This window comes from Alteromonas sp. MmMcT2-5, from assembly GCF_022348315.1.
Classification (GTDB): domain Bacteria; phylum Pseudomonadota; class Gammaproteobacteria; order Enterobacterales; family Alteromonadaceae; genus Alteromonas; species Alteromonas macleodii.
This window is the reverse complement of the sequence record NZ_JAKRFB010000010.1, coordinates 1-98,445: the sequence shown is the minus strand read 5'-3', so window position 1 is coordinate 98,445 and position 98,445 is coordinate 1. Positions and strand designations below refer to the sequence as shown.

81 protein-coding genes and 1 riboswitch are annotated in these 98,445 nt (G+C 45.5%); of the genes, 54 read left to right on the top strand and 27 right to left on the bottom strand.

All coding sequences use genetic code 11. The annotated features are described in order from the left end of the window. Positions 1-144 precede the first annotated feature (144 nt). Positions 145-999: an ion transporter gene (locus MHN09_RS07020; protein WP_049587316.1), complete on the bottom strand. Its 855-nt coding sequence runs from the start codon at positions 997-999 to the stop codon at positions 145-147. A gap of 210 nt (positions 1,000-1,209) precedes the next feature. Here MHN09_RS07020 and MHN09_RS07015 point away from each other — a divergent pair, with 210 nt between their 5' ends. Further along, a complete protein-coding gene (locus MHN09_RS07015) occupies positions 1,210-1,362 on the top strand; it encodes a hypothetical protein (protein WP_014948204.1) in 153 nt (50 codons plus the stop codon). Positions 1,363-1,497: 135 nt separating this feature from the next. On the opposite strand, the gene tolC is transcribed toward MHN09_RS07015, so the two are convergent. Beyond that, complete coding sequence (gene tolC, locus MHN09_RS07010) at positions 1,498-2,895, bottom strand: outer membrane channel protein TolC (RefSeq protein ID WP_239239842.1); 1,398 nt, start codon at positions 2,893-2,895, stop codon at positions 1,498-1,500. Between the two features lie 296 nt (positions 2,896-3,191). Here tolC and nudF point away from each other — a divergent pair, with 296 nt between their 5' ends. From nudF to parE, 5 genes are all read left to right on the top strand, one after another. Continuing rightward, the gene (gene nudF, locus MHN09_RS07005; RefSeq protein ID WP_014948206.1) at positions 3,192-3,818 is read left to right on the top strand and encodes an ADP-ribose diphosphatase; all 627 of its coding nucleotides are present in this window, start codon (positions 3,192-3,194) and stop codon (positions 3,816-3,818) included. Positions 3,819-3,859: 41 nt separating this feature from the next. After that, positions 3,860-4,255 carry a DUF1249 domain-containing protein gene (locus tag MHN09_RS07000; RefSeq protein WP_197047988.1) on the top strand — a complete coding sequence of 132 codons (396 nt, stop codon included), beginning with the start codon at positions 3,860-3,862 and terminating at the stop codon, positions 4,253-4,255. Then, positions 4,252-5,085, top strand: a complete 834-nt coding sequence (locus MHN09_RS06995; protein WP_239239839.1) for a metallophosphoesterase — start codon at positions 4,252-4,254, stop codon at positions 5,083-5,085. The genes MHN09_RS07000 and MHN09_RS06995 overlap by 4 nt, the downstream gene beginning before the upstream one ends. A gap of 119 nt (positions 5,086-5,204) precedes the next feature. Next, positions 5,205-5,786 (top strand): YqiA/YcfP family alpha/beta fold hydrolase, encoded by a 582-nt coding sequence (locus tag MHN09_RS06990; protein ID WP_014948209.1) that lies wholly within the window; start codon positions 5,205-5,207, stop codon positions 5,784-5,786. A gap of 113 nt (positions 5,787-5,899) precedes the next feature. Continuing rightward, a complete protein-coding gene (gene parE, locus MHN09_RS06985; RefSeq protein WP_014975634.1) occupies positions 5,900-7,795 on the top strand; it encodes a DNA topoisomerase IV subunit B in 1,896 nt (631 codons plus the stop codon). A 124-nt stretch (positions 7,796-7,919) separates the two neighbouring features. Here parE and MHN09_RS06980 read toward each other — a convergent pair whose 3' ends face one another. After that, positions 7,920-8,594 (bottom strand): hypothetical protein, encoded by a 675-nt coding sequence (locus MHN09_RS06980; RefSeq protein ID WP_239218091.1) that lies wholly within the window; start codon positions 8,592-8,594, stop codon positions 7,920-7,922. A 212-nt stretch (positions 8,595-8,806) separates the two neighbouring features. On the opposite strand from MHN09_RS06980, the gene MHN09_RS06975 reads away from it, so the two are divergent. Both MHN09_RS06975 and MHN09_RS06970 read left to right on the top strand, forming a co-directional pair. After that, positions 8,807-9,508: an HAD family phosphatase gene (locus MHN09_RS06975; RefSeq protein ID WP_239239836.1), complete on the top strand. Its 702-nt coding sequence runs from the start codon at positions 8,807-8,809 to the stop codon at positions 9,506-9,508. 178 nt (positions 9,509-9,686) lie between these two features. Then, positions 9,687-10,991: a hypothetical protein gene (locus MHN09_RS06970; RefSeq protein WP_239239834.1), complete on the top strand. Its 1,305-nt coding sequence runs from the start codon at positions 9,687-9,689 to the stop codon at positions 10,989-10,991. A 90-nt stretch (positions 10,992-11,081) separates the two neighbouring features. On the opposite strand, the gene MHN09_RS06965 is transcribed toward MHN09_RS06970, so the two are convergent. Further along, positions 11,082-11,414, bottom strand: a complete 333-nt coding sequence (locus tag MHN09_RS06965; RefSeq protein ID WP_239239832.1) for a hypothetical protein — start codon at positions 11,412-11,414, stop codon at positions 11,082-11,084. A 278-nt stretch (positions 11,415-11,692) separates the two neighbouring features. Here MHN09_RS06965 and MHN09_RS06960 point away from each other — a divergent pair, with 278 nt between their 5' ends. Continuing rightward, entirely contained in the window at positions 11,693-11,884 is a 192-nt protein-coding gene (locus MHN09_RS06960) for a hypothetical protein (protein ID WP_014978283.1), read from the top strand. 1 nt (position 11,885) lies between these two features. Here MHN09_RS06960 and epmB read toward each other — a convergent pair whose 3' ends face one another. Beyond that, on the bottom strand, positions 11,886-12,911 hold the full coding sequence (gene epmB, locus MHN09_RS06955; protein ID WP_049587305.1) for an EF-P beta-lysylation protein EpmB: 1,026 nt from the start codon (positions 12,909-12,911) through the stop codon (positions 11,886-11,888). Between the two features lie 36 nt (positions 12,912-12,947). Here epmB and efp point away from each other — a divergent pair, with 36 nt between their 5' ends. From efp to MHN09_RS06930, 5 genes are all read left to right on the top strand, one after another. Then, complete coding sequence (efp, locus tag MHN09_RS06950) at positions 12,948-13,496, top strand: elongation factor P (RefSeq protein WP_239239830.1); 549 nt, start codon at positions 12,948-12,950, stop codon at positions 13,494-13,496. A 266-nt stretch (positions 13,497-13,762) separates the two neighbouring features. Next, on the top strand, positions 13,763-14,731 hold the full coding sequence (gene epmA / locus MHN09_RS06945; RefSeq protein WP_187446220.1) for an elongation factor P--(R)-beta-lysine ligase: 969 nt from the start codon (positions 13,763-13,765) through the stop codon (positions 14,729-14,731). Between the two features lie 177 nt (positions 14,732-14,908). After that, positions 14,909-17,311: a TonB-dependent receptor gene (locus MHN09_RS06940; protein WP_239239828.1), complete on the top strand. Its 2,403-nt coding sequence runs from the start codon at positions 14,909-14,911 to the stop codon at positions 17,309-17,311. A gap of 168 nt (positions 17,312-17,479) precedes the next feature. Next, the gene (locus MHN09_RS06935) at positions 17,480-18,103 is read left to right on the top strand and encodes a gamma-glutamylcyclotransferase (protein ID WP_239239826.1); all 624 of its coding nucleotides are present in this window, start codon (positions 17,480-17,482) and stop codon (positions 18,101-18,103) included. Between the two features lie 99 nt (positions 18,104-18,202). Beyond that, positions 18,203-18,721, top strand: a complete 519-nt coding sequence (locus MHN09_RS06930; protein WP_075175954.1) for a GNAT family N-acetyltransferase — start codon at positions 18,203-18,205, stop codon at positions 18,719-18,721. Between the two features lie 37 nt (positions 18,722-18,758). On the opposite strand, the gene MHN09_RS06925 is transcribed toward MHN09_RS06930, so the two are convergent. After that, positions 18,759-19,367: a peptidylprolyl isomerase gene (locus MHN09_RS06925; RefSeq protein ID WP_014975652.1), complete on the bottom strand. Its 609-nt coding sequence runs from the start codon at positions 19,365-19,367 to the stop codon at positions 18,759-18,761. Between the two features lie 49 nt (positions 19,368-19,416). Further along, entirely contained in the window at positions 19,417-20,649 is a 1,233-nt protein-coding gene (locus MHN09_RS06920) for a methyltransferase (RefSeq protein ID WP_239239824.1), read from the bottom strand. 317 nt (positions 20,650-20,966) lie between these two features. Between MHN09_RS06920 and MHN09_RS06915 the strand changes: the two genes are divergently transcribed. Genes MHN09_RS06915 through MHN09_RS06900 form a run of 4 tightly spaced genes read left to right on the top strand, consistent with a single transcriptional unit; the run spans position 20,967 to position 23,305 of the window. Next, positions 20,967-21,608, top strand: a complete 642-nt coding sequence (locus MHN09_RS06915; protein WP_239239822.1) for an alpha-ketoglutarate-dependent dioxygenase AlkB — start codon at positions 20,967-20,969, stop codon at positions 21,606-21,608. Between the two features lie 5 nt (positions 21,609-21,613). After that, positions 21,614-21,934 carry a BolA/IbaG family iron-sulfur metabolism protein gene (locus MHN09_RS06910; RefSeq protein WP_014975655.1) on the top strand — a complete coding sequence of 107 codons (321 nt, stop codon included), beginning with the start codon at positions 21,614-21,616 and terminating at the stop codon, positions 21,932-21,934. A 31-nt stretch (positions 21,935-21,965) separates the two neighbouring features. Then, positions 21,966-22,658, top strand: coding sequence for a phosphatase PAP2 family protein (locus MHN09_RS06905; protein ID WP_239239820.1), 693 nt, complete (start codon positions 21,966-21,968; stop codon positions 22,656-22,658). Positions 22,659-22,660: 2 nt separating this feature from the next. Next, positions 22,661-23,305, top strand: a complete 645-nt coding sequence (locus tag MHN09_RS06900) for a nucleotidyltransferase family protein (RefSeq protein WP_239239818.1) — start codon at positions 22,661-22,663, stop codon at positions 23,303-23,305. A gap of 48 nt (positions 23,306-23,353) precedes the next feature. Here the strand turns inward: MHN09_RS06900 and MHN09_RS06895 are convergent, their stop codons facing one another. Beyond that, positions 23,354-24,694, bottom strand: a complete 1,341-nt coding sequence (locus MHN09_RS06895) for a nitrate regulatory protein (RefSeq protein ID WP_014975658.1) — start codon at positions 24,692-24,694, stop codon at positions 23,354-23,356. A 355-nt stretch (positions 24,695-25,049) separates the two neighbouring features. Next, complete coding sequence (locus tag MHN09_RS06890; protein ID WP_239239816.1) at positions 25,050-25,337, bottom strand: hypothetical protein; 288 nt, start codon at positions 25,335-25,337, stop codon at positions 25,050-25,052. A gap of 434 nt (positions 25,338-25,771) precedes the next feature. Between MHN09_RS06890 and MHN09_RS06885 the strand changes: the two genes are divergently transcribed. The 14 genes from MHN09_RS06885 to MHN09_RS06825 all read left to right on the top strand — a co-directional run bounded on the left by MHN09_RS06885 (position 25,772) and on the right by MHN09_RS06825 (position 46,042). Next, on the top strand, positions 25,772-27,337 hold the full coding sequence (locus MHN09_RS06885; protein ID WP_239239813.1) for a SulP family inorganic anion transporter: 1,566 nt from the start codon (positions 25,772-25,774) through the stop codon (positions 27,335-27,337). A 311-nt stretch (positions 27,338-27,648) separates the two neighbouring features. After that, positions 27,649-30,198 (top strand): nitrite reductase large subunit NirB, encoded by a 2,550-nt coding sequence (gene nirB / locus MHN09_RS06880; protein WP_239239810.1) that lies wholly within the window; start codon positions 27,649-27,651, stop codon positions 30,196-30,198. Between the two features lie 36 nt (positions 30,199-30,234). Further along, a complete protein-coding gene (gene nirD / locus MHN09_RS06875; RefSeq protein ID WP_014978295.1) occupies positions 30,235-30,606 on the top strand; it encodes a nitrite reductase small subunit NirD in 372 nt (123 codons plus the stop codon). Positions 30,607-30,693: 87 nt separating this feature from the next. Continuing rightward, on the top strand, positions 30,694-33,615 hold the full coding sequence (locus MHN09_RS06870; RefSeq protein WP_239239807.1) for a nitrate reductase: 2,922 nt from the start codon (positions 30,694-30,696) through the stop codon (positions 33,613-33,615). Between the two features lie 12 nt (positions 33,616-33,627). Further along, positions 33,628-34,611 (top strand): uroporphyrinogen-III C-methyltransferase, encoded by a 984-nt coding sequence (gene cobA / locus MHN09_RS06865; protein WP_239239804.1) that lies wholly within the window; start codon positions 33,628-33,630, stop codon positions 34,609-34,611. Beyond that, a complete protein-coding gene (locus MHN09_RS06860; protein ID WP_239239801.1) occupies positions 34,595-35,581 on the top strand; it encodes a glycosyl transferase family protein in 987 nt (328 codons plus the stop codon). The genes cobA and MHN09_RS06860 overlap by 17 nt, the downstream gene beginning before the upstream one ends. Positions 35,582-35,726: 145 nt before the next feature. Beyond that, complete coding sequence (locus MHN09_RS21410; RefSeq protein ID WP_275446454.1) at positions 35,727-36,860, top strand: 5'-nucleotidase C-terminal domain-containing protein; 1,134 nt, start codon at positions 35,727-35,729, stop codon at positions 36,858-36,860. Then, a complete protein-coding gene (locus MHN09_RS21405) occupies positions 36,839-37,243 on the top strand; it encodes a 5'-nucleotidase (RefSeq protein WP_275446453.1) in 405 nt (134 codons plus the stop codon). The genes MHN09_RS21410 and MHN09_RS21405 overlap by 22 nt, the downstream gene beginning before the upstream one ends. 4 nt (positions 37,244-37,247) lie before the next feature. After that, on the top strand, positions 37,248-38,846 hold the full coding sequence (locus tag MHN09_RS06850) for a GGDEF domain-containing protein (protein WP_239239798.1): 1,599 nt from the start codon (positions 37,248-37,250) through the stop codon (positions 38,844-38,846). Between the two features lie 284 nt (positions 38,847-39,130). After that, positions 39,131-40,447, top strand: coding sequence for a methyl-accepting chemotaxis protein (locus tag MHN09_RS06845; RefSeq protein ID WP_049587003.1), 1,317 nt, complete (start codon positions 39,131-39,133; stop codon positions 40,445-40,447). Between the two features lie 570 nt (positions 40,448-41,017). After that, positions 41,018-42,427, top strand: a complete 1,410-nt coding sequence (locus MHN09_RS06840; RefSeq protein ID WP_049587005.1) for a CmpA/NrtA family ABC transporter substrate-binding protein — start codon at positions 41,018-41,020, stop codon at positions 42,425-42,427. Between the two features lie 87 nt (positions 42,428-42,514). After that, positions 42,515-43,510, top strand: coding sequence for an ABC transporter permease (locus MHN09_RS06835; RefSeq protein WP_239239795.1), 996 nt, complete (start codon positions 42,515-42,517; stop codon positions 43,508-43,510). Positions 43,511-43,526: 16 nt separating this feature from the next. Beyond that, positions 43,527-44,429: an ABC transporter ATP-binding protein gene (locus MHN09_RS06830; RefSeq protein ID WP_239239792.1), complete on the top strand. Its 903-nt coding sequence runs from the start codon at positions 43,527-43,529 to the stop codon at positions 44,427-44,429. Positions 44,430-44,821: 392 nt separating this feature from the next. Further along, positions 44,822-46,042: an alginate export family protein gene (locus tag MHN09_RS06825; RefSeq protein ID WP_239239789.1), complete on the top strand. Its 1,221-nt coding sequence runs from the start codon at positions 44,822-44,824 to the stop codon at positions 46,040-46,042. Between the two features lie 58 nt (positions 46,043-46,100). On the opposite strand, the gene MHN09_RS06820 is transcribed toward MHN09_RS06825, so the two are convergent. The 5 genes from MHN09_RS06820 to ccoG form a co-directional block, all read right to left on the bottom strand. After that, positions 46,101-46,691: an HD domain-containing protein gene (locus tag MHN09_RS06820; RefSeq protein WP_239239786.1), complete on the bottom strand. Its 591-nt coding sequence runs from the start codon at positions 46,689-46,691 to the stop codon at positions 46,101-46,103. A gap of 85 nt (positions 46,692-46,776) precedes the next feature. Next, positions 46,777-47,409 (bottom strand): thiol:disulfide interchange protein DsbA/DsbL, encoded by a 633-nt coding sequence (locus tag MHN09_RS06815; protein WP_168534372.1) that lies wholly within the window; start codon positions 47,407-47,409, stop codon positions 46,777-46,779. A 320-nt stretch (positions 47,410-47,729) separates the two neighbouring features. Then, entirely contained in the window at positions 47,730-49,652 is a 1,923-nt protein-coding gene (locus MHN09_RS06810; RefSeq protein WP_239239783.1) for a TonB-dependent receptor, read from the bottom strand. 89 nt (positions 49,653-49,741) lie between these two features. Then, positions 49,742-49,976: riboswitch (cobalamin riboswitch) on the bottom strand. Between the two features lie 403 nt (positions 49,977-50,379). Further along, positions 50,380-51,363, bottom strand: coding sequence for a serine/threonine protein kinase (locus tag MHN09_RS06805; protein WP_239239780.1), 984 nt, complete (start codon positions 51,361-51,363; stop codon positions 50,380-50,382). Then, positions 51,360-52,790: a cytochrome c oxidase accessory protein CcoG gene (gene ccoG, locus MHN09_RS06800; protein ID WP_239239777.1), complete on the bottom strand. Its 1,431-nt coding sequence runs from the start codon at positions 52,788-52,790 to the stop codon at positions 51,360-51,362. Before ccoG ends, MHN09_RS06805 begins: the two co-directional genes overlap by 4 nt. A gap of 480 nt (positions 52,791-53,270) precedes the next feature. On the opposite strand from ccoG, the gene MHN09_RS06795 reads away from it, so the two are divergent. Next, on the top strand, positions 53,271-53,642 hold the full coding sequence (locus MHN09_RS06795; protein WP_239239774.1) for a hypothetical protein: 372 nt from the start codon (positions 53,271-53,273) through the stop codon (positions 53,640-53,642). A 123-nt stretch (positions 53,643-53,765) separates the two neighbouring features. Then, positions 53,766-54,311 carry a DUF3016 domain-containing protein gene (locus MHN09_RS06790; protein ID WP_014948252.1) on the top strand — a complete coding sequence of 182 codons (546 nt, stop codon included), beginning with the start codon at positions 53,766-53,768 and terminating at the stop codon, positions 54,309-54,311. A gap of 94 nt (positions 54,312-54,405) precedes the next feature. On the opposite strand, the gene MHN09_RS06785 is transcribed toward MHN09_RS06790, so the two are convergent. Further along, on the bottom strand, positions 54,406-56,166 hold the full coding sequence (locus MHN09_RS06785) for an acyl-CoA dehydrogenase family protein (protein ID WP_239239771.1): 1,761 nt from the start codon (positions 56,164-56,166) through the stop codon (positions 54,406-54,408). A gap of 348 nt (positions 56,167-56,514) precedes the next feature. Here MHN09_RS06785 and MHN09_RS06780 point away from each other — a divergent pair, with 348 nt between their 5' ends. Both MHN09_RS06780 and MHN09_RS06775 read left to right on the top strand, forming a co-directional pair. Next, a complete protein-coding gene (locus MHN09_RS06780) occupies positions 56,515-57,306 on the top strand; it encodes an SDR family oxidoreductase (protein WP_239239768.1) in 792 nt (263 codons plus the stop codon). 72 nt (positions 57,307-57,378) lie between these two features. Then, positions 57,379-58,254: an amidohydrolase family protein gene (locus tag MHN09_RS06775; protein WP_168533559.1), complete on the top strand. Its 876-nt coding sequence runs from the start codon at positions 57,379-57,381 to the stop codon at positions 58,252-58,254. Between the two features lie 70 nt (positions 58,255-58,324). On the opposite strand, the gene MHN09_RS06770 is transcribed toward MHN09_RS06775, so the two are convergent. From MHN09_RS06770 to MHN09_RS06760, 3 genes are all read right to left on the bottom strand, one after another. Beyond that, a complete protein-coding gene (locus MHN09_RS06770) occupies positions 58,325-59,509 on the bottom strand; it encodes a mandelate racemase/muconate lactonizing enzyme family protein (RefSeq protein ID WP_120960909.1) in 1,185 nt (394 codons plus the stop codon). 55 nt (positions 59,510-59,564) lie between these two features. Further along, positions 59,565-60,332, bottom strand: coding sequence for a class II aldolase/adducin family protein (locus tag MHN09_RS06765; RefSeq protein ID WP_014948258.1), 768 nt, complete (start codon positions 60,330-60,332; stop codon positions 59,565-59,567). Between the two features lie 65 nt (positions 60,333-60,397). Beyond that, complete coding sequence (locus tag MHN09_RS06760) at positions 60,398-60,943, bottom strand: NUDIX hydrolase (RefSeq protein ID WP_156077890.1); 546 nt, start codon at positions 60,941-60,943, stop codon at positions 60,398-60,400. Positions 60,944-61,170: 227 nt separating this feature from the next. Here MHN09_RS06760 and MHN09_RS06755 point away from each other — a divergent pair, with 227 nt between their 5' ends. From MHN09_RS06755 to MHN09_RS06735, 5 genes are all read left to right on the top strand, one after another. Further along, positions 61,171-62,220, top strand: coding sequence for an efflux RND transporter periplasmic adaptor subunit (locus MHN09_RS06755; RefSeq protein ID WP_239239765.1), 1,050 nt, complete (start codon positions 61,171-61,173; stop codon positions 62,218-62,220). 14 nt (positions 62,221-62,234) lie between these two features. Then, complete coding sequence (locus tag MHN09_RS06750) at positions 62,235-65,342, top strand: efflux RND transporter permease subunit (RefSeq protein WP_239239763.1); 3,108 nt, start codon at positions 62,235-62,237, stop codon at positions 65,340-65,342. Positions 65,343-65,874: 532 nt separating this feature from the next. Then, the gene (locus tag MHN09_RS06745; RefSeq protein WP_239239760.1) at positions 65,875-66,279 is read left to right on the top strand and encodes a phosphate ABC transporter substrate-binding protein; all 405 of its coding nucleotides are present in this window, start codon (positions 65,875-65,877) and stop codon (positions 66,277-66,279) included. A gap of 34 nt (positions 66,280-66,313) precedes the next feature. After that, entirely contained in the window at positions 66,314-67,513 is a 1,200-nt protein-coding gene (locus tag MHN09_RS06740) for a topoisomerase IV (protein WP_239239758.1), read from the top strand. 143 nt (positions 67,514-67,656) lie between these two features. Then, entirely contained in the window at positions 67,657-69,276 is a 1,620-nt protein-coding gene (locus MHN09_RS06735) for a methyl-accepting chemotaxis protein (protein WP_239239755.1), read from the top strand. Between the two features lie 177 nt (positions 69,277-69,453). On the opposite strand, the gene rpoD is transcribed toward MHN09_RS06735, so the two are convergent. From rpoD to rpsU, 4 genes are all read right to left on the bottom strand, one after another. Then, positions 69,454-71,286, bottom strand: coding sequence for an RNA polymerase sigma factor RpoD (rpoD, locus tag MHN09_RS06730; RefSeq protein WP_014948265.1), 1,833 nt, complete (start codon positions 71,284-71,286; stop codon positions 69,454-69,456). 526 nt (positions 71,287-71,812) lie between these two features. Then, on the bottom strand, positions 71,813-73,591 hold the full coding sequence (gene dnaG, locus MHN09_RS06725; protein WP_049587032.1) for a DNA primase: 1,779 nt from the start codon (positions 73,589-73,591) through the stop codon (positions 71,813-71,815). A 204-nt stretch (positions 73,592-73,795) separates the two neighbouring features. Then, entirely contained in the window at positions 73,796-74,242 is a 447-nt protein-coding gene (locus MHN09_RS06720; protein ID WP_239239752.1) for a GatB/YqeY domain-containing protein, read from the bottom strand. A gap of 235 nt (positions 74,243-74,477) precedes the next feature. Beyond that, complete coding sequence (gene rpsU, locus MHN09_RS06715; protein ID WP_012517258.1) at positions 74,478-74,693, bottom strand: 30S ribosomal protein S21; 216 nt, start codon at positions 74,691-74,693, stop codon at positions 74,478-74,480. A 520-nt stretch (positions 74,694-75,213) separates the two neighbouring features. On the opposite strand from rpsU, the gene tsaD reads away from it, so the two are divergent. Next, positions 75,214-76,239, top strand: a complete 1,026-nt coding sequence (gene tsaD / locus MHN09_RS06710; RefSeq protein WP_131136110.1) for a tRNA (adenosine(37)-N6)-threonylcarbamoyltransferase complex transferase subunit TsaD — start codon at positions 75,214-75,216, stop codon at positions 76,237-76,239. A gap of 192 nt (positions 76,240-76,431) precedes the next feature. Continuing rightward, a complete protein-coding gene (locus MHN09_RS06705) occupies positions 76,432-77,748 on the top strand; it encodes an ectonucleotide pyrophosphatase/phosphodiesterase (protein ID WP_239239750.1) in 1,317 nt (438 codons plus the stop codon). Here the strand turns inward: MHN09_RS06705 and plsY are convergent. After that, entirely contained in the window at positions 77,738-78,340 is a 603-nt protein-coding gene (gene plsY, locus MHN09_RS06700) for a glycerol-3-phosphate 1-O-acyltransferase PlsY (RefSeq protein WP_014948270.1), read from the bottom strand. The genes MHN09_RS06705 and plsY overlap by 11 nt on opposite strands. Before the next feature lie 281 nt (positions 78,341-78,621). On the opposite strand from plsY, the gene folB reads away from it, so the two are divergent. The 4 genes from folB (at position 78,622) to MHN09_RS06680 (ending at position 80,842) form a co-directional block, all read left to right on the top strand. Further along, positions 78,622-78,975 (top strand): dihydroneopterin aldolase, encoded by a 354-nt coding sequence (gene folB / locus MHN09_RS06695; RefSeq protein ID WP_014948271.1) that lies wholly within the window; start codon positions 78,622-78,624, stop codon positions 78,973-78,975. After that, entirely contained in the window at positions 78,975-79,469 is a 495-nt protein-coding gene (folK, locus tag MHN09_RS06690) for a 2-amino-4-hydroxy-6-hydroxymethyldihydropteridine diphosphokinase (RefSeq protein ID WP_239239747.1), read from the top strand. Before folB ends, folK begins: the two co-directional genes overlap by 1 nt. Before the next feature lie 8 nt (positions 79,470-79,477). Continuing rightward, positions 79,478-80,278, top strand: coding sequence for an undecaprenyl-diphosphate phosphatase (locus MHN09_RS06685; protein WP_014948273.1), 801 nt, complete (start codon positions 79,478-79,480; stop codon positions 80,276-80,278). Between the two features lie 192 nt (positions 80,279-80,470). Next, complete coding sequence (locus MHN09_RS06680) at positions 80,471-80,842, top strand: histidine triad nucleotide-binding protein (RefSeq protein WP_014948274.1); 372 nt, start codon at positions 80,471-80,473, stop codon at positions 80,840-80,842. An 82-nt stretch (positions 80,843-80,924) separates the two neighbouring features. On the opposite strand, the gene MHN09_RS06675 is transcribed toward MHN09_RS06680, so the two are convergent. Then, positions 80,925-82,619 carry a Zn-dependent hydrolase gene (locus tag MHN09_RS06675; protein WP_239239745.1) on the bottom strand — a complete coding sequence of 565 codons (1,695 nt, stop codon included), beginning with the start codon at positions 82,617-82,619 and terminating at the stop codon, positions 80,925-80,927. A 449-nt stretch (positions 82,620-83,068) separates the two neighbouring features. Here MHN09_RS06675 and MHN09_RS06670 point away from each other — a divergent pair, with 449 nt between their 5' ends. Further along, the gene (locus MHN09_RS06670) at positions 83,069-83,905 is read left to right on the top strand and encodes an HDOD domain-containing protein (RefSeq protein WP_049587051.1); all 837 of its coding nucleotides are present in this window, start codon (positions 83,069-83,071) and stop codon (positions 83,903-83,905) included. A gap of 126 nt (positions 83,906-84,031) precedes the next feature. Here MHN09_RS06670 and MHN09_RS06665 read toward each other — a convergent pair whose 3' ends face one another. After that, the gene (locus MHN09_RS06665) at positions 84,032-85,222 is read right to left on the bottom strand and encodes a benzoate/H(+) symporter BenE family transporter (RefSeq protein ID WP_168463382.1); all 1,191 of its coding nucleotides are present in this window, start codon (positions 85,220-85,222) and stop codon (positions 84,032-84,034) included. A gap of 186 nt (positions 85,223-85,408) precedes the next feature. Between MHN09_RS06665 and MHN09_RS06660 the strand changes: the two genes are divergently transcribed. Next, the gene (locus MHN09_RS06660; protein WP_239239742.1) at positions 85,409-85,972 is read left to right on the top strand and encodes an XRE family transcriptional regulator; all 564 of its coding nucleotides are present in this window, start codon (positions 85,409-85,411) and stop codon (positions 85,970-85,972) included. A 217-nt stretch (positions 85,973-86,189) separates the two neighbouring features. On the opposite strand, the gene rdgC is transcribed toward MHN09_RS06660, so the two are convergent. Further along, positions 86,190-87,101 carry a recombination-associated protein RdgC gene (gene rdgC, locus MHN09_RS06655; protein ID WP_014948279.1) on the bottom strand — a complete coding sequence of 304 codons (912 nt, stop codon included), beginning with the start codon at positions 87,099-87,101 and terminating at the stop codon, positions 86,190-86,192. 117 nt (positions 87,102-87,218) lie between these two features. Beyond that, a complete protein-coding gene (locus MHN09_RS06650) occupies positions 87,219-88,949 on the bottom strand; it encodes a HAMP domain-containing sensor histidine kinase (protein WP_239239740.1) in 1,731 nt (576 codons plus the stop codon). A 254-nt stretch (positions 88,950-89,203) separates the two neighbouring features. On the opposite strand from MHN09_RS06650, the gene phoB reads away from it, so the two are divergent. The 5 genes from phoB to MHN09_RS06625 all read left to right on the top strand — a co-directional run bounded on the left by phoB (position 89,204) and on the right by MHN09_RS06625 (position 98,314). Then, the gene (gene phoB / locus MHN09_RS06645) at positions 89,204-89,893 is read left to right on the top strand and encodes a phosphate regulon transcriptional regulator PhoB (protein ID WP_014948281.1); all 690 of its coding nucleotides are present in this window, start codon (positions 89,204-89,206) and stop codon (positions 89,891-89,893) included. Positions 89,894-89,993: 100 nt separating this feature from the next. After that, a complete protein-coding gene (gene phoR / locus MHN09_RS06640; protein ID WP_014948282.1) occupies positions 89,994-91,295 on the top strand; it encodes a phosphate regulon sensor histidine kinase PhoR in 1,302 nt (433 codons plus the stop codon). A 16-nt stretch (positions 91,296-91,311) separates the two neighbouring features. Beyond that, positions 91,312-92,343, top strand: a complete 1,032-nt coding sequence (locus MHN09_RS06635; RefSeq protein WP_080986402.1) for a phosphate ABC transporter substrate-binding protein — start codon at positions 91,312-91,314, stop codon at positions 92,341-92,343. A gap of 424 nt (positions 92,344-92,767) precedes the next feature. Beyond that, positions 92,768-95,548, top strand: coding sequence for a hypothetical protein (locus MHN09_RS06630; RefSeq protein ID WP_020742896.1), 2,781 nt, complete (start codon positions 92,768-92,770; stop codon positions 95,546-95,548). Between the two features lie 117 nt (positions 95,549-95,665). Beyond that, positions 95,666-98,314 (top strand): TonB-dependent receptor, encoded by a 2,649-nt coding sequence (locus MHN09_RS06625; RefSeq protein ID WP_168533576.1) that lies wholly within the window; start codon positions 95,666-95,668, stop codon positions 98,312-98,314. Positions 98,315-98,445 lie beyond the last annotated feature (131 nt).

The window sequence follows — 98,445 nt, the reverse complement described above, 5'->3', positions numbered from 1 at the left end:
CCACGGCGAGAACGCAGCTTCCCCCGAACAGTTAAGAAGAGACCACAGCGATACAGCAGAAAGAAAAATGCCGCTCACCTTAAGTGAACGGCATTACCACATCAATGTGGCCTTTTTCAATCATGCTATTGGAGCAAAACGCGCCTAGCTGGTTTTGCTTACCGTGCTATGCTCGTTATTAGCAGTAACCTGCGCCTTTAGCTCTCGTAGTTCTTTCATTACATCTTGAAGGGTTGGCTCTACGTTTCCTTGTGCAATTTGCTCTTCAAGTAAAGCGGCTTCTTTTTCTGCTCGTGCTTTTTCGTTTTCTCTTTCCATCACGTTCACCACGATCCCAATCACCATGTTTAAAAACGCGAAGGCGGTGAAGAAAATAAAGGTAAGATAGAAAATCCAGCTTAACGAATAAACCTCCTGAGTCTCGTACATTACGTCAGTCCAATCTTCGAACGTCATAATTCTAAAGAGCGTTAGCATCGAGATAGTGATATCGCCCCACAGCACGGGATTGATGGTTTCGAATAAAGTACTGCCTATAGCTGCGTAAATGTAGAAAATGATAAACATCAATAGCATGACATATGCTAATTGTGGCAGTGCTTTAACCAAAGAAACTAATAAGATCCTGAGCTCGGGAATGATCGAAATCATACGCAATACGCGGAACACTCGCACCAAACGGGCGATGAGTGCCAGTTCGGTATCGTCTGCAGGAATGAGACTGATGACCACAATCAGTGTGTCAAACCAGTTCCAAAAGCTCTTGAAAAAGTAGCGTTTACGTTTTTCAGCCAAAAATCGTATGGTGATCTCTGTCAGGAAGAATGCACTGATAAACCAATCTAAGAATAACGTGACGGATGACATGCCTGCTGGCAATTCATAGGTTTTGGCACCTACGAGAAGCGCTGAAATAACGATAACGCTAATTACAAAGGCTTCGAACCATTTATTGGCTCGAATGCGTTCAAATTTATTTTGAAGTTCAGAGGCTTGCATTTCTATTTATCACTCAAAGAAAAACCAAATAACCAAAGGGCTTGTGGTAAGCGCGATTGGCGGTATACTAAATAATCAGTAGTGCTGAATAAAGGCACTTATTGCTTACAAATGTAGGGGCACAAAAGGCGTTTTAAAACCTGTGTCGCCACACGTGACCTAAACGTTTATCTAGCCAAATACATAGGCTTAAAAATAAAGGGCATAATCATGGATGATGAATTACGGTTGTTGCAAGAGAAATTGCATATCGTGGCTGAACGCCTATCTAATTTCGCGCCAACAAAACAAAATGCTGAAGCCTTGCGCGCAGAATATCGCCAACTGCTCAGTGCACTAAAAAGATTTACGCCCGCGGCGTAGCATTCCTTTCTCATCACCGTTTGGATAGAGCCTGCTTTTGCTATTAACTAAGTAAAACTAGTAGGCATAAAAAAGGGCAGCATAGGCTACCCTTTCATTCTTTTGACAGCGCTTGGCGCAATCAACTACTCAATGTTAGCCATTGGTTTTGGTTTCTGCTGGCTTAAGACCACGGTTGATCATAGCCACATCTTCACCTGTCAATGTACCTGCCGCTTGCTTAAGCGTAACCACTGACTGAATAAAGTCATAGCGTGCGCCCGCAAGGTTACGACGTGCATCAAACAAGTTACGGGTGCTGTCTAATACGTCAACAATAGTACGAGTACCGACATCAAAGCCCGCTTCTGTGGCCTTAAGTGCGCTATCTGCAGACACCACTGACTGCTCAAGAGCGCGAATAGTAGAGATAGACGCTTTTACGTTATTAAACGAGCTACGAACTGACTGTACCGTTTGACGATACGTCTGCTCTGCAGCTTGGCTGGCCGCTACGTAGTTGTACTTCGCTTGCGACGTTTGCGCGCTTACGCTACCGCCTTGATAGATTGGAACGTTCAGCGTAATGCCAATTGACTGGTTATCCAAGTACGGCGTTTCATACCCAAACGGTGTGGTAGAGCCGTCGTCATTTAATATTTCAGCATCAACATCATCTTTCGAGCGACCGTAGCTGCCAGACAGTGATAATGTTGGCAAGTGACCAGAGCGCGCAATAGCAATATCTTCTTTTGCCACGTCCATGGCCAAACGGTCAACTAATAGAGCAAGGTTTTGGTCCTGTGCGGTCTCTAGCCAGCTGTCTACAGTTTCTGGTACTGGCATAGTCGCAGAGAAATTCTCTGTATTTAGACCGAAAAGACGATCGTGGTATTTTCCGGTAATAACACGAAGTGCTTCAAGGGCAAACTCAAGCTGGTTTTTCGCTTGGATTTCCTGAGCTACTGTGCTGTCGTAGTTCGCTTGTGCTTCGTGCACGTCAGTAATAGCCGTTAGACCAACCTCGAAGCGCTGGCGTGTTTGCTCGAGCTGACGCTCAATGGCGCGTTTTTCAGCACCTACAAATTCTACGTTGTCACGCGCGCGCAATACGTCGAAGTAAGCTGTAACCGTACGCACGATAACGTCTTGCATGCTAGCGGCAAGTTGTGCATCGCTTTGTTCAGCAATTTTTTCTGCGCGGTCTAGACCCAACCAGTTTGCGTGGTCGTATAAAGACATTGAAAGTGATAAACCGTAGTTAAGCGTGTCTACTTCAGTATCTGTTGTGAATACTTGAAGGCCGTTGTCACCAGCCGCTAGTTGGAAGCGTTCTGATTCAGATTGGGTGTAACCCACAGAGCCAGAGATTTGGGGTAGTAGGCTTGCGCGGCTAAGACTGATTCCTTCGAACGCAGCATCACGTTGCGCTTTCGCTTGGTTTACCAATGGATCGTTCGCCAGTGCTTGTTGATATACCTGCATTAGGTCATCGGCTAGCGCACCAGTTGTCATCGAAACACCGATAACTAGCGACAGAAGTGTTCGTTTCATGCTTACGTCTTCCTGTTGTGTTCAAGTTGCGTCGTCGTTTATTCGTTGAGACGACTTATTAAAACCAAGTGTATGAAAATTCAACCACAAACCGAAAGTCCAAACTCGTAACAGTATTCGATTAACTGTAACAGAATATGTGATCTACCCACGCAATTATTATAGTAATAGACGACTTGTAATATGAGTTTTCTGTTATTCGCTCACACGCCGTATCGCATTTTTCATGCGTATACATGGTTGGTGTGTAAATGTACTATGTATGATAAATCTATTTGAACCATAAGTGTCAGCAAATGAGCAAGGAATTCCTTTCATTTACCTCAAATGACGTCGAAATCACCGACATTAAGCCAGTGTATCGTGGTTTCTTTACCATGAATCAGTATCAATTTAAGCACAAGTGTTTTAATGGAGAATGGAGCGACACGGTCACGCGAGAAATATTTGAACGCGGTCACGCGGTGGGTGTTTTACCCTACGATCCTGAACTCCAAGAGTTTGTGCTCATTGAGCAAGTTAGAATTGGGGCATTAGCCACATCTTCAAGCCCTTGGTTAATAGAAATTATCGCGGGCATGATCGACAAAGGAGAAACACCGGAGTCTGTATGCCATAGAGAGTCGATGGAAGAGGCAGGTATTACCCTAGATAAATTAACCAAAGCGCTGAGTTATTTATCGAGCCCGGGCGGCACGACCGAAAGATTACACATTTTTATAGCAAAGACTGATGCTAGCCAAGCGCAAGGCATTCACGGCCTAGAAAGCGAGTCTGAAGACATTAAAGTACATCGAATAAAAGAAAATACCGCCCTTGAATGGTTGGAAAATGGCCATATTGACAACGCCGCAGCGGTAATTGCGCTACAATGGTTCTTTATGCACAAAACACAACTTCTGGAGCAGTGGCAGACATCGTGACACAACGCAATCAACGAAAATACGTACCTCACCTTCCTTCAATGCAGGCGCTTTGCGAACTGAACTACTCCCATGTTCTGAGAATTTTGCCTGATTGCGATACGGAAGATTTGAGCTATGAATTTTCGGTTGGTGTCGGCCTGTCTTATGAAATACGTATTGTAGAGTCTGCTCGCTACACCAGTACGTTAAGCATTAAGCAAACCACTAAAGATATGCCCTCATATTTAACACCCAGCATGACGGTGCGCTTATATCACGATGCGCGTATGGCAGAGGTTATTAATAGCCAAAATACGGGAGCGCTTGAACCGTCGTACGAGTATCCGAATTTAAAAATGCGCCAGCGCAACGAAAAGCACATGGTGAATATCTTTTTAGCTGAATGGCTAAACTTCTGTTTGCAACACTCCTCAAGCGTTACTTCTGAAGCGTGACCACACTCATTCAGCTAAGTGATTGCCACTTACTAAAAGACAAAGATAAGACGGGATATGCGGGCATCGCACCCTATGATTCACTAGCACGCGTGCTCAGTAGCGTTCGAGAATATGTTGTTGATAGCGTTGATATTAAAAATTACGTTGCTCAAAAAGCTGCCAGCGAGCCAGAACAGAGAGCAAAGCACCAAGTAATTGTGCTAGTGACTGGGGATATTAGTGGCGATAATTCACCTGAGAGCTACGAGCATTTTATCGCATTGATGGAGCAATATATTGAGCCAGCAAATATAGAATGGTTTGTGCTGGCGGGTAACCACGATAATAATCCGTACTTTGAAAAATATCTTAGCAGCCGTCATTTAAAGAGCAATGACCCGATAAGCTTTCCCAATTGGCAAATACACGGCCTGGATACCCGCGCTATAACCAATAAGCAAACGGCAGCCGGGGAAGTAAAAGAAAGCGATATACAGGCGCTAGAACAAGCGCTAATTAGGTCACCACAGGCCAATCATCTCGTTGCACTTCATCACCACATATTGCCTTCAAACAGTTGGATGGATAAGCACTCGTTAGCTAACGGGCAACAGATAGCCGCGTTAATAGACGAACATCCACAAGTGAAAGCTGTCATTCACGGCCATGTGCATTCGCCATTGCGCCAGCAAATAGGAGTGAACAAAACGCTTTCTTACGCAAGCCCATCTACCTGTTGGCAATGGGAAATGCGTCCCGAATTCGGTGTTAGCAATGAAGCGCCAGGGTATCAGGTGATGAGCTTAATGGATGGTGGCTCGGTGGGCGTTAAGGTTGTTCGGGTTTAGCTTTCGCGCTCTTTGCTTAAGCGTGGCTGTTTTGGAAGTATTTGGCGTTAAGAACAGTTTTGAACTCTCATCGAGTCCATATTAAATATAGAAACAGAGAACACAGAATAGAGAAAAACATGCAGCACATTTTATATCTTCACGGCTTTTTAAGTTCGCCGAAATCCATTAAGGCGCAAGCCACCAAAGCGTATTTTGAGCAGCATCACTCAAACGTTACCTTACACATTCCCGAATTGTCTAATTTTCCTAGCAAAGTGGAAGACCAGCTAATTTCACTTATTGAGAACACACCGGCATTGCTTGAAAACGGGCTGAAACTTATTGGTAGTTCAATGGGGGGGTATCTCTCTACGTTTTTGCTTGAAAAGTTTGGTGGCAAAGCCGTGTTAATCAATCCCGCTGTTCGCCCTTACGAGCTATTGCAAGGGTTTATCGGTGCCCACGAAAACCCTTACAGCAAAGAAAAGTTTGAAATAGTAGAAAGCGATATGGGGGTAATCCAAGCATTAGAAGCTGCCTCAATTAAAACGCCAGGCAATTACAAAGTGCTACTTCAGACCGAGGATGAAACACTGGATTACCGCTTAGCGGCTGAAAAGTACGCACAAAGTCATCTGGTTATTGAAGAAGGCGGCGATCACAGCTTTGTAGGTTACGAAAATCACTTGCCTGCTATTGCCGAGTTTTTGCTGAAATAAGCGCATTGCCAGTCTGTACTCGCCCTGCTAACATCAAACCTATGCTGTGCGGCGCTTTGCTTAAGCGCTGCGTACCTCTTTCTTTGTCGCTGGCTTAAATAACAACCATAACTATGTCAAATCAATACAATTCAGATGCTATCGAGGTTTTAAACGGCCTTGACCCCGTAAAACGCCGCCCTGGTATGTATACCGACACTACCCGCCCAAATCACTTGGGTCAGGAAGTCATCGATAACAGTGTGGATGAAGCGCTTGCTGGGCACGCCTCTAACATCAAAGTAATTTTGCATGAAGACCAATCGTTAGAAGTTATCGACGATGGTCGTGGTATGCCGGTAGATATCCACCCTGAAGAAGGGATATCAGGCGTAGAGCTTATTCTATGTAAGCTTCACGCGGGTGGTAAATTTTCAAATAAAAACTATGCCTTCTCTGGTGGTCTTCACGGGGTGGGGATCTCGGTAGTTAACGCGCTTTCAACTCGCGTAGAAGTAACTATTCGACGAGACAGTAACGTATACCAAATTGCCTTTGAAAACGGCGACAAAGTCGAAGACTTACAAGTTATTGATACCTGCGGTAAGCGCAATACAGGAACCCGTGTTCACTTCTGGCCTGACCCGCAGTATTTCGATTCGGCTAAATTCTCAGCCAGTCGACTTGTGCACAACTTGCGCGCTAAAGCGGTATTAAGCCCGGGTCTGCGCATTCGTTTCGACAACAAGATCACCAAAGAAAGCCAAGAGTGGTATTACGAAGACGGTCTTAAAGACTACCTCTACCAAGCGGTAGAAGAGTTTGAAACCTTGCCGTCTGACACGCCATTTGTAGGTACTTTCAGTGGTAACACAGAAGCCGCCGATTGGGCTGTAATGTGGTTGCCTGAAGGTGGAGATTTGGTAACGGAAAGCTACGTTAACCTTATTCCTACAGCGCAAGGCGGTACACACGTCAATGGGTTGCGCCAAGGCTTACTGGAGTCAATGCGCGAATTCTGCGAATTTAGAAACTTAATGCCCCGTGGTGTTAAATTATCGCCTGATGATATTTGGGACCGCTGTGCCTATATCCTGTCGACCAAGATGCAGGACCCACAGTTTGCCGGGCAGACTAAAGAACGCCTGTCTTCACGTCAGGCCAGCGCGTTTGTGTCAGGCGTGGTGAAAGACGCATTCAGCCTTTGGTTAAATCAGCATACGGAAATTGCTGAAGCGCTTGCTGAAATGTGTATCAACAATGCACAGCGCCGCCTTCGTCAAACCAAAAAGGTTGCGCGTAAAAAGGTCACTCAAGGGCCGGCACTACCAGGTAAACTGACCGACTGCTCATCACAAGATATTTCTTACTCTGAACTGTTTTTAGTAGAGGGTGACTCGGCGGGGGGCTCGGCCAAGCAAGCGCGAGACCGAGAGTTTCAGGCAATTATGCCGCTGCGCGGTAAAATCTTAAATAGCTGGGAAGTTGACTCTTCTCAGGTACTGGCATCCCAGGAGATTCACGATATTTCAGTTGCGCTGGGTATCGACCCAGACTCGACGGACCTATCTGGTTTGCGCTACGGTAAAATATGTATTCTTGCCGATGCTGACTCCGATGGGCTACACATTGCAACGTTGCTATGTGCGCTCTTTGTTCGTCACTTCAGAACCTTGGTAGAACAAGGTCATGTGTATGTCGCTATGCCGCCGCTTTTTAGAATAGATGTAGGCAAAGAGGTGTATTACGCGCTAGATGAAGGCGAGAAGCAGGGCATTCTTGACCGAATTGAAGCGGAAAAGAAACGCGGTAAAGTCAACGTACAGCGCTTTAAAGGCTTGGGTGAAATGAACCCGCTACAGCTTCGCGAAACAACCATGGACCCGAACACCCGTCGCCTTGTTCAGTTGACCATTGAAGACGCGGAAGAAATGATGGAGTTGATGGACATGCTACTTGCTAAGAAGCGTTCTGGCGACCGTAAAACATGGCTTGAAAGCAAAGGTAATATGGCCGAAGTGGCGTTGTAGATTGCAGAAACGCGCCGCTTTTGTGCTTATTTATAGAAGCTTGTATCGATAACGCTGTTCAAACAAGCGACCGCTAGACAAGCAACCTTAACGCTACACTAAACAACGTAGAAACGCCGAGAAACTATCCTGATACGGAAATTTCTCGGCGTTTTAGTTTGTGCATCTGCAATAAAATACTGCCACGCATAATTACGCTGGTGCCGTTTAGGATAAGTAGCGGCCAGCTTTGGCTTAATGGCATTGTTAGGCCAAACAATAAAGTGCTAACGTCTTTTATCAATATATTGCGAAACAGCGCAAATGACAGCGATCCCACTTTTTGTCTGCGCTGCAGTACAAACCACTGGTGCAGTGAACCTTGAAATAAGATAACGGTAACGACCAGCATTAAGGTATTTGCGCCAAGCTGTGCAAGCGTTGGGAATGGCCGAAAAGCAATGGAAAGTGTGCCACCAATAAGGGCTAGCAAGGCAATAGCGGCAACATAGCCTGAAATTGAAGTGCGCCTGTGTTGCCATATTTTCCAAATGATAATGAGCGTAAGTACGAGCGCGCCAAATCGTGTCCACACCAAGTAATGGTTGAAAGGCTCTACCGAAATGCCAAAGAGGAAAATTGAGAAAAAGGCAAAATAGCTAGAGCCAAACTGGTTAAGTGACAGACTGTGGTTAGCATCGTCACTTTCGCTAGAAACGGGCACTTGAAAGCGCGTCATGGCCTTAATTTGTGACCATAATCCTAACCATGTCAGTAAAAACAGCGCGGCACTGGCAAAGCCTAAAATGTGGTAAAGCACCCAATTTGCTCCACGTTGAAAATGTCCTAGCTCGTGAAAGCCACAGTGTACCACAGCACTGGCACTGTTCTGGCATGTTCTGACATATGGCATGAAAACAATCACCATTAACAAAGCACTGCACCAGGATCTAAAGGTGTTATCGTTTTTTCGGTATCGATGACACCCAATATATTTTCACAACCGGTATTGAACTAGCAAGGAGGTTTATTTTGGCATTGCACTCATTTTCTTCATCAACCCGCCAGTTAGCGGTAAGCGATAAAACCACAACGCTGTTATTTGATCACGACGGTACCCTTATTGACTCAGAATCCGTACATTTTGACCTGTGGAAAGACATTTTGCTGGAGTACGATATTGAACTAAGCGAGGATTTTTATTGTGAAGTGATGGCGGGTATTCCCGTAAAGCAAAATGCTGTCGATCTCGTCGAACACTTTAATATTGATGTAGCGCCGCAGGTGCTAGCAGAGCAAAAACACAAAAGCATTAGCGACTACTTAGATAAGCAAGCTTTTCCCTTAATGCCGTTTGCTAAAGAAACCATTGAACATTGTGCAAACAAAGGTTACACCATTGGCATTGTGACTGGGGGAAGTAAAAAGTCGGTGGAAAAAACCTTATCTCAGTATGGTTTAAGTGCTTATATTTCTTGTGTGGTTGCCGTGGAAGATGTCGAAAACAGCAAACCAGCACCTGATTGTTACGCGCTTGCAATGGACAAGCTAGGAAAAATACCCGGTGAATGTGTGGCAATTGAAGATACGCAAACCGGCATGACAGCGGCACTTGCTGCAAACCTAGCCTGCGTTGTGATACCCACGGAATTGTCGAAACATCATGATTTGTCTCGCGCCACAGTGCGGTATACAAGCTTGAAAGACTGGGTGGACTGCGAACTCGTTTTTTAGCGAATGCGGTGGAGGCTAATCACCGACTTGTCGTGCCACTTCTCACTGGTGGCGCGAAAATAGATAACGTAGTATAACCAGCACGTTAGGGCGTAACTTTCTTTGTTTTACAGCAAAGAACGCCAGAGGCGCTAACTTATTTTTTATTCATTGTTATGACAGGTACAGCTGATTTCTCATGATTTTGCGTAGCGTAAAATGGCTTTTGATTACTCTTGCCATCATTGTTGTTCTGCTTGTAGTAAGCGTTGCTACGATTACGGTTATGGCTGTGCAAAAAGCGCCATTAGTCGCATCGACAGCGCCCACACAGCTAGATGGTGCTGATAGCGTTAACGAACTCCTCGGTCAGCTGCAACAGGCGTTTTCCCGCCGAGAAGAGGGGCATCAAGTTACGCTCACCGAAACCCAAGTCGAAAGCTTAGTGGGTGTGTTACAGCGTGCATTACCTGACTTTAAGGGCGTAGTGAATATCACGCCGTTGGCGGGAACCATTAACGTCACTTACGCTATCAACAATACGGGGTATTACGTAAATGCGTCAGCGCTAGTGCTGCCTGGAGATAGCTTGCGTATAGAGCAAGTCCAAGTTGGTGACTTAACCATTCCGGGTCGTTTTTTACTTGGGTTTTTAGAGCGTACGGTGAACTCTTATACGCAATCAGAAATAGCCACCATTGCGTTATCGCGGGTTGAACGTGTGACCATGAGAAGCGGTGAACTTACCCTTGATGTTGGGCGTTTAGATGAGCTGCTAATCGAGTTAAACGTAGTGGCGTCGAATATGTCGGTAAGCGAACAGACCGAGCTTCAGCAGTTATCCGCATACTATTTACGTTATTTGTCTGGTAGAGAAATAGCCTTATCAACTAAACCGGTATCCCTTATTGAATACTTGCGTGAAGGGATGGCACGAGCGCGAGAGCAAAGCCAAACCCCCGAAGATGCAGTACTGCATAATAACGCGGTAATCCTCGCTTTAGCGGTTTACGTTGGGCATCATCGTGTTGGGACTCTGGTGGGCGACATACAACCAGATTCCGAAAAAGCGCTAAAGCCTCGCAGAGGTGCTGTACTGCACAAGCGCAACGATTTGGCTCGTCACTTTATCATTTCTGCTGCATTAGAGTTAATGGCAGAACAAGGTATGTCCCTAGCAATTGGTGAGTTTAAAGAGCTAATGGACCGGGGCAACGGTGGTTCGGGCTATAGCTTTGTAGACTTAGCGGCAGACATGTCGGGTACTGAGTTTGCAAAGGTTGCTACCCATCCAAATACTGCGATGGAAGTGCAAAATGCGATTGCGCGCATTCAAAGTGAACTTGAAATCATCCCGCCTATTGAAGGCCTGCCCGAAGGCTTAAGTAAGCAAGCGTTTACTGAGCAATATCAGCGGGTAGACAGCAAAGCGTACTTAAAAGAAGTGCAGGAAATTAAGCGGAGAATTGCCTTGCTGCCGCTTTATCAAAAAAATAAGCGGTAAGGCGCGTGAGAGTGCGCCGAAAGTAAGAAGCCAACCTATAAAAAGCCCGCTATGAAAGCGGGCTTTGTTTTACTCATTTGAAGTTCTACACTACTTTTTGGCAAGAGACTGCTGAAATTGCGCAATGGTCACCAGCGCCAACTCTATTTTTTTAACTAATGGCGCTAGGGCTTGTTTGGCCGCATCATCATCCAGTTCCTTTAGCGACTGCCAGTCGTTCGCTATCTCTTGAACATATGGACCAAAGCGTTTTGCTGATGTGCTAAACCCACTGTCATCTGCGAAAACGGCTGCAAACTTCCCTTTTTGATCGCGCTGTAAACTATCTAGTATTTGGTCGGCATCAACAGCTTTGCGGTGCAGCGTTTGAAGTGTTTCTTGAAGTTGTTGATGGACAGCTTGCATCTCTTGGCTCTGTTGCATGGTCACGCCTTTTGTTTCTAATGTAATCCGGTGCACGCGTTAGCCGCACACTTAATGTTCATATATATTGCGCAGCTATCAATTATGCTACGCCGAATGTATCACGATAAATAATGATTAAAGTTTCGTCTTTCAAGGCCGATAACTTAACGATGTTGTAAATTACAAAGCTTGCGGTTCACTAACGAATTTGCTGGTTACGTAACACTCAACACATCGTAAGGGTGGGCAATTCTGCCCATTTTTTTACTTTGCTACAAGCAACAAAGGAAAATGGTATGGATCTACAAGGTGCTAGTGCCTCTGGAACGTCCGGTGCGTCACTTGAGTTGGCCTCTCTTAAGTTGGCAAAAAGCCAGCAAGAGCAAGAGGGAAAAGCGTCGCTTCAGCTGCTGGAATCAGCCGCTGACGTACCAAAAACGTCATCTTCAAACCCCGCGTTAGGCGCCAACATTGATACCTACGCGTAAGTTACGGATGCAGATGTAAGTCGATAGGCGTTTTGCCAGGTTGACCGCCAATTTCTCTCACCAGTTTTGGCACTAAAAAGCCCGGCAAGCGCTTTATCGCTTCTTTCATGATTCGACGACCTTCATCGTCGCTGACATAAAAATGACTTGCACCCTGCACTTTATCTAATACGTGCAAGTAATAGGGCAGTACACCAGCCTCAAACAGCGTTTCACTTAAGTCACTTATGGCATCGCCGGAATCGTTTACGCCTTTTAGCAATACCGACTGATTGAGCAGGATCACACCTCTCTCTCGTAATGTGTTTAATCGGGATTTTAGCGTTTCTGACATCTCATTCGCGTGGTTTGCATGCAGCACCAATACTTTCTGAAGCGGCAAGGCCGTAAACCATTCAACAAAGTCATGGCTAATTCGTTCTGGTAGCACTACCGGCAGACGGCTATGAATACGTAGGCGCTTTATATGGGGAATAGCGGCAATTTCGTTGGCTAACCACGACAAATGATCATCTTTCGCCATCAGTGGGTCGCCACCTGAAAAAATCACCTCATTAATTTTGTTATTACTGCGAAGATATTCAAGCACATCAAGCCATTGGTGCTTACTTACCGCATTGTCGGCGTAAGGAAAATGGCGACGAAAACAGTAACGGCAGTTTACTGCACAGCCGGTGCGAACCATTAACAACACGCGAGAATCGTATTTGTGCAGTATGCCTTTGCCTGCGGTGTCGTGCTCGTCTAACGGATCTTTGCTATAACCGGGTGATGTTAGGAATTCATCGCTGAGCGGCATGACCTGCAAAAACAGCGGGTCGTTGGGATTTTCTTTTTCCATAAGATCCACAAAGTGTCGTGGAACACGCATAGGAAAAAGACGACGTGCTTTGATGTGTTGTGCGTATTTTTCTTGGTCTAAACCTAAGTGTTGCAATAGCTTTGCAGGATCAGTAAAGCTACTTGCTAATTCTTTTTGCCAGTTATGCTCTACAGAAATCGGTTTTTTAGGTATTATTTGTTCCACGAAACTTTTTGTACCTTATGTTTAGACAGAGGAATTATGGCTAATTACAGCACTAACGAGTTCAAAGGCGGCCTGAAAATCATGCTGGACGGCGAACCTTGCAACATTCTAGAAAACGAATACGTAAAGCCGGGTAAGGGCCAAGCGTTTAACCGTGTAAAAATCCGCAAGCTTATTTCAGGTAAAGTTTTAGAAAAAACTTTCCGCTCAGGTGAATCAGTAGAAGGCGCTGACGTAATGGATACGGAGCTTGCCTACTTGTACACCGACGGCGAATTCTACCACTTTATGAACAACGATACATTCGAACAAATCGCTGCAGACGAAAAAGCAGTGGGTGAGAATAAAAAGTGGCTGGTAGAAAACGACGTTTGCACCATTACACTGTGGAACGGTTCACCTATCACAGTAACGCCACCAAACTTCGTTGAGCTTGAAATCACTGAAACTGATCCTGGTCTTAAAGGTGATACAGCAGGTACTGGCGGTAAGCCAGCAACGCTTAGCACGGGTGCAGTTGTTCGCGTTCCTCTATTCGTTCAAACAGGCGAAGTTATCCGTGTAGATACGCGCTCTGGCGAATAATCAAGGTGACACAACAAAGAGTACGGACATTTTAAACTCGCCCTTCGGGAAGGTCTGGCAAGCTTCCTAGCTTCATTCTGGGAATTTGAAAGGGAACACATTCCTGCATTCCCACGCTTCGCTATGAAGCTTGCCAGCGCCTTCTGAGTGGGCAATGATCTATGCGGATTGGTATTAAGCGCATATCGCGCATTCTGTTTATGTGTAAAGCCGGTGCCTTTGTGTACCGGTTTTTTGTTTTAGCTATTCTTTTTAGGTTTGAATACATGCAATCTTGGCAGCCTACTACCACTCATGAAGCCCGTGTTGCGCGAGCAGAATTACTCAGAACAATCCGTGAGTTTTTTTACGCAAGAAACGTGTTAGAGGTCGATACGCCTTTACTTTCAAACGGTACGGTTACCGATGAGCATTTAGATGCGTTTGATACCCAATTCAATTTTGCCTCATCCGGTAAGCCAACGACGCTGTATCTTCAAACTTCCCCTGAATATGCCATGAAGCGGTTACTGTGCGCTGACAGCGGTAGTATTTTTCAGGTGTGTAAAGCGTTTCGCCATGAAGGTGAAGGGCGCTGGCACAACCCAGAGTTCACCATGCTAGAGTGGTACCGCTTAGATTTTGACCATTTTGCGCTAATGGACGAGGTTGACGCCTTGCTGCAAGAAACCTTAAACACAGCTTCGGCTGATAAGATGACGTATCAGCAAGCTTTTCAAACCTATTTAAATATTGACCCGTTAAGTGCTGATGGCGACGTTTTGCTAAAGGCAATGGAAGAGCAGAACATAGATATTCACGCGCCGCAAAATCTAAGCTATGACAGCAAGTTACAACTGTTGTTCAGCTATGTAATCGAACCTGAAATCGGTAACGAAAAACCGTGCTTCATCTACGATTTCCCTGCTTCTCAGGCGGCGCTTGCCAAACTAAGCCCAGTTGATGAACGGGTTGCCGAACGCTTTGAGGTGTATTACCAAGGCGCTGAACTTGCTAACGGTTTTCATGAGTTAAGTGCAGCAAAAGAGCAGCGACTGCGTTTTGAAACTGATAACGAGAAACGCAGAGAACATGGCCTTCCCACTAAGCCCATTGATGAAAACTTTCTAAGTGCGCTTGACGCAGGTTTGCCACCGTGTGCGGGTGTGGCGCTGGGCATCGATCGTTTGCTTATGCTTAAAACCAACGCGAAGCATATTCAAGGAGTGATCAATTTCACAGTGAGTAGGGCTTAGTACCTTCGTGCCCAATTAGCTATGAATTGCTTAAACCTTGGGTTTCAGTAGGCGCGTCCGATTGAATTGCAAAAACATAAGATTAAGTGAGTAAAGCAGCGGTTGACAAGCAATGGGCAATGGATAAAATGTTATAACATCACTAAATAATGTTATAACATCCACAGAGGGATACCCATGAAAATGCGTTCGCTGCTAAGTTTATCCATAGCAGGGCTGTTAAGTGCGCCTGTGCATGCCACCACAGTAACGGGAAAAGTCACCGACACGGCAGGGCAACCTGTTGCAGGGGCTGAAGTAAAAATCGAAGGCAGCCGCCGTGTAGCATACACCGATGCAAATGGTATTTACCGTTTTGACGATGTAAAGCAGCCACATATTCATTTACATGTTTATTCTTCAAACTACATTCATGGTGATAACGACTTAGGCGACGTAAATACGGATCAAAATGTAGACTTCGTTTTAAAGCCTGCATCCGTCGAAAATATCGTGGTTACCGCCAATGCGCTTCAATCATCAGTACTGGAATCTGTTACGCCAGTGACCGTAATTGGTGCTGAAAAATTACGTAAAATAGAAGCGCCAACCTTAGGTGAAACCCTAAAAAACGCGCCGGGTGTGCACAGCACTTATTTTGGCCCGGTTTCAAGCAGCCCAGTTATTCGCGGTAACGATGGCCCGCGCGTAAAGATTGTTCAAAACGGTTTGGATGTATCTGATGTATCTCGAGTAGGTCCAGATCACAATGTTGCCACCACACTTTCAAGTGCAACGCAGGTGGAAGTACTTCGCGGTCCTGCAACGCTTCAATACGGCAGTGGCGCTATTGGTGGTGTGGTAAACGTGGTTGACAAACGTATTCCTCAGTATCAGATAGACGGCGTTGAAGGCGAAGCTGAAACTAGCTATAGCACAGTGAATAACGGCTCGTATACCCGTGCAGATGTAACGGGTGGCAGTGGCAATATTGCATGGCATGTCGACGGGTTTTATCGCGATACAGATAACGCGGATATTCCGGGCTTTGCGTCTATAGATCCCGATGAAGATGAACCAAACGGTGTGCTAGAAAGCAGCGCAATGGAGACGCGTAACGTCGTTGCAGGTTTATCTTACGTGGCCGAAGAAGGCTTCTTCGGTTTCGCTGTTGAACAACTCGACAACAAATATGGCGTACCTGGCCATAGCCATGCTCATGGTGAGGAAGAGCATGAGGGCGAAGACCACGACCTTGAAGAACATGATCATGAAGAGCACGCTGAAGAAGGCGTGTTACTTGATGTAGATATGACCCGTTATCAAGCAGCCGGTGAGTGGCACTCTCCGGTACGTGGACTTACAAACCTTAAATTTGCCGCAGCTTACACCGATTACGAACATGCTGAAATTGAAGACGGTGAACCAGGTACGGTATTCACAAACGAATCGAGCGACATTCGCTTGTCTGCTTACCACGAAGAAGTGAACGGCTGGCACGGCGTATTCGGGCTACAGTTTAATCATAGCGATTACAATGCCGTGGGCGAAGAAGCCTTTACCCCAGCTAATACCACATCAAGCTACGCACTTTATCTAATAGAACAAAAGAAAGTAGGTGATGTAACCTTTGAGCTTGGTGGCCGACTAGAGCGAACGACATTAGATGCTGATGCCAGCGAAGTGGAACTTGACGTATTGCATGATGAGCATGAAGGCGAGGAGCATGCTGTTGCTTTCAACTTCCCTGACTACGACTTTACCAGCCTATCGCTTTCAGCGGGCGCTAACTGGGAATACCAGGAAGGTCACTCGGTTGCCGTTACGTTGTCACGCAGTGAACGTGCGCCTAGTCAGCAAGAACTTTTCTCTGCTGGCCAGCATTTAGCAACCCAAAGCTACGAAGTAGGTCTAGTATTTGATATGGACGAGGAAGGCCATATCGAAGAAACACTTAAAGGCGTAAAAGAAGAAGTTAGTACCAACCTAGATATTACTTTCCGTAAGTTTACCGGAAGCTGGGGCTACAGTGCTTCGTTCTTCTACAATCAAGCGGATGACTATATTTTCCAAACAAGCACAGGCTTAACTGCGCTCAGCGAACACGAAGAACACGAAGAGCATGGACATGATGAACACGGCGATGAAGAAGGCTTGCCAATCTATTATTTCCAACAGGCTGACGCTGACATCTGGGGCTTCGAAGCAGAAACTTACGTTGATTTATCAGACACGCTACGCTTAACCGTATTTGGTGACTATATCCGCGCAGAAATAGAAGACGACAACCTTCCCCGCACGCCGCCTATGCGCTTTGGTAGTGAATTAAGCTACGTGAACGATGGTTTAAGTGCTGACGTGGGCTTTACGTGGTACGACGACCAAAATGAAGTTGCGTCATTTGAGACTGCAACCGACGGCTACACTTTGGTTAACGCGAGCGTGCAATATGAGTTTGGCACACAGGACATTGACTGGGTAGTGTTTGCGCGCGGTGAAAACCTAACTGACGAGGAAGCCCGTGTTCATACATCTTTCTTAAAAGACCAAGCACCGCTTCCAGGTAGAAACTTTACTATGGGTGTGAGAGCGTTGTTTTAATTAAACAACTCCACTGCGGTATACAAGGCGATGTATTGGGGCTCTCAGTACATCGCCTTTTTTATACTAGGTGAAAGTGGTCAGTACGATTTTTTCTAGTTGAATAAACTGCAAAGATAAACATGCTTAAGATGGTAAACGTCGAGCGGTTGTGAAGTAGAGGTGAAAATGAATGAAATAGCGAATTGGTTAAGCATGCAAACCGAAAAACACATGGTGTTAGGTTATGGAAGCTTACTAAGCAAAGACAGCCGAGAGCGCTACTCCAACATTTTTACACCAGGGATCCCTGTGACGGCTTCTGGCTTCGAAAGGGCCTGGGTGACTCGCAGTCTTCATGAAAAACAGACATACGTTGGCGCGGTGGCCAATGCGCATAGCAAATTAAACGCCCAGCTTATCCCCACACAAATTAATCCTGCCTTACAGGAAAGGGAAAAGGATTATCGGTTTGTCGAAGTAAGTCCTGAAGCACTAAATTTTCATCTACATCAACATAATGAATCAGCGCCGCTAGAAAACGTGCTTTCACAATTCACTTTTTGGATTTGTGAAACACTTGAATGCACACAGGCAAATAACGACTACCCCGTTCACCAAACTTATATCGATACATGCTTAAGCGGATGTCTAGAGCACGGCGGTATTAAGGAAGCCGAGCGATTTATCGTCCATACATCGTTGTGGGAGCACCCAAGAGTAAACGACAGAGCGAACCCAAAGTACCCCCGCGCGGCAGTGGTCAACCCAGACCACTTTGAGCACATAGACAGGCTTCTATCAAAGAGATAGTGTTTGCCTTAGGTCTTACTTCTAGTTATACGTTCAAATGTAGAGGTACAAAAGCGAGTACTACATGCGCGTCATAAAAACTTTGCTAAAAGGATTAGTGTGAACACAAACACCGCTATTTTTACAAACGATAAAATAACGCTACGGCCGCTTACTTTTGATGATAAACACTGGGTACTTGCGCTGCAGCAGGACCCGCTATGGCTTAGATACATTGGAAGTAAAAATGTCCATACAGTAGACGATGCGTGTGACTACATTGGCAAAACAAATGCGCAGCGCGAAGAGTGGGGGTATGGCCTGCTGGCTGTCGAATTAACCGAAACCAAACAACCGTTAGGGGTTTGTGGTCTCTTCAATCGCTTTGCATTTGAATGTCCAGATTTAGGCTTTGCCATGCTGCCTGAAGCAAGAGGCAAGGGTATATGTTATGAGGCATGTCAGTGTGTTATAGCGTGGTCTGCCTCTAAGGGCTATCGTTTTTTAACCGCAATGACGCACCCAGAAAATATGGCGTCGCAGAAGCTTTTACAGCGCTTAGGATTTAACAAGCAGGGCTTTTACTTTGACAAAACCTTCCCAAAACAGCATTTGTTCAGGTTGGAATTACAGCCATAAAGCATTGCTCTTTATGGCTGTTTGTATCTGTTAATCGCTATAAGGGCGGTAACACGGTCATCTTTTTAATAATGATCGGCTCAATGGGGACGTTATTCGCGTTAAGGCGAATCGAATATTCAGTTTCTACTTCCGACATGGCATCAACAATATCTTCGCCTTCAACAATTACGCCAAAAACCGCGTAGCCCCAGTCTCTTCCGGGGTTTAAGCTGCTGTTGTCATTCACGTTGAAGAAAAATTGTCGGTTTGCGGTATGCGGGTCACCTTGTCTTGCCATTGCAATAGTGTGCAGGTCGTTAGTCAAACCGTTACCAGACTCATTGAAGATATCTGGAAAGTTCGACTTGCCGTTGAAGTCTGCCGTATAACCACCACCTTGCACAACAAAACCAGGCACGATGCGGTGAAAAATGGTGTCTTCGTAGGCGCGCTTATCAACATAACGAAGAAAGTTATTTACGGTAATTGGCGCACGTCTTCTGTCCAGTTCAACCACAATATCGCCCATGGTGGTTTCTATTTTCACCCGAGGGTAATAGTTATCTGGCTGAACCTGAGACCCATCGTCTTTTTTGGCCATAACGGGTGAACTGCTGCCTATTAGCATGATGGCGGTCAGCAGTGATAAAAGTATTTTCTTCATAAAAATGCCTTTAAATGTTTTCCTTAATTCGCGCACGTTTTTTAATCGCTTAGCGTTTTGCAGTGCCTAAGATAACGAACTTTTTGTCACTCGCAAGTACCTTAGCGCCACCAAACAACTTTTTAAGTTTAATGTGATAGTCGAGGTGTCGGTTACCAACCACAACTAAGTGACCGCTTTTAATAAGTACGTCCCGGGAATCAGTGAACATTTGCCATGCAATATGGTCAGTGATTGCGTTTTGTTGATGAAACGGTGGGTTACACAGAATTTTGGTAACAGCAGGTTTATTCTCTCTATTGATTAATGTTTCAAGGCAATTACTTGCAACAAACTCACATTGATCAATTTTATCCGGGAAGTTGTTGAGCACATTGAGTCTGGCACTTTCTAATGCCATATAGGACTCATCCACAAATATTACTTTGGCATCAGGGGCAAGAGAAAGGGCATTAACCCCCTGTACTCCGTTGCCGCAGCCTAAATCTACCACCACATCATTAGCGCTCACCGTCATATGTTCAAGCATAATGCGAGCGCCTATATCTAATGACTGTCGGGAAAACGTATTCGCCAGATTGTCTATAGTTAACGCCGTTCCCATCGTACTTTTACACTGCCAGCGCGTCGGATAGGGCGAGTCAGATAGTTTTATTGACTCACGAGGCGAAGCGAACACAAGCCGCGATTTCTTCTTGGCAAGGGACGTGGTGGTGGGGCCAATATATCGTTCAAATAGGTTGAGTACGGATTTTGTGATGGTCTTCACTTTACCGGTTGCGATAACACGCGTGTCAGGTGTTATATATTTTTGTAAATCAATAAGCTGCTGTTCAAGAAGTGCAAGGGCGCGGGGGACCTTCAGCACAACAAGACTCGGCGCCTTTTCTGGCTTAAACGTTAAGCTTTGCACGCTAGTCAAGGTTTTCAGCGGCGCGGTTAGCAGGCCGTTTTTATTGTTCGTTTCTGCATTACCCAGTAAATGATTGGCTTTTAAATTCTCAGAGAGTGATCGCAAAGATATGTAGGAGTCAGATACCCAGTAAGGTGCTAAGTGCGAAAACCAACAACCTAACGCGCCGAAATCGTCGTTAAAAATCATCATTGAGCCATCATTGTCACCACTGCCAATTGAAAGCGACGCTTCACTTAATAAGCTCTCAATGTGCTCAATAACGAGTTCATCAGCGCTATCCCATGCTTGAAGGCTTATGTGCTGGTGCTTTTCAGGATAGCGAATCAGCGAAAATTGTCGGTCGGCAAAAATAAATTCTGTATTCATTGGAGTCTGTTTTCAGAGAAGGCTCAAAGCACTCACATACTTTTGGGAATGCCTATTTGGTTTATGTACGCGTTGCCTATCTTATCATATCAGCCACGCGGCTCTAACCAATAACGTGTTATTCTTATGCCGTGCAATGTTGATGGTGACAATGTAATGGTGGAAGAATCACTTTTATAGCTCGCAGAAAAATCCACATTAGCAATGCATGCGTAATTAAGGTGTAATTGGGGGAACCGCAAAAGTGTGTTTAAGCACTTTTGAGATCAAGTGCCCATAGCCAAAATTAAAAATCACCGGAAATATCATAGTTACGCATGCAGTTTTCTCTTTTCGAGACCCCAGAAAACAATAGCTCATCTCATAAGCTCCCGCTGTCAGAGGGCGATGTCACTTATTTTCCTCAGGCGCTATCAAAAAATGATGCAGATACTTTTTTTGAGTTACTGAAGGCCGAGTTACCCTGGCGTCAGGACTCGATCAGATTGTTTGGCAAGCCGGTAAAAATTCCCCGCCTTCAGAGCTGGCACGGCAATGACGACTGTACCTATACCTATTCGAATTTAACCATGTCGCCAAATCCGTGGACGAACAGCCTTTTAAGCATTAAGGATTGTTGTGAAGCGTTATGTGCTGCAACCCAAAATACAAAGTTCAACAGTGTGTTAGCAAATTGGTATCGTGACGGACAAGATAGCATGAGCTTTCATTCAGATGATGAGCCTGAGTTGGGTATAAACCCGGTTATTGCATCCGTCACCTTAGGTGAAGCAAGGCCCTTTGTTTTTAAGCACAAAGAAACAAAGGAAAAGTATACGCAGGTGCTTGAGCACGGCAGTGTATTAATTATGGCAGGAACAACACAAAGTCATTATGTGCACGGTATTGCGAAGACGGCTAAGCCTATCGGTGGTAGAATTAATCTAACATTCCGACATCTTATTCACAGAACAAGGTAAGCCAAATGCAAGTAAAAGCGTTTCTGGAAACTACGATTGAAGCTGCACTTAATCCGAGTTTTCTCGAGGTTGTAGATGAGAGTTTTATGCACAATGTTCCAGAAGGGGCTCAAAGTCATTTCAAAGTAACGGTAGTGAGTGATGCCTTCGAGGGCAAGCGCTTAATAGCGAGACACAGAGAAATTAACGGTCTTGCGGCTGAAGCGCTGCAGGGGCCTGTTCATGCGTTGGCACTTCACACGTATACGCCTGCAGAGTGGGAAGCTCGAGGTGGGCAATCTATGGTATCGCCAAACTGCCTAGGTGGTAGCAAGCACGACCAATAACGCTCTTTTTGTACTAAATGGAAGTAGATTTATGACAAGCAGTGAAACGAAAAACAGCGGCACGCTAGCCTCTTACTTAGACATTATTAAAACACCCTCTATTCAGGTGTTACTACTTGGCACCGGTTTTTTGCTTATGATGTTGTTTGTCTACATGGGCGTGCTGACTACGTTTGACGATGCGTTATTCAATGTAATTAGTGAAGCAGGCAATGTATCAGGTTGGAAAGAAGACGCGCTACGCGATATCACCGCGTTAGGCAGTAATACGACACTTATCTTTGTCACGATTTCAGTTGCCGGAGCCTTAGCGATGGCCGGTGAAAAGAAAAAAGCACTGACTTTTTTGGTTGCTGTTGCCGTGGGGATCGCAACGACCTTCTTACTCAAAGCAGGCATCGACAGGCCTCGTCCGCCGCTGCCCATGCAGGATGTGGGCGTGTATACGCAAAGCTTCCCCTCTGCACATGCTACCTTATCTACGCTTGTTTATTTCTATATCGCCTATTTGTTAACGTACTTCACGCACAACGCTTCAGTAAAAGTGTGGATCTACTTGGCAGCCACTTTTCTTGTCTTTTGTATTGGCCTAAGCCGCATTTTATTGGGCGTGCATTGGCCTAGCGACATTATTGCAGGCTGGTTTGGTGGTGGCAGTATGGCTGCCTTTTGCTTTTATATCATCAAGTGGAAACGCAAACTGCGTATAAAAGACGAAGGTTAAACGTGCAAGATCTCAAACGGCTAGGCGACATTATTAAGCGGGATCCTTTTCGCATGCGTTGCCTTCGCGCCTTGCGAACGCTCGATTTACCGCAAGGGTACATTGGTGCTGGATTTGTTCGAAATGCCATATGGGATGAGTTACACGCAAGAGCGACACCGACTCCGCTTAACGATATTGATGTGATTTACTTTAGTGATGAAACTAATCCGCCGCAAAGTATTGCGAGTGCCGATGATACATTGGAATCAGTACCTCAACCGCAAGCTTACTCACCAAATTCTGCAGCCGTCAAACCAGGGCTAAAAGCACAAGAACAAGCCATAGAACGCGAGCTGGCACGTATGGTTCCTCAAGCTAATTGGCAAGTTAAAAACCAAGCGCGTATGCACGTAGCTCACGCGCACGCTCCCTATCAAAATTGCCACGACGCTATTTCTTATTGGATAGAACGAGAAACCTGTGTTGCGGTTCGTCTTTTAGCCAACGATGATTTAGACATACTCGCGCCATTTGGTTTGGAAGCAAACTTCGCCGGCACCATAAGTATTAACCCAAAATATCCAAGGCCCGAAGTTTTTAAACAGCGACTTGCTTCTAAGAATTGGCTTACTGTTTGGCCTTTGTTGACTTCAGTTTCTCCTTAAGAGCTAGAACGCGCTTAATTAAACTAGAAGTGACTCAATTGAGAGTAGCTACCTTTGAGCAGTAGTCTTTGTTGTAATATTTACGATCTTAGCGGCAATAGCCGCTATGGTCGTATTTTCGCTCATAGCTTGTTTTTGCAGTCGGCGATACGCGTTGTTCTCGCTTAATCCGAATTGCTCCATTACTACTAGTTTTGCTCGCCCAATTAGTTTTTGTTCCTGTATTGCACGCTTGGCCTCTTCGAGCTCCCGCCCCATATCTTCTATGTGTTGGGCCTGTGAACGCAGTAAATCATAAAAAGAGCGGTGAGCAGATAAAGTCTTCGTTTGCTCGTTAAGTGATAGCGTTTTGATTTCGTCTTCTTTAGTGTCTTCCGCGAGTCCAGGCATACTTGGATCGAACAATAAGGTGAGCGGTGAGCCATCAGTAGCGTGTTCATCATTGAAGCGCGTAAGCAACTGCTGATGATTGGCCATCTCATTTTTTGCATCGGCCACTTTACTGTTTGCTTGCTGAGTAAGGGCCTCAGTGAGCGCCACTTCGATCGTCTGCATTGCATCCATTCGGCGTGTTGCTACATCAAACCAAACTTCCGAAATTTCTCCGGCAATCGGACTGCCGTCACCAAGCTGTGCAATCATATTTCTAAGCTGTGTAATATCGATTGCAGCAGGGCTTTTGTTCAACGCGTCTAATGCATCTTTATGCGGCTTACAGCTAAACTCACAGAATATACTGAAGTGATGTTCTTGGGCATGCTGAAGCGCGGCCAGCTTTTCACAAAGGCGAACATCGAAATGAGTTTCTGCGAAACCAATAGCGCCCCACGCCCGCTCCTGCCCAGCGTACTCTTTTGCCTGCATAAAATTGAACAGTGCAACCAATAAGCGAGTGATTGTTGGGTCGCTTGCAATATCTGCCGCTTCAAAAATAACCGTAAGTAAACTGGCAACTAGACGACTATATGCTCGTGTGGATTCCAGTGGTGTCAGCAGCTGCTTGCTTACCTGTTCTCTCAGTCTGGGCAGGTAGTCTGTCGCCTGCATAGCAAGTGTAATGCTGCTCAACAACCGCGGGTTACCCGTGGTGATCTCATCTGTCAGGTAGAGCGATTTCAAGTGGCTTTTCAACATTGACTCCGCTTGCTCGCTAGCACTGACGTACTGCATTCGCTCAGCGGCATAACGCTCGCCTTTTGAAGCAAGAAAGATATTGCTGGCCCCACGCTCTTTTTGCAGTTCATGAATAAGTTCTCGAACGGCAATTACAATTCGACAATTACTAGATAGTTGCTCAAGCACGGTTATTTCGGCGTGCTTGGCCGCTAGCAAAAAGCGCTTAGTGGCGTCGCTACAAAGCGCAATGGTCTGTTCTGGTTCATGAAGCATGTTAAGGCCTGCTAATCTTCGGTACACACGTTTCGAATTCTTATTGATGAGTGCATCTATTGGCGAAACGTTTTTTGAAACTCTTTGCTCTTAGCCTCCTGCACTCAGCAGAGCAATACGTGTACCAAGCAACACTTATGCCCTGTTTATTAGAATTAATGAAGATAAGCGTTAGAGTGAACAAAAACGCTCGCAGTGCTGACATTTAGCGGCATGTGGTTCGGCTGGAACTTTTACTTAAGGTGACTTTATAAGGGGGGACGGAAAGGTTAGCGGCGTCAAGAGGGAAGTTGATAGAGAAGAAGCTGCGCCAAAATGGTGCAGCCTCGCAAACTATGTGGTTTTGCTTTCCAGATTAGTTTCTGACTACGCGAAGAAACCAACCTACAAACAATGAAATTAAGAAACCGAAGAAGGCAATCATTGTGGTGATGGTTAGCATTTGCCCAGAAAAGTCAGCATTCTCGCCAGTGTGCTCGCTAACCAGCATTCCCGATGCTTTAAAGATAAACAATGCCGCTAAAGAAAAGAGTAAAATTACGGCGGTCGACATAATAGTGGCTTTCCAATAAGCCTTCGGCGACATCCAATGAATAGCGCCTGCCACTAGCACGCACAACATAGTCAGAATATAAGGTACCACTTTAACTCCTCGTTGAATAAGACATGTGCCTTATTGCGACGTCTTATCGTAGCCCCGTATTAGAAATCGAAGCGCATTGAACGACGCGGTTAATAAAAACCATTATACGATGCCATGTACGATGCAATTTGTCAGCATTCGCAATTAAATTAAGCCCTGAGGCCGGACATGAAAAATTGACAAGCTCACAGCATTAGGAAAGGGGCAAAGAGCCCTGCGCTTATCACGTAAGCGCCAAGTAGTTCGGACTGGGGCCTGTTGATCTTTGCTGCACATCAACGTTCAACAGGCCCTAGTAACAATCTATTAAAAGATTTTGCGCTACAATGGTGATAGAATCGCCGAAAAAATCTCCTACCTACTTGGTGTTCTGCTTTAACGCGGTGTACGCCATGGTGGGTTGTTGTGTTTAACATCTTAGCTTCTGAGAGAACATGTTCGATTTAATTACCAGTAAAGACAGCAACGTTAAAAACGACGTGCTATCAGGTATTACCGTGGCGCTTGCCTTGGTCCCTGAAGCCGTTGCATTCGCATTTGTGGCCGGCGTAGAACCAATGATTGGTCTTTATGCGGCTTTCATGATGGGCTTAATCACTTCCGCTATTGGTGGCCGACCAGGAATGATTTCTGGTGCTACCGGCGCCATGGCCGTTGTAATGGTGGCACTGGTTGCCCAACACGGCGTGCAGTATTTATTTGCCGCGGTTATTTTGGCTGGTTTACTGCAAATAATGTGCGGTATTTTCAAGCTCGGAAAGTTTATACGTCTGGTCCCATATCCGGTAATGCTAGGCTTCGTAAATGGTTTGGCAATTGTTATTTTCTTGGCGCAATTAAGCCAGTTCAAAGTGACCAACGCAGCGGGTGAATTACAGTGGATGGAAGGTACGCTGTTATATTGGATGCTAGGGCTTGTGGCGCTAACCATGGCCATTATCTATTTATTGCCAAAGCTAACCAAAGCTGTACCGGCGTCGCTGGTTGCGATTGTTACGGTAACCTTGTTAGTACACGGTCTTGACCTTGAAGCGCGTACTGTAATCGACTTTGTTCGCGATTTGCTACCAGCTGACCAGCGCGAGACCGCGACGCTAGCGGGTGAACTTCCTAGCTTTGCTATTCCTATGGTGCCGTTCACCTGGGAAACCTTCATGATCATTTTGCCTACCTCAGTGATTCTTTGCTTGGTTGGTCTTATTGAATCGCTTCTTACCCTTTCATTAATTGATGAAATGACGGACACCCGCGGACGTGGTAACAAAGAGTGCGTTGGCCAAGGTGTTGCAAATACCGTAAACGGTTTCTTTGGCGGTATGGGCGGTTGCGCTATGATTGGCCAAAGTATGATTAATATTAACTCTGGTGGCCGTGGCCGCTTGTCTGGTATCACCGCGGCAGTTGTATTATTGGGCTTTATTCTATTTGCAGCTCCGCTAATTGAAATGATTCCTCTCGCTGCCCTTGTTGGCGTTATGTTCGTGGTGGTTATCGCTACATTTGAGTGGGCGTCATTCAGAATTATTCGCGGCGTAAACAAAGAAGATGCGTTCGTACTTTTCCTAGTAACCGGCGTTACCGTTATCGCTGACCTGGCTATTGCGGTTGTGGTGGGTGTTATCGTTTCTGCACTGGTGTTTGCATGGAAACACGCTCGTCATATTGAAGCGAGATCCCATATCGATAACGACGGTTGGAAAGTCTATGAGCTAGACGGCCCGCTGTTCTTTGGCTCGGTATCGCATTTCAAAGACCTGTTTGATATCGCCAACGACCCTAACGATGTAGTTATTGACTTTAAAGATTCTCGCATTTGGGATTCATCAGGTATCGATGCGCTAGATACCCTTGCTGACAAATACGAAGAGCAGGGTAAAAAGCTACACATTCGCCATATCAGTGATGAGTGTCGCTCACTGCTTCGCAAGGCCGATAAGTTTGTTGAAATTAATGTGGTTGAAGACCCTCGCTACCGTGTAGCGACGGATAAGCTGGCCTAAGTTATTTGAAAGCCTTAATGCACCAAGTAAACACAGTTTTGCGTTTGTTTGGTGCAGTTGTGAAGTCTGAATAATGCTTATTTTGTAGTAAATCAAATAAAAACAATTGATTACGGTTTTGGCACTGAACTTGGATAGCTATAAACGTAAAGTGTGTTTTGGTGATTAGTGTCAATCGCTGAAAATTGTGTGATTTATAACACTCCGTAAAATGTGTTAGCCGACCTAAACCGTTGGCAAAATAGGCAACGAAGCCCGCATCAACGAAAGTTGAAGCGGGCTTTTTTTTGTCCCGAAAAAAGGGGAATACCATGACTTCATTGGACTCAAAAACGCAAATTGTCGTCGTAGGCAACGGCATGGTGGGGCATCATTTTGTTGAGCAGCTTCACCAAAGCGATGCCAATGTAGAAATAAACGTTTTATGCGGCGAGTCACGCCTTGCGTACGACCGCGTTTATCTGTCATCTTTTTTTAGCGGCGCGAGTGCTGATGACTTAGCGCTTACTACACCCGCTCAGTACGCCGAGTGGGGCGTAAACGTAGTTACCAATGCCTTGGTTACCGATATAGACCGTGACAATAATAAAGTGACGACGTCGGAAGGGCAGGTGTTTAGCTACGATAAGCTTGTGTTAGCTACGGGCTCATACCCATTTGTGCCACCCATTCCTGGCAACGATCAAGAGCATTGCTTGGTGTACCGTACTATAGACGATCTACTCGCTATTGAAGCTTCAGCAGCGGTGAGCAAAGTAGGGGTTGTTGTTGGTGGTGGGCTGTTGGGTTTAGAAGCCGCTAACGCATTAAAACAAGCCGGTCTCGACACCCACGTGGTTGAGTTTGCCCCGCAGCTTATGGCGGTACAGCTAGACCAAGCAGGTGGTAACGTTCTTAAGGACAAAATTGAAGCATTGGGTGTTACGGTTCACACCCAAAAGGCAACGCAAACTATTGAGGCCGGTGATACCTGCCGCTATAAAATGGTGTTTGCTGACGGCACTGCACTAGAAACTGACATGATTTTATTTTCTGCTGGTATTCGACCTTCCGACCAGCTCGGCAGAAAGTCAGCGCTAACACTGGGTGAGCGCGGCGGTATTGTCATTGATAACCACTGCGTGACCTCTGATCCAAACATTTACGCTGTGGGTGAATGTGCGCTGTGGGATAACAAAATCTTTGGCCTGGTAGCACCTGGCTATACCATGGCGCGCACGGCTGTAAGTCATATAACCGGCGGCGATGCCGAGTTCGCTGGCGCAGATATGAGTACCAAACTCAAGCTAATGGGTGTGGAAGTGGGCTCAATTGGCGATGCTCATGAACGCACAGCCGGTGCGCTTAGCTACACCTATTTAAATCAGCCAGAAGGCGTGTACAAAAAACTGGTGGTAGATAGCGAGCAAAAGTACGTGCTTGGTGCTGTACTCGTTGGCGATACCAGCGACTACGACACGCTCCTACAGTATGCACTTAATAATATTGAATTGCCTGAACACCCAGAAAGCCTAATTCTGCCCTCATCCGATGCTGCACCGGCGCTAGGTGCCGATGCACTGCCAGACACCGCGTCTATTTGTTCATGCCTAAATGTGACAAAGGGCGATATTGTTTCAGCCATTGAAGGCGGCTGTTGTAGCGTTGGCGATGTAAAAGGCGAAACCAAAGCCAGCACAGGGTGTGGAGGTTGTGCTGCCTTACTTAAAAATGTTGTGGATAGCGAACTTGAAAAGCGCGGTGTGGAAGTATCAAAAGCCATTTGTGAGCACTTCAACCATACCCGACAAGAGCTATTTCACATTGTTAAGGTAAACGGCATTCGCACCTTTGACGAGCTACTAGAGCAACATGGTGAGGGGCTTGGTTGTGAAATTTGTAAGCCCGCTGTGGGCTCAATTTTAGCCTCGGTGTATAACGACTACATTCTTAAGGCTTCACATCTTCCTCTGCAAGACACCAACGATATCTACCTTGGCAACATGCAAAAAGATGGCACGTATTCCGTTGTACCGCGTGTACCTGGTGGCGAAATAACGCCAGAGAAGTTGATTCTGCTAGGTGAAGTGGCAAAAGAATACAACTTGTACACCAAGATCACAGGTGGTCAGCGCATTGATTTATTTGGAGCGCGCGTAGAGCACTTACCGGATATCTGGGAAAAACTCGTCGCTGGCGGTTTTGAAACCGGCCATGCTTACGCGAAGGCACTGCGTACCGTGAAATCGTGTGTGGGAAGCACATGGTGCCGCTACGGTGTACAGGATTCTGTTGGCACTGCCATTGACTTAGAGAATCGTTATAAAGGCTTACGTGCGCCACACAAAATTAAATTTGCCGTCTCTGGGTGTACCCGTGAGTGCGCAGAAGCCCAAAGCAAAGACATTGGTGTTATTGCTACCGAGCAAGGCTGGAACCTGTATGTTTGCGGGAATGGCGGCATGAAGCCTCGACATGCAGACCTGTTTGCCACCGACCTAGATACCGAAACCCTAATTAAGTACATCGACCGCGTGCTGATGTTTTACGTGAAAACGGCTGATCGCCTACAGCGCACATCGGTGTGGATGGACAACTTAGAAGGTGGGTTAGCTTACTTGCAAGACGTTGTGATAAACGATGCTCTTGGCATTAATGGTGAGCTTGAAGCACAGATGGATGCTGTGGTTGATGCTTATCAGTGCGAATGGAAAACCACCATTGAAAACCCTGAGTCGCGCAAGCGTTTCCGTCAATTCGTAAACAGCAATGCTAGCGACACCAATATTCAGTTTGTTTCAGAGCGAGGCCAGGTTCGCCCAGCTACTGAAGCTGAAAAAGTAGCAGGTAAAGATCAGTTCATTCCTGTCTCTATGGTATAGCCACTGGCTTATCAACCCTGTTAGGAGAATCAAATTATGTCAGCAGCGCAAAATGTAATGGCGTCAGAACCACAGCAAGTGCAATGGCACTATGTTTGTGAGACGAACGACTTAGTGACAAACAGTGGGGTTTGCGCCCTTGTCGACTCACAGCAAGTGGCAATTTTCAGTTTGAAGATAAACGGCGAAACCCAGGTTTTCGCCATTAGTAACTACGACCCTATTGGTAAAGCAAACGTACTCTATCGCGGACTTCTGGGTTCGATAGGCGGTGCGCCTGTTGTTGCTTCGCCTCTATACAAAGAGCATTACTTTTTAGAAACCGGGCTGTGTAAAGAATACGACGATGTTTCCGTCACGGCTTACGCTGTGAAGGTAGAGGGTGAAAAGGTTTTTGTCGGCGTTTAAGCAAACTGCCTTTATTTGAACGCCCACATGAAAAAAGCCTTCTAGCAAAATGCATTCAAAAGCTGTGAAATCGAAAAAGGTAATGAAATGAATATGCCTACACGACAACCCGACATGATGTCTGAACAATTAAGACAAACAACATGCCCATACTGCGGCGTAGGGTGTGGTGTAGATATCAGTTGCAACGTAAGCCCGCGTGCCATAACCCTGGACACTGTTAAAGGCACGCCAGAGCATCCCGCCAATTATGGAAGATTGTGTGTTAAAGGAACAAACCTGCTTGAAACAAACGACGTAAACGGACGTTTGCTTCACCCAACCATGGCAGGTCAATCGGTGGATTGGGACACGGTCACCGATGTGATTGCGGATAAGATCACCTCTACCATTGCGCAGTATGGCGCGGATGCCGTTGCTTTTTATGTATCAGGTCAGCTTCTCACCGAAGACTATTACATTGCCAATAAGCTTATGAAAGGTTACATAGGCAGTGCCAATATCGATACGAATTCACGCCTATGTATGTCATCAGCCGTTGCCGCGTACAAGCGTGCGTTCGGTGAAGATGTAGTGCCTTGCGATTACACCGACTTAGAATGTACAGATTTACTGGTGATCACCGGGAGTAATACGGCGTGGGCGCACCCAGTGCTTTTTCAACGCATTCAGCGAGCAAAGCTGAAAAATCCGAATATGAAGGTCATTGTTGTTGACCCACGCAAAACCGAAACCTGTACCATTGCCGATTTACACCTTCCTATAAAACCGGGTAGCGACGTAGCCCTATTTAACGGTTTACTCAGCTATGCAAACGCACAAGGTCGTATAAACAAATCCATTGTTGAGAGCTATGCCGAGGGGCTTGATGAAACGCTCAAAAGTGCAAATGCCTTAACGTTAGATGACGTTGCTGAAGTATGCGACCTGGACGTTAACAGTATTAAGGCCTTCTTTGATGCCTTCTGCAAAGCCTCTAGCGCAATTACTTTTTATTCTATGGGCGTAAACCAGTCTTCTGCTGGTGTGGATAAAGCCCAAGCCATTATCAACTGTCATTTAGCAATGGATTTAATTGCTAGAGACGGTTGTGGCCCGTTTTCGATCACTGGCCAGCCAAATGCCATGGGTGGTCGTGAGGTCGGTGGGTTAGCCAATATGCTAGCTGCACATATGGACCTTGAAAACCCTGAGCATATCAGCGCTGTTAAAACCTATTGGAATGCCCCTGTTATGCCCAAAGGGCAGGGGCTTAAAGCTGTTGATTTGTTTAATGCAATTGAGAGTGGAAAGGTAAAATTCGTTTGGATAATGGGGACGAACCCCGTTGTCAGTATGCCAAATCGCGGTCAAGTTGAACGCGCACTTTCTAAATGTGACATGGTGGTGGTGTCTGATATTGTTGAGTCTAACGATACGCTTAACTACGCGCACATCGCCCTTCCTGCCACGGGGTGGTCGGAGAAAGACGGCACGGTGACAAACTCAGAGCGCCGTATTTCACGTCAGCGCGGTATATTGCCTCCACCAGGTAGTGCAAAACACGACTGGCAAATACTATGCGAAGTGGCGGGTAAAATGGGCTTTGGCGAGGCATTTAATTTTACCCATCCGTCACAAATATTCTGCGAATACGCTGGGCTAACCGGCTATCAAAATAACGGTAAGCGGCAGCTAGACCTGTCACCTTTACAAGCGTTAAGTGAAGTTCAGTACAATGGGCTATCGCCTTTGCAGTGGCCTTTTCACATAGTTATAAAAGCTGAGAATACGGCCAGTTCTAATTCTAAATCTAACCCTAACCCTAACCCTAACCCTAACCCTCGCCTTACCAGTAAACGTCCTTTTGAAGATAAACGGTTTTCAACCCCTAGTGGCAAAGCTAAACTTATTCCCGTAACTTACAGAGCGCCACTGCAGGTAACATCAGACGCTTATCCTTTTGTTGTGAACAGCGGGCGAGCGCGAGATCAGTGGCATACCATGACACGCACGGGTAAAACGGCAAAGTTACTGGCTCATATGCCAAGTGCTTGCGTGCATATCAACCCTAAAGACGCTGCTGAATTGGGCGTTGAAGACGGAAGCCTCGTTTCTCTTTCAAGTGCAGTGTGTAAAGACGCCCCTGTTATTTATCCGGTTAAAGCGGATACGGATATGCGCAAAGGGGAAGTATTCATTCCCATTCACTGGTCGGCGCAATGGGGGTCGCACAGTAAACTAGGCGCACTTTACGCCAGCGCGGTAGACCCTATATCAGGGCAGCCAGAGTTAAAACACGCGGCGGTAGCTATCGCGCCTGCTCATTTCGCTACCTACGGCAAGCTCTTTGTTTCATCAGTAAACCAATCAGCACATAATTCAAAACTTAGCTCCTCATATGAAGACGCGCTAAAGCATGCGTGTGATTACTGGAATACGACACCGCTTGAAAGCGCAGAGGCGTCTTCATCTGTAAATAACTCGGATGCAGCATTATCAGTATTGAATGTTGCTTCGAATAAAGGTCGTCGAGATTTTACCCAAGGGTTGATACCCCTGCTGCCGCAAAACGCGGTGCTATTGCAGTTTCATCATCATACATACTCAGTATGCTTTGCGCTTGTCGATGATACTCTTTGTTTCGCGGCGTTTTTAGGCGATGAGCCAGAAAAGGGTGAAAGGGCACCAGCAGCCGCACATACAACAGCGCAGGCAGCGCCACATTCAAAAAGCACATGGTCAGTACCTAACGAATGGCTCGCCAGCCTTCTCAACACATCTGTTTCCACAGATATACAGCGCAATTTATTACGAGGCCGAGTAGACGACACATTTATAAACGGTGATGTAGTTTGTAGTTGCTTTGAAGTGCGCGAAAAAACCATTACACATGCCATCGAAGAAGGCTGTAGTTCGGTGGCAGAGCTTGGTGAAGCATTAAAGTGTGGTACGAATTGTGGCTCGTGCAAGCCCGCCTTGTCTCAGCTGATAGACAAGCATTTAGTCATTGAAATTCAATCTGTTTAGGAGCGTTAAATCATGTCAATTGCATCTAGTTGGTCGTTACCGTTTTTGCGCACCTTATTTAAACCGCAGAAACCTTTGTTAAACCTCTTTTATCGCGATGCTATTTCTACCTCGGTCACGACCGTGACGACGCGCCAGCGCTCCGATAATCCAAAAGCTCCAGCTAAGCATTCATACTTTGGCAAGTGGTTGAAGTTAGCAAACAGGCAAACTGAAGGTCATAAACAAGGGCAGGTTTTCATCGTCGGTGCTGGCCCTGGTGATGCCGAGTTACTTACGTTAAAAGCGTTTCGTCTTCTGCAACAAGCCGATGTCGTGCTGTTCGATGCTTTAGTCAGCGAAGATATTCTCGCGCTAATTCCCTCTAAAGTGGTGAAAGAATATGTAGGGAAGCGCTGCAAAAAGCATAGCTTTACCCAAGACGCTATATGCAAGCGAGTGGTTGAATTGGCAAGCAACGGTCACACTGTCGTGCGGTTAAAAGGCGGTGACCCAGCCCTATTTGCAAGAACCTGCGAAGAAACCGATGCACTCACAAAAGCCAACATTCCTTTTGCTATTGTCCCTGGTATTACGGCAGCATCGGGTGTGTCAGCCTATACGGGGATCCCTTTAACCGACAGGCGTTGTGCTCAGTCGGTGAGTTTTATGACCGCACATTTTAAGGACGTGGATCAATGGCCAGAAATGGCACCCATGGCGCAAAATGTATTGAAGCAAACCATGGTGGTTTATATGGGGCTAAGCCGACTTGAAGAGCTATGCAAAGGCTTGATTCATCACAACGTGCCAACCACATGGCCAGTAGCGGCAATTGAAAATGCCACTTCGCCCGAACAACGCGTGATTACTGGCGTGCTTGCCGATATTCATAGCAAGGTAGAAGCAGCAAATTTAACGGGGCCTACGTTACTTATATTTGGAAAGGTGGTAGAGTCTCGTCAACAGGTAAATACTCTTCTATTACATTCATCCAAGCATGCAGCAACCATTTAGTGAATACATAAAAATTATTGGAAAAGGTCAAAAAGGGGGGCGTAGCCTTACCCGTGATGAGGCTTATCATGCCATGAAAATGGTATTGGCCAATGAAGTGACAGGCGATCAACGCGGCGCATTTCTTATGTTGCTGCGTACCCGTGAAGAAACACCAGAAGAAGTTATTGGCTTTGTCGATGCATGCAGAGAGCTGATAGAGCCAGAAGTTAAAACCCTCACCCCCACGTTAGATATTGGCTGCTACGCGGGAAAGCGTCGCCAGTTACCGTGGTACTTATTGGCCGTAGCGGTTCTAGCCAACAATGGTTACTCGGTTATGCTTCACGGTGCTCATGAGCCGGGTTCAGGGCGCCTTTATGCAAGTATAGCGTTACCCAAATTGGGCCTGTCTGAAGTTAGCAGTATTGCAGACGCCAAACAGCAGCTAATGGATAAAGGGGTGTCTTACCTTGATTTGTCTTATTTGCTGCCTGCGCTCGACACAATTATTAAGCTTCGTGAGGTATTTGGCCTGCGTTCATGCGCTAACACCCTCGCAAGGTTGTTGAATCCCACCGCTGCACAATTTTGCGTACAGGGCGTTTATCATATGCACCTTGACCACAAACACTGCCGCGTTAATGAAAATTATCCATCTATAGACGCGCTTTGCTTTCGTGGTGATGGCGGAGATCCTGAAGTTAATGGTGAACGGGAAACTGAGCTATTTATTACCCGAAATGGTGAGACCGAAGAAGTAATAATACCGGTGGTTGCTGATAAATGGGCGCTCAAAGATAAAGACATGAACGTTAACGACATGCTTGATGTGTGGGCGGGTAACGCGAGTAACCTTTACGGTGAACAAGCCGTTTTGAGTACACTTGCCAGCTATTTAGTGCTGCTACAAAAGTGTGATGTCGCAGATGCCCTATCGCAGGCAAGGCAGCTTTGGGCACAGCGCAATAAAAGCGCAACGCCATTTTAAAGTCACCTGCGTTTTCTGAGCGGGCAATTATCTATATTGCTTGATATAAAGCCCTTCTTTTTAAGGAAAAATAGCCAATCGTCGCATTGACTTAATCGTTGCTATACTTGTTAATAGTAATAACAAGTTTTCCTTAAGTGGTGTTATGCGAATCACGCAATGGCTCGTATTTTTAGCTAGCCTGTCGCTCATATTTCGAGCAGGTTATGCTGTATCTGAAAATCGAGAACAGGTCACAACCTCTAGCGTAACTTTCGTACTAACCGCAGATATGCCTAATATTAGCGACGCACGCACAGGGCGTTACGCTAATCTTCAAACCCTCGTAAAACAACAGCGGCAAATTAGTGAAACCGTCTTCTTCATTTTCGGCGGTGGCTCGATTGGGCCGAGCGCGCTATCCTCGTTTGACCGTGGCTCCCACATTATTGATATTCTCAATTCCCTTGAGCCAGATGTGATGGGGGTCACAAAGAGAGAATTTAGTTTCTATGAGGATGAATTATCTCTTCGTTCTTATGAAGCAGCCTTTCCATTGGTAGCCAGCAACGTAATAGACAACCGAGTGGGGCGTTCCCCTGATGGCCTGCACACTTCTGTGATTGTAGAAAAAGAAGAATTAACTCTTGGTGTTATATCAGTTTTACATGAGAGAGTGATAGAAGAGTACCAATTATCTGATATTACTATAACGCCTCCTCAAAAAGCCATCATGGAGGAGTCTAAAAGATTGCGACAGCAAGGCGCAGATATTATTTTGCTTCACTATTCCTACCCGTTCCCTTTTATTAATACCATGCTGAACAAACGCATTATTGATGTCGCTTTTATAACAGACAGTCGCTTGGACGAGAAAAATATGCTCGAAACTACGCGTCACCCTAATAGCATGGTGCTTACGCAGCAGGGCACCGCTGTCGTTGCTAGTTTCGTGAAAAGTGCTGGGTGGCAAGCAACGTCGTATACCGAACAGCCGTTAGAAGATATAGAGGCTGATGCTGAGTTAAACGAGCAACTCATTGAGTATGAAGCGCGCCTAAAGCGGTTGTTAAATATCCAAATTGGCGAATGGAAGATTGCCGTTTCGACCGCGCGCAAAGAAGTGAGAAGTGAAGAGAATCCTTTTGTAAACTTTGTCGCGGATACCATTAAACGCTATGCCAATACTGAAATTGCCTTGATAAACGGAGGCAGTATCCGAGGCAACAAACAATATACGGCAGGTACACGATTACTCGGCAAGATATTGTCACCGAAATGCCGTTTCGCGCGCATGTAGTAGCTTTAGATATAACTGGCGCTCAGTTGATTCAAGCTCTGGAAGAGGGGCTTTCGCAATATCAAAATTTAAAAGGTGGTTTTCCTCATGTATCGGGTATGTCTTATAGTTTCGACCCTTCAGCGAAAGTTTTTCAACGAGTAAAAAATGTCACGATTAATGGAAAGCGAATCGATAAGTCGAAAACCTATTCACTGGCTACAAGTAACTTTCTGGCCAATGGCGGAGACGGTTTCTATGCGTTAAAGAATACCGAAAAGCGTCCGGCCTCGAGCACACGTCCCCCTCAAATATCAGACCTTGTTATGCAGGCCATCGTCAATCAATACGATTTAAAGCCTAAAACTGATAACCGCATAATAAATATGGCAAAAGGCGAGTGATCAGATGCAGCATAAGAAAAAGACTTTGTATCTGTTTATCATTGCACAATGCAGTGTGATGGGATTTTTTCTTTTAATACTGGTTTTGACGCTGCTGCGTTTAAATGACGTGCGAACAGTGCTTGACGATATCACCTCGTCTTCTATCCCCACTCTTAGCCAAGCTACTGAAATTACTCGTGAAGTTCAGCACTTAATTTCACTTACTGCGCGATTAACATCGTCTGAGAGCCAATCGTCTCGGCGTATTGTCAAAACTCAGTTAGATGAAACGATAGAGCGCCTGGATTCCTCCAATTTGAAACTTGAGCAGGGAGACAAGTACTTAGCGACGCAACTGAATGTACTTACATTAGAAATAGAAGAACTAAACGCATTAGTGCGTCAGCGAATTGATGTTGAAAAAGAAGTGCGGGTGGAAAGGGAAGTACTCTTTACTTACTTGAACAATACTTTCGAAGACAATAAATCGCAGTATGAGGGTATTCAATCTTCTCAAACGCTGGTTCCTCTGATATTACAAATTGCCCAAATAAATCAGCAGTTCCAACTGCATGAGTTACGCAAGTTAGAGGACAGTATTGAAAAAAGCATCGCTTCCTTGCGTGAGGCGACATCGCTAGACAAGCGCAGCAGCGAACTGGTAAGTGCGCTAGAGGAGGGGGTATTAGGTAAATGGGGCATGATTGATAAACAAGCTAATGTCATGCGTATTCGTGGACGTTCAAGAGGGCGAGGCAGTTTTGTTGAGCACTTGGCTGAAGAAGTCGCGTCAAATATTGAGTTTAGGGCATCTTCAATCACAAAAGACACCTCTTCTTACGCATTGTCTGCCAACCAGGCCGTGTCCAAACAAATAACCCTGTCATTGGCACTCTCATTAATTGTGATGATTATTTGTTGCGCCATCATCTTCTACATCTACAAACGTATTATTCTGCGTTTAATTGCTTTAACCAATTTGGTTGAAAAAAATAGTGACGAGGTAGCAAGCTTCGAAGGCAGTGACGAGATATCTCGCCTGGCTAAAACCTTTGCACTGTATTTTGAGAGAGTGAAGAGCCAAGAAACCGAATTGATTCGTTTGTCACTTAGCGATCCGCTCACTAACATCCCAAACCGACGGGCGTTTGAAATGGAAATGGAAAAGGTAATAGCAATGTCAAAACGGTATGAATGGCCGTTGACGGTGATTATCTTGGATGTCGATAGTTTCAAACTTTACAATGACAATTATGGTCACCCTAAAGGGGATGAATGCCTGAAAGCCGTCGCTATTGGGCTTAATGAAGTTATTACCCGTAATACTGATTTTTGTGCTCGATACGGTGGTGAGGAGTTCGTAGCGATTCTGCCTAATATCGATGAGAAAGGCGCGAAGGTGAAAGCTGAAGAGATTCGAGATGCGATAGAATCATTAGGGATAGAGCACAGCAAGAGCACAGTTTCACCCGTAATTACCGCAAGTTTGGGCGTTGCAACGGTCAATTTCGTTAATCACCACAACTGGACGTTAACTTCGATCCTTAATACCGCTGATAAAGCTTTGTACGACGCCAAAACGGGCGGCCGGAATCGCTGCGTGTTTTCATCGCTGCCATGAGTATTTTTGTATAGTAAAAAGAGGCGGGTTTATGTCAATCCCCAAACTGGGCTATCTCTAATCTTTATTGAACAAAAAAACTTCAGTTTTATTTGTGTGAAACATCAATAAACTTCATTTCCTCTGCTATCTTTAATCAAAATCAACAAAAACTAGCTTATCGTTTCAGACAACTAGCCGTATTTCAGTGTGATACGCCAGTGCCTATTTTGTCAGGGTGGCTTCGTTATGAGCTAAGTCGGCTGATAAATAATGCGTGAAACGAAGTTCATTAGGAGCGCGGGATGTTTTTCAAAAATAAAGAGTTGATAGCCGAAAACCAACGTTTGGAAAAGGAAATGGCGGCACATGAAACGGTTAAGGAAGAGCTTCGTGAAGAAATGTTGTACATTGAGTTGAATGCAGACGGACGTATAAGTGCAATTAATGATCTATATACTCAAGCAACAGGATTTAAGATTTCAGAGCTAGAAGGGAAGTCTCTTGAAAGCCTGATGGATCCGAAATCGCTCAAAAAATCGGACGTTCAAGATATGCTAGGCGCTATTAAAAATCATCGTCATTGGCATGGCGCAGTTAGATTCAACAATGCAAAAGGTCATGAGATTTGGGTAAGAGGAATCATACAGCCCATAGACGACGCCTATGGAAATGTGAAGTGTATTTCTTTCTATATGGCAGAGCAAACGCGCAATATTTCTTACAGTAATGAACTTAGAGATATGATTGCAGCGCTTCATCGCTCTTCTGCTGTTATTGAGTTTAACCTTGATGGCACCATCATAAAAGCCAACGAAAACTTTTTGAAAGGTTTGGGCTACAAGCTGGAGCAACTAGTTGGGAAGCATCATAGGATCTTTTGCACAGAGCAAGAGGTGAACTCGGAAGAATATAAACAGTTTTGGCGTGGGCTAGCGCAAGGACAGTTGGAATCTGGACGCTACAAACGCATTGATAGCCGAGGGAATGACGTGTGGCTAGAAGCGTCATATAACCCCATCAGAAACGAAGATGGTCAGCTTTATAAAGTAGTGAAATTCGCAACGGTAATTACAGAGCAAATGAAGCGGGAGTTCGCCATTTCTGAAGCCGCCAACGTTGCATTCAACATTTCGCAAGAAACTGGAGAGCAAGCACGTAAGGGAAATCAAGTGCTCGATTCTACGGTTAAGGCAATGAACGAATTAACGAAACAGATGGGCAATGCGAGTGAAGGTATTAAGGACCTTGATGAACAATCCCAAAAAGTTGCGGACTTGGTTAAAAGTATAAGCGGAATTGCCGATCAAACTAATTTATTGGCGCTTAACGCTGCTATTGAAGCTGCACGTGCAGGCGATCAAGGGCGTGGTTTCGCGGTGGTTGCCGATGAAGTCAGGCAGCTAGCGTCGCGAACCAGTAGCGCAACTGAAGAAATCGTAAACGTCGTCGTAGAAAACAGAAAGTTAACAGAAAATGCAGTTCAGTTAATTGAAGCGGGTCAGGAAAAAGCGCGCGAAGCCTTAGAGTATTCAACGCAGTCAGGCAAAGCAATGAGCGAAATCCAAAGCGGTGCCAATGAAGTGGTAAACGCTATCGGGCAATTTACTAAACGCCTCTAGAAAATTAGCGACACAATCAGACGGCTTTAGTCATTGGCCATATTTGTTCAACCTTGGTATCTGCTTTCGCGCACCAAGGTTGAACACCCCCCTGTTTTGGTGCACCAAAACGAATTCATTCTCACTTTTCTCTTACCTCAATAGTGTAAATGTTCATAAATTTTAATGGCTTACATTTCTGGCACGATGGGTGCTAATTAATCCGTGCAACAGCAACGTTGCTGTACAAAGCAACGGGTGCAAACACAAATGCGATGGCAGAGTGGAGTGCACAACACTTACCATAGGGTAAACAAATAGGATTCAGCGGAGAACGGTAAGGAAGCATCATCATCTCCGGCATTTATGGCAAGTGCATAATAATAAAAAATAAAGATGGTTTTATAAGCTAAAGCTTTTAATAAACCTCCCTTAAAGATGAGGTGTGTGAGCGGGAATTCCTGACTTACCATTAACAACTTGATGCGTTTGTAAGAACTCCGATATTACAAACACGGCAACGAAGCCCACCATGCTCGACGGTTAAACGTCGTACGCTGGTGGGTTTTTTTTTGGCTACGAGGAACACGTATGACTGGGTTAAAGACAACATCACTGCTAAAACGCTTTCGAACGGCGAGTGCTGGAGTATGTGCAGCACTTGCCGTCTCTGTAGCAAGTTTTTCTGCGAGTGTGGCAGCACAAGCGCCAGCGGTAGGCTGGCCTGAGAAGGAAGAACTTAAGTTTGGTTTTATCAAGCTCACTGATATGGCACCGCTTGCTGTGGCGTACGAAAAAGGCTTTTTTGAAGATGAGGGCCTCTACGTTACATTGGAAGCGCAAGCTAACTGGAAAGTGCTGCTTGATCGCGTAATCGACGGCCAACTAGATGGCGCTCATATGCTGGCTGGCCAACCCCTTGGTGCAACCATTGGCTTCGGCACGGAATCGCATGTGGTAACAGCGTTCAGTATGGATCTCAATGGTAATGGAATTACCGTTTCTAATGAAATTTGGGACAAAATGAAGGCCCATATTCCACAGGAAAATGGCAAGCCAGTTCATCCTATTAAAGCTGATTATTTAAAGCCAGTGGTTGATGAATACCGCAACGCTGGAAAGCCGTTCAACATGGGAATGGTATTTCCAGTTTCTACACACAACTACGAGTTACGCTATTGGCTTGCGGCAGGTGGAATTCACCCTGGATATTATGCGCCGCATAAAGGCGATACCGCGGGTCAAATTGACGCTCAGGCACTGTTGTCAGTCACCCCCCCACCGCAAATGCCAGCGACGATGGAAGCCGGCACCATCTATGGCTACTGCGTAGGCGAGCCATGGAATCAACAGGCTGTGTTTAAAGGTATTGGTGTACCTGTGATCACCGACTACGAAATTTGGAAAAATAACCCTGAAAAAGTGTTCGGCGTAAGCCAAGGCTGGGCAGAAAAATACCCTAATACGCACATTCGTGTGGTTAAAGCACTCATTCGTGCGGCAATGTGGCTGGATGAGAATGACAATGCTAACCGCCCTGAAGCGGTAAAGATTCTTGCTAAAAGTAACTACGTAGGTGCGGATGAAAACGTACTGGCTAACAGCATGACAGGTACTTTCGAATACGAGAAAGGTGACAAGCGCGACGTACCCGACTTTAATGTGTTCTTCCGCTACAACGCTACCTACCCCTATTACAGCGACGCTATCTGGTATCTCACACAAATGCGCCGCTGGGGCCAGATTTCAGAAGCAAAGTCTGACGATTGGTATAAAGAAACAGCTAAAAAAGTCTACAAACCTGAGGTTTATGCTCAGGCAGCTAAAGCACTAATTGCCGAAGGTAAAGCTAAAGCGTCTGATTTCCCTGAGTTTGGAACGGAAACAGGCTACAAGCCGCCTCAGAGCGAATTCATTGATGGCGTGACGTTTGATGGAAGCAAACCTAACGCATACTTAGAGCAATTTAAGATAGGACTTAAGGGCGACACTGTACTGTAAGTGTCAGGTTCAATGGCCCCGCCTTCAGTTCTAACTAGGGCGGGCATAAACCGCGCAATAGCGCACATCATGTGTCAGGAGCAAGCAATGAGCAAGATGACAACCATTCTTCGCCTTCCATCGTCGCCGTCAAACGCCAACTCTTTGTTGAGCCGTTTATATCAATCCACGCCTGCGTTGCTGTTGCCTGTTATCGGCTTGCTAATGTTCTTGGCGATTTGGAATGGTGTTGCAAAAAGTATCGACACGTCGCTGGGGCAGTTCCCAGGGCCAGCACAAGTTTTTGAGCAGGCCGGTGCGTTAATTGACGAGCATATCGCACAGCGTGAAAAGGCGGATGCATTCTATCAACGTCAAGAAGCAAGAAATGCAGCGCGTGTAGCGCAAGACCCCACTTATCAGCCAAAAATCAGAGAGTTCACCGGTGCGCCCACCTTCTTTGACCAAATTTGGACAAGCCTTTACACCGTCATGGTGGGGTTCCTTATTGCATCGGTTATAGCGGTTCCTGTGGGAATATTATGTGGTTTAAGTAAATCTGCCTACACTGCAATAAATCCGCTCATCCAGTTGTTCAAGCCAGTTTCACCACTAGCGTGGCTGCCGCTGGTGACTATGGTAGTAAGTGCCCTTTATGTCAGCGATGACCCGGCGTTTTCTAAATCATTTGTCACCTCTGCCTTTACGGTTTCGCTTTGTTGTTTATGGCCAACTCTTATTAACACCGCAGTAGGCGTATCAAATATTGATAAGGACCTAATCAACGTAAGCAAGGTATTGCGCCTTACGCCCTTTGCTCATCTCACCAAAATAGTACTTCCATCTTCTATTCCCATGATTTTTACAGGACTTAGATTGTCGCTTGGTATTGGCTGGATGGTACTGATTGCGGCAGAAATGCTTGCCCAAAACCCGGGCCTAGGAAAGTTTGTGTGGGATGAATTCCAAAACGGAAGTTCGGAGTCGCTAGCGAGAATCATGGTAGCAGTGCTCACCATTGGCGCTATTGGCTTTGTGCTAGACCGCTTAATGTTATCGATTCAGCGCGCTGTAAGCTGGGACAAGTCGAGCGTACTACGCTAATTTTGAGGAGAATTTTATGCACACTAAACACTTAGAGTTAGAGCAGGTGGGTATCGACTTCCCCACACCGAAGGGGCCATTTACTGCGCTTCAAGATGTGAATCTTAAAATCAGTAAAGGTGAATTTGTGTCGTTAATTGGCCATTCGGGCTGCGGTAAATCAACGGTGTTGAATATCGTCGCAGGTCTACATCAAGCTACCACGGGCGGCGTAATTTTAGATGGCGCAGAAGTGAAGCAGCCTGGACCTGAGCGCGCTGTAGTCTTTCAAAACCACTCTTTATTACCTTGGCTTACGGTATACAAAAATGTTGAACTGGCCGTGAAATCTACCATGCGAGACAAGAGTAAAACCGAGATGCGTGACTGGATCATGCACAACCTAGAGCTTGTGCACATGACCCACGCCCTTGATAAATTACCCAGTGAAATATCAGGTGGTATGAAACAGCGAGTAGGCATTGCGCGAGCATTGGCAATGGAGCCAAAAGTGCTGCTAATGGACGAACCGTTCGGTGCGCTAGATGCCCTGACTCGCGCTCATCTTCAAGACTCGCTCATGGAAATTCACGCTGACTTGGGCAACACGGTTATTATGATTACCCACGATGTGGATGAGGCAGTATTGCTATCTGACCGCATTGTTATGATGAATAACGGCCCAGCGGCCACCATTGGCGAAATTCTAGATATTGAGTTGCCGCGTCCACGAGATAGATTAGCACTTGCAGATAACAAGCAGTACAACCAATACAGACATGAAGTCTTAACCTTTCTTTACGACAAACAAAAGAAGGTTGAAACCGTTTCGTCACGCGCAAACCAAGCGCCAACTACTAACAAACAATCGCAACAACAAGCAAAACCCAGCGGGGTGTCATCTGAAAAAAAAGACGCTAAAAAATCAGATGCCGCCTAGCTTTATCGGCACCTGACTAGGGCGGAAGCCTTTTCCGCCACCAACCAAAACCAGTACTTTTCAACCGGCATTCTAATGCTGGCTGGGTAAGTTTTGACTTCTGGGCCTGTTGGCCTTTGTTGTACAAGTTTTGGTCTAAATGGAAGCCTTTTAATCGCGAAACAGTCCTGCAAGCCTAGTGGGCTAAGTTAAAGGACTGTGACAAAGAGTAAAAGGCTTCCATAACGACCCCTTCGGGCAGCGCCTGTGTGCCATCTATACTGCGTTGAATGTTTTCGATTTAGAACCACTAAACCGTCAAACATCCGCCTTGCCTAGATGGCACACAGACCGCTGCAAAAAATGTACAGCAAAAGCCAGCAGGCCCTCATCAATACCAATAGGGGATACACATGAACACGTTAAAAAACTTTGGCATTAAGATGCTAACAGCATCTGTTTTGACAGTATTGGGTGGAAGCGTAATGGCTGCCGATATTCACGCCGCCCTTAGTGATTCAAAAGCATGGGCGGACCTGAATTTACGTTATGAATCTGTTGATCAAGACAATGCATTAGAAGATGCAAGTGCACTGACTTTGCGCACCCGTTTGGGCTTTAGCTCGGGTAGTGTTAATGGCTTTTCGTTTACTGCCGAGGTTGAAGATAGCCGTATTGTATTGGGGCAAGATGAGTTTACTGTGGGGCCTACTGGCTTTAACGTGGGTGAGTACTCGGTCATTGCCGACCCTGAAACCACCGAAGTTGATCAAGCTTTTATTCAGTATAAGGCGGATAACTTTACCGCCAGAGTAGGGCGCCAAGTAATTACACTTGATGACCATCGATTTGTTGGCCACGTTGGCTGGCGACAAGACCGCCAGACCTTCGATGCGGTAAGCGCAAAATATGCGGCGACCGACAATCTAGCGCTATTTTATAGCTATCTGTACAAACGCAACCGTATTTTCGCAGAAGCGGCAGATTTAGATTCTAAAGATCATATTCTTCATGCTACTTATACATCTAAAATTGGCAAGTTTGTGGCTTACGCTTACCTCTTAGAGGTGGACAACGATACAGACAACGCGTTGGATACATATGGTGTGAGCTATGATGGAAAGATGAAAAGTGACAGCGTGAATTGGGCTTACGGTGGTGAGTTTGCCACGCAATCAAGCGAAGCTGGCGCGGGCGAAACGGCCACCGACTTTGACGCCTCCTATCTAAATGCGTATGTCGCAGCCACGTTTTCTGGCGTGACGGCTAAGGTCGATTACGAAATACTAGGTTCTGACGATGGGTTGTACGGGTTTGCAACGCCGCTAGCTACGCTGCACAAATTCAACGGTTGGACTGATCAGTTCTTGGGCACGCCAGCACAGGGCTTAAAAGATCTTAAGTTGTCTCTATCAGGTGGGCTAGCCGGTGGTAAATGGCTTTTGGCTTACCACGATTTCAGCGCTGACGACAGTAGTAACGGTGCTGACGATTTAGGCAGCGAAATTAATGTGCAGTATACGAAGAAGTTTGCAGGTAAGTACAATTTTGGCATTAAGTACGGTACTTACGATGCGGGAGATATAAAGGTGGATACCAATCGCTTCTGGATGTGGATTGGTACACGCTTCTAATTGCAACCCACTATTACAACGTCATGTTGTAATTAATACTACAGGTCTGGCTGAGTCGTTACTGACTTAGCCAGCCTTTTTCAACGGCCACATCAAGCTGCTGCATAACGTAGTCCCATAAAGCCGGTGCGCATGATTTAAGGTGAGCATTACGCTTCTCAATTTTCTCCCTTGCAATACCGTGACGCTTCCAGCTTCCTCCGTTGTCTTCCATATTTTGAAATACGGGAAGTACGCGGTCCATTGATTTTGCAAATTCTGCATCAGCGGTTTCCGCTGCTTCAAACTCAAGCCATAAATCGAGCATTTCACTACTAAGTGGACTCGGCAATAAACCAAAAATGCGCTTAGCGGCAGCTCCTTCTTTCTCGGCTTGTGCGTCGTGATCTGTTTGATGATTGAAAGCAAACATGTCGCCAGCATCAATTTCCACAATATCGTGAATAAGGATCATGCGAATAACGCGGGTCACATCTATAGGTTTAGCCGCATATTCGCTTAGCATATTTGCCATTAATGCAACATGCCAGCTGTGCTCTGCGGAGTTTTCCTGTCGATAGTTATCACAGGGAAGGGTGATCTGGCGCTTAACTGCTTTTAGCTGGTCAAGTTCACAGATAAAGTCAGCAAAGTCACTTACTGCATACATTGGGATGCTCCAAGGCGTAAAAATGGGCGCCTGAGCGCCCATTTAATTATTCAAAATATAATGAGTGGCTAAATTATTAACCAAATTATTTCTGTTCAGATAACCACACGATTAGATCTGCGATATCGTCAAAGGTCATGTCAGCGGTAAATGTAGGTTGATATTTACCGTTGATGATGAAGCTTGGCACACCAGTTAAGTGCTCACGATACTCATCAATTTGCTGTTGATTCTTACGTACCATGCTATTTACGCCAAAGCTTTTAGCCATTTTATCAAACTCTTCACCATCTACACCGTTCACAACGAAGATATTACGAAGGTCTTTCAAACCTGTGATAGATGCACGTTGCTTGTGGATATAGTTAAAGATTGCTTTATTCATTGCGTCTTCTTGCTTCATCGCGCGGGCAATTAGCATGGCTTTAGTCGCATCGTCCTGAACTTCAGGCCCAGTGAAGCGCATAAAGTTAACGTGTACTTTATTGAATTTAGTACCGTCGCTTTTCTTTTCTTTAATCTGTGCAACGATTGGCTCGAACTGGAAGCAGTGAGGGCACCAAAATGAGAAATACTCTGTAATTACTGGCTTATCTGTAGCTTCTTTATCAAGCACAGTATAGTGAGTACCTTCTTTCCATTTAGACGCCGGCTCTTGAGCGCAGGCTGTTAGTGGCAAAAGCATTGCCATGACAAACATTACTGCAAACTTTTTCATGGAATATAATCCTATGTTCAAAAAACTATTATCGATAATGAGATTATCACAGGCTTGTTCGCTTAACTAGGACCTGTTCTACTTCAATGCCTTACTACGCGATAAGCTCACTAAAAAACACGATTCAATGGCAAGGTAATCCATTGTGTAAATGCAGTACTGTAAATACGGCATGATGAACAGAATCTGAATCAACAAACCCTAACAGAAGCCCAACAAAAAGGGCTATACCCATGTATAGCCCTTCATTGTTTGTTAATTGCACGTTGAGTTTTGCCTTTAAGCAACGCTCAACAGAAGGTTCATTAACGTTACATCACTTACATGCTGTAGTTAACAAGAAGCAGAGCACGGCGCTCTTGGCCTGCATAACCTACAATGTCTTCGTAATCGGTATCAAACACATTGTCGACTTTCAACGAAACCTGCCACTGCTTATCTATCTGATAGCCCAAATTAACGGTTGCAAGCGTATAGGCTGATAGCGCCAATGTCTGAGACGGTTCAGGGTAAGGAGGGAAGAAGGTGTCGTAATGGCTTCCTGTGTAAGCTAGCTTGGTATAGAAGCTGAACTTCTGGGTTCCAAAGTCAGTGTTGTAGGTTAATGAGCCTTGGTGACGGGCACGACGCAGTTCAGTGGTGGTTATACCATTGTCGGTTTGTTCCGCATCTAGATAACTATACGCTGCGGTAAAATCACCATAGCCACTGTCCCAGTTAAGTTCTAGGTCAATACCTTCTCGTGAGCTTTCACCGTCGATATTATCGGCACTATATGCACCCAAATCTGACACAAATACGAAGCCATTGATTTCATCTTCAAGGTCGGTAGTGTATGCGCTGATTTGTGCAGACAGTGATTTCCAGTTTGCCTTAACGCCTATTTCCCATTCTTCACTGGTTTCAGGTTCTAGGTTTGAGTTGCCGATGAAGCTTGCAGGGAAGTAGCCAAAGCGCTCGGTGAAGGTGGGGGTTTTAACAGCTTTACCATAGCTGGTAAAAACAGCGTAGTAATCGTTAAGCTGCCACGTAAGGCCACCGCGATAACTTACGGCATTGTCGAACTCACTGTTGTTGTCGAATCGTGCGCTTAGTGTTGCGGTTAGCGACTCGGTTAGCTGGCCATTTGTCTCGGCAAATACGCTATAAGTATTGTCGTGCTGCTTCTGGTTCGGATCGCCAAATGCAATTGGGCCGCGCTGGGTAAAAAGGCGCTGTAGGTATTCAACACCGCCAGCAAAATCCCAGTTATCCATGGTATAGAAACCTGTCCAGTTTAACTCTATGCGCTCACCAGTGGTGCCGCCAGTGTCTGCACCTGACTCGGTGTTATCGTTATCGTCTTTGCGATAATGCGCACTTAGCGCTGAGCGATAACCTGTATTTTCCGGAGCAAATTCCCATCTTAATTTCGCACTAATTTGTGAACCATCCGTCACGTTATCTGAGTCAGCAGGAAGGCCTGTCGTCACAAAATCAGTGCCGTCGTAATCATTCTCGTACTGAACCGTGCGAAGGTTAGCTATTAACGTATGCTCCGACGTTGCGGCATAATTAATATTAATACCAGCGGTCATGTTATCGTAGCCATCATCTTCGTTACCAACACGAGATACGTTGTCGCCGTCGGTGCGAATGTAGCTGGCGTATGCTGAAACACCCACGTTATCGCTTTGCGAGCGCGCGTTCATGCTGCCCTGCAATGTACCTTGTGTGCCAACGCCAGCAGAGAAGTCTACGTGTGACGCATTATCGGCAAACTGGCCTGACTTCGTAGTAATGCTCAATACACCACCGATAGCGCCGCTGCCCCATCTTGCGCTTTGCGGGCCTCGAAGAAGTTCTATGCGCACCACGTTTGTACTAGTTAAGTGAGCAAGGTCAACCAGGCTTCCTTGGCCTACGTCGTTGGCAACAACGCCATCAATTAAAACAAGTAGATGGTTGGTTTCACCGCCGCGCACGCGCAGCTCTGTTAAGCCACCAGGACTGCCTGACTGAGACAAGCTAACGCCAGGTAGGCCGCGAATTAGATCGGTAAGTTGAAGTGCGCCCGAAGCTTGAATGTCGCTTTCAGTTAGCACCGAAACTGAACCAGGAAGTTTGGTTAACGAAATAGGCAAACGCGTGCCTGTTACTGTTAAGGTTTCAATATCTTGGTCATAAGTTTGAGCAAAGGCAGGTGTGCTTAAGCACGAAATAACTGCAGCGCTAAGGGCTGCTTTAGTAAAATGTGTACGCATGGTTTTTATGTTGTCTTTGATGCGCTCCACCCGAGCACATGATTAGGGAAAGTGCACGTTTTTGCTTAATTATGGATGTGAGCAAGCAAACGACACCATGAAGTACAGGCCGGTATCCGGGCTTACTCACCATTACTAAAAATGTAATAGCTCTTTTGCCTTCCCATCTAATGGCGTTAAATACCTAACGCATAAAAGACAGTGGCGTATGAAAAGAAAACGACAACGCGTTGAGTTTACCGTTGCGGGGGCAGCATCAGTTTTTCACTGATTTCCCGTTTAACCCTTGTCGCCGTAGTTAATACCAATCCGCATAGATCATTGCCCACTCAGAAGGCGCTGGCAAGCTTCATAGCAAAGCGTGGGAATGCAGGAATGGCTGTTCCCTTTCAAATTCCCAGAATGCAGCTAGGAAGCTTGCCAGACCTTCCCGAAGGGCGAGTTTAAAATGTTCGTACTCTTTGTTGTGTTACCTTGATGTAGAACCACTATACCTACGGTAACACGCCGCGATTACGAACATTTTAACTCTCGCTGAGTGGGTAATTATCTATGCGGACTGGTATAATACGGAGCTAGACAAGAGCACCTACACACTGTCGATTATATCTAAGTTAAAAAGTGATAGCGAATACGGTTTCTTATACCTTACGCTTTTTCGTAACCGCCATAAGATTATCGGCAACGGTCATGGAAAAAGCGTTTTTTCAGCAGTAAAGGGGCTGGCTCAATATCCTAATTTCAGTGGAGGCTCTTGAAGGGCCGATAGCTGTTCTTTCAAAGCAAGTATTTGGCCTTCCCAATATTTACCTTCAGCAAACCAAGGAAATGCCCGCGGAAAAGCAGGGTCTTCCCAGCGTCGTGAAAGCCATGCCATGTAATGCACCATTCGCATAGCGCGGAGGGGCTCAATAAGTGGCAACTGTGCAGTGTCAAACGGGTGAAACTCCTCGTATGCTTCAACCAAAGTATCGAGCTGCAATAGTTGTTGTTGGCGGTCGCCGCTTAGCATCATCCACAAATCTTGGATAGCAGGGCCCATGCGGCAATCATCAAGATCAACAAAAGTAGGGCCATCGCGCCACAGTATATTGCCTGGGTGGCAGTCACCGTGAAGCCGAATACTAGATGTTGGGTTATACGCTTTTTTCGTGGCGTCAATCACGGGGTTAAGTATGGCAAAAAATGCTGTCTTTAGATGCTCTGGCAGCAGTGTGCTTTGCGTAAGCACCTGCTTCGGTTCACCGAGGTAACTTTCAATATCAATCGAGGGACGATGTGCAAACCCTTTAGCATGGGCCACGCGGTGAATACGGCCAATGAAACGCCCCATCCATTCGAGTTGATCAAGGTTGTCATTTTCGAATTGCCTGCCGCCTACCGAAGGAAATAACGCAAATCGATAGTCAGTTTCGGCCACGGTGTGATGATGCAGCGTGCTGCCATTGAGAGAAATGGGCGCAGCCAATGGAATTTCGTTTTCGATTAGCTCTGCAGCAAACGCGTGTTCTTCAAGAATTTGAGCGTCGGTCCATCGACCTGGGCGATAGAATTTTGCTACATAGCGCTGACCGTCTTCAGCCAAAAACTGATAGACGCGGTTTTCATAACTATTTAGTGCTAGCAAACCGCTTTGAAGAAAAATGCCCTGACTTTCCAGGGCATCTAATATGGTGTCTGGGCTGAGGCCAGAGAATGAAAAATCTGTCATCGATAAAGGAACTTTGTTGGCTCATCAACAGTAACCGTTTCCCCATCAATAGTGGTGGTTACACTGATAAAAATATCGGTAACCGTATCTTCCAGATTATAGGCGTCAGTTGCAACTGAAATTGGCGTGCTATACACCGCACCGCCTTCAACTGTTACAGTTTGCTCACCAATGTACTTATAGTCAGGCAAACCTTTTACAGCAATAGAGTAGGTTTGGGTTTGCTGTGTTTTGTTAAGTACTTTTATTGTATAAACGTTCTCAATTAGTCCCTCATTCGTTTCGCGGTATAGCGAGTTTCTGTCGCGGATAATGTCAACTTCGGTGGGGCTGCGCATCCAAATATTGGCAAACAACAAGCCTGTCATCACCACTAAAACCACAAAGTAACCAATTAACTTTGGACGTAAAATGTGAGTCTTACCGCCAGCTAGTTCTTCTTCCGAGGTAAAGCTGATCAGGCCTTTAGGATAACCCATTTTATCCATAACACCGTTACACGCATCAACACAGGCGCCGCAGTTGATGCATTCGTATTGTAAGCCATTTCGAATATCGATACCGGTTGGGCATACCTGAACACACAGGTTACAGTCTATACAGTCGCCTAACCCTTTTTCCTTTACTTGCTCGTGACTAAGTTTGCGTGGTCGCGGGCCGCGTTGCTCTCCACGCTTTGCATCGTACGATACAGTAAACGTGTCTTTGTCGAACATGGCAGACTGAAAACGCGCATACGGGCATATGTGCGTGCACATGATTTCGCGCATGTAGCCAGCGTTTCCGTAGGTACATACGGCAAAGAAAATAACCGATAAACCTGCCCAGAAGCTGGTGTTAAATGTCACAAAATCGATAAACAGTTCATCAACTGGCGTAAAATAGCCAACGAAGGTTAAAGACGTTAACAGCGCTACCAATACCCAAGCGGTGTGCTTAGCTGTTTTACGCAAAAATTTATCTGCATCCATTTTGCGTGCATCCAGCGCTATACGCTTGTTGCGCGGGCCTTCGAATTTCTCTTCGAACCACGTATAAATATATACCCACGTTGTTTGAGGACACATAAATCCACACCACACTCGACCAGCGAAAGTGGTGACGAAGAACAGAGCAAAGGCGGAAACAATAAATATGTAGGCCAGTAAAGTGAGATCTTGAGGCCACAAGGTTAGTGAGAATATAGTAAATCGCTGCTCACCAATATCGAGTAGCACGGCTTGATGCCCGTTATACTGAATCCATGGAATGATGGCAAAGAGGCCCAAAAAGAAAAGGCCAAACATGCGTCTAAACGTCTCTAAAGGGCCTTGTACAGCCCGCACATAGATACGGCTACGAGAGTCGTGGCGTTTACCCTCAGGTCTACCTTTGGGTTTATGTACTTTTACCGGTGTAACGGTCTTTACCGGTATTTGTTCATTCATAGCTTAACCTTATGTGACGTAACGAACTGCCTGTGCAGTAAAACTGCGTTCAAAACGTCATATTTAATGTAGATCAATAATGCAGCGTATGGTGTATCTTTTTAAAGTTTCAGTCAATACTGAAACTTCAGAACATAAGTCGTTTTTTATCTTGATTTCCTCAGTCTATGTAACTTTATAAATAGTTAAATACAGCTACGTGAATAATGAGGATTAATATAACGGCCAGATGCCATTTGATACCCAACATTGACGATTAGGCGTTACCTACTATACATGAGTATAGTTTACTGTATTTACAGGTAAACCGATATGACCCTATTATCGTCGATAATAATGTGGTCAATTACTGTTTGAATCGTGTACAGTGAGCATTGTGAAAATGTAAATTGGCAAAGTGTAGTTGAGCACATAGTGAGAAAGGTGCTAAAAAATTGGCGCTATTTGTAGTAAACGTCTGTCAAAGTTAGCTGAGAAGTCATGTTAAGGTTCTTTATCATCGCTGCTGAAATTATTGTTTTGGTAATTGTGCTGCGGTCTCCTTTTGTTCAGTATCTCTTTGAAGATATCCAGAACTCGCTTTCTGAATGGCTAGTTTCAATTGCCACCTTACCGGAGCGAGAAGAACTGCGTAGTTTACAAGATAAAATTAGTATCCAGCTGAGTCCCTTAAAGCCTTACCAGCAAACATATGTTCAGCAAATCACCGCTGATAGCGCAAGCGTTAAACGTTTTTATCACACCTATTGTGAAAAGGACGATATAAACCCCAACTTTACGGGAACTAAACGCGTTCAACTATGCCTAATCATTAAACAGTCGTCAGTTATGCAAGTAGCAAAGCGAGACTAGCCAATTTTAACAAGGCTGGTTAAATATAAAGCTGATATAAAAGCCGACAATTGCTGCATGCTAAGCTTTCTCTAAATGTCTTGCTAACTCATAGTTTAAACGACTGAATTTAGGAGCATAAAAGTGAATAAATTACGTACTTTTTCTTGTTTAAGCTGCGCCACAGCGGTGGGACTCCTTACCGTCTTTGCTCCCACTCAAGCCGCTGAGGTGAAGATAACGTGGGAAGAACCTGAGTCTTATAGCGATGTAAGACCAACCAATGAATCTCGTAAACGGTTCCGCGAACGAACGCTACAAGAGCTTGAAGAACATATTGTAGATTTGGCCAGTGATTTACCTGAGTCGCAAGTGCTGTCAATGACAGTAACAAATGTTGATTTAGCTGGCCAAGTTTGGCCAAGCCAGTTTGTCGGTTTCGGTAACGGCGCCGGTAGCGACGTCCGTATCATTAAGCGCGTTGATATTCCTAGAATGACATTTAGCTACTCGTTGGCTAATGCCGACGGTCAGGTCATTTTAAGTGGTGAAGATGTGAAACTTAAAGATATGGATTTTATGGAGTCGAATATTCGTCGCAATCGCACGGAATCGCTTTCTTATGAAAAAGCGATGCTTAACGATTGGTTTTCAGATACCTTTTCAACCCAAGTAGCAGCGAACGACTAATAGTTTCGTTCAAGTCATAATAAAAAAGGTCACATATAGTGACCTTTTTTGCATTCATAGCCCATATTTCACGGGCTATAGCAATATAAGCTGCCTACAGATAATCAAACTCATTACCTGATATTGCAAGGGTGCTTTCAGGGCCAGCTTTATAAGCGGCTTTGTGCGCATCGCGACGTACCAAGATACGTTCCATATAGAAGTCACGTGTCTTCATCTTAGACGCTGCAAGTACCGCATTACCTGATGCCTGCGCTTTGTCAGCCATGCTATACCACAGTACCCCAATCAGTGAATAGGCGCTGTACGCCAAATAATCACAGGCAGCTGCCGCAGCAGTGGTTGCATCCATACCTAAGCAATCGGCTGAAGATGCACGCCAGTCATCAAGAATTCCTTGAGCCAGACCCTTCGCCTCACTGTCTTGAATGTCGCTAACTAAAGCGTTAAACGCATTATAGGTCGCTTCCATCATTTGACCGCCATCTCGGGTAAGCTTACGACCAATAAGGTCTAGCGCCTGAATACCGTTGGTGCCTTCATATAACATAGCAATGCGCACGTCGCGCATAAGTTGTTCCATACCCCATTCACGAATAAAGCCGTGACCACCAAATACTTGTACACCTAGGCTGGTGGTCTCAAGGCCCATATCCGTCATAAAAGCTTTGCAGATTGGAGTTAAAAACTGAAGTATCTTGTCGGCATCTTCTTTTTCTTGACCTTCACCAAGCTTCTCAACGTCCATAAACTTGGCATAGAAAAGTGAAAGTGCACGGCAGCCTTCAATCAGTGATTTCTGCGTAAGTAACATACGCGCTACGTCAGGTTGAAAGACGATTGGGTCTGCTTTGCCTTCTGGATTTTGAATACCCTGAGGTGCGCGAGACTGAACGCGCTCGCGGGCATAGGTCAGCGCGCCTTGGTAAGAGGCTTCTGCCGCCCCTAAACCTTGCAGACCTACTTGGAAGCGTGCATCGTTCATCATGGTGAACATGCATGCCAGCCCTTGGTTTTCTTCACCTACAAGGTAACCCGTTGCACCGTCAAAATTCATCACACAAGTCGGGCTCGCTTTGATCCCCATTTTGTGTTCGATGCTTCCCACTGACAAGCTGTTCGCCTCACCAGGCTCATTGCTGGCATCTGGAAAGAACTTGGGCACTAAGAATAAGCTGATGCCTTTAACGCCTTTAGGGGCGTCAGGTAGACGAGCTAGAACAAGGTGAATAACGTTCGAACTCCAATCGTGATCACCTGCGGTAATAAAGATCTTATTACCGGTGACTTTATAGCTGCCGTCGCCTTGTGGCTCTGCTTTGGTACTAAGCAAGCTCAAATCTGTTCCTGCATGAGGTTCGGTCAGGTTCATGGTACCTGTCCACTCACCGCTGATTAGCTTAGCAAGGTAGATATCTTTTAATTCTTTACTGGCGTGTTTAGTAACCGCAAGTGTTGCGCTTTCAGTAAGCATGGTGGTTAAACGCCAGCTTAAGTTCGCCGCGTTTAGCATTTCGTGAACAGGCACAGCCATGGTGTACGGCAAGTCCTGCCCGTCGTACTCGGCAGTACCTAGCATTGCATTCCAGCCGTTAGCAACATATTCCTGATAGGCATCAGCGAAGCCTTTAGGCGTGGTAATGCTGCCGTCTTTTAGCGTACAGCCTTCTTCATCGCCTTCACGGTTAAGAGGGGCAACCACATCCAAAGCAAACTTTGCACCCTGTGCAATAATTTCGTTGGCAAGTTCGCTATCAAAGTCGCTGATACCGAGCTTTTCGTAGTGAGCATCAAGTCCAAGCCAGTCTTTTAACAAGAACTGAAAATCAGTCGTAGGGGCGTGGTACAGAGGCATGGATGACTCCTTTTTTCAAACAAGTGTTTTAATTTTGTCTATTATAGTCACAAAAAGCGTAGTCCGAATAGTCCGTTAAAGGAAAGTTAATAATAAATTTGGATGATGTGGGTAATGATCTATGCGGACTGATATGAGAGAAACACATAGGTTTACCAAGATTCGTTGACTTTTAATGCGCAGCAAAGGTCACACAGGCTCTGGTGATGATGTCTGACGCATTGGTGTTAATATAGAAAAGTGAACTCAAGTAGTAAGCTCGCTTGCAATCCAAATTTTCACTGGCATGCTTAGCCTACATTGAAATAACCCGTTCACATACGCACAAGCAACACGGTACATAAAAACATGAATTCAGAAAGCGCGAAGAAAAACCTTAAATATAGCAGTGATGATGCGCAGAGCCCGGTTTGCATTGTAACGGGGGGAAGCTTGGGTATCGGTTTTGCGGTATGCAAGCTGTTTAGTCAAAACGGTTATCAAGTCATTAATTTAGATATCAGAGACTTTGAGCAAGCGTTACTTAATGCTATCTGGAAGCCGTGTGATGTAAGTGTTGTGCGTAATATTGAAGCCGCGGTGAATGAGGTTATTAGTTCTTATCAACGCATAGACGCATTGGTATGTAATGCCGGTATACATGTTTCAGCAACCATTGAAGACACTGATGAAGCGCTGCTTGATAAGGTACTAAACTTGAACGTAAAAGGAGCGTATGGCGCGATTAAGTCTTGCCTGCCAACCATGAAAGAGCAGGGCAGCGGCGCGATTGTGGTGATGGGCTCAGATCAGTCCTTTATAGGAAAGCGCAATTCGTTCGCCTACGGTGTCAGCAAAGGTGCGTTGGCGTCTATGGCGAAAACCACCGCGCTTGACTACGCACCCTATAATATCCGCGTTAACGCGGTCTGCCCGGGTACCATCGAAACACCTCTATTTCATAACGCCATTGATAAATATGTGGCACGTTCCGGGGCAGATAAAAATGAAGTGGTAGCTGAAGAAGCCGCTGCACAACCTATTGGACGTTTGGGCCAACCCGAAGACGTAGCTGAATTGACTTATTTCCTATGCAGCAACAAAGCGTCGTTCATCACGGGTAGCTTGTATGCGGTGGATGGGGGCTACACAGCACAATAGAAAGAGCTGAACAGAAAAGCAACGCGAAATGCCTTATCAGCAATAGTATAAACCAAGGTTTTATAAACAAAGATGAGCAAGCCTTCAATCACTTGGATAGACCCTCATATTCACTTCTTTGCCTTAAACGAAGGGCACTATAATTGGCTGAAACCAGCCAATGCCCCTTTTTGGCCAGATAAAAAAGCGATTGCAAAACATACTACAGAGCACATGCTCTATTGCGCGTCGTTAGGGCAGTTAGGCGGTTTTGTTCACATTGAAGCGGGTTACGATAACGAAAGACCCTGGCGTGAAATTGCGTTCTTGGAGCGTCATTGTACGCTGCCATTCCGTTCAGTTGGGTGTATCGATTTAACAGGAAATAATGTTGGCAGTCATATCGATAAGCTAAAGCGGTACCACTCAATACGTGGGCTTCGTCACATATTAGATGACGATGCTAAAGTACTTTTACGCACCCCTAAAGTTAAATGGGGAGTTCATCATATGGCGTCGCAAGGCTTGTCTTTTGAAGCGCAGTTAAATCTTACAGATAGCAATGCTGTGCATGCGTTGCTAACGGTACTAGAACAAACACCCTCGCTAAAAGTGGCTATAAACCATGCCGCAATAGCGCCGATTGATGTAAATAGCTTTGCGTTTAAAACATGGCGGCAGAGTATTCGCGACTTGAATGAAACGCAGCAAGTTGTGTTTAAGTTCTCAGGATTAGAAATGCAAGATCGCCGTTGGCTGTGGCAGCGTGCGTCTTATATTTTTGAAACCTTGCTGGACACCGTTGGCACAGATCACATGATGTTTGCCAGCAACTTTCCGCTGTGTCAGTGGCGAATGCCGTATGCCGCGCTTTGGCATGGATTCATTGATATGACAACGCCGCTTTCTGTAACTCAAAAAGCGGCGCTGCTGTACGAAAATGCGAAGCGATGGTACGACATCGCATAAAGCTAGCTTAGTTGAGCTGCTGAACTAGCCTAGGGTTTATTGCCTTCAATAAACCCGTTGGGTTTCAGCTTTATTTAAGCTCAGTTACCGTCATGTGCGGCGAGCGATAAACCACCTCATCGTTTAGATCGATACCAATTCCCGGTGTGTCAGGCGCTTCAATGAAGCCGTTTACTGGCTGAGGATCTTGAATGCAAAGTTCACGGTTCCAATCTTTAATAGCGTAGGTATGGTGCTCGTGAATTAAGAAGTTTGGAATGGCCGTTTCTAGATGCAGGCTTGCCGCTGTCGCTACAGGGCCTCCGCAAACGTGAGCCTGAATACGTACATCGTAAATGTCGGCATAATCACACACCTTTTTCGCTTCGGTGAAACCACCACAAAGGCCAACGTCAGGCTGAAGTACATCAATAGATTGGTCTTCAAGGTAAGGGCGTACATCCCAGCGGTGGTACAAGCGCTCACCGCCCGCAATAGGCACATTCACGTTCTTCGCTACTTTGTCGTGAAGCTTCGAGTTAAGGTAATTCACTGGCTCTTCGTAATATAGACAGCCAATTTCTTCAACGATGTCACCCAGCTGGATAGCCGTTGATGCACCTAATAAGCTGTGACATTCAAAGATGATGTCGCCATCTTCGCCCATTGTGTCTCTAATCGCCTGAAGACGGGCTTTGAAAAGTTTAAGCTCGGGCTTAGTGAATAGTTTGGTTCTGTCGAAATGGGTGTTGCCGTCTTTATCGTAAACGATGGGGTCAACTTTAACCGCATCGTAACCATCTTTAAGTGCTTTTTCAGTGGCGCGAGCATAGTCAGCGGGGTCGTTAAGCTTGGTTACTTCTTTGTCCCAATCAAACTGTAGCTGGCTAGCGTAGCTACGGAGCTTGCCATTAGTTTTGCCACCCAGTAATTCGTAAACCGGTAAGCCAAGCGCTTTGCCTTTAATGTCCCAAAGTGCTGTATCAATAGCGCTCATCGCAGCATAAATAACCGGGCCGCCGCCTAATCCCCAAAAGCCTTCGCGCAGCATTCTCGACCATAGCAGTTCAGTGTGAAAAGGATTAAAGCCAATCAGCATGGCTTCGGCAATTTCTTTAATCATGTGTGCAGCGGCGCTGTGACCCCAATCATAAGCCAGTCCTGCTTCGCCCACACCGGTAATACCTTCGTCGGTGTAAACGCGTACGAAAACCGGGTTCCACTGAGGGCGCTTAGGGCATTCGATATCAAAAATTTCTACTTTGGTGACTTTCATAATGTATAAACAATTCCTGTTTGAAATAAGTTGGCGTTTAGCTGGCTAAGCTAAATTATTCGCAGAAGCCCGGGTCTAGTTTGTAAGCTTTGCGAAGCATGGCAGGCCATGCTTTTTGGCCGCCTGTTTCGCCGCTGTGAACCACATTAGCCTGTGCGTATATGCCATCAATAATGCTTTGCGGTATCTCGATAACCTCTTCATTAGACTGCATCAGGGCAAGCTGAATTTCGCACGCACGCTGCAAATCGTAAAAGCGCATAAAGGCGTCACCGACGGTGGGGCCAAGGGTTAGACCGCCGTGATTAGGCAAAAGCATGTGATTAGTGTCGCCAAGATCGTCCTGCAAACGTTTCTTTTCACTATCATCAACGGCTAAACCTTCGTAGCTGTGATAAGAAAGTGATGGTAGCGAAAACATTGAATACTGGCTCCAGGGCTTAAGCCCGCCTTTAACAGATGCGACTGAGATTGTGGCTAGTGTATGCAGGTGAATAACGCATTGGGCATCGTGGCGCACTTCGTGGATAGCACTGTGAATGGTGAAGCCAGCGGGGTTGATGCCGTAAGGTGTATCGTCAAGGATGTTACCCTCTAAATCGACCTTAACCAGGTTAGAGGCGGTAACCTCGTCAAACGTCAGGCCAAAGGCGTTAACCAAGTAATGATCAGTGCCCGGTACCTTAGCTGAGATATGCGTGTAAATAAGGTCGCCCCATCGCATATCTGCCACTAACCGATAGCATGCTGCTAAATCGACACGAGTTTGCCATTCTTGTTCAGATACTTTGCCTTTAAGGCTTAAGGTTGGCAGTGAAAACAAGCCACTTCTCCTATTCTTTTCATGGTGACAATTTACCAATACCCGCAACAATGAACAATGCTTTGTCAGTGCTGCGTTATATCGAATTGGGTGTAGCCATCGCGCAAGGGAATAAGATCGTCAGCGAAACGCATTGCGTCGTGGTCAAGGGTAAAGGGGTTGGCTTTTACGAGTTTTTTTATCTCTAATTTGGCCCAAGGAGGCGCATCGAAGGCGTCTGGAAGGGTCTCAATACCAGCATCTAAATCACAACCAAATATAGCCAGTCCATTAGATGTGGTGGATAAATATTGGGTAACTTCAACATTGAACCCAGTTTCTTCCCACGTTTCTCTGTGTGCAGTACAGGCGACCGATTCATTTTCAAGCACCCCTCCACCAGGAAAATCCAATTTACCTGAAAGACGGTGTTCTACTAACAGTACCTTATTATTTGTTTTGACTAGGCACGCGGCAGCAATCAAAGGGGCTGGACTGTTTTCTCCAACTTGGTTTTGTTGAGATAAAAGCCTATCGGAAACGCGACAAACCGGCGCGTTGGGTGAAGACTGTGAACATGCGAAAAGCGTTAAAACAGCGAATATAGCTGATAAGCGAAATAAGATGACCATCGATTTGGGTAAAATACTCTAGAAGCTGTTTGTGATTGTTTTAAAAATAATCAATATTAAAAGACAGACTCTACGCAAATATAACACAACTAAAAATAATAACGCGGTACACAATCTTAACGTATAGCGGCGCTTGCGAAGAATCGTAAGCGGATTTTGTGTACTTGAGTATCCTAAACGTTTTGAAAAATACGTGATGGGATACTTTTTTACCTATAGGAAAGGTTATGTCTTCACGATTATCTTTATCGCCTTTGTTGCTTGGCGTAGTACTACTTGCAGGTGTTGTAGTGTATTTGAATATGCCCGAAGAAGAGAGCGCGAGTAATAGTAGCGTGCGGGCGACGCCGGTAAAAACAGCCTTGGTATCATCACAGGCATTCCCCATTACGATTGAGTCATTAGGTACTGCTACCGCCAATGAGTCGGTGAATATTACCGCACAAGTCACCGATACCGTAAAAACGATTAATTTTGAAGACGGCGATAAAGCCACCGAAGGCGAGTTACTGGTTCAGCTAAACAATACGGAAGAACGCGCCAGGGTAGAGGAACTTAAGGCGAATATTGATGAGGCCAAACGCCAGTTCACGCGAATTTCTGACTTGCGTCAGTCAAACGCTACCTCTGAACAACTTCTTGACGAGCAGCAAGCACGGGTTAAAGCCTTACAAGCTCAGCTAGATGTTGCGCTAGCTCAGCTAAATGACTTGCAGATACGCGCTCCATTTAGCGGACTATTAGGTAATCGCGAAATCAGTATCGGCTCTTTGGTGCAACCTGGTGACACTATCACTACTTTAGATGACATCAGTCTAATTAAGGTCGATTTCAGTATTGCTGAAAATCACCTTGCAAGCGTGGCGAAAGGGCAGACATTAAGTGCATCTTCGGTGGCTTACCCTGGAGAAGAATTTACAGGGAAAATCACCAACATTGATACGCGCCTTGACCCAATTAGCCGCTCTATTCGTGTGCGTGCCACAATTGACAATAAAGACAATCGCCTGCGCCCCGGTATGCTGCTTACTGTGGTGGTAGAAAAGCGCGTGCTTAACACCTTGGTACTTCCGGAAAAGGCACTGGTTCCTGTACAAGACAAGCAATACGTGTATGTGGTTAATGATAACGTTGCACAGCAAACCGAAGTGGTGATTGGAGAGCGTCGTCCTGGGCTAGTACAAATTGTGAGTGGGCTAAACGAAGGCGACGAAGTCATTACCGAGGGCACACTTCGGGTGCGCGACCAATCTCCGGTTAATGTGTTAAACCGCTAAGGGAGCTTGCCGTCATGTTACTGTCAGACGTTTCTGTAAAGCGCCCCGTTTTTGCAACAGTTATCAATTTACTGCTGATCATTTTCGGTATTGTCGCTTTTACCATGTTGAGTTTGCGTGAATACCCTGATATCGACCCACCGATTGTCTCGGTGAGTACGACCTACACAGGGGCATCGGCTAATATTGTTGAGACTCGGATCACCCAGCTATTGGAAGATAGAATATCGGGTATAGAGGGGATAAAAAACGTTACCTCGACCTCTCGTAATGGTCGTTCAGACATTACTATTGAATTTAAGCTCTCTCGTGACATTGATGCTGCCGCGAATGACGTGCGCGAGCGAGTAAGTCGCGCACTCAATAACTTGCCTGACCAAGCTGATCCTCCTGAGGTGTCTAAAGCAAATTCCGATGAAAGCGCCGTGGTATGGTACAACCTGCGAAGCACAAACCTAAATACCATGGAGCTAACTGACTACGCCGAGCGCGTATTAGTGGATAGGCTTTCAATTGTCGATGGTGTCGCCCGAGTTCAAATTGGGGGAGGCAGGCGCTATGCCATGAAAGTGTTCTTAGACCGCAATGCAATGGCGGCAAGAGGTATTACGGTAAACGATGTAGAGCAAGTCATTCGCGCCGAGAATGTGGAATTACCGGCGGGGGAAGTGGAAAGTACTGACCGTAACTTTGAAGTACGGGTTGCGCGAACCTTTCTTACACCTGACGACTTTGCCGCGCTGACGGTTGCGATAGGCGACAACGGCTATCTTGTGCGGCTTGGCGAAATAGCCCATGTTGAATTAACCGCCGAAGATGACGAAACCGAGTTTCGTGGTGATGGGGTCAATATGATTGGACTCGGTATTATTAAGCAGTCCAAAGCCAACACCTTAGACGTTGCCCGTGCAGCGAAAGCGCAAATTGAAAGAATTGAAGCCACCCTTCCTGATAATATTTTTATTGTACCCAGCTATGATTCGTCGGTATTTATTGAGGCGTCGATTGATGAAGTATATGAGACTTTAGGTATAGCGATGCTAATGGTGGTGATCGTTATTTACCTTTTCCTAGGTAATATTCGCGCCACGTTGATTCCGGCAGTTACCGTACCCGTTTCTATTATTGCCGCTTTTATCGTGATGTATGCACTGGGGTTTTCGATCAACCTTCTTACCCTGCTTGCTATGGTGCTAGCCATCGGTTTGGTGGTGGATGACGCCATAGTTGTGCTTGAGAACATCTACCGACGCATAGAAATGGGCGAACCACCTATTTTGGCCGCCTACCGCGGCGCTAAAGAAGTTGGGTTTGCGGTTATTGCAACAACGCTGGTGCTTATTTCTGTGTTTGTACCGTTGGTTTTCCTTGAGGGCAACATTGGAAGGCTATTTACGGAGTTCGCATTGGCCATAGCTGCTGCGGTAGCGTTTTCAAGCTTTACCGCACTTACGTTGTCGCCTATGATGGCGTCGAAAATCCTTAAAAAAAGAACCCGATCATCTGGCTTTGGAAGTTGGATGGACAAGCAGTTCTCTAAACTTGAGAACGGCTACTTCAATACGCTAGGTAAAACGTTGCATCAGCCTATTCTGATGCTGCTTATGCTTGCTATTGCTATCGTTGCATTGGTACAGCTTTCTGAAAAAGTGCCTAGCGAGTTCGTTCCCAAAGAAGACAGAGGCAATTTCTTCATTTTGATGAACGCGCAGGAAGGGGCTAGTTTCGAAAGTAACGCAAAGAATCTCGAAAAGATTGAAAGTATCTTAATGCCTTACCGCGAGAGTGGGAAAATCAATCGCCTTTTGGTTAGAACACCTGGTTTCGGCGGTAATGCGGGTATCGCAATTGTGGGGTCTGCAGACTGGGATGAGCGAGATTTCAGTACATTTTCGCTCATGGATGAAATCAGCGCCAAACTTAACAGCGTGCCTGACGTTCGTGCTTTTGCCATCATGCGCAGCGGGATTTCTGGAGGAGGCCTCGGCCGTCCTGTTCAGTTCGTCTTACAAGGCGATACCTACGAAAATCTGGTTGAATGGCGAGACATTGTTCTACAAAAGGCAGCGCAGAACCCAAGGCTCATTCGACTAGACTCCGATTATAAAGAAACCTCACCACAGCTATTGGTGAATATTAACCGCGACAGGGCCGCTGATCTTGGGGTATCAATTAGTGATATTGGCGGCACACTGGAAGTGATGCTGGGTCAGCGTAGGGTGTCAACATTCCTTGATAGGGGCGAAGAATACGATGTCATCATGGAAGGTATAGAGGAAGATTTTCGAAGCCCTAACAGCATAGAAAATTTGTACGTGCGTTCATCCCGCACTGGCGAGCTCATTCCTATGGACAATTTACTCACGTTTGAAGAGCAAGCCACGTCAGCACAGTTAAATCGCTACAACAGAATGCGTGCTGTCACTATTTCTGCCAACTTGGCGGACGGTTATACGCTAGGGCAGGCACTTGAATATTTAGAAAACATTGTAAGTACAGAGCTGCCTGACAATGTATCAATAGATTACAAAGGCGAGTCACAGCTGTATCAGGAAGCGGGTAATTCATTTGTATATGTATTTATGCTGGCACTCGCTGTCACTTACTTAATATTGGCTGCGCAATTTGAAAGCTGGGTGCACCCGCTAGTCATCATGCTGACCGTGCCGCTGGCGCTTGTTGGAGCCTATATCGGGCTATTCTTTAGCGATATGACGATCAATATATACAGTCAAATTGGTTTGGTTATGCTAATTGGACTTGCCGCAAAAAACGGTATTCTTATTGTCGAGTTTGCAAACCAGCTACGGGATGCCGGTATGGAGTTTGAATATGCGCTTAAACGCGCAGCCGCGCAGCGCCTACGTCCTATCGTAATGACCGGCTTCACTACGGTATTTAGCTCCTTACCACTTGTACTCGCGTCTGGACCAGGAGCAGAAAGCAGAATGGTTATTGGTATGGTCATTTTCTCTGGTGTTCTCGTTTCTGCCTTCATGACACTTTATGTTGTTCCCACCGCTTATAGTTGGCTGGCAAGAAACACCGGTTCTCCACTTCAACGAACAATGGAGATAGAGACGCTGGAGCAGTCAATCCCTTATAAAAAAGGCGAATCGTAACCATTATAGCGGGGTAAAGCCCGCTTAGCCTTTATTTTAGTTAATACACGCTCAACAAGGGCTGATTAAAAAAATATACAGGAAGGGGCTATAAGGGTTATCTTTCCGTATGTTTTTACATACGTAAATATCAGCGCTTATCACTAAGTGTTTTATGGTGAAACCCCTTAACTTACTGAAAAAGATAAAATAATTTGCTTTTTATTGCTCTCATCATAAATTCTTATTTGTAGCCATAATGCATAAAGGTATGTATTAGACATTTGTATAGTTGCTTAACTTACAACTTCATCTACACTTCGCGCCAAAATCAAACGCTTGTATAAGTCATTAATTTTTAAACGCTAAAATTTTCACGCTCAAATTGGCGAATATGGCAATTGTGACTAATACTTACTCCGTTGTATGAGTATAAGCACACACGCACATGTTTGTCTCAAGCCGTTTAAAAGCTTCCACTTTCCGTTCAAACGGGTGAGCAAGAAAGTTAAAAGCGAAGAGCAAGCATTCAACAGACTCTAGAGGACATATCATGAAGAAATGGATACTTGCAGCAGGATTGTGCTGTAACGTAGCTTTTGCCGATGTAGCAGTTATTGTTCATCCAAGTAACGCTGACACCCTCGATAAAGATAGCATTAGCCGTTTATTTCTAAATAAAGCAAAGGCGTTTCCAAGCGGTACGCAAGCTGAGCCAGTTGCGTTAGCTGAAGGCCAATCTGCCACTGATGAATTTAACGGCAAGGTATTAAACAAAACCGCAGCACAATTAACTGCGTTTTGGTCAAAACTAGTATTTACCGGTAAAGGTCAACCACCAAAAGCTCTGGGTAGCGATGCAGAAGTTATATCTGCAGTAGCAGGAAACCCTGGCGCAATTGGTTACGTCGACGCTGGCGCTGTTAACGACAGCGTACGAGTAGTCGCTACCTTTTAACTGACCGTTTATACAAAGAATTTAAGGAACACGCATGAAAACCAAACTTGCTATCTTATCTATGGCTGGCCTGTTAGCTACTCCGGCACTGGCTGATATTCAAATCAACGGCTTTGCAAACCTTATTGGTGGTATGACACTAGACGATGACGAGTCAGTATACGATTACGACAGCGACTTTAACTTCGACCCTGCAAGTGTATTTGGCCTTCAGGTTCGTGGTGATGTTAGCGATAAGCTCTCTGCGACCGCCCAGCTGGTTGGTCGTGGTAGCGAAGATTACGACGCCGATTTTGAATGGGCGTACATGACCTATATGTTGAACAACAACTTCAACATCAGTGCAGGCCGTCTTCGCATGCCTTTATTTAAGTATTCTGCTTCATTAGATATCGGTTACTCGTATCACTGGCTTACACCACCAGATGCTGTATACGGCATTGACTTCAACAACATTGACGGTGTTCGTGTTGACTACATGAACTACTCAGGTGACTGGGAATATGGTGCACAGTTTACCGTTGGTCGTACTGAGGCTGATACCACCATTTCAGGAACACCTGCTGCGTTAGAATTGGAAAACGTGGTCGCTGTTTCATTTGAAGCAACACGAGATTGGTTCAGTGCGCGTACTTTGCTTGCACGTGCTAAAACAAGTGCTGCGAATGCTGACTTTGACACATTTGTTGGTGGTTTAAATCAATATGGTGCCTTTATTCCTGCGGCGTCTTTAGCCGCTGAAGGCCTGAGCGTTAACGAAGATACAGGTACCTTCTTTGAAGTGGCTGTTGATATCGATAAGTACGATTGGTTTGTGGGTGCAGAATTTACCCAAACAGAAGTTGATGGCTCTGTTATTGCCGATAATAAAGCATGGTACGTTACGGCGGGTATGCGCTTTGGCAAGTTTACACCACATATTACTTACGAAGTTGAAGAAGCGGATAATGGTACTCAGCTAGGTTTAATTGCTGCATTGCCTGCTACGATTGCGACAGGTGATGCCGTGGTTGATGCTACTTGGAACGGCGCAAATGGCTCGCCGGGTATTTACCAAACTGCGGCAGGTATTGCTGCTCAACAGGAGCTAGATGTATCTGCAGTTACTGTTGGTCTTCGTTACGACGTTGAGCCAGGCTTTGCACTTAAAACTGACGTAACTTGGTATTCAGATGATCTAAACGATCTAAATGATGCAACACTGCTCAAAGTAGGCGTAAACTATACGTTCTAACTACTCGTTATGGCCTTGCATTTTGGTGCGAGGCCATAATTTCATTAAAGATTTTAGCTATTGGGTAGATAAATTAGTTATGATGTTCTTTCAGGTAAAACTGAAACGTAGTTAAGCAATTATAAAAAACAGTGGGATAGCTGATGAACTTTCTAAAAAAAATGCCAATTGCGACAAAGATTTTTCTCATACCGGGGATCGCAGCGCTAAGTTTTATTATTTACTTGCTTATCACTGTGTATACCGCACTCAATAATGGTGCAACGCTAGAAAAAGTTCAGAAAGTTCAATTTCCTGCCCTTCAACTATCAGCATCGACCTTAGTTGATATGCAAAAGGTTCGCGATACCCTTGCGAGCGCAGTGACCACTGGTGATCAAGACACCCTTACCATGGCGCAAGAGCTCGCCGAAGAAGCAAAAAGCGGCTTAAACCAAATTGCTTCTATTAGCCCTGAATTTCGTAGTGAAATTTCCCGCATCTCCTCAGGCTTTGATAATTATTTCGATGTTGCCTACGACGTATCACAGTCTATGGTCAACGGCACTGCCGACTTCAGTCGTTTAGGCGAACTCTCAGCCCAAATGAATCAGTCATACGATGGTGCCATCGCTGCGATGTCTCAATTTCGTGATGCTCAACAGGCGGCATTTGAAGAAGCATTTAAAAACACAGACAGTGCCAATACTTCGTTAATTAGCACAGGCGTCATTTTAGCCGTGGTTGTGACTATATTGCTGTTTGGAACAGCGGTACCTATTGTTCGCGGCATTAAGCAAAGTATTGATGACGTGGTTCGTTCCCTTAAAGATATTGCTCAAGAAAACGGTGACCTAACGGTTCGCATAGAAACCAAAAGCGAAGATGAAATTGGCGAGTTGGTGTATTGGTTCAACCAATTTATGGACAAACTGCAAGGCGTAGTGCGTGATGTGGTAGAAGCGAGTTTACCACTATCAAACCTAGCGCAGAACTTACGCGGTGTAACGGAAGAAACTCAGCGCACTATTGATGTACAGCAAAAGTCTGCAACCAATGCTAAGCGTGCGGTAGATACCATGAGTGGCTCTGTTGACGGTGTTGCACATAGCGCAGCGCAGGCGGCAAGCGACGCTAACAAAGCGACAACAGCGGCCAGTGAAGGACGTCAAATCGTACAGCAAACCGTTACCAGTATTCAGCAGCTTGCTGAGAACGTACGCGAAACCGCTGACGTTATAGCCCGTTTAGAGTCTGATTCTAATAAAGTTGGCTCGGTGCTGGATGTGATAAAAGGTATTGCAGAGCAAACCAACCTGTTAGCACTAAATGCCGCCATTGAAGCCGCAAGAGCGGGTGAGCAGGGTAGAGGCTTTGCGGTAGTCGCAGATGAAGTGAGAACGCTAGCATCGCGCACACAGCAGTCTACGGAAGAAATTCAAAGTACTATTGAACAGCTTCAAAATGCTGCTCACTCAGCGGTAGAGGTAATGTCTCGTGGTACCGAACAAGCAACTAGCAGTGTAGAGACGGCTAATAAAGCGGGAAGCAGTCTAGAAACCATTACTAGTACTATTGGGCGCATCAACCAAATGAACGAGCAAATTGCGCACAATACCGAAGACCAGCGCACTGTAGCGGTTGACATAGTTCGTCACGTTGACGAAATTCATGAGCGTACCGAGCAAACCGCAAGTCGTTCAGGTGAATTAGGCAGCATGTGTAATGAGCTTGCTGACCTGGCGCAGCACCTTGAGTCAATTGCGAAGCAATTCAGAGTGTAACACGCACTACCTTATCAAATGCTGTTTAGGGCCTCCGCAAGGGGGCTTTTTTGTAGGCGCCAATTACATTTCAAAAGTCATTGATACTAGCGCTAGTAAAGCGGAATTAGGATAAAACGAAGGCATAAAAAAATCCCCAGCCAAAGCTGGGGATTTTTAGTCAAAGCAATGCTTTTTCTATTCGTCTAAGAAGCTGCGTAGCTGCTCAGAACGGCTAGGGTGGCGAAGTTTGCGAAGTGCTTTCGCTTCGATTTGACGAATACGCTCACGGGTTACGTCAAACTGCTTGCCTACTTCTTCAAGGGTGTGGTCGGTATTCATGTCAATACCGAAACGCATGCGAAGTACCTTTGCTTCACGGGCAGTAAGGCCTGCTAATACTTCCTGCGTTGCATCTTTCAAGCTACCGCCAGTTGCTGAGTCGAGGGGCTGAATAATCGTGCTGTCCTCGATAAAGTCGCCAAGATGTGAATCTTCATCATCACCGATAGGGGTTTCCATCGAAATTGGCTCTTTAGCAATTTTAAGTACCTTACGAATTTTGTCTTCAGGCATTAACATGCGCTCTGACAACTCTTCAGGAGTAGGCTCACGACCCATTTCCTGAAGCATTTGACGAGAGATACGGTTAAGCTTGTTGATCGTCTCAATCATGTGAACAGGGATACGGATAGTACGCGCCTGATCAGCAATAGAGCGAGTAATCGCCTGACGAATCCACCACGTTGCATAAGTTGAGAACTTATAACCACGACGGTATTCGAACTTATCCACCGCCTTCATTAGACCAATGTTACCTTCTTGAATAAGGTCTAGGAATTGAAGACCACGGTTGGTGTACTTCTTAGCAATTGAGATAACAAGACGTAAGTTAGCTTCAACCATTTCTTTCTTCGCGCGACGTGCTTTCGCTTCACCGATTGACATGCGACGGTTGATGTCTTTGATATCTGCGATCACCAAGCCAGTTTCCTGTTCAACTTGGTTCATCTTGCTAATACAGCGCTCAATTTCTTCCTGATTTACAGCAAGGTCAGCGGCGTATGGTGCACCTGATTTAACTGCTTCATGTAACCATGCATTAGACGTTTCGTTGCCCGCAAATGCTTTGATGAAGTCTTTCTTCGGCATTTTTGCGTTAACTACGCAGAACTTCATCACTAGACGCTCTTGAATACGCACTTTGTCCATCATCTCACGCATGTTCTTAACCATGCGATCGAACTGTTTTGGAACTAGGCGGAATTCTTTGAAAACATCGCTTAATGCATTGATTTGCGTGCGAGAGTCAGCATGAGCTCGGCCTTTCTTCTCGATAACTTCACGAGTTTTAAGGTATTGCTCACGAAGCTCAGTGAAACGCTCACGGGCTAACTCTGGGTCAACACCGCTATCGTCTTCGTCACTATCGTCATCATCTTCATCGTCGTCTTCATCATCTAACTCTTCTTCAGATAATTCAGAACCAACGTGAGTAGCTGTTGGAGCAAGGTCTTGCTCATCGTTAGGATCAACAAAGCCAGAGATGATGTCGCTCAAGCGAATTTCTTCTGCTTCGTAAAGATCCCACTGGTCTAATAGATAAGTGATAGCTTCTGGGTATTCAGCAACTGAACATTGTACCTGGTTGATACCATCTTCAATTCGTTTAGCGATTTCAATTTCGCCTTCACGAGTAAGAAGTTCAACCGTACCCATTTCACGCATGTACATGCGAACTGGGTCAGTCGTACGGCCAATTTCACTTTCTACAGTAGCTAGTGCCTGAGCTGCCGCTTCTGCAGCATCTTCATCAGCATTCGCTTCTTGCATGAGAAGTTCGTCTGCATCAGGAGCTGATTCAGAAACTTGAATTCCCATGTCGTTAATCATGCGGATTATGTCTTCGATTTGATCAGAATCGACAATATCTTGCGGCAGGTGGTCGTTTACTTCTGCAAAGGTTAAGTAACCTTGCTCTTTACCTTTTGCAATCAGGAGTTTAATCTGAGACTGCTTGCTTTGCGCCATATAACCTACACTTCTCACATTCAATTAGTTTGCAATAGAAAAGACAACATACGTCTAGGTATGTTCCCCGTTCTGCTGTAGTACTGCTTTTGTATCAAGGCCGTTAATGCTCGATGCCACGCTGGTCTAAACCATTATGTTGCGATGCACATCTGCTCGGGTTCGGATCTGCCCGTTATGTTCGGCTATATCTTTGCTACTCGTGCTGCTGTATTTTTGTTCACTTTATAGTGAATGAGACACGTTTATCTGTGCCCACAGCGAATTAGCCAGTATAGCAGAATAAACGGTGGTTTTACCAGATTGATGGCCGATTTTTTAGCCAGTGTTTTTAAGCTATAAAACAGCGCATACTTACAGCGCGTATTCCAGACAGCGCGTATTCCAGACAGCGCGTATTCCAGACAGCGCGTATTCTAGCTAAACTAATCTTGTTAACTTAATCTCACTAACAAAAGCGTTTAAAAAAGCCTTATGCAAAAGCCTACAGAAGAACAGGCTAACCTCTAGGTCAGTTTGCCCAAGGTTAACTCTTCTGTCTTTCCCTCATAAGCAGGTTCAATTCCTGTTTTTCCGCCTGTGTCAGCGGCTGAACCCGCGAGCGTGAAATTAAGGTTTCAATGCGGCTATCGAAATGCCCGTCCAGTAAGCGAGCGAAGCTGTCGTTGTAAACCCGTTCAGCATCCTCGTCTTTAACCAAGTGTTCTTGTAACAATAATTTCGCGATAGTAGAAGAATGGGGATGGTCGCGGAAATTTTCAACAAGCTGCGCGGTTTTTGCTTGAGGGTGACTCACGCAATAGCGATGCACATCGCGTAATAAATCCATGCCAGCAGCGTTGCTGCCCGCAAAAATATCAATTTGAACGTCTTCACATAGTGTGGCTAATTCAGGTTTATCAAGCAGCAAGCGTATCAGCATGCGGAGCGGTGATAGTTTAGGCTTGTTTACTTGATTGCGATTCGGAGAATAAGCTTGCTTCGAACCTTGATTGGCTTTGGTGATATCTTGCTGAAGTTTAAATCGGTCAAACTCGCCAGTGTGCTTGGCTAATTCTTCCAGCAGCATTTGCTTTTGATCATCACCTAATGTGCTCTCAATAAGCGGCATTGCCGCTTTCTTAAGGGCAATTTTACCTTCCGGCGTGCCCACATTGTGCGTCTTTAATAAGTTTTCAAAGAAGAAGCGGGATAACGGCATGGCGTCATCTAGCATTTCCATAAACGCATCTTTCCCCACCTGACGCACCATAGTGTCAGGGTCCTCGCCGTCGGGTAAGAATAAAAACGAAATACGCACGCCGTCTTTTAACGCGGGCAGGGCGTTTTCTAACGCGCGCCATGCAGCTTCACGCCCTGCGCGGTCACCGTCATAACAGCATACAATGTGAGACGTAGCGCGAACCAGCATTTGAATATGTTCAGGTGTGGTAGCTGTACCTAGCGCAGCAGTAGCAATATTAATGTCGAATTGACTTAGCGCCACTACGTCCATATAGCCTTCTACAATAACGACGGTATCCAGGCTACGATTTTTTTGTCTGGCAGAATAAAAGCCAAAGAGCTCACTGCCTTTGTGGAAAATGCGGGTTTCTGGCGAGTTTAAGTATTTAGGGCCGCCGTCATCTAATACTCGGCCGCCGAAACCCACAACACGACCCCGTTTGTCCCTGATAGGAAACATAATGCGGTCGCGGAAGAAGTCGTAGGTACGCCCTTGGTCGTTTTTATTGACCAGTTTTAAGTCGACCAGTTGCTTGATGCGCTGTGGATCTTTGCCAAAGGTATTTAGCAACGCGTCCCAACTGTCTGGTGCGTAGCCAATTTCCCATTGCTTAACGATATCGCCGCTTAATCCACGGTTTTTCAAGTAGTCGATGGCTTTTTTGCTATTACCATTTTGACGTAACTGGTGCTGGAAGAAGCGCGCAACTTGCTCCATGACTGCATAATCGTCTTGCTGTTGCTGCTTTTTCTCTTCGCTCATGGCAGGGCGACTGCCCTTTTCACGGGGGACTTCAAGCCCGTGATAGCGCGCTAGCTCTTCAATGGCCTCGACAAATTCTAAGCGGTCGAACTCCATAATAAACGAGATAGCGTTACCGTGAGCGCCACAGCCGAAACAGTGGTAAAACTGTTTGTCTTGACTAACAGTGAAAGATGGCGACTTTTCGTTATGAAAAGGGCAGCACGCTTGGTAGTTTTTACCTGCTTTTTTAAGTTTAACTCGGCTATCTACTACTTCTACCACATCGGTACGTGACAGCAGGTCGTCTATAAAATCGCGAGGTATCTTTCCAGCCATGAGGGTACTTTCAAAAAGGGTTAGTTAAAAAAGATTCAGTTCAAAAAGAATGAGAAAAGCACAAGTCGTAACTGCGCTTCAAGCGACAGGCTACAACATTATGAAAACAGTAATCTACTTTAACAGGGAAGTGTAAAAATGAGAACAATGAAGGTGTGACAATGCACACCTTCCACACGCTTCTCTTTTACGAAAGGGCAGAGTTTAAGCGTTCAAACGCGCCTTAATTTTTGCACTCAAAGCACCCATGTCGGTGCGGCCTTGAACCTTAGGTTTCAAGGCGCCCATGACTTTACCCATATCCTGCATACCCGATGCTCCGGTCGCAGCCATGGTTTCGTCGATAAGTGCATTTAGCTCATCGTCAGTCAAAGGCTGAGGTAAGAAATCTTCAATGTAAGTGATTTCTTCACGCTCTTTGCTAGCTAGGTCGTCGCGATTGGCTGCGCCGTATTGCGCGGCGGCGTCTTGGCGCTGCTTAACCATTTTGGTTAGTACCGCTAAGATTGCACTGTCGTCTAGCGTAATTTGCTCATCGATTTCTTTTTGTTTAATGGCAGCCATTGCCATACGAATAGTACCAAGACGTACTTTTTCTTTTGCACGCATCGCATCTTTTTGCGCAGCTTTTAAATCATCAATTAGTGCCATGATGTTTCCTGATTTTTTATTAGTAGAGTTTATACCAATCCGCATAGATCATTGCCCACTCAGAAGATAATGATCTATGCGGACTGGTATTATTAAGCCCCAGGTTGAAAATCAAATGTAACCATTTGAAAAGGAAAAAATGGAGTCGATAAGAATAAGGCCAAAAAATAGAGGCCCAGAAACGCGAAAGGTGCTGCAATTGCAACACCTTTCAGACTCGTTACTTAACCCTGTATTAGTAGAGTTTTACGCGACGTGCGTTTTCACGAGCTAGCTTCTTAAGATGACGCTTCTTAGCGGCAGCTTTCTTGCGCTTGCGTTCCCAAGTTGGCTTTTCGAAGAATTCACGACGACGAACTTCAGAAAGAACACCTGCTTTTTCACAAGAACGCTTAAAACGACGCAGCGCCACATCAAACGGCTCGTTTTCTCTAACTTTAACGATAGGCATTAAACACTCACCTCAAAACTTTTACTGTGTAAATCCGGGTAAAATTGTGCGCTAAAAAGGCCACCCGGGTTAAAAATGGTGCGAAATTCTAATCATATCTACAGAGAAAGTAAAGGATGAATTGCCAAAAAATAGCCAATATTGTGCATTTACCGTTCATTTACCTGTTCACTGGCATTCCATGAATGCAGGATTAAAGGTAAACTCTGCGCTCGTTAAGCACCGTGTTGTTTAACTCGGCTTGTATAAGCGCCCTTTTCAGAATGTTCTCTTGCTTAATTCCCTTTTGAAAAATGGTGATCAAAAGTGTGGAATCAGATGATCCTGACTAGGGTAGTGTTATGATCGCGGCGGGATCATAAAGATGATCGCATCAGATCGCCAGAATTATTTTCTCAGTTTTTGATATTTGCTTAGTCATTATGGCTCTCAACAATTGTGTGAACACGTGTTGTGATAAAAAGACGACAGCAAATCCAAAAACGAAGCATTGAAGTTAGTAGTAAAAGGGTTACTCCCCATGCGTATTTTAGGAATAGAAACATCTTGTGACGAAACTGGCATCGCCGTTTACGACGATGAAAAAGGGTTGCTGTCGCACGAACTATATAGCCAAGTAAAGCTGCACGCAGACTATGGTGGTGTTGTGCCTGAACTTGCGTCACGGGACCACGTGAGAAAGATCATTCCTTTAATTGAAAAGGCTATGGAAGACGCTAACACCCAACCATCAGAGATCGACGGCGTTGCTTTTACCCAAGGCCCCGGTTTAGTGGGCGCATTGTTAGTGGGTTCGTCTGTCGGGCGTTCATTGGCCTACGCGTGGAATGTGCCAGCAGTGGGCGTTCATCATATGGAAGGGCATTTATTAGCGCCTATGCTTGAAGACGACGCACCTGAATTTCCTTTCGTTGCTTTATTGGTTTCAGGTGGCCACTCAATGCTAGTTAAAGTCGAAAGCATTGGTCAATATGAAGTACTTGGTGAGTCTATTGATGATGCCGCTGGTGAAGCCTTTGATAAAACCGCCAAGTTACTTGGCCTTGATTACCCAGGCGGCCCTCTTTTAGCAAAATTGGCTGAAAAGGGAGAAGCGGGACACTATAAGTTTCCTCGCCCGATGACCGACAGACCAGGACTAGATTTCAGTTTCAGTGGTTTAAAGACCTTTGCGGCGAACACCATTCGCGATGCTGACCTAACCGGTGGTGATGCTGAGCAAATTAAAGCCAATATTGCCTACGCGTTTCAAGAAGCAGTAGTTGATACGCTTATTATAAAATGTAAGCGAGCATTAAAGCAGACTGGCATGAAGCGTTTGGTTATTGCTGGCGGCGTAAGTGCAAATACAATGTTGCGCAGTGAGATGAAAGCCCTGATGCAAGAGCTAAAAGGTGAGGTGTTTTATCCTAGCTTAGCGTATTGTACAGACAATGGTGCCATGATTGCTTATGCGGGCATGCAGCGTTTGAAAGCTGGGGAAACCTTGGCCTTGTCTTCACAAGCCAAGCCGCGCTGGCCCCTTGATACTTTATCGGCGATTTAGGTATTCATAAAAAACCGGTAATTAGGCGCCACACCTCGTTGTAAACGCTACTATGTCTTCCCTACGTTCACTGGGGAAATATTGAGCATAGCAAGCAGGTAAAATAAAAAAGCATAAATAAAAGGCAATGGGAGCGCATTCCATTGCCTTTTGTTTTACTAAAATGAACCTTGAGTAAGGACGTTAAAAACCATGCGCTTAGCAAAAGACGGAACAAAACAAAATGCACCGCTATTCAATTTAGCATTGTCGTTATTTATTTTGCTTACTTTTGCAGTGCTCACTGCGTCCAATGCATTTGCATCAAGCAAAGCACCCTTGAATGATTCTGTAAAAGGCCTGAAGCAAGAGCAGCAAGATCAGTATGTCGTGCTCATTTCTCTTGATGGATTTCGCCACGACTATATCGAATTACACAACGCGCAACACCTTGGTGCTATTGCAAAGAAAGGGGTAAGAGCGTCGTCTATGACCCCTGTTTATCCTTCAAATACCTTTCCCAACCATATTTCACTGATCACTGGGTTATTACCGAAACACCACGGCATCGTGAACAATCGATTTTTTGATAAGTCTCGCCCAACGAAAGAAGGCTACGCGCAGTACAAATTGGGTTATGGCGGCATGGACAGCACGTGGATTACGGCAACGCCGCTATGGAACTTAGTGGAATATCATGGCATGAAGGCAGCTACCTTCTTCTGGCCGGAGTCTGATTCACGCATATCAGGTACCTTGCCTAGCTACTTCTATCACTACTCTAAATACGCCGATTACCAGCAGCGGGTAGATCAAATTATAACTTGGTTGAAACTGCCTGAGGTGTCGCGCCCTCGCTTTATTGCGGGTTATTTCTCGCTTACCGATTCGGTTGGACACGACGAAGGACCTTCTGCCGACAAAACCAATGATGCGGTGCAGGAAGTGGATGCGCTTATTGGTCAACTTTATGAACGCATTAACGCATTAGATTTGCCGGTAAACTTGGTAGTGGTGTCGGATCACGGCATGACACCCATTGATGAAAGTCAGCTTATAGAAGTTGAGTCTTTATCTATAACTGATAGCTTCATTATTGAAAATGAGGGAGCGCAAGTTCATCTTTACGCCAAAGTGGGCGTGAACGATAAACAAATCACCGAAGAAACAGAACGTCTTACCCATATAGCCGAAAACCGTTACATTGTGCTTAACGATACCCAGCGCGCTGAGCGACATATGGAAGTGGGAAATAGAACCGGCGATATTATTATTGAGATAGCCCCGCCAGCACGCTTTAAAAACGCCAACAGCATGCATATTAGTAAAGGTGGGCATGGCTACATGAACACGCTGCCTGATATGGGGGCGACGTTTGTAGCAGTGGGACCTGCGTTTAAAACGAATACCACCCTACCTGTGTTTAGTAACCTGGAGGTTTATCCTGCGTTGGCCAAAATACTTGGCATTGCGCCGGTTACGCCGATAGATGGTAAGTTAGATGTGCTGGAAAAGGCGCTTACTCTTTAACTTTTCCCTTATCCCATACTTTACTTTCATTGCCCGCTAAAAGACGGGCAATGTTGTCTTTGTGGCGTAGAATGATAAGCAGCGAAAGCATTGCCACGGGCACGGTATATAAAGGCTTAATCAAAAATGTAAATAACGGCGCAAGAGATACTGCGATAAGCGCGCCTAATGAAGAATAGCCCGTAAGAAACACCACTACTACCCAACTCAAAATAAGCAAACCTGCTAAATCGAGGCCTATAGGGAGCATAGCGCCAAACGCAGTGGCGACGGCTTTTCCACCTTTGAAACCAAAATAGAGCGGAAAGATATGCCCCAAGCACGCGAAAATAGCAATGACGCCTAACATGATTGGCTCTATGCCCAGAAAGTAACTGCCGTAAACGGGAATAGTGCCTTTTAGTATATCCATGACAAGCACGAGGAGTGCTGGAACACGACCGCCCAGTCGATACACATTGGTAGCACCTGGGTTTTTAGAGCCGGCGGTTCGTGGGTCTGGTAAACCAAACAGCTGGCTTATAACCACAGCACTTGAAAGTGAACCGAAAAGATAGGCAACAGCGATCATCAAAAGAGTTAGCGAAATCATTTTGTCATTCTAATTATTAAAAATATTGCCTTTTATTACGTTAAATTTGGTGTGTGCAAGTTCAATGGGCTTTAGTCGCATTAAATTGTGAAACCTTGGTTGCTCCCAGTTGTCATACAGCGGTATAGTTGTGCCACACAAGCGTAAAGCTACTCCATCCAAACGCGATATACCACCGTTTACCAGCAATATGTGGGTGAAAGCGCAGTAGTAAGACCAGTAGTAGGGCCAATATAAACGGCGATAAACTGGTTTGATAACAGTACAAGATGAAAAATTCCATGGGAAAAATTTATATAACAGGGCTTGAAGTAGACACCCTGATTGGTGTTTATGATTGGGAGCGAGTAAGAACCACCCAGCTACTTCTTGATGTAACACTTGATGTTGATTTAAGCGCTGCGATGCAAAGCGACGATGTTGCAGACACTGTAGACTATGCAAAAGTGGCAGAGTGTATTGTAGAAGTAGGCAAAGAAAGCACATTTGAGCTACTTGAAGCTCTAGGTAATAAAGTGATGGACGCCGTTCTTGATAATTTCACCGTTGCGTCAATAACGCTTAAAATTGTTAAGCCTAATATCCTTCCCAATGCGCAAACGGTCGCTGTTGAAATGCGTAAAGAGCGCAATTAATGTCACAACACACCATCTTAATCAGCATTGGCTCTAATATTGAACGTGAGCATTACACCAAGCAATCTTTAGTTGCCCTGAAACAGCACTTCTCAGATGTTGCAGTGTCTTCGGTCTACGAGAGCGAAGCGGTGGGCTTCAATGGAAGCCCTTTTTATAACGCCGCTGCTCGGGCGACGACATCAAAAAGTATAGAAGAGGTGTGCGCAATTCTTAAAGCCATTGAAAAAGACAATGGCAGGGTGCATACAGACAAAAAATTCTGTGCCAGAACCCTTGATCTCGACTTGCTTACCTATGATAGTAAGGTGACCACAACCCCTGTGGTTTTACCTCGCGAAGAGATTTGCTACAACGCGTTTGTGCTTTGGCCGTTAGCTGAACTTGTTCCCAACGACATTCACCCTGAAACGCAAGAAACCTATGCCAAAATGTGGCAAAACTTTGATAAACAGAAACAGCAATTATGGCCGATTGACTTTATTTGGAGTTAAGCAAAGGAATGACACTTTTTGAAATTATTATTTTAGCAATTATTCAGGGCGTTACTGAATTTCTTCCTATCAGCAGCTCTGGACACTTGTTGTTGCCCGCTGAACTTTTTGGTTGGGTAAGTCAGGGCTTAGCGTTTGATGTCGCCGTTCATGTGGGAAGCCTGCTTGCGGTTATGATCTATTTTCGTCAAGAAATCGCTCAGATGACCGTAGCTTGGGTAACACAAGGGTTTAGCAAACAACAATCTACCGACAGTAAGCTTGCTTGGTACGTTATTGTGGCAACTATTCCAGCGGTTATTATTGGCTTTTTAATGAAAGGCTGGATAGAAGAAAACGCACGTACGGCGCTGGTAATAGCGGGTACCACTATTATTTTTGGTTTGCTGCTATGGTACGCCGATGCCACTGCAAAACGCGAACAAGAGCTAGAAGGACTGACACTTAAGCAAGCCATCTATATCGGGTTAGCCCAAGTATTGGCACTCATTCCTGGCACATCTCGCTCAGGTATTACGATGACCGCAGGTTTGATGTTAGGCCTTAAGCGCGAAGCGTGTGCACGCTTTTCCTTTTTGCTGTCTATTCCAGTTATTTTAGGCGCGGGGCTTTTAGCCACTCTCGACCTGCTTAATGCCAACGAAGCGGTAGACTGGTATGCGTTGCTTTATGGCGCGGCGTTTTCATTCGTAAGCGCCTACCTTTGTATCTATTTGTTCCTAAGCTGGATATCGCGTATCGGCATGCTGCCTTTTGTTATCTATCGCTTGGCGTTGGGCGTAATACTACTGTGGTTTGTTTTCGCTTAAGTAAAGAAAAAGGGCGTAGTCCTTCGTATAAGGGGGGCTTCGTATGAGGGGGCTTCGTATGAGGGGGGGATTCGCATGAAAATGTGCCCCAGCGCCGCACAATAGCACTTAATTTTTAATTATGTTCGCAGGCAAATGTTTTAACACCGCTAACATAATTGGTAATCACCTAATTGGTAAGGGAAGTGAGATATGGCAGAAACAATATTTGACAAAATCATCAGCAAGGAAATTCCAGCGGACATATTGTACGAAGATGAATTGGCGCTGGCGTTTAAAGATATAAACCCTCAGGCACCGACTCACTTTCTGGTTATTCCGAAAAAGCAAATTGCAACGGTAAATGATATAGCCGAAGAAGATCGCGAAGTGGTGGGGCACTTGTCATTTGTTGCAGCAAAAATTGCAAAGGAGCAAGGGTTTGCTGACCAAGGCTTTCGTACGGTAATGAACTGTAATGAATACGGTGGTCAAACGGTATATCACATTCACCTTCACGTGTTGGCAGGCAAACCGCTAGGCTGGCCTCCTTACACTGAAAACATGAAGCAACACGTAGAGTAGCGTGGAAAGATAAGAACACAAAAATGCCGCCCTTGATAGTTATCTCAGGGCGGCATTTTTATTTAATGAGTACAGTGCTTACTTAGTTAGCAAGCCCCAGTACTTTCTTACCTTGGTTGAAGTGAATATCAACTGGAATGCTCGCTGCCTCTAGGCGCGCTAAATCTGAAGCAAGATCGGGTTTAATCACACCCATAGTTTCTACTAGCTTCGCTACGCCATCGTAATCGCCATCACCTTGTAACGTAAGGATTAGTTCAGATAGTGCTTCTACTGCGGCGCCCATCTTCTCCATATTTACGCGATACATGCCGTCTTCTGTTTTCTCGAAGGCGCCTTGCTGGGCAAAAAAGTTAAAGCGGATCATGTTCGCTTTTCCATGTGCAGAACTTGCGCCGAAACGCACAGAACGGAAAATGCCAGCCATAAAGGTAACGTAATAATCTTCTAGTGTTCCTTCAGTGATTTCACCTTTTTCAAGAAGACTTTGCACCATGTACAAACCTAGAATATCCGCCTTGCCTTCTTCAAGAGCCGACGCATGCTCTTTAAGTGCTCCGCGCACAGTCCCTGTACCATCTAGGGTGTTCTTAATCCCTAAACCGTGTGCCACTTCATGAAACATGGTGTTCGCGAAAAAGGCGTCAAACGTAATGTGTTCACGTTGCTCTGGTACAATTAACGTATCCGCAATAGGCACCAAAATAGTATCGAACTTTGCACGCATTGCGTTTTTAAGCTGCAGACGGCGGGTACCTTTTTCTAGCTGTACTCGCTCATCATTGGGCAAGTTAATTGCAATGGTCTTACTGCCTGCATTAGAGTGGCCGGCATAATAAATAACATCATAAGCGTTAAGGTCTGCATCAGAACCTGGCATTTCCGTTTTATATGCCTCAGCAACCGGAAGGCCTTGCTGTAATTCAGGTAAGAAGGCCGCGTACTTAGCTAGCTTTTCACTCCATGCTAAATCTTTAATGAGTACATAGGCTTCAAACGCTGCGCGATAGCCAAAGAGTTGATCTTCGTAGCTTTCAATAGGACCGATAACCAGCTCAACAGGGTTGGTTTTCATATCCATCCACGCCATGTCAGAAGCCAGGTAGTCGTTTGATAGAAGGGCTTCAGAACGCAGCTGCAAATATTGTTTAAAGCTTTCATCTTCAGCAAGCTCTGACGCTTTTTTAAGTAAGTCAGACGCCTTCATTAATTCGCTTTTAAAGGCTTCAGAATAAGGCACCGAATAAAGGTTGCCCGCTTCATCGCGCTTCACCATGGAATAAAGGCCTTGTTTGTCGCCAAAATCTGCCGTGGCAAATTCCTCTTTTTCCATATCATGGGGGTAGAACTCAGCGCCCAGCGCTTTGTCTTCATAGCCACTTAAAAAAGGTGTATCGCCATTTAAGCGATCCCAAGGTCCATAGTTTATCGCTGCAAAGTGGCGAACTTTTTCGTCACTAATTGACGAAAGAAATGCATCTTTATCTTCAAAGAACGCTTGTTTCCAGAACAAGTCGTCCATGATTTTCGATGCATCAATTAACAGTGAAAGCATTTTGTGTTGATTGTCACTAAGGTGTGACAAATCGCTGGTAAGATCTACGCCGTGATAAATAGACAAGCGAGACTCATCAACGAGTAAGGTTTGCTCGGAAGCGGTTTCAGGCTTTGCCGTTTGAGTTGGTGTTGTATCGGCGCTTTTGCTGCACGCGGTCAGCATAAATAAACCCGCTACTGCAGCTGCAATAGGAGAATAAGTTGTAATTGTTTTTTTCATAATGACTCTTACCGTGTGGTTTAACCGCATTGATTTACAGTATGCGGGGCGGTGAATAGATAGCTCACTATAGCTATGCTTTTGATTTAATACAAAAGTATGAAAAATATTTGCTTAATATCAATAGTGGTTTGCTACCAGTTGACTATACTTTAAAAAAAGCTCTGGTGGTTCTACCGTTGCTAATAATTCGCATCGACACTGTATTTTTTTAGTTGGTCGAAACTAAAGAGCTACTATAGTATGGTGATAGAAATACCATAATAAAACAATAAACGGTTTGTATTTTAGCGTGAAGCATAGAAGCCTATGTAAGTTAACGCACCGAATGCAACGTACAAACATCGAATCTATTTTAGTCATCAGTTTTGCTGGTGGTCGAGATGATTAACTGGTAAAGCAACCTATCGCCTTCACGAGGCTATTTGGAACTTTCTAAGGGTAGAAATATGTCTACACAGAACGCGCTTTCAACCATTTTGGTTGAAAAAATTAACAATGACACACTCGTCCTTCCCACGCTTCCTGCTATTGCATTGAAAGTCCGCAAAGCGGCAGACGATCCCGATATTAACTTAAACGCGATGGGTGATGTGATTGGTCAAGATCCATCACTTAGCGCAAGAATGATCAAAATTGCGAACAGTGCTTATATGGGACGTAGCGTAAAAGTTACTTCTATCAGCCAAGCGGTGACTCGAATTGGTTTACGCCAAATTAAAAACATCTCTACTGCACTCGCTATGGAGCAATTATTCGTCTCTAAAAACGATGTAGTTGCACGCTATTTACAACAAGAGTGGGCAAATACAGTTAATATCGTGGCTAACTCTATGGCGGTGCTTCAGCTTTACATAGCGCGTACCAAAAAACGTGAAATGAGCATGGATACCATGACACTAGCGGCACTGGTTCACAACATTGGTGTTCTGCCTATTTTGACCGAGGCTGAGCGTCACCCTGAAGTCTTTGCGAACCCTTCATTCCTTGAAGTGGCAATCGATAAATTAGCTGGCCGTATTGGTGCAAGCATTATGACAGAGTGGGGCTTCGGAGAAACCTTCGTTAACGTTTCAAAAAATTGGAAAGACCTAAGCTACATGCCAGAAGAGTTAACCTACATTGATTTCGTTCGTGTTGGCGCTGCAGTCTCAGGTGCGGTAGACAGTCAAAAAGATGCGATCTTAAACTTAGCTATTCAGCGCGGTGTGGTTGAAGATATGGGCGAGCTTCACTCTGGTGAGTTTGAAGAGCTTGCAAGCGCAGCGAAGCAAATCTTCTTGTAAGTATTTTAAGCGACAAAATACTGCAAAGGCCGGTACAGAAGCACAACTTCAGTACCGGCCTTTTCGTTAGGGGAAGCTGACAAATGAAAAGCTGACAATGAAATAGCACAAAGCAAACAAATGCTGCTACGCGCTAACAGGCTTCTTTTGAACGTAAAGCAGCAATAAACCTAACCCTAATCCCCACACCGCTGAAGTCATGGAATATAAACTAAATCCTGACGCCGTACACAGCATGGTAAGCAACGCAGGAGCCCTGTGGTGCTCTACTTCCATGGCGCGAACCACCGCTCCTTGCAGCGTAGCTAATAGGGCTAGTCCAGCAAGCAGATGAATAATGATACTGGGCATACTCACAAATAGCGCAACGACCACAGACGCTAATAACCCCATGAACAAATACGCCACCCCCGCTGCTATAGCGGCTTTATAGCGCTGCGACTTTTCATTATCCGCTTGCTCGCCCATGCATAGCGCTGCCGTTATCGCCGCTAAGTTAAAGGTAAAACCACCGAAAGGTGCCAATAAGGCTTGAACAATGGCAATGCCTGAAAAAATGGGTTTGTGGTCGGGCGTATAGCCATGGGCGTGATGAATAGCTATGCCTGGCAAGTTTTGAGAAAGCGTGGTGATAAGAAAAAGGGGAAATGCTAATCCAATGGCAGCACTCAGTGAGAAAGTGGGCGTTACCCAAATAGGCTCGGGCAGAGTGAATATTGATGGCAGCCCTGGTGAGTCGCTTGATAGAGCAACCACACCATCTGCACTACTCATAAACAAGCTAATGGTCACCGACATGACCAGCAACAACAGCATAAGATAGCGGGGAAATAGTCGGCTTCCTACTAAATAAGCCGCGATAAATAACGCAACTAAGTACGGTGCGTCATTAACATCACTGAATATCGCAAGGCATATAGGTAAGAGAATGCCGGCCAAAAGCGCCGATGAGATTGCAGGGGGAATCCGACTTATTTGTTTAAGCAGGTTACGGCTTTGCGCAGTTACAAGAGAAAGCAAGGCACATAGTATAAATGCACCAATGGCTTCACTTAAACGGTAGTCACCGATACTGGTTAACAAAAAGGCCGCGCCAGGGGTAGACCACGCGGTAACAACGGGCAGTTTGGATAGCCACGAAAACAGAATGCAGGTAATGCCCATACCGAGCCCAAGCGCCAACAACCAACTCACTACCATGTCGTCGCTGGCGCCGGCTTTGCGCGCTACATCAATGATAATGACAACAGAACTACTGTAACCTACTGTAACCGCGGTTAGCCCTGCGCTGATATGACTTAACTTCCACTTGCTCATGAAAACCCTCGTGATGGAATTTCGATTTGGAATCGACCGAGCGATGAAACACGCTTTTAGTGTCTATCGAATGTGCTACTCTACCTTTTTGTGCGCTATAACGTACAATAGCTAACTTAACATCTGTGCGTTATAGCGCACAACTGGTTTATTAAACTCAGCGTCAAAATAAAAGGCCTTCATTACATGACAAAAGCAAATGCGCAGCCTTCTGCTATTTCAAGAAGTATTGCACAGCACCTGCAGTCTGTTCGTAAAGCTAGGGGGCTTTCCCTTGATAAAACAGCACAGTTGACGGGAGTGTCTAAAGCCATGTTGGGGCAAATAGAACGAGGCGAGTCCAGCCCCACAATCGCTACCTTGTGGAAGATAGCAACCGGTCTTGCGTGTTCTTTTTCTTCTTTCTTGTCAGGTGATGAAACCGCACCTACGTCCCAACGTGCCGATAACAAGTTCGCTAACGACCCAAACGTAACCATAAAAACGCTATTTCCGTTTAACTCAGCCACCCAGTTTGAAATGTTTGAACTATGCTTAACGGACTTTCATGAGCAGCACTCTTCGGCGCATCAAATAGGCGTCACCGAACATATTCACGTACTACAAGGAAAGTTAGGGGTTTTGCAAGATGGTCAATGGCAAACCTATCAAGCGCAAGAGCAATGTATATTGCGCGCAGACCAGCCCCACGGTTATCGAGATGAAGTAGGAGAAACGCGCTTTATTGTGGTTATTCACTATCCCACTTAAAGCGGTTGGGCAACTTTCTTGCAAAAGCTAGGAGAAAGGCTAGGAAAAAGGCTAGCAAAAAAGCTAAGAAGCATTTGCGCTACATGACAATTGCCAGTTCAAACAAGCAAGTCAATTAACAGGGCCTAATAAAAAGCCTAACTACCCCAAGGTAATTAGGCTTTTCGATAGCGCTAGGCTATCTTTCTCATCGGCTTAATATTTATTTGCCGTTCGTTTATAAACTATCGTCGTTAAGATTAAGCGCACCACGAAGGAAGTTTAGCAGTGTACAAATTTCGGCTGACATAAGCGCGAACTCTGCATCAAGACGCGCTTCAACCTGATCTTTTGGCACATCGTCAGTTTCTTCTTTAATCCGATCGGTGAACTTAACACGTTTAATGGCGCCATCCTCGCACATAATAGCCGTTAACGTCTCTGCATATTCGAATGCTACCTTTTGAACCAACTTACCGGCATCCAAATGAATACTAATTTCTTCGCTATCTAGCGGCTGGTTCTTACAACGAATAACGCTGCCAGTGTCATCGGTAGATTTAAGTTCAGCTTCTTCAAGTAGACCTACACCTTCTGGTGTTGACTCAGTAACCCAGTGCGTAAGCTCGCTTTGAAGGCTTCTGCGGGTAAATGGCACTACTGGAAGTGAGCCTATGGCTTTTCTTACCATCGCCAAAAAGGCTTCGGCTTTGCCATCAGATGATGCGTCAACTACGACTAAGTTGTCAGCAAGCGAAATAAAGCCGTGAGTGTAGGTGTTTTTCGTAAATGCCTGGGGCAGCAAGCGGGTTTGAATTTCTTGTTTAAGATCTGCCTTGGCTTTTTTACCAACCGGCGAACCGGTTTCCATTTCAATTTTGGCCACCATTTCGTCAAGCTCGGCATTTACCACTGCGCCGGGCAAGATCTTTTCTTGTTTCTTTAACGTTATCCAAAAACGCTGTTGAACAACATGGAACATGGTGCCTTGCTTACCCGCCTGAGAAAACGGAGAGGCGAACCCCATGGTTGCTAAGTCCTGGCTACCGCACGGGCGAAAAGCGTGTTCGTTAAGGGCACGTTCTAAATCGCCCTCGTCTAGCGATAACGGCTGAGTAATTTGATAGGCTTTTACATTTTTAAACCACATAGTGTAAGCATTCTCTTGATAAAAATAGGGCGCAAGCCTACCAACGTAAGACTCGCGGTGCAATTGAATAAAAGGCCCTAGAAAGCGGGCACCTTAGCTTGATAGTAGCAAGAAAGGTTAAGTACTCTTTTTCGGAAAACGAATGGTGTACTGTAAGCCGTTGCCAAGCGTACTGTCGGCCTCTATATGTCCATGCAGTGACTGTGTAACCAGGTTGTACATAATATGTGTGCCTAGACCGCTACCACCTTCTCCGCGTTTGGTAGTAAAGAAGGCATCAAACAACTTACTGAGCTCTTCTTCACTTAAACCTTTTCCGTCATCTTGGTAGTTAATCACCACGTTTTCACCGGCTTCTTTCACATCTAACGTGATTGTGCCCGCTACATTGTTTTCAAAGCCGTGTGTTATTGAATTAACCACCATATTGGTAACGATTTGAGCGATGGCGCCGGGTGCACAGGTCACAACTAAATTGTCGGGGCAGGATACGTTAATTTGATGTTCAGTATGCTTAAAACTTGGCTTAAGCGACTGAATGATCTCGTTAATGTAGTCGCCTAACACAAATTCGCGCTCGGTCTCGCTGGTCTGGTCAACGGCCACCTGTTTAAAGCTGGCGATAAGGTCAGATGCGCGCTCTAGGTTACTTAAAAGTAGTAGCGCAGTTTGTTCCGCTTCATCGATGAAGCTTGCCATGTTCTTACTGGTCAGGCTTTTATCTTCGAAGTCGGTTTTTAAATTGTTAAGTCGCTCTTGTAAAAAGCTGGCTGCGGTCACGCTCACGCCTAATGGCGTGTTTACGTCATGCGCGATACCGGCCACCAGACCGCCAAGCGACGCCATGCGCTCCGACTCGACCAATTGCTCTTGCGCTTGATGAAGTGTATCCATCGAACTGGCTAGCTCTTGGTTACGTTTGCGCAGTTCGGCTTCTATATACTGACGATTTTCGTTTTCCTGGCGAAGCTCTCGCTGGTGGGCAATAAGCTCGTCTTTTTGCTGCTCTAAGTCGAGCATGATCTGAGACAACGATGCGGTTTTCTTTGCCACTTCTTGTTCTAAAATCAGGTTTTGGTCGTCTAGCTTCTTGTTGGCAAGAGTGAGTTCATTCTGCGCGTCTTTCAGCTTATTGTTTGAAATAATAAGATCGTCGATTACGTGGTTGTATGATTCCTTAAGCTGCAATAGCTCGTTGTCATCATCGAGCTTTATGCTGAGTTTGCTCTCTTCTGGGTGCTGTGGATCGAAATTACCCATTTGCTCGGTAATGGTTTGCAGCGGTTCAGAAAGCATGGTGCGAAATGCGGTCATAAACAAGAAGACCAGAAAGGTGGTTTTTACTAACGCATTACCGATAAGAAAAAATACGCCCACTTCAATACGGCTAAAAATAGTATCAAAGCTAGAATATAAGGTGACGTCGCCAACCGTAGATTCGCGACCTGAGAATTTAAATACTAGTGGGAAGCTGTAGCTAAATACGCCGCCGGGATGATCTTCAATTATTTCACCGTCAACCGGAGCAGGAGAGCGCTGAGCACGGATGCCGTACTCGGCAATGTAGTTGCCATTTTCACCACGAACTTGAAGCCCTTCAACAATAGGCAATGACATAAGGCCTTCGGCGATGGCACGCACTTGGTCGTGGTTAAGTTCCCACAAAGCGCGGGTCAGGCTAGAAGAAAAGGTGTTTTTTAGCGTTTGAAGCTCGCCTTCAACGTGATTTTTGGTGCTGAGGTATTCTGTAAAGATCTGTCCTACCGTCACTAGCAGCGTGAGAGAAAAGTACACTGACAACACTCTGGCTAAGAGTTTCCTTGATAACCCTGTCTTGACCGCAGCCATCGATAAACACACCCCTGTTACATCAGACCTTTTAAATCACCGACAACGCTTGGTAGTTGCTCACCTTTGCAACAATAATAGTCGGTTTTATGTAATTTCAAGAATATGCGTAATCGTATGAATAAACAAGATTATGTATTTAAACTTTGGAACAAGCTTGTATTAAACTTGACACATAAATGTAATCGTTTTAATAAAACTGTCACAGACCACATTAATAATAACGGCGTTTAAAAATGAGCAGGAATATTACGATGTCTCGTACAGTGTTGGTGGTTGAGGACGAAGCGCCTATCCGTGAAATGCTTAAGTTTGTGCTTGAGCAATCTGGTTTTAACATTATTGAAGCCGAAGATTTCGACATCGCGCAAGAAAAAATTTGCGAACCTTACCCAGATTTAATCTTATTAGATTGGATGTTGCCGGGAGGAAGCGGTGTACAGCTAGCTAAAAGTTTAAAGCAGCACGAGTTTACTCGTGACATTCCCGTCATCATGCTTACAGCCCGTGGCGAGGAAGAAGACAAAATTCGCGGCCTGGATGCAGGTGCTGATGACTACGTTACTAAACCATTCTCGCCGAAAGAGCTTGTGGCAAGAATCAAAGCAGTGATGCGAAGAGTAACGCCTACATCAAGCGAGGAGCCCATTGAATTTAATGGTCTTAAACTTGAACCGGTATCACATCGCGTAATGGCGAATGAAGAACCGTTAGACATGGGGCCGACTGAATTTAAGTTGTTGCACTTCTTTATGACGCACCCAGAACGTGTCTATAGCCGAGAGCTACTGCTAGATAATGTTTGGGGAACCAATGTTTATGTAGAAGACAGAACGGTAGATGTACATATTCGACGTCTACGCAAAGCTATCTCTCGCCACGGACATGATGCTATGATCCAAACAGTACGCGGCGCGGGTTACCGTTTTTCTACTAAGCTGTAATAAATGTAGTGTTTAGGGAGTAACATGGTGTTATTCCCTTGATGTCGCTGCGCCATCTGGGCATGCGCCCAATTCCACCTTTAACAACGCGAGCTATTTCATGTATTACCCGTTCTCTTGGTTGAGAAGTACATTGCGCTTAGTGCTATTCCTTGTGGTTTTTGCGCTAGTCGGGTGGTATCTAGATGATATGTTATTCGCCGTTGCCATTGGCGCAACCCTGCTACTGCTATTTAACTACTGGCATCTTTACAAGCTAAATCGCTGGTTATGGCATAGTCGTAAAATGTCTCCACCTACCGTGCGTGGCGTGTGGGAACATATTTATGAAGGGATTTATTACCTTCAGCGTCGTAACCGCAATAAGCGTAAAGAGCTTGGTGAATTGGTAAAGCGTTTTAGAGAGGGGTCTGAAGCCTTGCCTGATGCGGCGGTAGTGGTTGATGCTAAGGCCTGCATTATTTGGTGTAACCGCCTTGCTCGCTTGGATTTAGGGCTTAAATGGCCGCAAGACTCTGGGCGTCGAATCGACAACTTGTTGCGCCATCCGGAGTTTATTCAGTACTTTCATGCAGGGAATTATAAATACCCCATTGAAGTACCGTCACCTACCAACCCCAACAAAACCTTTGAATACCGGATTATGCCTTATGGCGATGAGCATTTGTTGCTGATTGCCCGTGACATAACGCGGGTGTCCCAGCTTGAAGAAATGCGTAAGGACTTTGTGGCAAATGTGTCTCATGAATTGCGTACACCGCTAACGGTCATTAACGGATACCTTGAAATTCTTCCTATTGATGAAGACTCCGATCCATTCATGCAAAAAGCGATGAAAGAAATGACATCGCAAACCCACCGTATGCAAAACTTGATAGAAGACTTGCTGGTGTTGTCGCGCATTGAAGCAAGCTCGGAACGCATCTACGAAAATGTTGTGAATATTCCTGTGGTTCTTGCGCAAGTGGAAAGAGAAGCGCAGGCGCTTAATAAAGAGAAAAACCACACAATAAACTTCCACATCGACAAAGAACTCTATGTTTTCGGTGTAGAGACCGAACTGCGCAGCGCTTGCTCAAACTTGGTGTTCAATGCGGTGCACTACACACCTGCCGGTGGTGAAATTAATGTGTACTGGCGACGTAAACCCAATGGCGCGCAATTTTCTGTGGTAGATAACGGTGATGGTATTGAGCCAAATCATCTAAACCGCCTTACCGAGCGCTTTTATCGCGTGGATAAAGCGCGCTCTCGCAAAACCGGTGGCTCTGGCTTAGGTCTTTCCATTGTAAAACATGTACTAAGTCATCATAATTCCCGTTTAGATATAACCAGTACATTGGGTGAGGGCAGCAATTTCTCGTTTGTGCTGGATAACGAGTTGATTGCAGAGCAACTGTAACCCTAAGAGGCGAGAAGTGTTGGTGAGCAAAAAGCATGACAAGATGAAAGGGCAACGCTACCGCCTTTCAACGTTACTTTTAGTAATAGGCTTATTGTTACCATTTGGAGCCCTGGCTGATTTTCAAAATACTCAAAGCTCGTCATCTGCTTCTGGTAGCTATCAAGTACCTGCCTATGAACGTAAGCCTGGGGTGGCAGGAAAAATATCCTCTGTTGGCTCAGACACGCTGGCAAACTTAATGACCTTTTGGTCACAGGAATTCAAAACCCTTTATCCTCAGGTCGGCTTTCAAATACAGGCGTCAGGTTCATCTACCGCTCCGCCGGCACTTATTGAAGGTACTGCCACCATAGGCCCTATGAGCCGAGAACTAAAACCCAGTGAAATACGGGATTTTACGCGAACCCACGGTTACCCGCCTACGGTATTAAAAGTGGCAATGGATGCCATCGCCATTTTTGTGGATAGACGCAATCCGCTGCCGGGTATGACCCTTGAGCAAGTTGACGCGGTGTTTTCTGAAACCCAGTTTTGTGGCAGCAATACAGCCATTACCAATTGGTCTCAGCTCGGCGTTGACGATATAGGCTATCGTTCTCCTATCAGGCTGTACGGTCGAAATTCAGTATCGGGTACTTACGGCTTGTTTAAAGTGATGGCGCTGTGCGATGGTGACTTTAAGAATACGGTAAACGAACAACCTGGCTCTGCATCTGTAGTATTGTCCGTGGCCAGCGGTACAGGCGCGATTGGCTATGCCGCTTACGGCTATAAAACCGCAGGAGTTCGCGCTCTGCCTTTAGGTGAGTCGCTAGATAGCTTAATCCCTCTTTCTATTGATACGGTGCGCAACGAAACGTATCCGTTTGCCCGTTTTCTTTATTTAGTGATAAATAAAAAGCCTGGTGAGCCTTTACCTACTCTGGAAAGAGAGTTTTTGCGCTATATCTTGTCACAGGAAGGGCAGCAGCAGGTGTTAAGAGACGGATATTTCCCCATTCGTGAAGACGTACTGGTACGCCAACGCCGACTGCTTGACGAATAAAAAGTGCCATTCAGAATAACGCTAACCACTCTAATGCCGCTGAACAAATCAACAAGTTTTTTAGGTGGAAGCCTTTTTAAAGTCTACTTCACTCTACCTGCTATGTCATAATTGCGTCACAAATCAAAAGAGTATATTGACGAAAACTGACTAATTGGGATTGAAAGAAGGGGGCGGTTGACAAAAAATAGAGTCTACGTTCGGTCAATAAATTCAGGTTTTTACCAATTAAGTTTTGGAAAAATATACAAAAAACAAATCCCCAGTTGCCAAAGTAAGTCTTCTAAACGTTTTTTTAGCCCAAAATTGAACTTTTTCTATGAAACTTTTGTTACAGCGACTTAATGTAACAAATGTGTCATCTACCTCAGTTAAAGTTTCCGCGTTTTCAAAATCCATAACTATACCGTACCTGGAGAAACACATGGAACTTAAGCAACTTTTCAAGGCTTCAGCTATTGCTACTGCACTTGTTCTAGCAGGCTGTGGCGGCGATATTAATATCAGTGAAGGTGATATTGATAACAGCGTAACTAATAATAACGGTGGAAACACTGGTGGCGATACTGGTGGCGATACTGGTTCAGATGATACAGCTCCAGGTGAAGTAAGCTCTTTCCTAAGTGGTGAAGTTTCTGATGCGTTCGGCCAGTCGGTTGAAGTACGCGTTCTTTCTGGTCGTTTAACAGCTGATGATGCTGACGATCAAGGCGTTATCACGCTAACTAATGACACAGTGTGGGCACTTGAAGGTCCAGTATTTATTGGTAACGACAAAGCAGACAGCGTAACGCTAGCAATCGAAGAAGGTACAGTCATCTTTGGTCGCACTGGTGCAGATTACCTTGTAGTTAGCCGTGACTCTAAAATTGAAGCAGAAGGTACAGCATCTTCTCCAATCATCATGACTTCATTCAATGATGTTGTAGGCGACGAAGTTGGTGCTGGTCAATGGGGTGGTGTGGTTATTCTTGGTAACGGTACATCGACTAAATGCCCGCAAGACGGTTCTGATTGTGCGCTTCAGGTTGAAGGTGCAGAAGAGGGTGCAGTATTTGGTGGTACAGACGATACAGACAGCTCTGGTATCCTTAAATACGTAGTAGTGAAATACGCTGGTTTTGAAATTGCGCCAGACAACGAACTTAACGGTATTACGTTTGGTGGTGTTGGCTCAGGTACAGAAGTTGATTATGTACAAGTACACAGCAACGCTGATGACGGTGTAGAATTCTTCGGTGGCGCGGTAAACGCGAAACACTTAGTTTTAACAGCTAACCAAGATGACTCAGTAGACTGGGACAACGGTTATAAAGGTAAGCTTCAGTATGTTTATGTTCAGCATGCCGCTGACAACTCTGACGCAAACCGCGGTATTGAAGGTGACGGCGACGGTGGTGACGGTCTAGAATTCTCTAAGCCAATGCTCGCTAACATGACAGTTATCGGTAACACTTTCGACACTGCTGACGCTGACTCTGAAGGTCTTCTACTTCGCGACCAAACTGGCGCAAACCTGATGAACTTCCTAATCACTGGTCCAGAAGCAATGGGCGAGTGTTTAGAAATGGACACAGACGAAACGGTTCAAGCTAACCTTTCTGACGGTGATCTAACCATGACTTACTCAGCGATTGCTTGTTCTGAGCCGTTCAACACGCCAGAGGGTGCAGTAGACCTTGAAACATGGTTCACAGGCCAAGAAGGTAATCAGCTAATCGCATTTGAAGACCGTGCAAATCTTGGTCTTAACCCAGACGGTACACTTACAGCAGAAAGTGCGCTTCTTACTGCTGGTGGCGACGCATCTACATTGCTTGATACTTTCTTTGAAGCAAACACATTCATCGGTGCGATTGGTGAAGATGACTGGCGTCAAGGTTGGGCTTTTGGTTTTGGTGGCGGTAACATCGAACTAGCACAATCTGCTTCTGGCTGTCCATCAGGTACAACGTCAATTACGCCAGTAGACGGTTCAACTACTACGTGTGAAGTGTCTGGTACTATCACGTCTGACCTAACGCTTACAGAAGGTAATTTCTACGCGCTTTCAGGTGCAGTATTCGTAGGTGGTGATAAAGAAAACAGCGCAACCCTTACTGTTGAGCCAGGCGTAACTGTTTATGGCGCATCTGGTAACGACTACCTAGTAATTAGCCGTGACTCAGAAATCAATGCAAACGGTACTGCTGAAAACCCAATTACTTTCACATCACGTGACCACGTTGTTGGCGGCCTTGAGGCGGGTGAAGCTGGACAATGGGGCGGCATGATCGTTCTAGGTAACGGCGAATCAACTAAGTGTCCTCAAGACGGTACAGATTGTTCACTTCAAGTTGAAGGTGCACAAGAAGGTGCAGTTTTCGGCGGAACTGACAACACAGATAGCTCTGGTACACTTCGCTACGTTCGCGTAATGCACGGTGGTTTTGAAATTGCACCAGATAACGAACTAAACGGTATTACGTTTGGCGGTGTGGGTTCTGGTACTACTGTTGAGTATGTACAAGTTCACAAAAACGCAGACGACGGTGTTGAGTTCTTCGGTGGTGCAGTAAACGTTAAGTATCTTACGCTAACAGGCATTCAAGATGACTCAGTAGACTGGGATAACGGCTACGTAGGTAAGCTTCAGTTTGTACTTGTTAAGCACGCTGAAGATAACTCTGATGCTAACCGCGCAATTGAAGGCGACGGTGACGGCGGCGACGGCACAGCGTTCTCTAACCCTATGGTTGCTAACATGACTATCATTGGTAACGAGTTCGACACTGCTGATGCAGACTCTGAAGGTGTTCTACTTCGCGACCAAACTAATGCACAACTTTACAACTTTGTTGTAACTGGTCCAGCGGGTATGGGTGAGTGTTTTGAAGCCGACTTAAGCGATGGCGATACTACGCTACTTGCTAACATGGATGGTACCAACACGCCTCAGCTTACTTTTGAAACATCTGTACTAGCGTGTGCTGAAAACATCAAAGACTCTGGCGACTTTAGTCAAGAAGATTGGTTCACTGCGCAGGCAGGTAACAGCCTACTTGATAACACTGCAACAGTACTTAACGGTATTTACACAGTAGATGCAACAGTAGCGACTGACGTATCGACGCTAGACAGCTTCTTCTCTTCAGTAGACTTTATCGGCGCAGTTAAAGACGCTGATAACGACTGGACTGCGGGATGGACTGTTGGTCTTGAATAAGACTCAGTTCGCATAGCTAAAAACAAGCAAGTGCGTTGCAAAAGTGGCGCACTTGCTTTTAAGTTTGTAAAACACGAATAATTATCGTGAAAGTATTCCTTTCTAAAGAGGTTCATCATGAACAGACCTGCTAACAGGTTTCTTCTAAAGCCCATTAGCTTAGCCGTTGCAGCAAGCATTTTGTTTCCAACGACTATAGCCAACGCTCAATCAAACGAAGAAGAAGTGATTGAGGAAGTTGTCGCTACCGGTACGCGCTTAAAAGGTACCGCGACAGCAGTAATGGAAGAACGTAAAAATCAAGCCTTCGTAGCTGACATCATGGGTGCTGAGCAGATAGCTCGTACTGGTGACAGTGACGCTGCGGGCGCACTTCGCCGTGTAACTGGTCTAACACTTGTAGATGGTCGTTTCATCTATGTTCGTGGCCTTGGTGAGCGTTACTCATCAACACAATTAAACGGCGCAATCGTGCCAAGCCCAGATCCAACGCGTAACGTTATCCCTCTCGACTTGTTCCCGTCGAGCATTATCGAAAGCCTTGCGGTTCAGAAATCGTATTCACCATCTATGCCCGCGGCATTCGGTGGTGGTAACGTAAATATCCGATTGAAATCTATACCTACACAGCGTGTTTTCAACGTATCGGCTGCGGTTGGTATCGATACGGAAAACTCTGGTGATGTGTTAGATTATGCTGGTGGTGGACGCGATTGGACAGGTGAAGACGACGGTACTCGTGGCGTTTCAGCAGCTATTCAAGAACGTTGGGATTCAAAAAATTTCTTAGACGATCTTGAGCCAGAAGAAGCATTAGAACTATTCAAAGGTGTTAATAGAGAATACGGGCTAGAAAGAGAGTCTGCCGATCCTGACATGCGCGTTAATGTCACTTATGGTGACAGCTATGATTACGATGACGACTGGCGCTTTGGCTTTTTGGTAACTTCACGTTATTCAGCCCAAACCCGCTCTTCTGAAGAATACGAGCTACAAGACCCTGACTTAGTCGGCGATGACATTATCAATGTACGCTTCTTTGATGATATCCAAGGTACAGAGCAAACGGTGACTTGGTCTTCACTATTAACACTAGGTGTAGACTATAACCGTCAACATCGTATTGATTATAGCCTTATCGTGCTAAACGATACGCGCGACGAAATCCGCGAGATGTTCGGTAATACTGAAAACCTGAACCAAGCAGAAGGCTTGCGTATTAGAGATATTGATGTTCAGTACGAAGAACGCTCGCTATATACCAATCAACTTAAAGGCCAGCATACAATCCCAGAGCTAAACTTCATGGGTATTGACTGGACATACTCATTAGGCCGCTCGGTACGCTATGCGCCAGGTAACTTCAATGCACGCTTCGTTATGGAAGATGTGAATGAAGATGGTATTTTTGACGATGAAAACGAAATCTTCTTATCTGATGCACAAACTGCTGCTCGTTATACTTTCCAAAATCTTCACGACCGCTTGGAGAACTTTGGCTATAACGTGACTTACCCGATGACAATGGGTAAGTGGGAAACTGAGTACAAAGTGGGTGCAAGCTTTGTAACCAAAACTCGTACTGCAGAAAACCGCCGTTTCGATATCAATACGTTAGGTGTTGAAGACCGTTCAATATTAGATGGTAACGACTTTAGCGAAATCTTCAGCGACAGCGTTTTAGACACCCTGTCTTTGTCTAGCCGACCTATCATTCGTGATACGACTATTGCTGGTGATGACTATGTAGCGGGTCAAAAAATTGATGCGTACTATCTAGAAGCTGATTTCTTCTATGACAACAAGTGGCGTTTCACTGGTGGTGCCCGTTATGAAGACTTCCGTCAGGTAGTGGCGCCATTGGATCCGCGAACAAACCAATTTGACTTGAGTGATGAAGCAGATCGTTCACAGCTAGCGTTTCAAGAAGACGGGTTTTATCCAGCGCTTGCTGTAACTTACTTCTTAGAAGACGATATGCAGTTAAGAGCGAGCATCGGTCAAACAGTTGTGCGTCCTGATCTTCGTGAAGTGTCATCAGCAACTTACCTAGACCCATTAACTAACTTCCCGATTGCAGGTACACCTGGTGTAAGCACAACAGATATCATTAACTATGATTTACGTTGGGAATGGTACCGTGAAGCAGGCAACAACGTATCGGTAGGCTTATTCTACAAAGACATGGAAGCGCCAATTGAATCGGTACAGTCTCCAGCTCAGGATGGTCCACCGCTAATTCGTATTGCTAACGCAGAATCTGGTGAGGTTTATGGTGTCGAAGTTGAATTCCTACAAGATTTGGCCTTTATTGGTGACGGTATCTGGGACAACTTGTTTACTACAGGTAACATCACTGTCAGTGATTCTGAAATCGTATTAGATCGTCAGAATATTGTTGAGCAAACCGGTGTTTCTGCGGCGATTACTAATGTTGAGCGTCGTATGACGGGTCACTCTCAGTATGTACTTAACATGCAGTTGGGTTATGACTCAGATAACGGTGAACACTCTGCCTCACTCGTCTACAACGTATTTGGTGAGCGTATTCTAATTCCGGGTATCGACGGTTTCGACGATAACTTCGAACAACCATTCCATTCACTTGATATGGTGTACAAGTATTACCCAGACTTTAATAGCACTGTCACATTACGCGTTCAAAATATTCTAGGTGAAGATCGTGAAATTGAATTCAATGATACGTTGCTTAGGTCGGAGACAAGGGGTACAGGTATTAGGTTGTCATATAAATATGACTTCTAAACCTTAACTTATTACAAAGGCCGCTAACCAGCGGCCTTTTTTGTTTGCCCAGCGAAGCTGGCAAACCCGTCAGGTTGAAAGAAACCTGAATCACCCTGACTGAGGGGAAGATAATCCGAATGGCAAGGGCG

What these genes read in the sequence shown, in the direction of transcription:
- MHN09_RS06805 (WP_239239780.1), bottom strand. Translation starts at nt 51,363, where the DNA reads ATGACAGATTTTTCATTCTCTGGCCTCAGCCCAGACACCATATTAGAT.
- nirD (WP_014978295.1), top strand. Translation starts at nt 30,235, where the DNA reads ATGTCAGCAGCGCAAAATGTAATGGCGTCAGAACCACAGCAAGTGCAA.
- MHN09_RS06755 (WP_239239765.1), top strand. Translation starts at nt 61,171, where the DNA reads ATGTCTTCACGATTATCTTTATCGCCTTTGTTGCTTGGCGTAGTACTA.
- nudF (WP_014948206.1), top strand. Translation starts at nt 3,192, where the DNA reads ATGAGCAAGGAATTCCTTTCATTTACCTCAAATGACGTCGAAATCACC.
- MHN09_RS06760 (WP_156077890.1), bottom strand. Translation starts at nt 60,943, where the DNA reads ATGGTCATCTTATTTCGCTTATCAGCTATATTCGCTGTTTTAACGCTT.
- MHN09_RS06840 (WP_049587005.1), top strand. Translation starts at nt 41,018, where the DNA reads ATGACTGGGTTAAAGACAACATCACTGCTAAAACGCTTTCGAACGGCG.
- MHN09_RS06785 (WP_239239771.1), bottom strand. Translation starts at nt 56,166, where the DNA reads ATGCCTCTGTACCACGCCCCTACGACTGATTTTCAGTTCTTGTTAAAA.
- MHN09_RS06685 (WP_014948273.1), top strand. Translation starts at nt 79,478, where the DNA reads ATGACACTTTTTGAAATTATTATTTTAGCAATTATTCAGGGCGTTACT.
- rdgC (WP_014948279.1), bottom strand. Translation starts at nt 87,101, where the DNA reads ATGTGGTTTAAAAATGTAAAAGCCTATCAAATTACTCAGCCGTTATCG.
- MHN09_RS06820 (WP_239239786.1), bottom strand. Translation starts at nt 46,691, where the DNA reads ATGTATGCAGTAAGTGACTTTGCTGACTTTATCTGTGAACTTGACCAG.
- MHN09_RS06815 (WP_168534372.1), bottom strand. Translation starts at nt 47,409, where the DNA reads ATGAAAAAGTTTGCAGTAATGTTTGTCATGGCAATGCTTTTGCCACTA.
- MHN09_RS06860 (WP_239239801.1), top strand. Translation starts at nt 34,595, where the DNA reads ATGCAGCAACCATTTAGTGAATACATAAAAATTATTGGAAAAGGTCAA.
- MHN09_RS06965 (WP_239239832.1), bottom strand. Translation starts at nt 11,414, where the DNA reads ATGCAACAGAGCCAAGAGATGCAAGCTGTCCATCAACAACTTCAAGAA.
- tolC (WP_239239842.1), bottom strand. Translation starts at nt 2,895, where the DNA reads ATGAAACGAACACTTCTGTCGCTAGTTATCGGTGTTTCGATGACAACT.
- MHN09_RS06745 (WP_239239760.1), top strand. Translation starts at nt 65,875, where the DNA reads ATGAAGAAATGGATACTTGCAGCAGGATTGTGCTGTAACGTAGCTTTT.
- MHN09_RS06850 (WP_239239798.1), top strand. Translation starts at nt 37,248, where the DNA reads ATGCAGCATAAGAAAAAGACTTTGTATCTGTTTATCATTGCACAATGC.
- MHN09_RS06970 (WP_239239834.1), top strand. Translation starts at nt 9,687, where the DNA reads ATGATTTTGCGTAGCGTAAAATGGCTTTTGATTACTCTTGCCATCATT.
- MHN09_RS06720 (WP_239239752.1), bottom strand. Translation starts at nt 74,242, where the DNA reads ATGGCACTAATTGATGATTTAAAAGCTGCGCAAAAAGATGCGATGCGT.
- MHN09_RS06740 (WP_239239758.1), top strand. Translation starts at nt 66,314, where the DNA reads ATGAAAACCAAACTTGCTATCTTATCTATGGCTGGCCTGTTAGCTACT.
- MHN09_RS06830 (WP_239239792.1), top strand. Translation starts at nt 43,527, where the DNA reads ATGCACACTAAACACTTAGAGTTAGAGCAGGTGGGTATCGACTTCCCC.
- MHN09_RS06675 (WP_239239745.1), bottom strand. Translation starts at nt 82,619, where the DNA reads ATGAAAAAAACAATTACAACTTATTCTCCTATTGCAGCTGCAGTAGCG.
- MHN09_RS06670 (WP_049587051.1), top strand. Translation starts at nt 83,069, where the DNA reads ATGTCTACACAGAACGCGCTTTCAACCATTTTGGTTGAAAAAATTAAC.
- MHN09_RS07000 (WP_197047988.1), top strand. Translation starts at nt 3,860, where the DNA reads ATGCAGGCGCTTTGCGAACTGAACTACTCCCATGTTCTGAGAATTTTG.
- phoR (WP_014948282.1), top strand. Translation starts at nt 89,994, where the DNA reads ATGTATTACCCGTTCTCTTGGTTGAGAAGTACATTGCGCTTAGTGCTA.
- rpoD (WP_014948265.1), bottom strand. Translation starts at nt 71,286, where the DNA reads ATGGCGCAAAGCAAGCAGTCTCAGATTAAACTCCTGATTGCAAAAGGT.
- MHN09_RS06925 (WP_014975652.1), bottom strand. Translation starts at nt 19,367, where the DNA reads ATGAAGAAAATACTTTTATCACTGCTGACCGCCATCATGCTAATAGGC.
- MHN09_RS07015 (WP_014948204.1), top strand. Translation starts at nt 1,210, where the DNA reads ATGGATGATGAATTACGGTTGTTGCAAGAGAAATTGCATATCGTGGCT.
- MHN09_RS06905 (WP_239239820.1), top strand. Translation starts at nt 21,966, where the DNA reads ATGACAAGCAGTGAAACGAAAAACAGCGGCACGCTAGCCTCTTACTTA.
- MHN09_RS06665 (WP_168463382.1), bottom strand. Translation starts at nt 85,222, where the DNA reads ATGAGCAAGTGGAAGTTAAGTCATATCAGCGCAGGGCTAACCGCGGTT.
- ccoG (WP_239239777.1), bottom strand. Translation starts at nt 52,790, where the DNA reads ATGAATGAACAAATACCGGTAAAGACCGTTACACCGGTAAAAGTACAT.
- MHN09_RS06750 (WP_239239763.1), top strand. Translation starts at nt 62,235, where the DNA reads ATGTTACTGTCAGACGTTTCTGTAAAGCGCCCCGTTTTTGCAACAGTT.
- MHN09_RS06775 (WP_168533559.1), top strand. Translation starts at nt 57,379, where the DNA reads ATGAGCAAGCCTTCAATCACTTGGATAGACCCTCATATTCACTTCTTT.
- MHN09_RS06915 (WP_239239822.1), top strand. Translation starts at nt 20,967, where the DNA reads ATGCAGTTTTCTCTTTTCGAGACCCCAGAAAACAATAGCTCATCTCAT.
- epmA (WP_187446220.1), top strand. Translation starts at nt 13,763, where the DNA reads ATGCAATCTTGGCAGCCTACTACCACTCATGAAGCCCGTGTTGCGCGA.
- MHN09_RS06910 (WP_014975655.1), top strand. Translation starts at nt 21,614, where the DNA reads ATGCAAGTAAAAGCGTTTCTGGAAACTACGATTGAAGCTGCACTTAAT.
- MHN09_RS06885 (WP_239239813.1), top strand. Translation starts at nt 25,772, where the DNA reads ATGTTCGATTTAATTACCAGTAAAGACAGCAACGTTAAAAACGACGTG.
- MHN09_RS06680 (WP_014948274.1), top strand. Translation starts at nt 80,471, where the DNA reads ATGGCAGAAACAATATTTGACAAAATCATCAGCAAGGAAATTCCAGCG.
- MHN09_RS21410 (WP_275446454.1), top strand. Translation starts at nt 35,727, where the DNA reads ATGCGAATCACGCAATGGCTCGTATTTTTAGCTAGCCTGTCGCTCATA.
- dnaG (WP_049587032.1), bottom strand. Translation starts at nt 73,591, where the DNA reads ATGGCTGGAAAGATACCTCGCGATTTTATAGACGACCTGCTGTCACGT.
- tsaD (WP_131136110.1), top strand. Translation starts at nt 75,214, where the DNA reads ATGCGTATTTTAGGAATAGAAACATCTTGTGACGAAACTGGCATCGCC.
- plsY (WP_014948270.1), bottom strand. Translation starts at nt 78,340, where the DNA reads ATGATTTCGCTAACTCTTTTGATGATCGCTGTTGCCTATCTTTTCGGT.
- parE (WP_014975634.1), top strand. Translation starts at nt 5,900, where the DNA reads ATGTCAAATCAATACAATTCAGATGCTATCGAGGTTTTAAACGGCCTT.
- phoB (WP_014948281.1), top strand. Translation starts at nt 89,204, where the DNA reads ATGTCTCGTACAGTGTTGGTGGTTGAGGACGAAGCGCCTATCCGTGAA.
- MHN09_RS06780 (WP_239239768.1), top strand. Translation starts at nt 56,515, where the DNA reads ATGAATTCAGAAAGCGCGAAGAAAAACCTTAAATATAGCAGTGATGAT.
- MHN09_RS06845 (WP_049587003.1), top strand. Translation starts at nt 39,131, where the DNA reads ATGTTTTTCAAAAATAAAGAGTTGATAGCCGAAAACCAACGTTTGGAA.
- MHN09_RS06960 (WP_014978283.1), top strand. Translation starts at nt 11,693, where the DNA reads ATGGATCTACAAGGTGCTAGTGCCTCTGGAACGTCCGGTGCGTCACTT.
- MHN09_RS06705 (WP_239239750.1), top strand. Translation starts at nt 76,432, where the DNA reads ATGCGCTTAGCAAAAGACGGAACAAAACAAAATGCACCGCTATTCAAT.
- MHN09_RS06935 (WP_239239826.1), top strand. Translation starts at nt 17,480, where the DNA reads ATGAATGAAATAGCGAATTGGTTAAGCATGCAAACCGAAAAACACATG.
- MHN09_RS07020 (WP_049587316.1), bottom strand. Translation starts at nt 999, where the DNA reads ATGCAAGCCTCTGAACTTCAAAATAAATTTGAACGCATTCGAGCCAAT.
- MHN09_RS06625 (WP_168533576.1), top strand. Translation starts at nt 95,666, where the DNA reads ATGAACAGACCTGCTAACAGGTTTCTTCTAAAGCCCATTAGCTTAGCC.
- MHN09_RS06630 (WP_020742896.1), top strand. Translation starts at nt 92,768, where the DNA reads ATGGAACTTAAGCAACTTTTCAAGGCTTCAGCTATTGCTACTGCACTT.
- MHN09_RS06735 (WP_239239755.1), top strand. Translation starts at nt 67,657, where the DNA reads ATGAACTTTCTAAAAAAAATGCCAATTGCGACAAAGATTTTTCTCATA.
- MHN09_RS06650 (WP_239239740.1), bottom strand. Translation starts at nt 88,949, where the DNA reads ATGGCTGCGGTCAAGACAGGGTTATCAAGGAAACTCTTAGCCAGAGTG.
- MHN09_RS06795 (WP_239239774.1), top strand. Translation starts at nt 53,271, where the DNA reads ATGTTAAGGTTCTTTATCATCGCTGCTGAAATTATTGTTTTGGTAATT.
- MHN09_RS06825 (WP_239239789.1), top strand. Translation starts at nt 44,822, where the DNA reads ATGAACACGTTAAAAAACTTTGGCATTAAGATGCTAACAGCATCTGTT.
- MHN09_RS06870 (WP_239239807.1), top strand. Translation starts at nt 30,694, where the DNA reads ATGAATATGCCTACACGACAACCCGACATGATGTCTGAACAATTAAGA.
- efp (WP_239239830.1), top strand. Translation starts at nt 12,948, where the DNA reads ATGGCTAATTACAGCACTAACGAGTTCAAAGGCGGCCTGAAAATCATG.
- MHN09_RS06895 (WP_014975658.1), bottom strand. Translation starts at nt 24,694, where the DNA reads ATGCTTCATGAACCAGAACAGACCATTGCGCTTTGTAGCGACGCCACT.
- cobA (WP_239239804.1), top strand. Translation starts at nt 33,628, where the DNA reads ATGTCAATTGCATCTAGTTGGTCGTTACCGTTTTTGCGCACCTTATTT.
- MHN09_RS06940 (WP_239239828.1), top strand. Translation starts at nt 14,909, where the DNA reads ATGAAAATGCGTTCGCTGCTAAGTTTATCCATAGCAGGGCTGTTAAGT.
- folK (WP_239239747.1), top strand. Translation starts at nt 78,975, where the DNA reads ATGTCACAACACACCATCTTAATCAGCATTGGCTCTAATATTGAACGT.
- MHN09_RS06990 (WP_014948209.1), top strand. Translation starts at nt 5,205, where the DNA reads ATGCAGCACATTTTATATCTTCACGGCTTTTTAAGTTCGCCGAAATCC.
- MHN09_RS06835 (WP_239239795.1), top strand. Translation starts at nt 42,515, where the DNA reads ATGAGCAAGATGACAACCATTCTTCGCCTTCCATCGTCGCCGTCAAAC.
- MHN09_RS21405 (WP_275446453.1), top strand. Translation starts at nt 36,839, where the DNA reads ATGCCGTTTCGCGCGCATGTAGTAGCTTTAGATATAACTGGCGCTCAG.
- MHN09_RS06810 (WP_239239783.1), bottom strand. Translation starts at nt 49,652, where the DNA reads ATGCGTACACATTTTACTAAAGCAGCCCTTAGCGCTGCAGTTATTTCG.
- folB (WP_014948271.1), top strand. Translation starts at nt 78,622, where the DNA reads ATGGGAAAAATTTATATAACAGGGCTTGAAGTAGACACCCTGATTGGT.
- nirB (WP_239239810.1), top strand. Translation starts at nt 27,649, where the DNA reads ATGACTTCATTGGACTCAAAAACGCAAATTGTCGTCGTAGGCAACGGC.
- rpsU (WP_012517258.1), bottom strand. Translation starts at nt 74,693, where the DNA reads ATGCCTATCGTTAAAGTTAGAGAAAACGAGCCGTTTGATGTGGCGCTG.
- MHN09_RS06770 (WP_120960909.1), bottom strand. Translation starts at nt 59,509, where the DNA reads ATGAAAGTCACCAAAGTAGAAATTTTTGATATCGAATGCCCTAAGCGC.
- MHN09_RS06920 (WP_239239824.1), bottom strand. Translation starts at nt 20,649, where the DNA reads ATGAATACAGAATTTATTTTTGCCGACCGACAATTTTCGCTGATTCGC.
- MHN09_RS06660 (WP_239239742.1), top strand. Translation starts at nt 85,409, where the DNA reads ATGACAAAAGCAAATGCGCAGCCTTCTGCTATTTCAAGAAGTATTGCA.